This is a genomic window from Bradyrhizobium sp. 604_D8_N2_3, from assembly GCF_051810765.1.
In the GTDB taxonomy this organism is placed as follows: domain Bacteria; phylum Pseudomonadota; class Alphaproteobacteria; order Rhizobiales; family Xanthobacteraceae; genus Bradyrhizobium; species Bradyrhizobium barranii.
In genome coordinates this window covers 2,134,909-2,246,642 of record NZ_JBPWPM010000001.1, presented here as the reverse complement: position 1 = coordinate 2,246,642, position 111,734 = coordinate 2,134,909, and the positions used below count along the sequence as shown (strand labels likewise).

Here is a 111,734-nt window from a genome sequence, read left to right as displayed (position 1 = left end):
CTGGCCTGGCAGGATCTGCGCGCGATCGCGAAGGTGCTGGCGGGATAGCGAGCTGTCGTAGGGTGGGCAAAGCGAAGCGTGCCCACCATCACTAGGTCGACGACGGATAGACTTGATGGTGGGCACGGCGCTTTGCGCCTTTGCCCACCCTACGATTTCAGCGTTTGTCGCTACGTCCCCTTCGGCCGTACGATGGCCCAGCCGATGCGCAGCAACTGCTGGCGGCCAGTCACCAGCCATTCGAACGCGCGCGGCACTTCCGGAACGATGCCGGGAAAGCGCGCGAGGATTTCCGGCGGCGGGGTGCCGGCGGTGTCGGAGGCGCGCCAGACCACGACGCCGCCGGTCTCGCTGAATTTGGCCTGATTGATCCACGGCGTGCGCGCGGGCTGAGCATCGATGAAGAGATGCGGCCGGCCGGAATGCAGCGTGATCAGGCTCGCGAGCTGGGTCTCGCCGGCGACCGCGCGCAGGCGATGATTGGTGCGGCGGGCAAAGCTCTCGTCGAAGAAATCCGAGATCGCGCGCGCCGGCATCGAGGTCGCAATCTCGTTGGCGCCGGTCAAGGGCAGAAACAGCACGGCGAGCACGACGCCGGCTGCGGGCGCCAGGACGGCGGCAGCCCACACCGTCCGCAGCACCCGCGCGCGGCGCATCGCGATGAGGTCCCCGGCCGTCACGACCACGGCAAGTCCCGACATGACCAGTACGACACCGGCACCGCCGACGACGGCATCGAGCCCGAGCAGCCCGGAGATCAGGACCGCGCCGAGCGCAGGCGCCAGCGCGAAGAAATAGACGAAGTTGTGCGCGAGCGGCTCGACCGGCGGCCGGTAGATGATCGGCGCTTCCTCGCCCTTGGCGACGAACAGGCCGCTATTGAGAAAGGTCAGCGCCGGGATCGCCGCCGCGCCAAGCACGAGCCCGCCGAGCAGCCAGGCCGCGTGCAGCGCGCGGGCGTTCAGCGCGGCGACTTCAGGCAGGGTCGGCATGACAAGCGTCTCGGCGCGCATCAGCCAGACCGCATAGGGCAGCGCCAGCACGGCGACGACGATCAGCGCGAACAGCGGATCGAGCGCGCGTAGCGTCCGGCGTCCGCCGGCGGTCGAGATCGCGAAGACGACGAGCAGGAGGAGAAGGAAGATCGCCGCGGGCGTCGTCAGCAGCAAGAGGCCCGCCTCGATCGACCAGGCGAACCAGGCATTGCCGCGGCGCTGGCCGATGATCTGCCAGGAATGCAACAGCAGCAGCGCCCAGAGCGGCCGCGCCAGCACCAGCGGGCCAAAGTCGAGCGCCGGCGAGGAGAAGGCCAGCACCGTCATGGTCAGCAGCACGGCGAGCACCGCCTGCTGTGAGCCGACCACGGCGCGGGAGAGATGATAGAGCGCGATGAAGGTCGCGACCTCGCAGAGCTGGGCGAGGACATAGACGCCGAACATGTGGCCGCCGGCGGCGCGATAGGCGATGTCGGCGAGCCAGACCGGGAGCGGCGGGCCCAGATCAGTACCGACCTGGTACTCGCGCCCGAAGGCGAGCAGGGTCGCGAGGGTGCCGGGCGGGCTGCGATAGAACACCAGCGCCACGAACAGCCACATCGCGGCCTGGAGCAGCACGGCGATCCACACGATCAGCCGCGGCCGGGCGCGAATGAGCTCGATGACCAGGGAGGTAAACCGCATACAACGTCCGAAAGATGCAGCCAACCCGTCCAGCCGGCCCTATTCGCTCACATCTGTTTTGATAAAGGGCGCTGCGCGTTGTGGCAACGACCGTCTGCCCTAGAGGCCCGCTGGCGCATCAATTTCAACGCTTGCTTCCACCTGCACGTCCATCTCGGTCACCGCAAACAAGTCCCGCACCGGCTCGACCGTCCAGGGCATGTGCTTGGCGCGGGCGGCGGCGACGGGGGCGAAGAAGCTGCGGTGGTGGACGGTGGGGCCGAGGCGGTCGAGCGCGTCGAGGTGCTCGGGAACGGCGTAGCCCTTGTGCTGCTCGAAACCGTAGCCGGGGCAGTCCTGCGCCAGCGCGCACATCAGCCGGTCGCGCGTTACCTTGGCGATGATCGAGGCGGCGGCGATCGACAGGACGATGCCGTCGCCGCCGATCACGGCCTCGCAGTCGCAGGCGGTGTCGAGCCGATCGCGGCCGTCGACAAACACATGACGCGGCGTGTCGGGCAGCGCCACCACGGCGCGCTTCAACGCCCACAGCGAGGCACGCAGGATGTTGTCGCGGTCGATCCGGGAGCGCGAGGCGACGGCGACCGACACCTGCGCGGTGGCGCAGATCTTGTCGAACAGTCTTTCCCGTTCCTCGGCCGTCAGGCGCTTGGAATCGTCAATGCCGCGCGGAATGCGGTCGGGATCGAGAATCACGGCGGCCGCCACCACGGGACCAGCCAGAGGCCCGCGGCCGGCCTCGTCGCAGCCGGCAACCGGCCAGATGCCACGCTTGATCAGCGCGCGCTCGCGGCGGAAGCTCGGCGAGGCGACGGCGATGATGGCGCGCTGCCTACCGGCCGCCCCCTTGGCCGCCTTCGCAAGCGCTGCCTTCTTGGCGGCATTCTTCTTCGACGCGCCCTTCTCTGGCGCGTCTTTGGTCGGCTTCCTGGTCGACTTGTCCCGAATCATGGCCGGGATCGTGCGCAAGCGCCCCGGCCGGCGCAACCGGGAACCCCGGACAATTCCCGTTATTCAGACCAGCCGCCTACTCTGCCAGATGCACCCGCCGGTCCTCACCGACCTCGATGCCCGGCGCGACCACGACCTCCCAGGGATGGCTGTCGGGGTCGGCGAAATAGCCGGAATAACCGCCGTAGTCGGTCTCATGCGCCGCTTTCAGCAGTGCCGCGCCCTTGCCGACGGCGAAGGCCAGAACCGCATCGACCTCGCCGCGCGTGGCGCAGTTCCAGGCGAGCGTGATGCCGCGGAAGGTCGCGGGCCTCGGATTGTCCGGCAACTTGGCATCGGCCGCGAGCTTATCCCAGTGAAACAGGGCCAGCACCGGACCACCGGTATCATAGAAGGCGACGGCCTCGCCGGTCCCCTTCAGCCGACGCGAGAAGCCGAGCGCGTCATAGAAGGCGATGCTGGCGCGAATGTCGCTCACACCCAGTGTGATGACGGTGAGCCGCGGCACCGGCGCGGCAAGTTCCTGGCTCATGCTACGCCTCTTTCGCTTCCCGGTCAGAACAGGCTGAGCTGATCGCCGTTCCGCTTCGGCCTCGCAAAGTGATCCGTCGTCAGCTTGGAGCGCCGCTTGTTCAGCCCAAGCCTGTCGCAGGCGATCTCGAAGCGGCGGCCGATGGTCCAGGCCATCGGTCCGGTGCCCTTCATCCGCTCACCCCATTTCGCGTCGTAATCGCGGCCGCCGCGCATGTCGCGGATCAGGGTGAAGACGTGGCGGTAGCGGTCCGGATAGTTGGCCATCAGCCATTCGCGGAAGAGATCACGCACCTCCAGCGGCAGCCGCAGCAGCACATAGGAGGCTTCCTTGACGCCGGCATGGGCGGCGGCATCGAGAATGCGCTCGATCTCGGAATCGTTCAGCGCGGGGATCACGGGCGCGACCATCACGGTGGTCGGAATGCCGGCCTCCGAGAGCTGCTTCAGCGCCTCCAGCCGCTTCGGCGGCGTCGCCGCGCGCGGCTCCATGGTCCGCGCGAGTTTTGGATCGAGCGAGGTGACCGAGATCGCGACCTTGGCGAGGTTGCGCTTGGCCATCCGCGCGAGAATGTCGATGTCGCGCACGACCAGCGCCGACTTGGTGACGATGCCGACCGGATGGCCGGCGCGCTCCAGCACTTCGAGAATGCCGCGCATGATCTTACGCTCGCGCTCGATCGGCTGATACGGATCGGTATTGGTCCCGATCGCGATCATCCGCGGCTCGTAGCCGGTCGCGGCCAGCTCCTTCTCGAGCAGCGAAGGCGCCTCGGGCTTGGCAAACAGCTTTGACTCGAAGTCGAGCCCCGGCGACAGGCCGAGATAGGCGTGCGTCGGCCGCGCGAAGCAATAGACACAGCCGTGCTCGCAGCCGCGATAGGGATTGATCGAGCGGTCGAAGCCGATATCGGGGGATTCGTTGCGGGTGATCACCTTGCGCGAGGTGTCGACGCCAACGGTGGTCTTGAACGGCGGCAGCTCCTCCAGGCTCTGCCAGCCATCGTCGAAGGCGACGCGGGCCTCGGCCTCGAAGCGGCCGCTGGCATTGGACTGGGCGCCCCGCCCTCGCCTGCGCTGTTTGTCGATGGCGACCGCCAGTTCGGGAAAATCAGAGTCCGCACCCGCCGGCTCGGAGGGCGCCGTGACCGGCGGGTGCTTGAGAGCATGAGAGGATGCTGGACTCATGAAGCCAAGATAGCACGCCAAAGGAACAAATCAAGAACACAAACAAAAAACTGAAAAACAACCCCATGCACAGTAGCCGCCCAAATTTCGGGCGCGGTCCTTTGACCTCACGCAACACACCGGTCGCGGCGATCCTGTTCGATGCCGGACAGGGATCAATCGCACCGGAACAAAGTTGGTGACGATCGCTGGGTGAAAGTCAGCAGGAACATGACAAATCAACGACAATCGGCCTCAGGGAGCAGCGAGCTCGATCTGCTCGATCGCTATTGGCGCGCCGCGAACTACCTCTCCGTCGGGCAAATCTATCTGCTCGACAATCCGCTGCTGCGCGAGCCGTTGCGGCCGGAGCACATCAAGCCGCGCTTGCTCGGACATTGGGGCACGACGCCCGGTTTGAACTTCATCTACGCCCATCTCAACCGCGTCATCCGCGCGCTCGATGTCAGCGTGCTCTATATCTGCGGTCCCGGCCACGGCGGCCCGGGCATGGTGGCCAACACCTATCTCGAAGGCAGCTACAGCGAGATCTATCCTGACGTCGCGCGCGATACGGACGGATTGCGAAAACTTTTCAGGCAGTTCTCCTTCCCCGGCGGCATTCCGAGCCACGCGGCGCCGGAAACGCCGGGCTCGATCCACGAAGGCGGCGAGCTCGGCTACGCGCTGGTGCATGCCTATGGCGCCGCATTCGACAATCCCGACCTGATCGTCGCCTGCGTCGTCGGCGATGGCGAGGCGGAAACCGGCCCGCTCGCGGCGTCCTGGCACTCAAACAAGTTCCTGAATCCCGCCCATGACGGCGCCGTGCTGCCGATCCTGCACCTCAACGGTTACAAGATCGCGAACCCGTCCGTGCTCGGACGGATGCGCGACGCGGAGATCCGCGACCTGTTCCGCGGGTTCGGCCACGAGCCGCTGTTCGTCGAGGGCGACGATCCCGAATTGATGCACCAGGCCATGGCGGATGCGCTCGACGTCGCGCTCGCCAGCATCCGCTCGATCCAGCAGCATGCCCGCGACGGCCGCAAGAGCGTCGAGCGGCCGCGCTGGCCGATGATCGTGCTGCGCAGCCCGAAGGGCTGGACCGGCCCGAAGGAGGTCGACGGCAAGAAGGTCGAGGGCTTTTGGCGCGCACATCAGGTTCCCGTTGCGGGCTGTCGCGAGAACCCGGCGCATCTGAAAATCCTCGAAGACTGGATGCGCAGCTACGAGCCCGAGAAGCTGTTCGACGGCAGCGGCGCGCTTATTCCCGAGCTCCAGGCTCTGGCGCCCGAAGGTAACAGGCGCATGGGCGCCAATCCGCACGCCAATGGCGGCCTGTTGAAGAAGGAGTTGAAGCTGCCGGACTTCCGCAGTTTTGCGTTGGACGTGCCGCAGCCCGGCGGCGTCACCGGCGAAGCGACGCGTGAGCTCGGCAAATTTTTGCGCGACGTCATCCGCCTCAACGCCGAGGCGCGCAACTTCCGCATCATGGGTCCGGACGAGACCGCGTCAAACCGGCTCGACGCCGTGTTCGAGGCGACCGAACGGGTCTGGATGGAGCCGACGGAGCCTTACGACGTGCATCTCGCCCAAGACGGCCGCGTGATGGAGGTTTTGAGCGAGCATCTCTGCCAGGGCTGGCTCGAGGGTTATCTGCTCACCGGCCGCCACGGCTTGTTCTCCTGCTACGAGGCCTTCATCCACATCGTCGATTCCATGTTCAACCAGCACGCCAAATGGCTGAAGGTGACGCGGCATCTGCCCTGGCGGCGACCGATCGCCTCGCTGAACTATCTCCTGACCTCGCATGTCTGGCGGCAGGACCATAACGGCTTCAGCCATCAGGATCCCGGCTTCGTCGATCTCGTCGCCAACAAGAAGGCCGACATCGTCCGCATCTACTTCCCGCCCGATGCCAACACGCTGTTGTGGATCGCCGATCACTGCCTGCGCACCTATGACCGCATCAACGTGATCGTTGCCGGCAAGCAGCCAGCCCCGCAATGGCTATCGATGCAGGACGCCGCCACGCATTGCGATGCCGGCATCGGCATCTGGACCTGGGCCGGCACGGAGGATGCGGATGGCGAGCCCGACGTCGTGATGGCCTGCGCCGGCGACGTGCCGACACTGGAGACGCTCGCCGCCGTCGATCTGCTGCGCAAGGCGCTGCCCGACCTGAAGATCCGCGTCGTCAACGTCGTCGACCTCATGACGCTGCAGCCGAAAGACCAGCACCCGCACGGCCTGTCCGACCGCGATTTCGACAGCCTGTTCACATCAGACAAGCCCGTGGTCTTCGCCTATCACGGCTATCCCTATCTCATCCACCGTCTCACCTATAACCGCACCAACCATGCCGGAATGCATGTGCGCGGCTTTGCCGAGGAAGGCACCACGACGACGCCGTTCGACATGGTCGTGCTCAACGGGCTCGACCGCTATCACCTCGCGATCGAGGCGATCGCGCGCGTGCCGGGTCTGGCGACCAGGGCCGCGCAGGTGCAACAGCAGTTCCGCGACAAACTGATCGAACATTCGCACTATGTGCGCGAACACGGCGAGGACATGCCTGAAATCCGCGACTGGGTCTGGCCGGGCAAGACGGGTTGACGTCATGACGGTGTCGGTCCTCGTCCTCAACTCGGGCTCGTCGAGCATCAAGTTCGGCCTGTTCGACATCGCGGCGGCCGAGCCTGCCCTGCTCTGCAAGGGCCTGCTCGACGAGCAAGAGGCGAAGCCGCGGCTCGTGGTGAAAAGCCCCGCGGGCGGAGACCTTTTCGAGACGCAGAGGGAAGCATCCGATGCGGACAGCGGCCATCTGTTCGCGGACGTGCTCGGCTTCATCGAGGAGCGTTTTGCCGACCACCGCCTGCGCGCCGTCGGTCACCGCATCGTTCATGGCGGGCCGGATTATTCGGGCCCGGTTGAGCTGACTGACGACGTCTACGCAAAGCTGGACGCACTGACGCCACTGGCGCCGCTGCACCAGCCGCGCTGCCTTGAACCTGTCGGCATCATCAGCACGATCCGGCCTGAACTGACGCAGATCGCCTGTTTCGATACGGCCTTCCATCACAGCATGGCTCCACCCGCGAGCCGCTTCGCCATCCCGCGGCGCTATGAAGAGCGCGGTATCCGGCGCTACGGCTTTCACGGCCTCTCGTTCGAATATGTCGCGGGGCGCCTCGCGAAAATCGCGCCGCAGTTCATTGCCAAGCGCACCATCATCGCGCATCTCGGCAATGGCGCCAGCCTGTGCGCCTTGCGCGATGGCCGCAGCGTCGACACCACGATGGGGCTGACGCCGCTCGATGGCCTCGTGATGGGCACCCGGAGCGGCACGATCGATCCCGGCGTGCTGCTCTATCTGCAACAGCACGAGAGGATGCCGGTCGAGGATGTCCAGCACCTGCTCTATCACGAGTCAGGCCTGCTCGGCGTCTCCGGCATCTCTGCCGACATGCGCACGCTGCTGGCGAGCCGTGAGGCGGCGGCGCGGCAGGCGGTCGAGCTCTTCACCTTCCGTGCGGCGCAGCAGGTCGCGGTGATGGCGACCACGCTGGGCGGGCTGGACTGTCTGGTCTTCACCGGCGGCATCGGCGAGCATGCGAAGGAAATCCGCACCGCGATTGGTGAGCGGCTCGGGTGGCTCGGCGTGCATATTGACGCGGGTGCGAATGACGCGGCACGCGAGCGGATCAGCAGCAGTGGCAGCACCGTCAATGTGTTCGTCATTCCGACGAATGAGGAGCTGACGATCGCTCGGCATTGCGCGGCTGTGCTGCGAGTGAAATGAAAGCCCGGTCGACCGCTGCATCTTTCCCTTCTCCCCCGTGGGAGAATTTCAGCGGGCCATGACTTCTCGGGCCATGACTTGTCGGGCCATGACTTGTCGCAGCGCTGCTGCGCCACTGTCGAAATGACCATGGTGCGCAAAGCAAACGATTTCGCCAGCGCTTCGAGCACCATGGGCCAACTACGTCGCTCCGCTCAGTACGGAGAGTACCCGCCCGGGCAAACATAGTTTCCGTAAGCGTCATAGCCGCAGCCGCTGCGGTAGTAGGCCCCCGTCGCAGCTGCGCCGATCGCCGCGGCCCCCACTGCCGCCGCACCGACGCCGTAACGATATCCGCGATACCCTGCATAAGCGCCCCGATAGCCGTAACGCCCGCCGCGCACGGCGACAGCACCGCCCCGATATCCACGCGCCGCGACCGCGCCCCCGCGGTAGCCTCCTGCCCGCACGGCACCGCCGTGGAAACCTCCTGCGCGCATGGCGCCGCCGCGACCGCCGCGGGCAGATGCGTCATCGGGAGTGAAGGCGACAAGCAGCATAGCTGCGGCTGCCGAAGCGATGAGAGCTTGACGCAACATCAGCGTACTCCTTCTTCGAGGGAGGAAGCCGCGGACAGCTGCACATCGCGTTGACCGCGGGTCCGATCGAAGTCTCGTGCGCTGGAGCTTCGTGCCTTTGATTTGGATCAACGTTCATCTACATGAACGACGGTTCCCCGCCCGCACAGTGGCGTGCAGGCCGATCTCAGGCCGGTCTAATGCGTGCCCGACAGGATCTGGATGCACCCGATCACGACCTCGATCACGATCAGCACCACGACTGCGATTTCCAGACGCAGCGAGCGCTGGGTGTCGATGATGTCGGTCAGCGCGTTGGCGGTTTCCGAGACCGCGGTGAGCTTGCGCTCAAGCGTGTCAAGGCGCTCCTTCAATTCGTACTCGTCTTCGAGACGGGCATAGAGGCGGTCGAGCTCGGGCTTCTCCCAGAGCACGTCCGGTTTCTCGGCCACCGCGACACGGCCGGCGACGCGCTGCTGGACCAGAAGCGCATTGCCGATCAGTTGCAGGATGCCCTTGCGCCGGGGCGGCGTGCGGCCCTGCTCGGCGAGCCCCCGCGCGAAGGGCTCGATCACGTCGAAAACCGCGGCGACGCGGCGCTCGTCGCGGGCGAGCGAGGTGCTCTTGGCGAGCGCGTCCGCAACGATCAGCAGCCGATCGTCGGAGAATTTGGCGAGGCAGATCGGCCCGCCGGGCTGGATCGCCTCGGCGTTCTCATCCTTGCAGAGCTGCGCCTGTGCGATCTCCTCTTCAAAAGGGCTGAGCTCGCCGGTCACCCGCGGTTTCAGGCTGTCGATCAGCACCTTCTCCTCCGAAGGGAGGAGGCCGATCAGCACCACGACGCCGTAGCGGAAGATCACGACGAGCCCGGCATGGACGCGGAAGGCAGCAGGCGTCGAGGAGACAGGTGCGCCAAGCTCGAGCCCGGACGGATTGATGCGTTCGCCCAGCATCACGGCGCGGATCCGCAGGGTCGGCGCGGCCTCCGGCTTCGGCGATGTTGGCGTGGTGCCAACGGGAAGTTGATCGGCGTTCACTGGACTATCTCACTTTGCGCGGCGAGCGTTGCACGTTTTTCCCGTCACAAGGTTTGTGTCAGACTGCCGGTGCAGCCTTGCGGAACGTGCCGTCCTCGCCCCGATCATATCGGCAGAGAAAGCCCCCGTTTGAAGCTCACGGAAACGACATTCGCGGAAACATTCGGCAACAGGGCCACCCCGCGCACGACATATTCGGCTGCGATAGACCGGCGGCGATCTACCATCGCATGCCGGAACACCGGCGAAAAGTTGCACTCGGCGACGCCGCGTGTTTATGACACATTCATAACAAGCTACGCTTCTCCCGAAGTGCAGACATCGAAGCCTCAATCATGCTGAGCGTCATCATACCGACCGAAGGCGTCGAGCAGACGGCGGTCGCAACCCTCGCCGCGCTGGTGCCCGGCGCCGCCGCGGGCGTCATCCGCGAAGTGCTGCTGGTCGACGGCACCCGCAACGGCGTCATCGAGCGCGTGGCGGACGTTGCAGGCTGCCGTTTCATCGGCTTCGAGGGATCCTCGCAGGGCGCCGCGCTTGCCGCCGGCGCGCTCCAGGCCCGTTCGCCCTGGCTGATGTTCCTCCCGGCCGGCGCCGTGCTGGAGACCGGCTGGATCGAGGAAACCACCCAGTTCATCCAGGCTGTCTCGACCAGCGGCAGGGATCGCGCGGCGGTGTTCCGCTACACACGGTCGCCTTATGCCGATACCGGGTTTCGCGACGTCCTCTGGGCCGTGGTGCGCAAACTGGTCGGCCCCCTCGGCGATCAGGGACTCTTGATCGCGCGCGATCATTACGACCGGATCGGCGGCTACCCGCCCCAGGCCCGCCGTTCCGAGGCGCGGCTGCTCCGGCGGCTCGGCCGCTCGTCCCGGACCATGCTGCGCAGCCGGATCGTCATGGTCGGCTGACGTCATCGATCTAATACTTGCCAAAGTCAAATAATTGTTTGACAATGGCAATTATCGAGGTGACCCATGCCATCTGCCCTTTCGTCATCCAGCCCGTCGCCATCCTGCCCCGCTTCGACCGAACAGGTCGCTGACGACCAGGTCCAGGCGGTTCGCGCCTTCAACCGCTTCTACACCCAGAAGCTCGGCGTGCTCGACCAGCAGCTCCTGAAGAGCCCGTTCTCGCTGAGCGAGGCGCGCGTGCTCTACGAGCTGGCCCATGGTGGCGAGCAGTCGGCCAAGGAGATCGGCATCGCGCTCGGGCTCGACGCCGGCTATCTCAGTCGCATCGTGCAGAACTTCGACGAGAGCGGCCTGATCGCGCGCAAGCCGCTTCCGAGCGACCGCCGGCAGGTTCAGTTGAGCCTGACCGCGAAGGGCCGCCAGGCGTTCGCCAGGCTCGAACGCTCGTCCCAGGACGACGTCGCCGCGATGCTGCGGCCGCTGCCGGATGAGGAGCGCAGCAAGCTCACCGGTGCGATGGAGACGATCGAGCGGCTGCTCGCTATGCCGCGGACGCCATCCCCGCGCGCGACCCTGCGCGAGCCCCGCCCGGGCGACATGGGCTGGGTGGTGCAGAGCCACGGCGCGCTCTACGCCAGCGAATACGGTTTCGACTCCGGCTTCGAGGCGCTGGTGGCCGAGATCGTCGCCAAATACATGACCTCCTACGATGCCTCGCGCGAGCGCTGCTGGATCGCCGACATCGAGGGCCGGCCGGTCGGCTCGGTATTTCTGGTCAAGGCCAGCGACGACGTCGCCAAGCTGCGCCTGTTGCTGCTCGATCCGGCCGCACGCGGACAGGGGCTAGGCCAACGGCTGGTCGCCGAATGCGTCTCCTTTGCCCGCGCCTGCGGCTATCGGCGGATGACGCTGTGGACGCAGAGCAATTTGGTCGCCGCGCGAAAAATCTATCAGGATGCCGGCTTCAAGCTGACCGCCACCGAGCCGCATCGCAGCTTTGGCCAGAACCTCACCGGCGAAACCTGGGAGCGCGATCTCTGATGCGGCGGCACGCGCTCATCACGGGAGAGCTCGTCGATCTCTACAAGCGCCGCGCACGACGGCTGCACGCGGAAGCGTGCCGGACTATGTGGCGCGTGGTGTGGGGCTCGCTGCGGCGGAAGAGCTAGTCGCTATCGCTGTCGCAGCGGGCGCGATGCGCATGATTGTGCCCTCGCCCCTTGCGGGAGAGGGCAGCGACGCCAGTAGATACGAACTCGCTTGGGTGAGGGGTATGTCTCCGAGCGGTCCGTGCGGATGGAGACCCCTCACCCGTCTCGCCGCTCCGCGGCGAGCCACCCTCTCCCACAAGGGGAGAAGGGAAGAGGTCCGCGCCTAGCTCAGCAAAGCAGCGTCAAAGCAACGCACTCACACCGTCGCGCCCTGCGCCTTTGCCCTTCGCAGATGCTCGTCCAGGCGCGGCATGATCTCGACGAAATTGCAGGGACGCGTGCGGTAGTCGAGCTGGGCCGCGAGGATGCCGTCCCAGCCGTCGCGACAGGCGCCGGGTGAGCCCGGCAGGCAGAAGATGTAGGTGGCGCCGGCGACGCCGGCGGTGGCGCGGCTCTGGATCGTCGACGTGCCGATCTTGGCGTGGCTGAGCATGTGGAAGGCGATCGAGAAGCCGTCCATGCGCTTCTCGAACAGTGGCTCGATCGCCTCCGGCGTGACGTCGCGTCCGGTAAAACCGGTGCCGCCGGTGGTGATGACGACGTCGATGCCGGCATCGGCAATCCAGCGGCGGACGACGGCGCGGATCGCCTCGACGTCGTCGGTGACGATCTCGCGCGCGGCGAGATGATGGCCCGCCGCGGTGAGGCGGTCGGCCAGCGTCTGGCCGGACTTGTCGTCGGCGAGCGCGCGCGTGTCAGAGACGGTGAGCACCGCGATGTTGAGCGGGATGAATTGTTTTGACTCGTCGATCGAGGCCATTGGTCCTTCCTCTCGTGTCCCGGACGCGATGCAGCGCGTCAGCGGTGCGTCGCAGAGCCGGGACCCAGAGCTGAGAGACCGGCATTGTGGGCCCCGGCTCTGCAGCGCACCGCTGAAGAAGCGCTGCGCTGCGTCTGGGGCACGAAGTCCTGGCGACTACGACCCGCTGCCGAACGTGTTGCAGGCCTGGACGGTCCCTTGCTGGTAGCCGGTCATGAACCACTGCTTGCGTTGCGCCGCCGAGCCGTGCGTGAAGGAATCGGGCACGACGCGTCCCGTGGCCTGGCGTTGCAGCGTGTCATCACCGATCGCGCTCGCCGTGGTCAACGCGGCGTCGATGTCGCCGGGCTCGAGGAAGTTCGGACGCTTTTTCGACTCGCGATTGACCCAGACGCCGGACAGGCAATCGGCCTGCAATTCGACCTTCACCTGGAGCGCATTGGCCTCGGCCTTGCTGCCGGCCTGCTGCTGCAGCCGCGTCACGCGCGGAATGATGCCGAGCAGGTTCTGGATGTGATGGCCGGCCTCATGCGCGATGATGTAGGCGGTGGTGAAGTTGCAGGCGGACTTGCCGGAGCAGCCGCGGAAGCGCGTCTCGACCTCGCGGAAGAAACTGGTGTCTAGGAAGATGGTACGATCCGGCGGACAGTAGAACGGCCCCATCGCCGACTCTGCCCGGCCGCAGCGGCCGCCATTGGTGACGTTGCGGAACAGCACGACCTTCGGACCGGTGTAGGACTGGCCGCTGGCCTGGAAGATTTCGCTCCAGCGGTCGTCGATCTCGCCGAGGATGCCGGAGATCATGCTGCCCATCTCGTCGGTCGGCGCGCCGCGCTTGGCGGAGGTCGACTGACGATCGGTCTGGTAGGAAGGCGCCTGGCCGCCGCCGGTGAGGATCTCGGCGCCGCCGATCAGGATGCGCGGATCGATGCCGAAGGCATAACCGACCAGGCCGAGCACGATGATGGTGCCGATGCCCAGACCGCCGCCGCCCATCGGCAGGCCGAACCCGCCTCCGCCGCCGCCCATGCCGCCACCGCCGTCGCGGCGATCCTCAATGTCGTCGCTGCGGCGGAAATCATCATAACGCATGGCGGGTTTCCCTCAGTCCTCAATTGGCGTCATTTGGGCGCATAAGCGCGAAAGCTCAACGCGCCACACACGTAAAATTTCCAATGCGTTAATCAATATCCCGCTCGGCAATTATTGCCTAGTGCGACAGCATGCCGATGCCAGCAATTTTTTCCGGGGTCGTGCAATTTTTTCCGAGAGAAATTTGGCGACCTGACTGCTCCCGCAACGCGAAGAAATACGAAATACACTGGAAAACACGACGAATGCGCAGAGCGAAACGCGCACAATGCGTGATGCGAGGGCTGCTCACCAAAGCGGCGGGTTAAGTCGATTTTTACTTTGCCGCTCCATTGTAACGGTCAGTCGGTTGTTTGGTCCCGCGTCGCCGACAGCGTCGCCTGAGTCAGAGTTCTTGAGTCATGGTAGTGTCGCGTCGCGGGGCGTCTGCAAGGGCGCCCCGCACAAATTTTGAGTCCGCTTCGCACAGCATCATCCTCGGTGATTGCGTCGCCGAGATGTCGAAGCTTCAGGCCGGTTCGGTCGACCTCGTGTTCGCCGATCCGCCCTACAATCTCCAGCTCAAGGGCGATCTGAAGCGCCCCGACGAATCCCATGTCGATGCCGTCAACGACGACTGGGACAAGTTCGATTCGTTCTCCGCCTATGACGATTTCACCCGCGCCTGGCTGCTTGCCGCCCGCCGCGCGATGAAGCCGTCGGCGACGATCTGGGTGATCGGCTCCTATCACAACATCTTCCGCGTCGGCGCGATCATGCAGGACCTCGGCTTCTGGCTCCTGAACGACATCGTCTGGCGCAAGTCGAACCCGATGCCGAATTTCCGCGGCCGCCGCTTCACCAACGCGCACGAGACCATGATCTGGGCCGCGCGCGACGAGAAGGCCAAGGGCTACACGTTCAACTACGAGGCACTGAAGGCCGCCAACGAGGACGTGCAGGCACGGTCCGATTGGCTGATCCCGCTCTGCACCGGCGAGGAGCGCCTCAAGGGCGCCGACGGCAAGAAAGTGCATCCGACGCAGAAGCCGGAAGGCCTGCTCGCGCGCGTGCTGCTGTCGTCGTCGAAACCCGGCGATCTCGTGATCGATCCCTTCAACGGCACCGGCACCACCGGCGCGGTCGCAAAACGTCTCGGCCGCTCCTATATCGGCTTCGAGCGCGACAAGACCTACGCGAAGGCCGCCGAAGCGCGCATCGCCGCGGTCGAGCCGCTGCCGGAGGAAAGCCTCGCTCCGTTCATGACCGCGCGCGAAGCGCCGCGGGTCGCGTTCTCCGAGCTGATCGAGCGCGGCATGATCATGCCCGGCACGAAGCTGTTCGACGCCAAGAAGAAGCTCGGCGCACTCGTGCGCGCCGACGGCGCCATCATGCTGGGCGACAAGGTCGGCTCGATCCACCGCATCGGCGCCGTGGCGCAAGGGGCGCAAGCCTGCAACGGCTGGACCTTCTGGCATGTCGAGACCAAGAAGGGTCTCAAGCTGATCGACGAGTTCCGCGCCGAGATCCGTGCGGGGATCGGGGCGGAGTAGTTTTCTCCGCGGTCCCGTAGGGTGGGCAAAGCGAAGCGTGCCCACCACCTTGGAATATGCCGCAAGCGACGCGGTGGGCACGGCGCTTCGCGCCTTTGCCCACCCTACGGCTCCTTGAATGCCGCCACAGCCAGGACTAGATTTCACCGATCAGCCCCGTCCTGACCGGTCCGGCTCCCATGCGACGACAGTCCGAGACATTGCTGCTGGTGCCGCTGCTGCCGATCTTCCTGCTCGGCATGTTTCCGATGTTCCTGATCGCCCTGCTCGGCTTTTTCGGCCTCGCCATCTTCGGCGTGCTGGTGGTCTGCGTCGGGCTGGCCAGCAGCAACGAGGCCCACGACAATTTCAATCACGACGTCATCGTGCACGGCTACGCGCGCGGATCGGAGCGCAAGGCGCGGGCCTCCAGCATGCACGCCGCAACGCGGCTCGCGATGCGGCTGGACGCTGTCGGCGCCGGGATGATCGTCATCGCCGTCGTCGGCCTGCTCTATTCCAGTTGAGCGTCGAGGCGCGGCCTCACGGCGCCAGACGGGCGATCAATCGATCGGAGGCATCCATGAGCGCCGTCGCATAGGATCGCTCCGCAGACGAAGGGCTCGCCAGGATCGCCTCAGCCTTGTTGTTGAGCATGACACCGCTGCGGCCGTTGAGATCAGGCGACACCAGGAGCGGCACCAGTCGCTCGGCATAGGCGTCCGGCTCGACCATCATGAAGCTGGTCAGCCAGTTGATCAGCGAGACGAGCGCACGCGACCCGAACAGATTGGCGCGAATATCGGTCTTCACGAAGCCGGGATTAAGGCCGAACACATCGACATCGGCAAAGCGCCTGGCGGCCTCGAGGACGAGCACTTCGTTGCCCGCCACGGTGTTCGAGTGGGCTGCGAACCGCTTGTAGCGCCGCTCCGAATTCAGATCGGCGACATCGGCCCTCTGCTCCGTCCCGGGGAATCCCATGACGAATATCCGAGACTTGAATGTGGCCGTGGCCCTGTCCCTTCCAAGACGAGAGGCGATCGCGTTCAGGATGACGAAGCGGCTCAGATAGCTGACGGCAAGATCGCGTTCGATGCCTTCCGCCGTCACCTCACGCCTGGGCCCCGCCATGATGCCGGTCGTGAAGACGACGATGTCGAGCGTCTCGGCGGGAAGCTCACGGCCGATCCGCCTGGCTTCTCGCATCAGGCTCAGATCGGCCTGCATGAATGCGATGCCCGGCACGTTCTGATCGCGGAACGTCTGGCCGACGACGAGGACACGCGCCCCCTTGGCCGCCAATTGGCGGCTGAACGCCCGGCCAATGCCGCCGGTGCCGCCGATCACCGCCACATTCAATCCAGCGAGCCTGAGGCCTTCGAGCGCCGGCGGATTCACCTTCAGGTTCTTGTCGAGTTCTACGCGTTTCATGGATGGCTTGCCCTGCAATGTCAGCAAAGGGCAGATGGACCTTCCACTCAATGGAATAAATGCCGTAAAATGGAACTGATTGATCCACTGATGGAATAATGAAATGGCGTTGTTGAACGATATGGCGCTGTTCGTGGAGGTCGCGAAGGCCCGCAGCTTCCGTCGCGCCGCCAAGACCCTCGACATGCCCAATTCGACGCTGTCGCGCCGGATCGATCTGTTGGAGAAGGAGATCGGGCTTCGCCTGTTGAACCGGACGACCCGCAAGATCGAATTGACCGAAGCCGGCCAGATCTACTTCGAGCGCTGCAAGCGCATCGTGGACGAGGCGCGCCTGGCGCATGAGCAACTGGACGGGATGCTGGCGCAGCCGAGCGGCATGCTCCGCGTCTCGCTGCCGGTGGATTTCGCGAACACCTACCTCGCACCGTTGATCGCCGAATTCGCGCGGCAATATCCCGACATCGATTTCGAATTCGACCTGACGCCGCGACGTGTCGATCTCGTATCGGAGCCGTTCGATCTGGCGATCCGCGTCGGAGAATCAGAGCCATCCCACATGATCGCGCGGCCGCTCGCCCGTATGCCGGGATATCTCTACGCCTCGCCGCGCTATCTCGAGACCAACGGCGAGCCGCATGAACCGGCGGACCTCACCCGTCATCAATGCTTGTGCATGACGAAGGTGAGTGCGTGGACGTTACACAGGGGCACGCAGATGGAGCAGACCGACGTCGGCGGCCGTTTTCGGCTCAACAACGTGGGACTGATCCGCCGCCTCGCAACGCTCGACACGGGCATCGCCTTTCTTCCGCAAGAGATCGTGGCCGACGAAGTGGCGGATGGCCGGCTGCGTCGCATCATGCCGCAATGGCAGGGCTCGCCCGTCACCGTCTACGCAGTCACCGAGACGCGCCTGCTGCCAGCCAAGACGCAGCGCTTCATTGAATTCCTGCGGGAACGGCTCAGCCGGACTTGAATCGTCATTACGGCGGCGATCGGCCTTTGTTACGCAGGCTGATCTGCGTACCGCGCAGACACCGCCCGGCAAACTCGCCGGTTGCTCTCCCCGGCCATGTTCAGGCACAGAAGGCCGCGACGCTGCATTCATTCTCTAAAAAGGGAATTGGGGAGACAAACATGCTCAAGTTCTATTTCAACGGTTCGCCGAACCCGACCAAGGTCGCGCTTTATCTGGAAGAGGCCGGCCTGGCGTTCGAGCCGGTCAAGATCGACACCCGCACGGGCGAGCAGTTCGCGCCGGACTATCTGAAGATCAATCCGAACGGCAAGGTGCCGGCGATCGACGACAACGGCACCATCGTGTTCGACTCGAACGCCATCCTGCTCTACCTCGCCGAGAAGACCGGCAAGTTCCTTCCCGCCGCCAACGTCCGCGGCGAGACGCTGTCATGGCTGATGTTCATTGCCACCGGCGTCGGGCCGTATTCGGGCCAGGCCGTGCACTTCAAGCATTTTGCGCCGAAGGACCAGAACCACGACTACGCCCATAACCGCTACCAGTACGAGACCGATCGCCACTACAAGATTCTCGACGGTCACCTTGAAGGCCGCTGCTACATGGTCGGCGACAGCTATTCGATCGTCGACATGGCGCTGTGGGGCTGGGCGCGGATGGTGCCGTTCAAGCTCGGCGACGATGCCTTTGCGCGCTATCCGAACGTGAAGCGGCTGGTGGACGAGATCTCGGCGCGGCCGGCGGCGGCGCGCGCGATCGCGCTGAAGGACAAGTTCACCTTCAAGGCCGAGATGGACGACGAGGCGCGCGCCAACATGTTCAAGCACATGACGACGAAGGTCGCCTGATCGCGCGACGCAGCTTTTGGAGGCCACGCGCATGCGCGTGGCCTTTTGCGTTTGCGGCTCAGGCGGCGTGGACCGAGCTCAGGAATTTTGCGACTTCCTGCTTCAGCCGATTGCTGTCTGAAGACAGCGAGCGCGCCGCCGAGAGCACCTGCGAGGAGGCCGAGCCGGTCTCGGAGGCTCCGCGCTGCACGTCGCCGATATTGGTCGATACGCGCTGCGTGCCGTGAGCGGCCTGCTGGACGTTGCGGGAGATTTCCTGTGTGGCAGCGCCCTGCTCTTCCACGGCCGCCGCAACCGTCGACGAGATCTCCGACAGCCGCTCGATGGTGCCGCTGATCTCCCGGATCGAGCCGACCGACTCCTCCGTCGCGGCCTGGATGCCGGAGACCTGCTGGGCGATCTCGCCCGTGGCCTTCGCGGTCTGCTCGGCCAGCGCCTTGACCTCGGAGGCGACCACGGCAAAGCCGCGACCGGCCTCGCCCGCACGCGCCGCCTCGATCGTCGCGTTCAGTGCCAGCAGATTGGTCTGGCCGGCAATCGTGCTGATCAGCTCGACCACGTCGCCGATACGGGCGGCGGCCTTGGACAGTTCACCGACCCGTTCGTTGGTCCGCGTTGCCTGACCCACAGCCTCGCTGGCGATGCGGGCGGATTCCTGCACCTGGCGGGCGATCTCCGAGACCGAGGAGGACAGTTCCTCGGTCGCCGAGGCAACGGCCTGCACATTGGCCGAGGCTTCCTGGGAGGCGCTGGCGACTTCCGTCGACAGATCCTGGGCGCGGCTGGCCGTCGTGGTCAGGGTGCCCGCGGAAGCCTCGAGCTCGTTTGATGCCGACGACACGGTGTCGACGATCTCGCCCACCGCTCGTTCGAACTGATTGGCCAGGTTTCGCATGTCGGCCTTGCGGCTCTCCGCCTGCCGCGCCTCGACCTCGACCTGCTCGTGGCGCAGGCGGTCGGTCTCGACCATGCTCTCCTTGAACACCTGGATCGCCTTGGCCATCTCGCCGATCTCGTCGCGATTTCCGCGGCCGGGGATCTCAACCTTGAGATCGCCACCGGCGAGGGCTCCCATCGCCCGGGTCATCGTGGTCAGCGGTCCGACGATGCTGCGCGCGATCAGGAAGGCGACGAGGCCGCCGAACAGGACCGCAAGGCCGCCGGCGACTTCCTGAATCCAGGTCGTGCTGGCAATGACGCCATCGGCGGCCGCGCGCGACTTCTGGTAGTCGGCCTTCAATCCGGTCTCCGCCACCTTGAGCCTGTCGACGCTATCGCTGATCAAGGGGGCGATCTCATTGCGGTAGATTTCATCGGCCTGGAGGATTGCGGCGGATGTCGTCTCGAAAGCCCCCTTGTAGGTCGAAAGTGAACTCTTGATCGGCCCGAACGCGGCCTTGACCTCGTCCGGGAGACCGGCCCCCTCAAGTGACTTGAGTGCTTGCTGCGCCCGATCGACATTGGTCCTGAAGGTCGCCGGCCCCTTCGCGTCCCGGACGGCGAGGAAGCGCCAGTTTGAGACACGAACAAGGAGGATCTTGGATTCGAGATCGGCGACGGGGGCGGTCACGCTGGTGTCGCCGGTTGCACCCGCGGCCTCGACCAGCTTGCCGGTGTTGGCGGTGAGCTCGTCGCCGCCGGCGAGCAAAGTGGCCTTGCCTTTCGTCGTCTCGTTGACGGCAGCGCCCATGCGCTCGCGCAGGGACTTCATCTTGTCGACGTCGCCGACGAGGCCATTGTAGATCTTGAGCCGCTCCTCGGAGACCGTCGACTTGGCCGCGGCCCTCAACAGCTCGGCCGTCGCCGCCTCCCGCTCCGCAGCCTCCTTGAAGGCCGGCTCGTTGGCGTCATAGATGTAACGCAGATTGGCACGCCGCAGCGCCTGGAGGTTGATCGAGATTTCCTGCACGCGGGCGGTGTTGTCCGAGAGCGCGGAGAGCCGCGCCATCTGGCCCTGGACGGCCCACAAATTCCAGACCGCAACCGCGGCCATGATCAAACCAACGACCACGAGAACCGAAAATCCGGCGTAGAGACGCCCCCGAATTCTCAAACGCAAGCTCGGCATCACTGTCCACCCATTGCAGCAGAAAAGCAGAAGCAGCCGACGACCTTGGCGCGATTGCAACGACTGATCATTGCAGCCACGCCTGCGAGAATCGCGCTGCGCTGCCGTACAATGCGGAACAATTGTTAATTGCGGCTGTATTTTACCGGTGTCGAATACGGAGAAGCCGACGAAGACACCACCGTATTCCGGACATCAAGCGGTGGCGCGCGCGAGCGATGTCCTCATCCCACCACGCCGCCATGGCAGGTCCACGCGCATGCGCGTGGACCTTTTGCTTTTGCGGGTCGGCGCCGATCAGGCAGCGTGGACCGAGTCCAGGAACTTCGCGACTTCCTGTTTCAGCCGGTTGCTGTCTGAAGACAGCGAGCGCGCCGCCGAGAGCACCTGCGAGGAGGCCGAGCCGGTCTCGGAGGCGCCGCGCTGGACGTCGCCGATATTGATCGAGACGCGCTGCGTGCCATGGGCGGCCTGCTGGACGTTGCGGGAGATGTCCTTCGTCGCCGCGCCCTGCTCTTCCACGGCGGCGGCCACCGCCGACGAGATTTCCGACAGCCGCTCGATCGTGCCGCTGATCTCCCGGATGGAGCCGACCGACTGCTCGGTCGCGGCCTGGATGCTCGAAATCTGCTGGCCGATCTCGCCGGTCGCCTTCGCGGTCTGCTCGGCCAGCGCCTTGACCTCGGAGGCGACCACCGCAAAGCCGCGGCCGGCCTCGCCGGCGCGCGCGGCCTCGATGGTGGCGTTCAGCGCCAGGAGGTTGGTCTGGCCGGCAATCGTGCTGATCAGCTCGACCACGTCGCCGATGCGGGCGGCCGCCTTGGACAGCTCGCCGACGCGCTCATTGGTCCTGCTTGCCTGCCCGACCGCCTCGTTGGCGATCCGGGCCGATTCCTGCACCTGGCGGGCGATCTCGGTGACCGAGGAGGACAGCTGCTCGGTCGCGGACGCCACCGCCTGCACATTGGCCGTGGCCTCCTGTGACGCCGACGCCACCTCGGTCGACAGATTCTGCGCGCGCGTCGCGGTCGTCGTCAGGGTGCCCGCCGACGCCTCCAACTCGTTCGATGCCGACGACACGGTGTCGACGATCTCGCCGACCGCCTGCTCGAACTGGTCGGCGAGCCGGACCATGTCGGCCTTGCGGCTCTCCGCCTGCCGCGCCTCGGTCTCGGTCTGCTCCGTGCGCAGCCGTTCGGTGTCGATCATGTTGGTCTTGAACACCTCGATCGCCTTGGCCATGTCGCCGATCTCGTCGGCCTTGCCGCGCCCGGGAATCCCGACCTCGAGATTGCCGCCGGCCAGCAGCCCCATCGCTCGCGTCATCGACGTCAGGGGACCGACGATGCTGCGGGCGATCAGGAAGGCGACGATCAATCCGAACAGGGTGGCAAGGCCGCCCGCGATCGCCTGCACGGTGGTCGTGCCGTCAATCACGGCTTCGGCCTGGCTGCGCGACTCCTTGTAGTCCTTCTTCAAGGCGGCTTCCGCGACCTTGAGCTTGGCGATGCTGTCGACGATGAGGGGCGCGAGGCTCTTGTGGTAGATCTCGTCGGCCTGCAGCATCGCGGCCGACGTCGTCTCGAACGCGGATTTGTAGATTCCGAGCGAGGTCTTCACCGGCGCGAGCGTCGTACGCAGTTCGGTCGCCTGCGGGCTCTTTTCGAGCGCCGAGAGGCGCTGCGACGCCCTGTCCACATTGGTTCTGAAGTTGGCGGGCCCCTTGCTGTCGCGCAGGGCCAGGAAACGCCAGTTCGCGATCTGGACGAGCAGGAGTCTGGATTCGAGGTCCGCAACGAGGGCCCCGGTGTCTTCGTCGACGGCTGCGCGCGCCACATCGACCAGCTTGCCCATCTTGACAGTCAGCTCGTCACCGCTCGGCAGCAGCGTCGCCTTGCCGGTCCGCGCCTCGTTGACGGCGTCGCCGAGATTGTCACGCAGGCTTCGCATTTTCGCGATGTCGGCGATCAGATCGTTGTAGAGCTTCCGCCGCTCCTCGGAGAGCGTTCCCTGCGCCCCGACCTTCAACAGCTCGGTCGCCGCGGTTTCACGCTCTGCGGCCTCCTTCATTGCGGGCTCGCTGGCGTCGTAGATGTAGCGCAGATTGGCGCGCTGGATCGCCTGAAGATGGGTCGAGACCTCCAGGACCCGCGCCGTGCTGTCCGAAAATGCCGAAGCCTTTGCGACCTGGTCCTGCACGGACCGCAAATTCCAGATGGCGACCACCGCCATCACGAGACCAACCGCCACCAAGGCCATGAAACCCGCGTACAGGCGTCCCCTGATCCGCAAACGAAAGTTCGGCATTCCCACTGTCCACCCAGGTGCATGTGAATTCGGGCGGACGAACGACCCCGGCAATCGTCACGGCCACCCCCGGCAGCCGCGAGTCGCTTTTCGGCACCCACGCTGCACCGCGGTACAATGAGGGACACTCGTTAATTGAACCTTCCGATTTTTCGCGCATGTGTGTGCCGGCCCGCACAGGACCTGCTGATTTTATCGGCAGTTGCGCAGGTTTCGGTGCAAAGCCCGCAGCCGCTTGCAGAGCGCTGCACGCGTCGCCGGGATGGATGTCTATTGAGCGACCGTCCCCTGCAATTTGCCGAGCGCGTTCTCGACGACTTCCAGCGTGTAGGGCTTCTGGACCACCGGCGCGAACGCCAGCTCTTCCGGGATCGGCGCGCGCTCGCCATAGCCGGTCGCGAACATGAAGGGCACGCCGATCTCCTTCAGCTTCTCGGCCACCTTGATGCTGCTCTCGTTGCCGAGGTTGAGATCGAGCAGCGCAAAGCCCGGACGCGTGCGCTCGATCGCGCGCAACGCCTGGTCGACGCTCGCCGCAGTGTCGACATGGCGGGCACCGAGATCGAGCAGGATGACTTCGGCCGCCATGGCGATGATCAGATTGTCCTCGACGATCAGCGCGGTCTCGGAAATTCGCGGACGGGCGGGTTGCTGCTCCTCGACGCGCATGGCGGCTCCTCCGATTGATGGCACCAGTTCGACAAAATTGGGCGGGATGATGAACTTGGCCTGCACCCCGAGCAGGTCGAACCGGATTTCGGCTTCGCCCTTAAGGTCGAAGGGGACGGAACGCTCGATGATGGTGGTCCCGAAGCCGCGGCGCGACGGCGGCTGCACCGGCGGCCCGCCGCTCTCCTTCCATTCGATGACAAGGCTGGAAGATGGATCGAGGCGCCACACCACCTCGACGCTGCCGGTGGAATCGGCCAGCGCGCCATATTTGGCGGAATTGGTCATCATCTCGTGCACGACCAGCGCCAGCGTCGCGAACGCCTTGGGATCGAGCGCGACGTCGGGCCCGCCCATCTTCACGCGGCCGGCGCGCGCGCCGAGATAGGCGCCGGCCTCGGACTCGACCAGCGAGCGCAGCGCAACCGGCGCCCAGTTCAAATTGGTGATCTGGTCGTGGGCGCGGGCCAAAGCCTGGATGCGGCCACCGAGCACGCCGGCAAACTCCTCAACCGAAGTTGCAGTGTCCTTGCTCTGCGCGACCAGCGCGCGGACAAGGCTCAAAATGTTGCGGACGCGGTGATTAAGCTCGGCGATCATCAACTCCTGCCGCTCCTGCGCGCCGCGACGCTCGCGGGCGGCAAGGTCGGACAGTTGCAGGATCACTTCGAGCAGCGTGACGCGCAGGCTCTCGGCGATGCGGATGTCGGCCGTGGACCAAGGTTTCGACTGGCCCGCCACCGTTTCCTGCCAGAGCTCAAAGCTCTTGCGCGGCGTCAGGCGCGGTCCGTTCGGTCCCTCGTCATAGACCTTGTCGGGCGCGCCGGCCCAGTTCACTGAGCGCACGACCTCGCGCCGGAAGAAGATCAGGCAATCGCGCGGAGTCCGCGAGATCGGAATGGCGAGAAATCCGGCTGCGCGGTCGCGAAAGGACTGCCCGGCAGCATAGACCTTGGCAATCTCGGCACTGGCGAAAATCCGTCCCGGCGAGGTCCGGTTGATGAAGGCGACCAGCTCCTTCACCTCGTCCTCGGTCGGCGTCTGGCCCTGAAGCGTGATCTTGTTGTCGGACCATACCGCCACGCCGTCGCAATCGATCATCCCGCGATAGTCGCCGAGGAAGTCGACGATCGCGCGCCGGCTGTGCTCGTGCGAGGCCGCGGTCTCGATCAACCGCTCCTGCACCTGGTGAGCGCGCATCTCATAGGCGACATTGCCCTCGCGCTCGCGCCCCTCCACGATCCAGGAGAACATCTGCCCGAACAGCTCGGACGCGGTGCGCTTCTCGAACGAGATGTAGCGCGGCGAATAATGATGGCAGGCGAACAGGCCCCACAGCTTGCCGTCGCGCAGGATCGACACCGACATCGAGGCCCCGACGCCCATGTTGCGCAAATATTCGATGTGAATCGGCGAGACCGAGCGCAGCACGCTCATGGAGAGATCGAGCAGCCCCGCATTGTGCGTTGCCGTCGAAAACAACGCGGCTGGTTTCGAATTGATATCGGCGATGATGCGCAGCCAGTTGCGCTGATAAAGGATGCGGGCCTGCTTGGGGATGTCGGAGGCCGGATAGTGCAGGCCGAGAAACCGTTCGAGGCCGGCTTCCGCAGCTTCAGCGATCACCTCGCCCGATCCGTCCGGATGAAATTGATAGACCATGACGCGGTCGAAGCCGGTCAGGACCTTGAGCTGGCGCGCCGCCTCGCGGGCGAGCTCGGTCATGCCGCGCGTCTTGCGGATTCGCTCCAGCATCAGGCGGACGAGCTCGCCGGAATTGACGCCGGGCTCGTTGACGCTGGGCTCTGCCTCGATGACCAGATAGGCGCCGGAGAAGTGGATGGAGAGATCGTAAGGCGGCTTGCCCGCCTGGAGCTCGACACCGAACAGGCGCTCGGTCGTATCCGGGCCGGTGAGATGATCGACGCGGCCGCGAATGGTCTCGACGGCGGCTTCCGAGATGACGCGCGACAGCGGCTGCTGCAGCAGGTCGGCGACGTCAGTCCCAAGAAAGCTGCCGACATTGTCGGAGGCCATGCAGATCGTGAAATCCGACAGCACCGTGAGCAGGAAGCCGAACGGCTGGACGCTGCCGGGAATGTGGATCGGCTCGCGATCGCAATTGGTGAGATTGACCGCCTCGTTCATGCGCGGTCCGCCGCCTGCTCGAAGGCCGCGAAAGCGACACGTGCCGATTCGATCGTCTCGTCCGCGTCGCAATCCTCTTCGTTTTGAAGCTGCGCCAGAAAGCTCTGCCAGAGCCGCTTGCCCGCGCCATGACTGAGATACGCGGTGGCCTCGCCGATGCGCGGATCGCCCGCATCCGCGACCGCCTTCAGCAGAAACTTTGCGCCGAGACGGGAGCCCTCCAGAACATACAACGTGCCGAGCATGCCACTGCGCGTCAGCGGCGGCACGGATACGGTGGATTGCGCGGCGCTGCCGAGCTGCCCGAGATCGGCCGCGATTGCGGCGCTACGCGCCCGCTCCAGCCAATCCGGAAACATCGTGGCGACGCCAGCCTGCACAAGCGCAGCTTCGAGCGGAAGAAGTGCGCCGGCGCTGGCTTGCAGGAAACGGCGGTAACCGGACAAGACCGTGAGGTCGAACGACGAAAGCTGCGCATCGAGCTCGCGGTGCGCATTCGCAGTCGCATCTCTCAATCGTTCGCGGAGTCCGGGAAAGCTGCGGCCCACCTGTGTTGAAACGTCCGAAACCCCAGCCAGCATGAATTTCCCAAACGCGTGCAATGCCGGGGGCGCGATTGCCCCCGAACCGAGCAAACGCCCGGCGGAACCCGAAGGTTCCGCCGGCTCCGATAAAATGGGAGGCAGGCGGCGGCTGGATCTCGTCCGTTCGTCTAACTCCGTCGCACCGGTCTCCTCAGTTCGTACGCGATCTCCGCCCAGGTCATGCCGCAGTCCTGAAGCTCCCGTTCGCTCATGGCGGCGAGCTGGTACCGGGCCTGGGACCGCTCGCGCCTGACAACGACGATCGCTATCAGCCTGCGCCAGATCGACACGACCATCGCCGAACGGGGCCGACGGCACCGGTCGGCGGACGAGATGGTCCTCAATCCGGTCAGCTCGCGGCCCTCACGGGCGTCTGCGGAAACGGACCAAGCGCCCTCTCGGTCAGGGTCGAGTCGCAATATTCCCGGATCTCCTTGATCTTCCCGTCCTCGAGGCGAAACACCAGGCAGTAGTCGTTGTCATAACGAACGCCCTCGGGCGTGACGTTGTCGCCCTTGGCTTCCACCACGACCACGTCGCCATCGGCGATGAAACGGTGAGCTACGGTGCGGGTCCGGTTGCGCAAGCGGGTGCGCACATAACCGTGCAGATCGTTGAGGATCGCCTCCTTGCCGGTGAAGGTGCGGGACCAGGAATACTGGCCGGTCACGACCCATCTGGCATCGTCGGCAAGGCTTGCGGTGAACAGGGCCCGGTCGCGTGCGGCCGGATCGGGGCTGGCGGCGGCGGCAAAGATATCCTGCATCAGTTTCTTGTTGGCGCTCGCGCTCATGGCGGCATCTCCGTTTGGTGGCAACACGGAGATCATCCCTGCCGGATAAGAATTCTTCAAATCGATAGTGGATATGATATCTATTCGCCTCATGAATTTGAATTCGCTTGACCTCAATCTCCTGACCGCGCTCGACGCGCTGCTGCGCGAGGCCAATGTCAGCCGGGCCGCGCTTCGGATCGGGCTGTCGCAGCCGGCCACGAGCCATGCGTTGCAACGCCTGCGCGACATCTTCGGCGATCCGTTGCTGGTGCGCACCGGCGCGCGCATGGAGCTGACGCCGCGGGCGCAAGCGCTCCGCGCGCCGCTGGCCCAGGCGCTCGACCAGGTGCGCGGGCTGTTCATACCTGACGACTTCGACGCCGCGCGCAGCGAGCGGCAATTCCGCCTGATGATGCCTGATCTCGCGGTCGAGCTGCTGATGCCGCCCCTGATGGAGAAAGTCACCCAGGCCGCCCCCAACGTCCGCATCGACGTCGTGCCTTGGCGAGGGTCGACGATCTTCCACGCAGAATTCGCCCGCACCATCGATCTCGTGATCTCGATCGGCAACGCCTTCAAGGGTTTTCACCGCCAGCTGCTCTACACCGACAGCGACGCGCTGGCGGTGCGGCGCGGCCATCCCATGGCTGCGAAGCTGAAGCGGCGCGAGACGTTCCTGGCCGCACGCCATGTCGGCGTGATCATCCGCGGCAGCAGCGAGGATTTGATCGACACCTGGCTGCGCACCAAGGGCATCGAGCGACACATTTCGCTGGTGGTGTCAGGCTATCTCGAAGCGCTGCACGTCGCCGCCCGCACCGACCTCGTCGCCTTCGTGCCGCGCCGGCTGATCGCCGCGCTGTCGAAGCAGCTCGGCCTCGTCACGGTGACGCCGCCGCTCGACCCCGGGATCGACGAGCAGTTCATGTTCCATCCGACCCGCGCGCAGATGGACCCCGGCTCGATCTGGCTGCGGCGACTGATGCTGGAGACGGGACGTGAATTGGAGCAAGCCAAGCGCAAGCTATCGTAGGGTGGATTAGCCGAAGGCGTAATCCACCAACTTTTGCATCTGCGGAGACAAACAGAGGTGGGTTACGCCGAGCAGATACGCTTCGCGCATCTGCTCGTCTAACCCACCCTACGAGAGCTACGTTCCTACGCCTTCTGCGCGTCCATCACCTTGCGCACGGCGGGACGGTCGGACATGCGCTTGAAGTGGTCGGCGATCTTCGGCGTGGCGTTGATGTCGACGCTGTCGCCTTCGAGCCAGGTCGACAGGGTATAGAGATAGGGGTCGCAGATCGTGTACTGCTCGCCCATCACCCACGGTCCCTTGAACATCTTCTGTTCGATCAGGGAGAAGCAGGCGCCCATGGTCTTCGGAATCATCGCCTTCATGTCGGCGAACGAGCTCTCCTCGGCAGCCCAGCGCGCGCCGCGCATCTTGTGGGCATGGTTGATGTGCACGGTCGAGCAGAGATAGGAGTTGAACGACTGCACCCGGGCGAAATCGAAGGGATCGTCGAGCGGCGCGAGCTTCGCCTTGGGGAAGGTCTGCGCGACATAGGCCAGCATCGCGGGCGTCTCGGTCAGCACGCCGCGATCGGTCACCAGCGCGGGCACGCGGCCCTTCGGGTTGATCGCGAGGTAATCCGGGCTGTTCTGCTGGTTGGTCTTGAAGCTCAGCCGCTCGGCCGTGTAGTCGGCACCGGCCTCTTCCAGGGTGATGTAAGTGGCGAGCGCGCAGGTGCCGGTGGCGTAGTAGAGCTTGAACATGTCGGACCTCATGGGAAAGCTGGAAGTTAACGGCTGTCGTCCCCAAGGTCCATAGCACGACGTTCTCCGTGCTTTTGCTCTTCGCAGTTGCCCACCGCCGCCCGCCTGTGCCAAGACGCCCGCAATCGGAGGGGTTTTGTCATGACGGTACTCATCGCCGGTGGCGGCATCGGCGGGCTGACGCTTGCGCTCAGCCTGCACGGAATCGGCGTTCCCGTAAAAGTGTTCGAGAGCGTCGCCGAGCTGAAGCCACTCGGCGTCGGCATCAACGTGCTGCCGCATGCCGTGCGCGAGCTGATCGAGCTCGGGCTGATGGACAGACTGGACGCCAGCGGCGTGCGGACCTGCGAACTCGCCTATTTCTCCAAGCACGGCAAGCCGATCTGGAGCGAGCCGCGCGGGCTGGAAGCCGGCTACAAATGGCCGCAATTCTCGATCCATCGCGGCACCCTCCAGCAGCTCCTGCTCGACACCGCGATCGAGCGGCTCGGCCGCGAGAATATCTTGACCGGCCACCATCTGACCGGCTGGACCGAGACGGAAAACGGCGTGCGCGCCGACTTCATCGACAGGGCGACCGGCAAGGCTGCCGGCAGTTACGACGGCGCGATCCTGATCGCCGCCGACGGTATCCATTCCGCCGTGCGAGAAAAGCTCTATCCGCAGGAGGGACCACCGATCTGGAATGGCCGCATCCTCTGGCGCGGCGTCACGCCGTCAAAAGCCTTCCTCACCGGCCGCACCATGATCATGGCCGGGCACGAGATCCTGAAATTCGTCTGCTATCCGATTTCGAAGGCGCCCGATGCGGCGGGCAACCATCTGATCAACTGGGTTGCCGAGCGCCACATGCCGCCGACCTATCAGTGGCGGCGCGAGGACTATAACCGCACGGCGCGCCTGGAGGAGTTTCTGCCCTGGTTCGAGAGCTGGCAGTTCGACTGGCTGGACGTGCCCGGCCTGATCAAGAACTGCCCGCACGCCTACGAATATCCGCTGGTCGACCGCGATCCGGTGTCGCAATGGACCTTCGGCCGCGTCACGCTGATGGGCGACGCCGCGCATCCGATGTACCCGATCGGCTCGAACGGCGCCTCGCAGGCGATCCTCGATGCCCGCACCATCACCCGCGAGATCCTGGCGCATGGCCCGACGACCGCGGCGCTGCTCGCCTATGAGGCCGAGCGGAGGCCTGCGACCACCGACCTCGTCCTGCTCAACCGCAAGAACGGCCCCGAGCAGGTGATGCAGCTCGTCGAGGAGCGCGCGCCCGACGGCTACGACATCGTCACCGACGTGCTGTCGCAGCAGGAGTTGGAAGACATCGCCGCAAACTACAAGCGCGTCGCCGGCTTCCAGGTCGAGGCGCTGAATGCGAAGCCGCCGATCGTGAGCGCGGATGCAAAGCGGATGGGAGCGTGAGCTCGCGCAAGAAGCGAGATGCGCATTAATGTGCCCTCGCCCCTTGCGGGAGAGGGCAGCACCACTGGCAAACATACACTCGCTTGGGTGAGGGGTCCGTCTCCGCGAGTCCAACTCGCATTTGAGTTCGCGGAGAGAAACCCCTCATCCGGCGCCATAGCCGAAGCTTCGCTTCGGCGTTCTCTTAAGAACGGCGGCCCGAAGGCCGCCTATGCCACCTTCTCCCGCAAGGGGAGAAGGGAAGAGGAATGCGCGGCTCTACTATTTCCCCACCACCCTCGCCGCCTCCAGCAGCCGCTCGCTGGCGCTCGCCGTCGCCAGCACCGTGCCGTCTTCCGCCATCAGCTTCGCCTCGACGAACGCAATCGTCTTGCAGAGTTGCGTCACCCTGGCCTCACCGATGATCGGGCCGGGCCTTGCGGGGCTGAGGAAATTCACGGTCATGCTGATCGTGGTGGTGTAGAGCCGGCCCTCGCTCATCACCAGCACGGCCGGCCCCATGGTGTCGTCGAGCATGGCAGAGAGCATGCCGCCCTGGATGAAGCCCGCCGGATTGCAGAACTCGGGCTTGCCCTCGAAGGCGAGCCTGATCCAGCCCTCCTCCGGACGGGCATCGAGCAGGCGCCATCCGAGCAGCTCGGCGCAGGGCGGCCTTGGAAAGTTGTTGAGTGCGGTCTTGACCATTGGCAGCCTCCGTATCGGGCGCTGATAGCGTAGCGCTGCTGCCAGCGTGCTGTCAGGAAGGTGGGGCCCTTGAAGGGTCCAGCGCGTGTGCGATCACCTTGCGCATGACGTTGGGCAGCGCTTCACCGGCGAGGGTCGCGATCGGCACCCAGCGCATGCCCTCGGGCGCGCGCGTACGCGCTTCGGCCTTCGCCGTGTAGACCACCAGCTCCAGCGGAAAATGCGTGAAGACGTGGGTGACGACGCCCACCTTGCGCTGCCAGCGCGACAGCCCCTTCAGGTCCGGTGCCTGCTGCTTCGCCGTCGCGTCCTCCTGGCCGGCCAGCCAGTCCGAGCCCGGCACCTCGGTCATGCCGCCAAGGAGGCCTTTTTCGGGCCTCGAGCGGACCAGCAGCTCGCCGCCGCGCGTCACGACGAAGGCAGCCCCGCGCCGCAACGTTCCGCTCTTCTTCGGCGCCTTGCGCGGAAACGTTTCCTGCGTCGCCAGCGCACGCGCGGTGCAATCCTCATTGAGCGGACAGAGCGAGCAGGCCGGCTTCTTCGGCGTGCAGATCGAGGCGCCCAGATCCATCAGCGCCTGCGCGCTGTCGCCAGCACGAGACGTCTCGTCGCCGGCGCGAGCGTCCGCAAGCAGCGTCGCCGCCAGTTGCTGGATCAGCGGCTTGGCCTGCGGCAGCTCCTCCTCGACGGCGAACAGGCGCGACACCACGCGCTCGATGTTGCCGTCAACAGGCATGGTGCGGCGGTCGAACGCGATCGCGGCGATCGCGGCCGCCGTATAGGGCCCGATGCCCGGCAGCGCGCGCAGCCCCTCTTCCGTGTCCGGAAACACACCGCCGTGCTCGCGCGTCACGGCCACCGCGCAGGCATGGAGATTGCGCGCGCGGGAGTAATAGCCGAGCCCGGCCCACATCCGCAGCACGTCATCCTGCGACGCCCGGCCCAGCGCCGTGACATCCGGCCAGCGCGCGACGAACTTTTCGAAATAGGGGCCGACGGCTTTCACGGTGGTCTGCTGGAGCATGATCTCCGATAGCCAGACGCGGTAAGGGTCCGAGGTCTCGCCGGGCATCGCGCGCCATGGCAGACGGCGGCGATGGCGGTCGTACCAGGCGAGCAACAGCGTTGGGCGAGCCGATGCCTCCGACTGAATTGGTTCCGACTTGGCCATTAGTGCCGATTTGGGGCTCATGCCCTCACTGTAGCGGCAACGCGCCGGCCTCTCCACGTCATGGCCGCGCTCGTCGCGGGCATCCACGTCTTTCTTCGCGGAACGCTCCCCAATGGTGAGGCCTGCGCTCCAAGGTGCTATAAGGGTCCATGTCCAAATTCCCTCCCAGACCCGGTCCCATCAGCGCCAAGCCGCTGTCGCTGCTGCTCAACGACGTCTTTGCCGAGGCCTATGCCAAGCAGGGTTTTGCGGCGCGCGAGCTGGTGACCCGATGGGCGCAGATTGCCGGGCCGGAGATTGCGGCCCATGCCGAGCCTTTGAAGATGCAATGGCCGCGGCCGGTCGAGGGCCAGCCGCAGGAGCCGGCGACCCTGGTGCTGCGGGTCGAGGGGCCGATGGCGCTGGAGATCCAGCACTCCGCCGACGTGATCCTGGAGCGGGTCAATCGCTTCTTCGGCTGGAGCGCGGTCGGCAAGCTCGCCTTCCGCCAGGCCCCCCTGTCGCGCGCCCGGCCGCCGGTCCGGCCCGGTCCGCCGGATCCCAAATCGGTGGCCAAGGTGGCGGAGAGCCTGGGGGACATCGAAGATGAAGAATTGAAGACAGCGCTGGCGCGGCTCGGGGCCGCCATCAAGCGAAATTGAGCCTCATTCCGCCGGTAATCTGAACCCGTCCCTGTCGCTCGCCATTGCCTCGAACTACGTTTCAAGCTAGCGACAGGCCGCCTGAACGGGAACTTTGATAAGAACCTTGGGGCGAGACCACACCAATCCGGGAGCCGACCTTGATCATCACCCGCCGCGCCTTCAACACGATGCTGTCGCTGACCGGTCTTGCCGCGCTCGCCGGGCTGTCGCCGCTGCGGTTCATCTCCGAGGCGATGGCGCAGTCGGCCGCCGATGTGGCCAAGCCCGTGTCGCTGCCCGACATGGCACTCGGCGCCAAGGACGCCCCCGTCACCATCACCGAATATGCCTCGATGACCTGCCCGCATTGTGCGGCGTTCAACGAGCAGGTGTTCCCCAAGATCAAGTCGGAATACATCGACACCGGCAAGGTGCGTTACATCTTCCGCGAGTTCCCGCTCGACATCAAGGCCGCCGCCGGCTCGATGCTGTCGCGCTGCATCGCCAAGGACGACGCGTCGAAATATTTCGCGGTCACCGACATGCTGTTCCGCCAGCAGAACGATTGGGTGCTGAAGAACACCACCGAGACCCTGACGCGGATCGGCAAGCAGGCCGGCCTCACCCAGCAGCAGGTCGAGGCCTGCCTGAAGGACCAGGCGCTGCTCGACAAGATCGCCGCCGACCAGAAGTACGCCAGCGACGTTCTGAAGGTGGATTCGACGCCGACGTTCTTCATCAACGGCGAGAAGATCAAGGGCGAAGCCTCGTTCGATGAATTCGCCAAGAAGATCAATCCGCTGCTGAAGAGCTGATTTTCCCCGCTCAACGCCTGATTCGCATCTCGAAAGCCGTATCTTTCCCGGCATAAATCCCTTGGGAAAAGCGGTTTTCGCCGGTTGCCCTCGCGGCGCACCGCGGCCATTGTCCGACCGCATGAGGCGCCTCGCGCGACTCACCCAGAGAGTGACATTGCCTTCCATGGTATTGTCCCGGCAGGGGGATTCGCGCCTGCCAACAGAGATGCGTGCTTATGAAAATCACCCGCCTGCGCCTTCACGGCTTCAAGTCCTTCGTTGAGGCCACCGACTTCGTCATCGAGCCCGGCCTGACCGGCGTGGTCGGACCCAACGGCTGCGGCAAGTCGAATCTCGTCGAGGCGCTGCGCTGGGCGATGGGCGAAACCTCGTACAAGTCGCTGCGCGCGGCCGACATGGACGCGGTGATCTTCGCCGGCTCCGGCAACCGTCCTGCGCGCAACCACGCCGAAGTGACGATGACGATCGACAACACCGATCGCACCGCGCCGGCGGCGATGAACGACAGCCAGCTGCTCGAAATCTCCCGCCGCATCGAGCGCGAGGCGGGCTCGGTCTATCGCATCAACGGCCGCGACGTGCGTGCGCGCGACGTGCAGATCCTGTTCGCGGACGCCGCCACCGGTGCGCGCTCGCCCGCCCTCGTCCACCAGGGCAAGATCGGCGAGATCATCCAGGCCAAGCCCGAGCAGCGCCGCCGCGTGCTGGAAGACGCTGCCGGCGTCGCCGGCCTGCACGCCCGCCGCCACGAGGCCGAGTTGCGGCTGAAAGCCGCCGAAACCAACCTCACCCGCGTCGAGGACGTGATCGGCCAGCTCGCCGGCCAGATGGAAGGCCTGAAGAAGCAGGCCCGCCAGGCCGTGCGCTATCGCGAGGTCGCGGCCAAGGTCCGCAAGGCGGAAGCCACGCTGTTCCACCTGCGCTGGATCGGCGCGCATGCCGACGTCAACGAATCCGGCCAGACCCATGATCTCGCGGTTCGCGAAATGGCCGAGCGCACCCAGCACCAGGCCGAAGCCGCCCGCATCCAGGCGATCCGCGCCACCGAAATGCCGGCGCTGCGCGATGCCGAAGCGCGCGCCGCGGCCGGGCTGCAGCGCCTGACCAATGCACGCGAACTGCTCGACCGCGAGGAAGAGCGCGCCAAGGAGCGCGTCGCCGAGCTAGAGCGGCGCCTCGCCCAGTTCGAGGGCGACATCTCGCGCGCCCAGCAGCAGACCATGGACGCCGACGTCGCGCTCCAGCGGCTCGACACCGAAGACGCCGAGCTGAAGGAAGAGATCAAGTCGCGGGTCGAGAAGCGCTCCGGCGTCGACGAGCGCGTCGGCGAAGCCGAGGCGGTGCTGACCGAAACCGAGCACCAGTTCGCCGAGCTCACCACGGCGCTTGCCGACCTCACCGCCAAGCGCAACCAGCTCGAAGCCAATGTCCGCACCCACCGCGACAAGCTCGCCCGGCTCGACCAGGAGATTTCGAACGTCGCGGCCGAGGAGCAGAAGCTTGCCGACGAGACCGGCGGCTTCGGCGATCTCGACGAGCTGACCGCAACGGTCGAGAACGCGGAGCAGACCCTTGCCGCTTCGGAAGCCGCGGCCCAGGCCAGCGAAGCTGCGCATGTTGCCGCGCGCCAGACGCTGGAATCCTCACGCTCGCCGCTCGTCGAAGCCGACAAGCGCGTGCAGCGCCTCGATACCGAGGCGCGCACGATCTCCAAGATCGTCAACGGCGAGACCAAGAATCTGTGGCCGCCGATCATCGACGGCATCACCGTCGACAAGGGCTTTGAGAAGGCGATCGGTGCCGCGCTCGGCGACGATCTCGACGCGCCGGTCGATCCGTCCGCGCCGATGCGCTGGACCAATGCCGGCGTGACCGACGGCGATCCGGAGCTGCCCGAGGGCGTCGTGCCGCTCGCGAGCCACGTTCAGGCGCCCGCCGAGCTGGCGCGCCGCCTGGCGCAGATCGGCGTGGTGCCGCGCGAGCGGGGCGCCGAACTGGTCTCGCAGCTCAAGACCGGCCAGCGGCTGGTCTCGCCCGAAGGCGACGTCTGGCGCTGGGACGGCTTTGTCGCCGCGGCCCACGCCCCGACCGGTGCGGCACGGCGCCTCGCCGAGCGCGCCCGCCTCGTCGACATCGAGAACGAGCTGGAGCAGGCCCGCATCGACGCGCAGATCAAGCGTCAGGCGCTGGAGAACGCCGAGTCCGAGCTGCAGATGGCCGCCAGCACCGAAGGTGCGAGCCGCGAGGCCTGGCGCGCCGCCCAGCGCGAGCTCAACGTCGCGCGTGAGCGCCATGCGACGGCCGAACGCGAGATCAGCCGCCGCGCCGCGCGCAAGGCGACGCTGTCGGAAGCCCATAGCCGCCTCGCCGCCGACCGCGCCGAGGCCGAGGCCGCGTACGAATATGCCGAGGCCGGCATCACCGAGCTGCCGTCGAGCGAGGACACGGAGACCCGTCTCGCCGCCGTCCGCAGCGACATCGAAGGCCATCGCCGCATGGCCGCCCAGGTCCGCGCCGAGGCGCAGGCGCTGGCGCGCGAAGCGGAGCTCGCCGACCGCCGCGTGCAGGCGATCCTCGCCGAGCGCACCGAGTGGCAGAACCGCAAGGAGAGTGCGGCCTCACACATCGACACCATCCAGACCCGCATCACCGAGGTCTCGATCGAGCGCAGCGATCTCGAAAACGCGCCCGCCGTGTTCGCCGAGAAGCGCAGCGCGCTGATCACCGAGATCGAATACGCGGAAAACGACCGCCGCATGGCCGCCGACGCGCTCGCCTCGGCCGAGACCGCGATGGCCGAAACCGATCGCGTCGCCAAGCTGACACTCGAAGCGCTGTCGAGCTCCCGCGAAGCAACCGCCCGCGCCGAGGAGCGCATGGAAGGCGCACGGCGCCGGCTCGAGGACATCGAGCGCGAGATCCGCGACATGCTGGAGGTCGAGCCGCAGGCCGTTGCCGGCCTCGCCGAGATCGAGCCCGGCGCCGAGCTGCCGCCGCTGCACGACATCGAGGAAGACCTCGAAAAGATGCGCCGCGACCGCGAGCGCCTGGGTGCGGTGAACCTGCGCGCCGAGGAAGAGCTGCGCGAGGTCGAGACCCAGCACACCGGCCTCGTCACCGAGCGCGATGACCTCGTCGAAGCCATCAAGCGGCTGCGCCAGGGCATCCAGAGCCTCAACAAGGAAGCGCGCGAGCGGCTCCTGACCTCGTTCGAGGTCGTCAACAACCACTTCAAGCGCCTGTTCGTCGAGCTGTTCGGCGGCGGCGAGGCCGCGCTGCACCTGATCGAGAGCGACGACCCGCTCGAAGCCGGTCTCGAGATCATCGCAAAGCCGCCGGGCAAGAAGCCGCAGACGCTGTCGCTGCTTTCGGGCGGCGAGCAGGCGCTGACCGCGATGGCGCTGATCTTCGCGGTGTTCCTCACCAACCCCTCGCCGATCTGCGTGCTGGACGAAGTCGACGCACCGCTCGACGACCACAACGTCGAGCGCTACTGCAACCTGCTGCACGAGATGACCAGCTCGACCGACACCCGCTTCATCATCATCACACACAACCCGATCACGATGGCGCGGATGAACCGGCTGTTCGGCGTCACCATGGCCGAGCGCGGCGTCTCGCAACTGGTGTCGGTGAGCCTGTCAGAGGCGGTGGACATTCTCGACCAGAACGTGGCGTGAGCCTCCGGTCGTTCCACACCTATTGACGTCATCATCCGCGAAAGCGGATGATCCAGTACGCCGCGGCCTCTCGGTTCACGGCGCCGTCTCGGAATACTGGATGCCCCGCCTACGCGGGGCATGACGATGAGAAAATGATCTCACCCACCCTCCCCGCCGAACTGAAAGCCGCCCTCGACGGCAAGCTTCAGGGCTTCTCCCGCACCGACGCCGCACAGCGCTCGCAAAAAATCTCGACCGCCTATCGCGCAGGCGGCACCTCCGGCACCATCAAGTCGGAGGCCGATGCGCTCGCCTACGCGCTGGCGCGGATGCCAGCGACCTATGCGGCCGTGGCCGCCAGCCTGAATGCGCTGACCGAGATGGCGCCGGACCTCGCCCCGGAAACCCTGCTCGACGTCGGCGCAGGCCCGGGCACCGCGAGCTGGGCCGCTGCTGAGGCCTTTCCGTCGCTGCAGGATTTTACCCTGCTCGACGCCAACGCCACCCTCAGCCGTCTCGCGCTCGAACTGGCGCATGACAGCACACGTCTCGCCGATTGCCGCTATCTGCCGGGCGACGCCGGTGCCAATCTCGCCGAGGTCTCGCAAGCCGATCTCGTCGTCGCGAGCTACGTCATCGGCGAGCTCAGCGAGACCGATCAGCGCAAGCTTTCGGAAACGATGTGGGCGAAAGCACGCCACGCGCTGGTCGTGATCGAGCCCGGCACACCGGCCGGCTACGCGCGCATCCTCGCGCTGCGCCAGCAGCTGATCGCGCTAGGTGCCTACGTCGCCGCGCCCTGCCCGCACGAAAAACCCTGCCCCCTCGTAGCGCCCGACTGGTGCCATTTCAGCCAACGCCTGCCGCGCTCGCAGGCGCACCGGCAGATCAAGGGCGCCGACGTGCCGTTCGAGGACGAGCGCTTCATCTACACCGCCCTGACCCGGACAGCGCCCGCAACACGTGCCGCGCGCGTGCTGGCGCCGCCGGATGTCGGCAAAGCCGAGATCACCGCAAAGCTCTGCACGGAGGGCGGCCTCGCTATCACCAAGGTCCCGCGGCGCGACAAGGCCGGCTATGCAAGCGCCCGGCGCTGGCGCTGGGGCGACGCGGTCATTGCCGAAAGTTAACTTCGTCGGACGCTTTTGCCTTGAACTCGGATGGTTCCCCATTCGACCAAGTCTTACCTTCCTCTGCGCCGGGCTCTCGTCCTGTGCCAATTTGGTCTAGGCTGCGCCCGCCTGCTTCCCCCTTCAGGAGTTCTCCATGTCGACCGGCTGGATCGTTCTCGGCGTCATCGTCGTCCTCGTGTTCCTGGCGTTCAGCGCCTACAACCGGCTGGTGGCGCTGGGCCAGCGCGTCGGCCAGGCCTTTGCCGACATCGACGTGCAGCTCAAGCAGCGCCACGATCTGATCCCGAACCTGGTCGAGACGGTGAAGGGCTATGCTTCGCATGAGCGTGGCACGCTCGACGACGTCATCAAGGCGCGCAACTCGGCGATGTCGGCGCAGGGACCGGCACAGGTATCCGCCGCCGAGAACCAGCTCTCCGGCGCGCTCGGCCGGCTGATCGCGCTGTCGGAGGCCTATCCGGACCTCAAGGCCAACGCCAACTTCCAGCAGCTCGCCAGTGAGCTCTCCGACCTCGAGAACAAGATCGCGGCGAGCCGCCGCTTCTTCAACAACGCGGTCCAGGAGTACAACACCGGCATCCAGCAGATGCCCGCCGCCCTGTTCGCCGGCATGTTCGGCTTCACCAAGAAGGACTTCTTCGATCTCGGCGCCAGCCGCACCGAAGTCGAGGCCACTCCGCAGGTGAAGTTCTGAGTTGAGCCGATAGGCCGGCAGGGCATCGCGTCATGGCCGCGTATGGTCTCTACACGCACATCGCCTCGAACAAGTTTCGTTCGATGCTGCTGCTCGCCGGCCTGTTCATGCTGGTCTACGTGCTGGTCTATGCCGGCGCGCTGGTCGCGGAAGTCGTCATCAACAGCAATGGCACTGTCGCCTACTATCTGAGCCGCGCTTTCCACGACCTCATCGTCGCCGCGCCGTTCGCGACGATCGCGGCGGCGGTCTGGATCGTCATCGCCTATTTCTTCCACCAGTCAATGATCGATGCCGTGACCGGCGGCCACGACGTCACCCGGCAGGAAGAGCCGCGACTCTACAATCTGCTCGAAAACCTCTGCATCTCGCGCGGCATCACCATGCCGAAGCTGAAGATCATGGAGAGCCCGGCGCTGAACGCGTTCGCGACCGGCCTCAATCCGCGGCAATATTCGATCACCGTGACCACGGGTCTCCTCAATGCGCTTGATGACAAGGAGATCGAGGCGGTGCTGGGCCACGAGCTGACCCACATCAAGAACGGCGACGTCCAGCTCATGGTCGTCGCCGTCATCATCGCCGGCGTGGTCGGCTTCTTCGGCGAGTTGTTCTTCCGCCTGTTCACGAGCTTCAACTGGAGCTCCGGCTCCGGCGGCTCGTGGTCGTCGGGCTCGTCCTCATCGTCGCGATCGTCCTCGTCGTCGAGCGACAGCAAGAGCTCCGGCGGCGGCGCGGTGATCGTGATCATCATCGCGGTCGTGCTGATCGTGGTGGCGTGGCTGTTGTCGCAGGTGGTGAAGCTCGCGCTGTCGCGTTCGCGCGAATATCTCGCCGACGCAGGCTCCGTCGAGCTGACGAAAGATCCGGACGCCATGATCTCGGCGCTGCGCAAGATCGAGAACCGCGGCGAGCTGCCGGGCGCGACTTCGGCGGTGATGGAGCTCTGCGTCGACAATCCGCGCGAGGGCTTTGCCGATTTGTTCGCGACCCATCCCTCGGTGCAGTCCCGGGTCGACGCGCTGGTCAAGTTCGCCGGCGGCCATGATCCCGGCCCGCTGCCGCCGCCCGACGAGGCGGACGAGCCTGAGGCACAGGTGAAGCGGCAGGACGGCCCGCCGCCGTTGCGCCAGGGGCCTTGGGACGATGCAGGCAGCTCGGCCGGTCCACCGCCCGTGCCCGCCCCCTCCGGAACTGCAGCCGGCAATCCGATGGGTCCATGGGGCCGTCGTTAAGGGCGGGATTTTAAGCGACTTGCGAAGGGTTGCGTTGCGATTGGGAAAAACCTCGGAAATTGCCACAACCAGAGGCCGAGGATTTGAATTCTCCCTTGTTTCTGCCATGTTCGCGCCCAACAGCAGACTTGGGACATCGATTTGGGGCCCGACCGATTGCAAGGCGCAATCGGAGGGCGCGTTAGGGGACAGCAATGGCAAAGCCGGCAGTGGTTGTGGTGGGCGCGGACAAGGGCGGGGTGGGCAAGACCACGGTGTCGCGCACCTTGCTCGATTATTTTTCCGCCAACAACGTACCGACGCGCGCCTTCGACACGGAGTCGCCGCGCGGAACCCTGAAGCGCTTTCACCCCGAGATCACCGAGATCGTCGACATGATGACGACCTCGGACCAGATGAAGATCTTCGACACGCTCAACGCGGCGAGCCCGTCGGTGACCGTGATCGACGTCCGCGCCGGCCTGCTCTCGCCGGCGCTGGCCTCGCTGCGCGACATCGGCTTCCTCGACGCAGCCAAGGCCGGCCAGATCACCTTCGCGGTGTTCCACATCCTGGGCCCCTCGATCGCGTCGCTCGACGAAATCGCCGAGACCGCAGGCTTCATGGGCGGCGCAAAATATTTCCTGGTGAAGAACTTCATCAACGACACCCAGTTCTTCCAGTGGGACCAGGCGACCTACAATTCCTACTTCCACCGCATCAAGGACGCGACCGAGCTGACCATCCCCAAGCTCAACGAAATGGCCTATGAGCAGGTCGAAGTGTCCTCCGTCCCGTTCCTGAAATTCGTCGCCAACAAGGGCATCAACGACGAAGCCGCGAACTATTCCTTCGTGCTGCGCGGCTATGTCCGCCACTGGCTGGCGAATGTCTGGAGCGAGTTCGACCGGATCCGGCTGACCGACATCGTCGGTTCGAAGCCCGCCACCCGCAACAGCGAAAAATAGTTGCAGAGCCCGGGCGGATACGGCTGGATTGGACGGTGAGTTCGCCTGATATAGCTGTCGATGCCCGCGACGCCCCTTTACATCATCTGCTCGCCCCGCCCGCAGGTCGGCAAGACGCTGCTGGCGCGGCTATTGAGCGAATTTTTGCTGCTCAAGAACGGCGACGTCGCGGCCTTCGACGTCAACCTGAAGGAACCGTCGCTGCTCGACTATCTGCCGAAGGTCACCGAAACGGCTGATGTGATCGACACCTACGGCAAGATGCAGCTGATGGACCGCGTCATCGTCGATGACGGCCTAGCCAAGGTGATCGACCTCGGCTTCCACGCCTTCGACGAGTTCTTCAAGATGACCGACGAGATCGGCCTGTTGAAGGAGGCCGCACGCCGGCACGTCGCGCCGATGATCCTGTTCGTCGCCGACACCGACCGCGTCTCGGCCCGCGCCCACGAGATGCTGCGCGGACAGATCCCGCGGATGAACCTGATCACGGTGGACAATGAGCACATCGTGCGCGGCGAGCTGCCGGCCGCGATGGCGACCGGGCGGCTGTTCCGCCTGCCCGCGCTACCCGGCTTCCTCAAGACCTATATCGACCGGCTCAACTTCTCCTTCACCGGCTATCTGCGCCAGGAGAAGGACGCCTCCACCGAGCTGCACCAGTGGACCCGGCGGAACTACCTCGCCTTCCGCGAGCTCGAGCTCAGCCTGATCCTGCAAAGCTCCTGAGGCGATAATTTTACCCGGATAATATTGACTGCGGGGCTGACCGCGCCTATTGAGGCGGAGATCGGTATCCCTCTCAGCAAGGTCCCACCCCCGTGAGCATCGACCGGAAGGCAGCCATCGCCGCCTACAAGGAGCGCAAGACCATTGCGGGCATCTACGTCGTCCGCTGCGCGGCATCGGGCGAGGCCTGGGTCGGCCAGGCGCCGAACCTGCAGACCATCCAGAACCGCATCTGGTTCTCGCTCCGCCAGGGCAGCCACACCTGCCGTACCCTCCAGGCTGCGTGGAACGCGCATGGCGAGGCGGGCCTGACGTTCGGCGAATGCGAGCGGCTGGAAAATGAGGAGACTGACTACGTCAGGAACGCGCTCCTGAAGGAGCGCATGCTGCATTGGCGGTCCGCATTGAAGGCCGAGGCGATCTGACGATCGCCGGGGTGGCGACGCGGCTCAATGCCCTTCGAACGTCATCAGCGTTCGCACCGGCACGTCCATCGCGCGCAGCTTGGCGGCGCCGCCGAGATCGGGGAGGTCGACAATGAAGCAGGCGGCGACGACATTGGCGCCGATTTGGCGGAGGAGCTTCACCGCGCCTTCCGCGGTGCCGCCGGTGGCGATGAGATCGTCGACCAGGATGACGCGCTCGCCGGGCTGGATCGCGTCGACATGCATCTCCATCTCGTCGATGCCGTATTCGAGCGAGTAGGCAATGCGCACGGTGGTGTGCGGCAGCTTGCCTTTCTTGCGGATCGGCACGAAGCCGGCGGAGAGCTGATGCGCCACCGCGCCGCCGATGATGAAGCCGCGCGCCTCCATGCCGGCGACCTTGTCGATCTTGTTGCCGGCCCAGGGATTGACGAGCTCGTCGACCGCGCGGCGGAACGCGCGCGCATCCGCGAGCAGCGTGGTGATGTCGCGGAACATGATCCCCGGCTTGGGATAGTCGACGATGGTGCGGACGCTCGCCTTCAGATCGTGGTCAAAGGTCATTGGTGCCTCTCAATCAACGCGCGCATCCAGCCGGAACGCATTCTCGACAATCCTCAGGCCCACCTCGCCGCTGAGCGACATCAGCGATTCCGGATGGAACTGCACGCCGGCAACCGGCAGCGTCTTGTGCTCGAGCGCCATGGCGACACCGTCCTCGGTGCTGGCGGTGACATCAAGCACCTCGGGCATGCTGTCGCGCTCGACATAGAGCGAGTGATAGCGGCCGATCACGATCTCGTTCGGCAAATTGCGCATCAGGCGGCCGCCGCGCACCTGCACCCGCGAGGGCCGGCCGTGCGCGGGATGCGTGAGTTGACCGAGCTCCCCGCCGAAATATTCGCCGATCGCCTGCACGCCGAGACAGACGCCGAACACCGGCAGCTTCTTCTCCAGCGCCGCATCGATGGTCTTCTTGATCCCGAAATCTTCGGGCCTGCCTGGTCCGGGTGACAGCACCAGCAAATCCCACCTCTTCCGCTTGAGCATGTCGAGCGCATGCACATGGCGGACCACGGTGACGTCGGCGCCGACCTGGCGGAAATAATCGGCCAGCATGTGCACGAAGCTGTCGTCGTGATCGATCAGCAGCACCTGCTTGCCCGAGCCGGTCGCATCGGGCGCGAAGGCCGACAGCGGCTTTGGCGGATCGCCGCGCAGCGCCTGGAACAGGGCTGCGGCCTTGACCTGGCACTCGCGGTCTTCGGCCGCGGGATCGGAATCGAACAGGCAGGTGGCACCGACGCGCACCTCGGCGAGACCATCCTTCATGCGGATGGTGCGGATGGTGAGGCCGGTGTTGATGCTGCCGTCGAAATTCACCGCGCCGATCGCGCCGGCATACCAGCGCCGCGGCGAACGCTCGTGATCCTCGACGAACTGCATCGCCCAGAGTTTTGGCGCGCCCGTCACCGTCACCGCCCAGGCATGGGTAAGGAAGGCATCGAGCGCGTCGAAGCCGGGACGCAGCATGCCCTCGACGTGATCGACGGTGTGGAACAGTTTTGAGTAGGTCTCGATCTGGCGGCGCGCCAAGACCTTGATCGTGCCCGGCACGCAGACGCGCGCCTTGTCGTTGCGGTCGACGTCGGTGCACATGTTGAGTTCGAACTCGTCCTTCTCCGAGTTCAGGAGCTGGCGGATCTGCTCGGCATCGCCGATCGCATCGGTGCCGCGCGCGATCGTCCCTGATATCGGGCAGGTCTCGACGCGGCGTCCGTCGGAGCGCACGAACATTTCCGGCGAGGCGGAGACGAGGAACTCGCCCTCGCCGAGATTCATCAGCGCGCCGTAGGGCGACGGGTTGATGACGCAGAGGCGCTGGAACACTTCCGCCGGCGAGCGATCGCAGGGCTCGGCGAAGAGTTGTCCGGGCACCGCCTCGAACAGATCGCCGCGCGCGAAAGCCGCGCGCGCGGTCTCGACCGTGGCCTGATATTCACCAGGCGCGTGATCGGCAAAGCCCTGGCGCGGTGTCTTCAGGTACGGGCTCTCGACGGTCTCGCGCGGCAGGCCTTCGGTGGACTTGCCCTTCCACGCAAAATCGTAACTCAGCACCACGCCGCGGCCGGTCGCACGGTCGTAGGCGAGCAGGCGATCGGGGACGTAGAGCACGATATCGCGCTGGTCCTGCTCGCGTGCGCGCTTCTGCACGAGGTCCTCGATCTGGAACACGAGGTCGTAGGCGAAGGCGCCGAACAGGCCGAGCAGCCCGTCATCGTTGGCGGAGAAGGCGGCGACGAGATCGCGCACCAGCGACATCACGCTGGCGCGCCGCGTGCGCTGGTCTTCCTCGACCGGCGCATCGCCGCGGATGATGTGGCCGGCAAGCCGCGTGGCGGTCTTCTCGGAGATCACGACGCAGGGCTCGTGCAGCACGTCTGCGAGGAAGGCGATCAGCACCTGGCCGCGTTCATTGAGCGCTTCCAGCTTGAAATTGACGCCTGTGGTCTCGAGCTTGAGCGGCGGGTCGGAGAAGCCGAGGTCAAAGCTCTCGTAGCGGCCGGGCACGGTCGTGCCCGAGGACAGCACCACGCCGCGGCGGCGGTCGAGCAGGTTGATGAGATCGTCGAGCCTGTTGGCGCCGCCAGTGAACTGCTCCGCCACACGCGTGATCGCGAGACCGCCGCGGGTCACGTAGTCGCTTCGAGCCGGGAGGGCAAAGACTGTCCTGTTCATGTCGTCCTCTTACGAAACTTGCCGAGGAAACGCCACACAGGACAAACGATCAGGCCGCCGCACTGCGTGGCGACCTTCGACGATTTTGAGAAATGAAATCGCACCGGCCACCTCTTTAGGAGGTGCGCCACCAAAGACGGGCTGGGCGGACGGCGGTGCTCATGGGGCGGATACTCACCATGGCGCGGGGACGGCGTCAAGGGTGGGCGGGCGCCGTCCGAGCTCCAGGCGATCAGCCGAGATGCTTCCGGAAAAACTCCGTCGCCCTGCCCCAGGCGAGCTCGGCGGCTTCGCGGTCGTGCACGGCTTGGCGCTGCTCGTTGACGAAAGCGTGCTCGGCATCATAGCGGAACAGCTCGAGCGACTTGCCGGCGGCCTTCATGCCGCTTTCAAAGGCATCGACCAGTTGCGGCGTGCACCAGTCGTCCTTGTTGGCGAAATGGGCCTGGAGCGGGATCTTGACGTCGGCGGGCTTGGCCGCCTGCTCGGGCGGGATGCCGTAGAAGACGACGCCGGCCGCGAGCTCCGGAATCTTGGTCGCGCCGATGATGGTGACGGCGCCGCCGAGGCAGAAGCCTGTTAGCCCGACCTTGGCGCCGTTGCGCGACAGATATTGCGTGGCGCCGCGCACGGTCTGCGTGGTGGCGTCCATGAAATCGAGCGAGTTCATCTCTTTGCCGGCGGCGTCCGTGTCGTGATACGGCACCACCTTGCCCTTGTAGAGATCGGGCGCCAGCGCATCGAAGCCGGCGAGCGCAAAGCGGTCGCACAGGCCCTTGATCTGATCCGACAGGCCCCACCATTCCTGGATCACGACCACGCCCGGCGCGTTGCCGCGCGCGGCGTTGGCGAGATAGCCCGAGGCGTCCTTGCCGTCCGGGCGCTTGAAGGTGATGGTGGTTCCCATGGTGTCCTCCGATGAGTTTCTGGGGGAGCGGTTGGCGGTATTTTGGCGTTTGAGCGAGCGATAGGCAATCGCGCCAAACAACACACGCTCGTGTCCAACAAAAAAGCCCCCTTGCGGGGGCCTCTTCATTTTCGTCTCGATCCGCTCAGTGGGAGTCGGCCCAGACCTTTTTCTTCGTGAAGTACATCAGGCCCGCGAAGATGATCAGGAACACGAACACCTGGAAGCCGAGGCGCTTGCGCGCTTCCATGTGGGGCTCGGCGGTCCACATCAGGAACGTGGTGACGTCCTTGGAATATTGCGCGACCGTGGTCGGCGAGCCGTCGCCATAGGTTACCTGGCCGTCGCTGAGCGGCTTCGGCATCTTGATGGCGTGGCCCGGGAAGTACTTGTTGTAGTAGGAGCCTTCGGGGATGGTGACGCCTTCAGGCACCTTGTCCTCAAAGCCCTGGAGCACCGCCGCGACATAGTCCGGGCCCTGCTCCTGGTACTGGGTGAAGAAGTCGAAGATGAACCAAGGGAAGCCGCGGCCGTAGGAGCGCGCCTTGGTGATCAGCGACAAATCGGGCGGCGCCGCACCGCCGTTCGCCGCACGGGCCGCCTGCTCGTTCGGGAATGGCGAGGGGAAATAGTCCGCCGGCCGGCCCGGGCGCTCGAACATGTCGCCCGCATCGTTCGGGCCGTCCTTGACCTTGTAGTCGGACGCAAACGCCGCTGCCTGCGCCACCGAATAGCCGGGGCCGCCGGCTTCCGCGAGGTTGCGGAAGGCGATGTAGGACAGGCCATGGCAGCTCGAGCAGACCTCCTTGTAGACCTGCAGGCCGCGCTGGAGCGCGCCGCGGTCGTACTTACCGAAAGGGCCGGAGAACGACCATTTGTTGCCCGGCGGCCTGTCGCTGCCTTCGAAGGCGCGAGCGTCCTGAAGGCTGCCGAGGAACAGCGCGCTGGCGGCAACGAGCGCGATGGCGACCGAAGCCACCGCCTTGCCGCCCTTGGCCAGGATCGCCTCCGAGATCGAGTTCGGCACCGGCCGCGGCGTCTCGATGCGCGAGAGCAGCGGCAGCACGATCAGGAAGTAGGCGAAGTAGCAGACCGTCAGGACCCGGCCGGCGATCACGTAGATGCCTTCCGGCGGCTGCGCGCCGAGATAGCCGAGCAGGATGCAGACCGCGACGAAGATCCAGAAGAACTGCTTGGCCAGCGGCCGGTACTTCGACGACCTGGTCTTGGCGGCATCGAGCCAGGGCAGGAAGCACAGGATGATGATCGCCGAGAACATCCCGATCACGCCCGCGAGCTTGTTCGGGATCGAACGCAGGATCGCGTAGAACGGCAGGTAATACCATTCCGGCACGATGTGCGGCGGCGTCACGCCCGGGTTCGCCGGGATGTAGTTGTCGGCGTCGCCGAGATAGTTCGGCATGTAGAAGATGAACCAGGCGTAGAGCAGCAGGAAGCAGGCGGCTCCGAACCCGTCCTTGATGGTCGCGTGCGGCGTGAACGGCACCGTGTCCTTTTCCGTCTTCGGCTCGACGCCGTCAGGATTGTTCTGGCCGGCGACATGCAGCGCCCAGACGTGGAGCACGACGACGCCAGCGATCAGGAACGGCAGCAGATAGTGCAGCGAGAAGAAGCGGTTCAGCGTCGGGTTGCCGACCGAATAGCCGCCCCACAACAGCGTCACGATGCTCTCGCCGACATAGGGAATGGCGGAGAACAGATTGGTGATGACGGTGGCGCCCCAGAAGCTCATCTGGCCCCACGGCAGCACGTAGCCCATGAAGCCCGTCGCCATCATCAGGAGGTAGATGATGACGCCGAGGATCCACAACACCTCGCGCGGCTCCTTGTAGGAGCCGTAATAGAGACCGCGCAGCATGTGGACGTAGACCGCGAAGAAGAACATCGACGCGCCGCAGGCATGCATGTTGCGCAGCAGCCAGCCGTAATTGACGTCACGGACGATCAGCTCGACCGACTTGAAGGCGAGATCGGCGTGCGGCGTGTAGTGCATCGCCAGGACCACGCCGGTCAGGATCTGCATCCCCAGCATGAAGGAGAGGATGGCGCCGAAGGTCCACCAGTAATTCAGGTTGCGCGGGGTGGGATAGACGACGAAGGAGGAATGGACGAGACCGATGATCGGCAGACGTCGCTCGATCCATTGCAGGGCCGGATTGCTCGGCTGGTAGTCGGATGGTCCGCTCATGATGCGATCCTGAGGAAATATAACGACGAGACGGCGCGAAGCTTCGGGCGAAGGCCCGAAGCTCAGCCGATCTGGATTTTGGTGTCGGAAACGAACTGGTACGGCGGCACCGGCAGGTTCGCGGGCGCGGGCCCCTGGCGGATGCGGCCGGACGAATCGTACTGCGAACCATGGCAGGGGCAGAAGAACCCGTCGTAATTGCCCTCATGAGCGATCGGGATGCAGCCGAGATGGGTGCAGATGCCGATCACGACCAGCCACTGCTCGTGGCCCGGCTTGACCCGGGCCTCGTCGGACTGCGGATCGGGCAGGCTCGCCACGTTGACGGCGCGCGCCTCGTCGATCTGCTTCTTGGTGCGGTGGCTGACGTAGATCGGCTTGCCGCGCCAGAACACCTTGATGTCCTGCCCCTCGGCGACCGGGCTGAGATCGACCTCGATCGGCGCACCGGCGGCGATGGTCGACGCATCAGGATTCATTTGAGAGATGAAGGGCCAGAGCGCAGCTGCGCCCCCTACTGCTGCAGCTGCCCCCGTTGCAACGAATAAGAAATCACGGCGTGTCGGATGGTCCGCCGAAGACGCTGTCGTCACGATTCCAACCCTTTCTTCTTATGCTGCCGACGGAACCGTTCCGGGAGCCCCCAAGGTCCCCAAAACAGTGTGCCGGCGCCCGCGGCCCCCCGCGGCGGCAGAACTTCACTTGTCCCCACCGAAACAAGGCGAAAACAGCAGTCCAGAATCGTTCTATTGGCACCCTTGCCGGGCGAGCGCAAGCCCGCTAACGGCGTGGGGGCGTGCAATGCACGAATTCCGCAGCCAGCGATGTTTTATTGAGACATTTCCGGCCCGCACCGACCCCGATACAGCCCATGCAGATCGCGCTTTTCCAACCCGACATCGCCCAGAACACCGGCACGATTCTCAGGCTCTGTGCCTGCCTGGGCATGGCCGCCCACATCATCGAGCCGGCGGGCTTCCCGTTCTCCGACCGCTTGTTCCGCCGGGCGGGAATGGACTACCTCGATCATGTCAGCGTGACCCGCCACGACTCCTGGTCGAAATTCGAGGAATGGCGTGCGACACAGGGCTACCGCCTGCTGCTGTTCACCACCAAGGCCGCCACCGATTACCGCGATTTTCATTACCAGACGTCGGACATCCTGCTATTCGGGCGCGAGAGCGCCGGCGTCACCGACGCGGTGGTCGAGGCTGCGGACGCGCGGCTGGTGATCCCGATCACGGCGGGGCTGCGGTCGCTCAATGTCGCCATGACCGCGGCGATGGCCGCAGGCGAGGCGCTGCGGCAGCTCCGGAACCCGTAAGTTTGAGATGTTGAGGAGAGATCATTGAGTTACGCGGTCAAGGAAATCTTCCTGACCCTGCAAGGCGAAGGCGCCCATGCCGGGCGCGCGTCCGTGTTCTGCCGCTTTGCCGGCTGCAACCTCTGGAGCGGCCGCGAGGCCGACCGCGAGGCCGCGACCTGCAAATTCTGCGACACCGACTTCGTCGGCACCGACGGCACGCTCGGCGGCCGCTATGCCTCGGCCGCGGAACTCGCCAACACCGTCGCCGCGCAATGGACGGCTGCCACCGACAGCAACCGTTACGTGGTGCTCACCGGCGGCGAGCCGCTGCTCCAGGTCGATGCCGCCCTGATCGACGCCCTCCACGCCCGCGGCTTCGAGATCGGCGTCGAGACCAACGGCACGATTGTGGCGCCTGAGGGGCTCGACTGGATCTGCGTCAGCCCCAAGGGCGGCAGCGAGCTCGTCCAGCGCCGCGGCCACGAGCTGAAGCTGGTCTATCCGCAGGCCCTCGCCGCGCCCGAGACCTTCGAGGGTCTCGCCTTCGAACGCTTCTCGCTGCAACCGATGGACGGACCCGAGGTTGCCCAAAACACCGTGCGTGCGATCGACTATTGCCTGCGCCATCCGCAATGGCGGCTGAGCGTGCAGACGCATAAATCGCTCGGCATCAGATAGGATTGGTTTTCGAACAGATGTGGGAATTGACGAAATCGTTCCGCTTCGAGGCGGCGCACTCATTGTCGGGGACGACCTTTGGCGCCGCAAGCGAAGAGATCCACGGCCACTCCTTCCGCGCCGAGGTGACGTTGCGCGGCACGCCCGACCCTGCGACCGGCATGGTGGTCGATCTCGGCCTCGTCCAGCGCGCCATCGAGGACGTGCGGCTCACGCTCGACCACAAATACCTCAACAAGATCGAGGCGCTGGGCACACCGACGCTGGAAAACCTCTCGCGCTTCGTCTGGGAGCGGCTCCAGCATATCGGCAAGCTCACCCGCGTCAGCATCCACCGCGACAGTTGCAACGAGAGCTGCACCTATTACGGTCCGCAGGGTTAGACTTCGTAGGGTGGGCAAAGCGAAGCGTGCCCACCAATCAAGACGACAGTGAATATGGTGGGCACGGCGCAAGAGCGCCTTTGCCCACCCTACGAGACCGGTTTTGGAATTGGACATGGACATCTCGACAATCGAAGACCGCAAGACGCGCGCCCGCGCCTGGTTCGAAGCTTTGCGCGACGACATCTGCGCGAGCTTCGAGCGGCTGGAGGATGACGCCCCCCAAAGCCTTTATCCGGGCGATGCCGGCCGCTTCAAACGCACGCCCTGGCAGCGCACCGATCATACCGGCGCGCCCGGCGGTGGCGGCGTGATGTCGATGATGTCCGGCCGCCTGTTCGAGAAGGTCGGCGTGCATTGCTCGACGGTGCACGGCGAATTCGCGCCCGAGTTTCGCGCCCAGATCCCCGGCGCGGCAGACGACCCCAAGTTCTGGGCCTCCGGCATCTCGCTGATCGCGCATCTGCGCAATCCGCACGTGCCCGCCGTGCACATGAACACCCGCTTCGTCGTCACCACAAAAGCCTGGTTCGGCGGCGGCGCCGATCTCACGCCGGTGCTCGACCGCCGGCGCACCCAGGACGATCCCGACACGCTCGCCTTCCACGCCGCGATGAAGGAGGCCTGCACGGGCCCGAACGGCGTTGCCGACTACGACAAGTACAAGAAATGGTGCGACGAGTATTTCTACCTGCCGCACCGCAAAGAGGCGCGCGGCATCGGCGGCATCTTCTACGACTGGCACGACAGCGGCGACTGGGACGCCGACCTCGCTTTCACCCAGGATGTCGGCCGCGCCTTCCAGAAAATCTACCCTGACATCGTCAGGCGCAATTTCGCGAGCGCCTGGACCGCTGAGGATCGCGAGGAGCAATTGATCCGGCGCGGACGCTATGTCGAATTCAACCTGCTCTACGACCGCGGCACCATCTTCGGGCTCAAGACCGGCGGCAACGTGGACTCCATCCTGTCGTCGCTGCCGCCGGAGGTGAAATGGCCATGAGCACCGCGATGCCTCCGCTGCCGCGCGCCATGCTGATCGACATGGACGACACCATCCTTTCGGCCTACGGCCGGCCCGAGATCGCCTGGAATACGATCGCAGAAGAATTTGCCGACGAGCTCGCGCCGCTGCCGCCGCAGCAGGTCGCGACCGCAGTTTTGGCCTTCGCACGAAACTTCTGGGCGAATGCGGAAGCCGCGTGGCGGATGAAGCTTGGCGAGGCACGGCGGCTCACGGTGCGGGGCGGCTTCGCCGCGCTCGCCGCCGACGGCCACCGCGCCCTCTCCGACGATCTCGCCGATCGCCTCGCCAACCGCTTCACGACCTATCGCGAAGAAGCGATCTTCGTGTTCCCCGGTGCGCATGATGCGATCGACTCTTTCAAGGCACGCGGCGTCAAACTCGCGCTGGTCACCAACGGCGCCGCCGACATGCAGCGCGCCAAGGTCGAGCGCTTCGAGCTCACGCATCGCTTCGATCACATCCAGATCGAGGGCGAGCACGGTTTCGGCAAGCCCGAGGAGCGCGCCTATCTGCACGCGATGGAGGCGCTCGGCGTCACCGCGAAAGACACCTGGATGATCGGCGACAATCTGGAATGGGAAGTCGTGACGCCGCAGCGCCTCGGCATCTACTCGATCTGGATCGACGTGCATGGCGACGGCCTGCCCGAAGGCTCGGCCGTCAAGCCCGACCGCATCATCCGCTCGCTGACCGAACTCGTGCCGGACCAGCCGTAACCCAGGCGAAAACAAAACATCGAAAACAACCCCATGCACAGTAGCCGGCTGCTGCAATTTCAACAGCTTGCCGCAAACGCAATGCATTGCTGATTTTACGAAATCATTTGACGCGTCGGGCAAAACAGGCGCATGATGCCATCATCGCCGCGCCTGGGACGGAATAGCCCCTGGTGACCTCGAGCGATCCCCCACTCGAACCTCTGCCATCGACGTTTCGGCAGTCTGTGCAAGCCGCAGCCAATTCACGGGTCCCATAGCCCGTGATCGGCCTGTCATGACGGCTTGCTAGCCTCCCCTCTCGTCGATCAACCCCGAAAGGACCATCCATGGAACTGAAAACCGGCGACGTCGTGATGCTGAAATCCGGCGGCCAGCCGCTGACCGTCGCAGAGGTGAAAGGCGACGACATCCTCTGCCTCTGGATGGGCTCGGAAGGCGATCTGTTCCGCGAGACACTGCCGCTGGCCGCGCTCGACCGCCTGGAAGTGGAAGATCACGACGAGGATGAGGACGAAGACGAGGATGACGAGTAGGCACGCCTAAGCGGCCTGCGATTGCGAGAAAGGGAGACCTGAAGTCTCCCTTTCTTCACGTCTTCAGATCCGCTGATCAGAAGCGATAGTTCACACCAACGCGGGCGATGTCGAAGCTCGGCTTGATATCGACGTGAGTCGCGATGACGCCCGTCAACCCGGCCGGCGATTGAAGCGAGCCGGTCAAGTTGTAGCCTTTCGTGCCGAAACCCATGTGCAGATACTCGCCCTTGACCGACCACCCTGCCCCCAGAGCATATTCGAAACCGCCGCCAACCGCGTAGCCGATCAGGACGGCGCTGTCAGAAGCGCTCATGGAGCCCAGCGGTCCCAGGGTTGGCGGGAAGAGGGCAGTGACGATACTGCCCGTAGCGTTCGCACTGACCTTGGTATCGGCCAACGCAATACCGCCGGTCGCGTAGAGCAACGCCGGCCCAAACGCATAACCCACTCGGCCACGGAAGGTCGCATACCAATCGGTGCTGACGGACGTGCTGCCGCTGAAATTGCCGCCGATGAAGACGGGAACAGCAATAGCCGAGTTGCCGGTGCTGGCCTTTGAATTGAGATACTGCCAATCAGCCTCGATGCCGAGCACCGTCTGCTCAATCTGCCAGTTGTAGCCGGCCTGGATGCCGGCGGTGACCCCATTACCGTTGCCGGACACGGGGTTGAAGGCATAGATGCCCGAACCGCCATTCGAGTTCACGATTGTCCCGGTGGCGTTCGACGCACCGTAGCTGCCCCAGCCATAACCAACGTTGCCGCCGATATAGAATCCCGTCCAGTTGCCCACCTGAGCGGGAGCCTTCGACGACATACGGACCGGCGCCAGATCCGCAGCCTGGGCTGTGATCGGGCCGAGAGCGACTGTCGACAGCAATACAAGCGAAAACTTCCTCATTTCAACACCCCCCTTATTGAGCCGCACTGGCGGCCTGCCAATCATCATGAAGCAAAACCAACGCAAAGCGCGATTGAATGCGCGAATCAGATCGCCCAATCGTTGCGCTCGGAGCCGGCGACGCCCTTCGCTGCTCGGGGCGGACAATGCGACGCCGTGTCTGCTCTGTTTGGTGAAGCGGACCTCGAGGGACTGCCTCTCCCGGCTTCCTAATCTAGCGAGAGGGAGCTCGTGCCAAGTGCAAGGCGGCCTCAACGCCGCCTTCCAGGATCTGCTCCGCCTGCGCAGCGTTGGGCACGGCCCGCGCGAACTGAAGGGTGCCCACCATGAGGCCGAAGATGGCGGTCGCGCGGCGGCGGCTCGCTGATGCATCTGCGTCAGGAAGCAGTGCGGCCAATGTCGCAACGTAGCTTCGCAGCCCCTTCTCGTAATCTTTCCTTGTGGACAGGGGCTGTCGGGCGATTTCGGGGAGCAACGCCGCCGAGGGGCATCCGCCCGTCGGGTCTTCGAGGTGAGCACGGTTCAGGTATCTCCGGATCGCGCCCTCAAGGTCCGGGCCGCTCCGCTGATCCTCATCGAGGCGATGTTGCTGGTCGTCGAGCGCGCTCGCCAGCGCCTCGCGAACGAGCGCATCTTTGGATTCGAAGTGCGGAGAGAATGCGCCTTTGGTCAGGCCGGCCTCGTCCATGATCCCGGCGATCCCGGTGGCGGAGATGCCGTTCCGGCGCATGCACTTCGACGCCACATCGATGATCTGCCGTCGCGTCGCCGCCTTATGACCTTTCTCGAAGCGCATCTTCTCTCCTCTCCACCAATATCCCGCAGCCCTTACGCTGCGGCCGCTTCCAGCAAAGCTTGGAGGTCGCGATCAAGTTGCTAGGCCACTGGATCGACATCATCGCGGCCAAACCGACTGAAAACGGATGCTGGTCGATCACGACGTTAGATCGCACTCGACTCTGCGCCCAAGATGCCCTCGATGCCGCGGGCAAGGTTTAGAAGCCCTCGGTCGCTCCCTAAGGGGGCATCCAGCTCAAGCCCAATCGGCAGCCCCGCGCGAGACAAGCCAACAGGAAGGCTGACACCGGGCAACCCCACGCTGCTTGCCGACACGGTGCGGTTCGCCAAAGCGAGGTAGCTAACTTCCTGCCCCCCGATATGGACGGTCGCCTGCTCCTCGATCAAAGGCGCCGTGCAGGGCGTGGTCGGTTGCAGAATGACCAGCGCCCCATGAGAGACGAACGCCGTGTTGAGTCGGCGCTGGATTTCCGGCCGGCTCACGTCGAGCGCAGTCTGATAGGCCTCTGCCGAGGTAGCACCTGCGCCACCCGGCAGCACGATGTGCCCCCACGCCTGCCGAAGTTGGGGCTTAAGGCCCTCATAAATGGCCTCGAACGTGGTCGGAATGTCATGGCGGCGAAGAAATTCCGAAATTTCGCCCATCGTCTCATGAGCGAAGATGCCCCATGTTGCGGTTTGGACGAGGGAATTGAAATCGTCGCCAAGATCTACTTCAACGATCTCGGCGCCGGCGTCCTGCAAGCGCCGAACCACCTCGCGGAAGCGGGTCTCGACTTCCGAGTCCACCAGATCCAGGAACTGTCGCGGCGCGAAGGCCAGCCGGACTCCCTTCAGGTCGTAGCCGCCGTTGGAGAACTCCGCAGCTTGTTCACCGGTCACGACCTGATCCACCAAAATGCAGTCCTCGACGTTTCGGGCGAACACGCCCGTCGTATCGAGCGTATGGGAGATCGGCGCAACGCCGTCGCGTGGCCAACGTCCAGTGGTTGGCTTGAAGCCCACGACCCCACAGAACGATGCGGGTACCCGGATGGACCCAACGGTGTCACCGCCCAAGGACGCGGGAACGATGCCGGCGGCCACGGATGCGGCGGAGCCGCTCGAGGAGCCGCCCGACACGCGATCTCGTGCGTGCGGATTCTTCACCTGGCCATAACGTGCGTTGTGACCAGTCAAGCCGTATGACATCTCGACGAGGTTGTTCTTGCCGAAGACCAAGGCGCCTGCCCCCTTAATGGCCCGGACAGCGTCGGCATCTTCGCGCGGCACGAAGTGAGCGAGGCCTTCGACGCCCAGGCTGGTAGGTAGCCCTTTCGTCAAATAACTGTCCTTCACCCCAAGCGGCACGCCAAGGAGCGGGGCCGCCGATCCGGCCGCACGCGATTTGTCTGCGGCCCTCGCGGCCGCGAGCACCCCGGCCTCGTCGATAGTGATGAAGGCGTTCAGCTCGGCAAGCGCTCGGGCGCGCTGTAAGAGCGCCGCGGTGTAGGCCTCCGAGGTGATGTCGCCGTTGCGAATCGCTGCTGCAGCGGTTGCGAGCCCAAGCGAGTCGACATCTGTGGTTTGTCGCGATGCGACGTGGCGTGAGGCCGTGGTCGTGTCGTCCATGAAATCCTCGCTAGGAGCTGTTTGGCGGCACCCGGCCGCCGCCCAACAGCGGCTCAGCTCGATGCCATTACGGTCACAATATTAAATTACGATCGTAATTCAATAGAATTGGTGGCCTCGCCGGGGACACATGAGCGTGAGGTGCCGATGGATTACGGGCAATGATTGGTTTCAACGGCGATTTCTGCTTTGGGTCACAAGCCGGCATCGACCCAGGGCGCTGGAACGTCTGCTAAGGGGCTAAAAGGCGACATGCGGCCTGTGGAGTCGGCACCGCTCCACGCCGGGTAGCGGCCAGCTCAAAGCTCGGAGACCAATTCCACCAAGATCTGACGCAGCCACGCATGAGATGGATCGTGATCGTAGGAAGCGTGCCAGAGCAGTGAAACAGCTACGTCCTGCAAATCCACCGGAGGCTGGCTCAGGCTAAGCTTGAGTTCTGTGGCGAACAACCGAGCGAGCCGCGCGTGCATTGTCACGACGACAGGTGCGCGTGCCACCAAGGCAGGGACAGTGAGGAAGCGAGGCGTGGTCAGGACAACCGTCCGCCGCAATCCAAGTTTCTCAAGGGCGTCGTCTACCACGCCGCGCACAGTCCGGCCCGGCCGCAGGCTCGTGAGAACATGAGGTAACCGCACATAATCTTCGAGCGAGATTTGGGCGTCGGTGATGCCCGTTATCTCCTTGTTGAACATGCACAGATAGCTCTCATTGAACAGCAGACGCCGCTTGTGGTGGATCTGGCCCTGAGGAAAGACGTCATAGCCAATAGCGAGGTCCAGTTCGTCGGCATCGAGATCATCCAGAAGTCTCGACGAGTCGATGTTGTAGAGCCGCAGATGGACGCCAGGCGCGACCTCGCGCAGGCGTGCGAGGAGAGCGGGAAGGACCAGGATTTCCATGCTGTCTGGGAGTCCGAACCTGAAGGTCCGCTCTGCCGTCGCTGGATCGAATGCGTCGTCGCGTGAGACAATCGTTTGGATTTGAGACAGCGTAGCCCGCACCGGCTCTACCAGCATCACTGCACGAGGAGTGAGGCGCAAGCCGTCGGGCCCTCGCGTCAGAAGCTCGTCGCCGAACAGGTCACGCAGGCGGGCGAGGTTGTGGCTCATCGCCGACTGACCAATGCCTACACGGCCCGCAGCTCGCGTGACGCTACGTTCGCGAAGCAAGGCATCGAGGTGAACCAGTAGGTTTAGGTCGAGATGGCTTAGATTGACGGCATCGATACCCATCATCGATCCAATCTGTTTGATCAATGAGCATAGGCCGCCCATCTTATGTGGCAAGGGAACGGAGGGCGTGGCCCACCGCCCAGCTAAAGGAGATCAACATGTCAATCCGCAGTAGCCTTTTAGCCGCCACACTAGCCTTAGCCGCTTTTGGAACCGCTCATGCAGATAGCCTCAGGCCAATTCAGGCAAAGAGCATCGATCTCGGCGGGGTGTCCGGCGTCGCCTATTACACCGTTGAGCGCGATGGGTTCCATGTCGTGACGACCCTTGCTCAGGGCGAGACGGGAACGCCAATCCGCGTAGTCTCTGTTCTTGCGCCAGGCCAAAGCGTTGTTCTCTCAACGTCCCAGCAGCCACGTGCGCTTGAAATCAGCCGGGCGGGCAACGAAGTGTTGGTCCGCAAGGCGGCGCCCGTCACAAATTAAGGTTCGAGCCTAGCGGGCGCGGTAATTTTCGGCGCCCGCTCTAACCCCGGAAGGCGTCAGGCGGCCCTCACGCCGGCGATGGTGAAGCGCACCAGCAGGTGATAGCTCGTCGGCATGGCGTCGGACCCGGTGGTGAGATCAGCCGAGAGTCTTGCGACGTTCCGCGTCGACTTGAGCCCGCCATTGCTTGACGAGATCGCGACGGCGACCGGGATAGCGTTCCGTCCTGAGCTTGATCTTTTCTATCCGATCCGCCCGGAATGAGCGGAAGTCCTTTCGCATTTCGCACCAGCCGGCAATGATGCGCCGGGAATCGAAAAAGCCGACGCCAATTGGCCAGATGATCCGCGTGGTCTTCGCGCCTTGCGGGTCGCGATACACAATGGAAAGCTTGTGTTGGTCGCGCATGGCTTGCCGCACGACGCGAAGGTCGACGGCTTCGGGTTGCTTCGGTCTGCGCCCTACGTGAAAGGCACTGTCGTCCAGCTTGTGTTGCAGCTCCGAGGGAAGGACCGCGCCAATTTTAGCGAGCGCGTCACGCGCCGCCAGCGCGAACTCATCATCAGTCTGGCGAGATACCCATTGGGCGCCCAGCGCCAAGGCTTGGATTTCCTGTTCCGAGAACATCAGGGGAGGAAGGAGGAAGCCGGGTTGCAAGACATAGCCAAAGCCAGGCTCACCGTCGATTTGTGCGCCCAAGCCCTGCAAGTCGGCGATGTCGCGATAAATCGTTCGCAACGACACACCCGCCTCAGCCGCAAGGTCGTTGCCCGACACCGGGGTGCGGTGCCGCCGCAAGATCTGCATGAGGTCGAATAATCGTTGGCTCTTCGACATAGACCAAGTCTAGCACGAATCCTGCCAAAAAATGGCAGTAGGCGTCGCGGGCGACGGGCGGCGGGGCTTTACTGGCCCAGACGGCATTTACATCGCTACCAGAGCCTTTCCGGCGAGCATGTGCCCGGCTTCAAGCGCCGCGATGAGCGGGATCGCATCGTTCAGACGCACGGTCTCAGCAACTGGCAAGCGCAGCTTTCCATTCGCCGAAGCGACGGCAAGGCCGTCAAGGATATCAGCCCGCGCGGTGCAGACGATCGGCTTGAGTTTCCGGTTGAAGATCGCACGGATGAACTTGATTGGCGCTGGATTGATATCGAGATACACGCCGCCTTCGCGAAGCAGGCCAACCCCGGCAGCAACCGCCATCGTTCCCGCCGTGTCATACACTACGTCGAAGCGTTCACGGATCTTCGACAGATCGGTGGCCCGATAATCGAAGAGAGGCTGGACGTCCAAGTCACGGGCTCGCTGCATCGCCTGCGCACTGCATGTCCCCGCGACGGTCGCCCCGAACATCTTTGCGAGCTGCACCGTGGCCTCGCCGACAGCGCCGGTGCAGCCGTTGATGAACACCTGGCTGCCGGATTTCAGGGCAGCCTTGTCCACGAGGCCGTTCCATGCGGTGACCCCCGGCGTAGCCAGGCAAGCCGCGTCCTCGAACGAGACTGAATCCGGCCTCCTGGCGACGAAGGTTTGGGGAGCGATGACGGCTTCCCCAAGCGCGCCGCCATGCTTTATCTGCGCCATGCCGAATACGGGATCGCCAATCTTGAAGCGCGTGACACCAGCGCCGACAGCGGTCACGATGCCGGAAAAATCGCTGCCCATGGCACGCGGAAATTTCTTCCCCGTCACCATTTTGAGATAGCCATTGCGCACCTTCCAATCGATGGGATTGATGGCGGCGAACTCGACCTTGACCGCGACTTCGCCGGTCCCCGGAGCCTTCAGCTCGAAGGCTTCGAGCTTCATCGTTTCAGGGCCGCCGTAGCTGTAATATTGAATCCGTTTCATGGTCGATCGTGCCTTAGTGCGGTTGGACGGTCGCCGTGTAGGCGGCGAACGGAGTCGCCGTCGTAGATCACTTCGGTCGACGCGATCTTGCCGTTCTTCACCTTGAGGAGTTCCGCGACGACGGCGTTGGCAACCGGATGGGTGTCCGCGCTGTAAACGACGACAGCCTGATCATCGTCGCCGTAGACGGCGAGAACCGTGACCTTCTTGATCATGCGGGCGAAACCCTCGTGGAATTCGCGAAACTTCTGCATGCCGGCGATCCGCCCGCGTGGCGACGTGCAAACAACGTCGTCCGCCGACACGGAAGTAATCGTATCCACGCTCCTGCTGGCGATGGCCTCGATGTAGGTCTTGGCGATCTGCAGCGCCTGGCCGTTGCTCTGGGTTTTCATCGTCTTCCTTTCAGTAAAAATGCCCTGAAAGAAGACCTAGCGCAGGCCAGTGACAGATTCTGGCAGTAGGAAATCGGCGCAGCCGAAGGCGCCTTCGCGCCGCGAGCGGCCTGCCTCGCCTGTGCTGTCCACTGCCCCGGACCTCGCGCTCCGCCAACCTTCATTTGAATGATGACGAGACAATTGGTCGCAACCACTTTCCACCGAAAGGCCTGAATGAGGTCGGGAGAGATGAGCACCTGTCCAGCATGCGGCAGTGGATCAACTGCCAAACTGTTTGAAGTGACCGCAGATCAGGCCTCTCGATCCTTCGTCAGTCCGCGCCAGTATCCGGATCGCTCTCGAAAGTTAATAAGCCACCTGTCGCTGCTCTGGGGCCGCGACACCTGCGATATCCGCAAATGCGCGGATTGCGGATTCGGATTTGCAGATCCGTTCGTCGCGGGCGGCGCCGAGTTTTATAACCTGGCCGCGCCGCACCCTTCCTATCCAACCATGAAATGGGAGTATGAGAGGACGATCGAGGAGCTGAGCGGCCTCGGCACTGCCGGAAAAACGGCGATCGATGTCGGGGCCGGGTTTGGCTATTTTCTCGATCACATCAAGGACAAACTCTTTCGCGCGTCCGATATTTACGCGGTCGATTACAACGAAGCAGCGCAACAGGCCTTGCGATCGAAAGGCTACAAGACCTTTTCGGTCGACCTTCGGGAGGATGGCTTCACTCCGATGAAGGAGGCCTTCGACATCATCTTCATGTTTCAGGTGTTCGAGCACATGGACCGGGTGGATGACGTCTTCGCGCGATTGAAATACCTTCTCAAGGCGCAAGGCTCTGTCTTCATCGCCGTGCCGAATGATATCCGAACGCACTACATGGAGGGCCACGGATCGCTCATCGACATGCCGCCGAACCACATTGGCCGCTGGACGAAGGACGCGTTTGACGCGGTATGTCGACGACACGGCCTGCAATTGAGCATTTGCGAGCGGGAACCATTCAATCTCCTGAAGTTTCTCAGGGAAGACATCGTGGACAGCTTTTTGCGCAGTGCAGAGAAACCGGGCAGCGTCAGTGAGTTCGTGCGCGGCCTGCCGCGAAGCAAAGCGCAGCGGATTGGGCAGGCCGTGATCGCACTTGCGCTTGCACCATTGCGCTTGCCGGCATGGGCCTACGCGGCCAGGAACTCATCGACGCTCGGCAGTGCGCTCTGGGTGAAGATCGACAAAGGCGCGTGATGAGCGGCCACGGTCGAACGGGCCGCTCGCCGCCGCAGCGCCTGCTGACTCATCACCTGCTCTTCGGTCTGATGGCGTCAACAGTTCCCTGTATGAAGGCCTGGAGTTTCCCGACGTCCCCTTCCGTCAACTTGCCGCTGAAATCCGGCATGCCCTGGTCGCGGAATGGACCGTGGAAGAGGATATGCCTCAGATTGGTGATCTCTTCGGCGCTGGCGTAGCCGAGATTGATGATGTTGCCGCCGCGGCCGACGCCAGGCACGCCGTGGCAGGCGACGCAGGCTGCCGCGACATAGATCTCGCCGCCTTCCCTGATGTCCTTCGGATCATACTTCACGCCCTGCAGCAGACCTTCGGTCTGATATTTGACGAACGCTGGCAGCTTCGCCGTGCCGCCGAGTGCGTATGTGTAGATCGTTCCCGGGTTCTGGTACTCGGTCGCGCGGTGCGTCAGGCCGTAGGATCCGCCCCAGCCGACAGCAATCGAGATGTATTGCCTGTCGTCGACCATGTAGGTTGCGGCGGCCGCCACCGCGCCGGTGCCGGTCGGCATTTCCCACAGCTTGGTTCCGTTTGCTGCATCATAAGCGACGAAGCGGCCATCCGCCGTCCCCTGGAAAACCAGGTTGCCGGCGGTGGTCAGCGTCCCGCCGTTCCACGGCGACACGTGCTCGACGCGCCAGACTTCCTTTTGATGCACCGGATCCCAGGCGAGCAGACGTCCGAATGGGGCCGACTTCGGAGGGTTGAAAACGAAACCGATATTCCCGCCCAGCAAGCCGCCGAGCTTGCCCGGCGCAGCAGCATTCTGCGCGAACGACTTTTCCGGCGACAGATTGACCGGGATGTGCTGCGCCGGAAGGTAGACGAGGCCGGTCAGCGGATTGAACGACATCGGCTGCCAATTGTGAGCCCCGTCCGGTCCCGGAATCGACTCGTATTGATCTGCGTCGCGCGCCGCCGGCAGCTCAATCGGCCGTCCGTTGGCGTCGTATCCCGTCGCCCAATTCACATCGACAAAATTCTTCGCCGAGATGAACTTGCCGTTGGTGCGATCGATGACGAAGAAGAAGCCGTTTTTCGGCGCGTGCAGGATCACCTTGCGCGGCACAACGTCGATCTTGATGTCGGCCAGGATCATCGGCTGGGTCGATGTATAGTCCCAATTGTCGCCGGGCGTCTCCTGATAGTGCCAGATATACCGGCCCGTGTCGGCGTTGAGCGCGACGATCGAGCCCAGATAGAGATTGTCGCCACCCGACGGACTGCGAAGCTTGCGATTCCAAGGGCCGCCGTTGCCAGTGCCGACATAGACCATGTTCAGATCGGGATCGAACGTGATCGAGTCCCATGGCGCGCCACCGCCGCCGTTGATCCAATACTTCCCTGAGGGATCCCAGGTCTTCGCCGCGGCTTCCATCGAGGCGTCTTCAAATGGCTTCGATGGATCGCCGGGCACGGTGAACCAGCGCCAGAGCTGATGACCGGTCTCGCTGTCGTAGGCCGTGACGTAGCCGCGCACACCATATTCGGCACCGCTCTGGCCGATCACGACCTTGCCGTTGAAGACGCGCGGCGCGCCGGTGATCGTGTAGGAATGATCGTGATCGATCAGCGTGTCCGTTTCCCAGATCTTGGCCCCGGTCGCTGCATCGAGCGCGATCAGGCGCCCGTCATAGGCGGCTTCGAAGACCTTGCCCTTGTAGAGTGCGAGGCCACGGCTGACAGCGTCGCAGCACCCGCGATAGGTCTTTGACCGGTCAACACCCGGATCGAACGACCAGATTTTTATTCCGGTCCGCACGTCAATGGCATGGACCACATTCCAGGGGGCCGACTGATACATGATGCCGTCGACGACGAGGGGCGTTGCCTCGATGCCGCGCGATGATTCCAGATTGTAACTCCAGACGAGCCCGAGATCCCTGACGTTGTCAGTGTTGATCTGATTGAGCTTGCTGAACCGCGTTTCGGCGTAGTCGAGGCCGACGGTCGGCCAATCCCTGGATCTCTTCGTATTGGCTTCAATGAAGTCGCTGTCGACTCTCGAGATATTCGCCTTGATGCGGTCCGGCTTCGCCTCGGTCCCACTCTGCGCCCATGCACTGGAAGGGAGAGAAAGACCCAGGAGAGCAGGAAAGAGAACAAGAACAGCACTGATCTCCCGGAAGGCAATCTGAATCCTGGACCGATTGCTCGACTTTTTTTCAGGCCATTGGCACTCTGTGTTGGATCGTCCCATGCCTCACCTTCCTCCGTGCATGTCGAGACCACGATGCGTGCGCATGCCTGCGCCCGCTTCCGTTGATATGAAGTCTCAAACCTGCCTCGACGGTGCTACTGAAGCATTTCAGTCCTGACATGCCCGATTGCAGTTGTAAGAAAGCGTCCTGCTTGGCCCACCGGCCGACGGCCGTCATCGGCGGAAATCTTTTCAACCCTCGGCAGTCAGGATCGGCCGTTTCGGCTAGCATTTGGTGGCGTGCAAGCATCGGGACGGAATGTCCGTCCTTGAAAGGACATCGCGAACGCCAATCGGACCGGAGTCATCTATGCGATCAGCGACCTTGCCGCCGCCGAGATCATCACCAGCCCGCCGGTGATGACAGCGACATCGAGGATCGCCGTGTGGATATGCACCGGCATGCGTTCGACAAAAGCCTTTGCGAGGAATGCGCCGGGGATCGCAATCGCGCCGATCAGCAGCGCGAAGGCGAGCACCTGTGCGGTGACGGCGCCGGCCAGCCCGAACACCGAGATCTTGATGAGGCCGGTGCCGAGCGAGATCATCGCGTCGGTCGCGATCACGGCGGCGCCTTCGAGACCTGCGGCCATCAGCAGCGAGAGCAGGATCACGCCGGAGCCGGAGGTGCCGCCGACCAGCACGCCATAGCCGACCGAGCCGGCCGCAAGGCCGGTGTCGCCGATCCTGACCTGGCGGCGGCGGAGCACGCGGCGCAGCGGCACGCTGAGGATCAGCATGGAGCCGATCACGAGCGCGGCGCCCGCATTGGTCAGCCGCGTGTAGCCGTAGGCGCCGAGCGCGGTCGTCAGCGCCGCACAGGCGAGCACGATCAGCGCGCGGCGGCGGTCGGCATAGCGCAGATAGGCGAGCGCACGGCTCGAATTGGTGAAGATCGCGGAGATCGCGATGATCGGCACCACGGGCTCGGCGCCGACCAGCGGCACCAGCACGAGCGGCATCAGCGCGCCGGTGCCGTAGCCGGCGAGACCACCGATGATCGAAGCAAACAACGCCATCAACGCGACCAGCAGGAGCTGAAGGATCGAGATGTCGGCGAAGCCTGAGACGATGGTCACGTTCTCTCATCGCGGCTGACGCGTGCCGCTGCTTGATCGGCGATGGAAGCGAGCGCGGCTTCCTCTAGGGGAAAATCCGCCGCAAGCCAAGCGTCCTCGGCAAGCGTCAGCACATGCCCGAGCGCGGGTCCTTCCGCCATGCCGCGGGCGATGAAGTCGGCGGCGCGAAGCGGAAATTTCGGCGCAATCCAGCGCTGCGGCAGCTCGGCGAGCGCACGCCAGCGCGACGATCCGACGTCGCCGCCGGCCCGCGCCCAGCCGAGCAACACGCGATCGTGATAGCGCTCCGCGCCGAGCCGGTAGAGCAACCGTCGCGCATTGGCCTCGTCCTTGGTGGCGAAGCGCCACCAGCGATGCCCCATCGAATCCAGCGCCTTGCTTTCTACATTGGAGAGCCGCAAGCGCGTGGCGACGCGCTTGGCATCTTCGGTCACGGCGACCGTCAGCGCGGCGAGCCGCCGCGTGCTGCTTGCCGGCAAGCCAAGCTCGCCCTCGATCGCGATCATGGCCGACAGCGGCCCGGTATAGACGACGCCTCCGCTCAGCGCTTGCAGCAACCCGCCATCCGCCATCGCGACCGCAGCGTCAGAGGCACCGTGAGCGACCAGCAGCTTCAGCATCTCCATGCGCACCCGCTCGGCCGACAGGCTCGCAAGACCCGCGCGGCCGCGGATGCAGGCGAGATAGCCGTCGCGGTCGGGCTCGCCGGCCCCGAAGGCGGCGTGGATGCGGAAGAAGCGCAGGATGCGCAGGAAATCCTCGGCGATGCGCTGGTCGGGATCGCCGATGAAGCGCACGCGTCGCGCGGCCGCATCCGCGATCCCGCCGACATAGTCGTAGACGACGCCCATCGCATCGGCCGAAAGTCCATTCATGGTGAAGTCGCGGCGCTCGGCGTCCTTCACCCAGTCGCGGCCGAACGCGACCTTGGCCTTGCGGCCGAAGGTCTCGGTGTCCTCGCGCAGCGTCGTGACTTCGTAAGGCGTGCCGTCGATGACCAGCGTGATGGTGCCGTGGTCGATGCCGGTCGGCACGCTCTTGATGCCGGCAGCCTTGGCGCGCCGCATCACCTCGTCGGGCCGCGCCGTGGTCGCGATGTCGATGTCGCCGGGCACGAGACCGAGCAACGCATTGCGCACGGCGCCGCCGACCACGCGCGCTTCCTCGCCGTTGCCGTTGAGCAGCGTCAGGACGCGCGCCGTCCCGCCAGAGGTCAGCCAGGGCGCATTGGCGAGTAACGGCTCTGCGCTCATGGTCCAGCCCCTATTTTTCCACGCCCGGCACGAGCCTGCCGTTCTCGATATGGGCGGGAACGTAGGTCGAGTCCGGTGCGGCGCCGGAGAAATGCGCGAAGCCGATCAGCCCCGCGATGACAAGCACGAGCGCGGCCAGGACAAGGCGCGCGACGACGGTGACCGGCCAGGACGATCGCGCGAACAGGCCGGAGCGGGTGGCGGCCAGGAACAGCGCATAGACGGCAAAGGGGATGAGGAAAATTCCGATCTCGGTCAGAACCGGCCGGATCATGATGAGTAGATCCGCTCATACAGCACACGCAACATTCCGGCCGTCGCACCCCAGATGTAGCGTTCCGCGAACGGCATCGCGTAGTAAAAGCGCTCCATGCCGCGGAATTCCTTGCTGTGCACCTGGTGGTTCACCGGGTTCATCAGGAAGGATAGCGGCACCTCGAAGGCATCATCAACCTCCGAATGGTTGATGGCGAGCTCGAAGCCGGGCCGCACCTTGGCGACCGTCGGCAGGATGCGGAAGCCGAAAGCGGTGCCGTAGAGATCGAGATAGCCGATCGGCTCGACGAAGTCTCTGGACAGGCCGACCTCCTCCTCGGCCTCGCGCAAAGCCGCATCGAGCGGCGAGGCGTCGGTCGCGTCGATCTTGCCGCCGGGGAAAGCGATCTGGCCGGCGTGGTCGTTGAGATGCGCCGAGCGCTGCGTCAGCAGGATGGTCGGCTCGGGACGGTCGACCACGGCGATCAGGACCGCAGCCGGCCGCACCGGCTGCTCGCGCGCGACGATCTCGAGCATCTTGTCGGTGCCGGGATCGCCCGAGGCGGGGATGACGTTCGGATCGTAGAGGCCGGGCGGCACGTCGAAGCCGAGCCTCGCCCGGGATCGGGCGAAGAAATCGGCCGCGCCGATCACGACCGGACCGCTCTTCAGGATAGGCTTGTTCAAAGTGCGGCCCTCACCTGCTCCGCGTCGGCCATGGCGAAGAATTCGCCGGCCGACTCGACGCCGAACATCGGCTGGCCATCGACCATCCGCTCCTCACCCATGTCAACCAGATCGTAGTAGAGCGCGCGGGTAACCTTGGCCCAGAGATCGGCGCGGACATGCAGGTATGGTGTCAGCCCGCCCTCCCTGGCCTGCTCGAAGCGCAGCCGGTGCGCGGCATCGCAGGTGACCCAGTCGTCGACATTGGTGCGGAAGCGGAGCACGCGATGGTTGTCCTCGCCGTCCTGCTGCATCTCGACCGCCATGAACGGCGCGTCGTCGACGCGGATGCCGACCTTCTCCACGGGCGTGACGAGGAAATGCTTGCCGCCCTCGCGCTTCAGGATGGTCGAGAACAGGCGGACCAGGGCGTGTCGTCCGATCGGCGTGCCCATGTAGAACCAAGTACCGTCAGAAGCGATTCGGATGTCGAGATCGCCGCAAAACGGCGGATTCCACAGATGCACCGGCGGCAGGCCCTTCTTGGCGCCTTCGGCATCGGCGGCACTTTTGGCGGCGGCAGTCAGCCCCTCAAGACCTCGATCGGCGCTCTGCCCTTGGTTCGCCATGGTTTGCCCTGACTTTGTCTGTTGGCACGATTGGTGCAGGTTTTACGTTGTACCCGGGTGCGCGGTTCCACACCGGATTAACCCGGTGTGGAGGTCGCCACTTCGTGATGCCCTACATATCCCTAAGCCGATAAGGTGGGGATAGGTTAATTCAACGAATACATGGCCTTCCTGCAAGTCTAGCATAGGGCCCATGTGCGACTTGTGATGATCTGACGACGCAAGCAGGCCGCGTGGCGGACTTTAAGGAGCTGACGGATGGCGGAAAGTGTCGAGAAACTGGAAGACGGAATCGTCCGTTCGGCCGAGCAGGTGTCGAGCCAGATTCGCGCGGCGAAAGACGCAATCGCGTCCGTCATCTTCGGCCAGGATCGGGTGATCGAGAACACGCTCGTCACCATCCTCTCCGGCGGTCATGCGCTGCTGATCGGCGTGCCCGGCCTCGCCAAGACCAAGCTGGTCGAGACGCTCGGCATCACGCTGGGCCTCGACGCCAAGCGCATCCAATTCACGCCCGATTTGATGCCGTCGGACATTCTCGGCGCCGAAGTGCTCGACGAGAGCACCGCCGGCAAGCGCTCCTTCCGCTTCATCTCCGGTCCCGTGTTCGCGCAGCTGCTGATGGCCGACGAGATCAACCGCGCCAGCCCGCGCACGCAGTCGGCGCTGCTCCAGGCGATGCAGGAGCAGCACATCACCGTCGCCGGCGCGCGTCACGACCTGCCGAAGCCGTTCCACGTGCTCGCCACGCAAAACCCGCTCGAGCAGGAAGGCACCTATCCGCTGCCGGAAGCCCAGCTCGACCGCTTCCTGATGGAGATCGACGTCGACTATCCCGATCGCGACGCCGAGCGCCGCATCCTGTTCGAGACCACGGGTGCCGAGGAGACGCTGGCGAAGGGATCGATGAACGCAGATGCGCTGATCACTGCGCAGCGGCTGATCCGCCGTCTGCCGGTCGGCGATTCCGTGGTGGAGGCGATCCTGTCGCTGGTCCGCTCGGCCCGTCCGGGCGAGGAGAGCGGCGAGACCGGCAAGTTCATCGCCTGGGGTCCCGGCCCGCGCGCCAGCCAATCCTTGATGCTCGCCGTGCGCGCACGCGCGCTGATCGACGGACGCCTGGCGCCCTCGATCGACGACGTGCTCGACCTCGCCGAGCCCATATTGAAGCACCGCATGGCGCTGACGTTCCAGGCGCGCGCCGAAGGCCGCACGATTCCGGACGTGATCAAACAATTGAAGGCTCGGATCGGTTGATGGCCGCAGACAACGGGCACACAGCGAAGGAGATCATCGCGATCCGACGTGCCGATGGCGAAAGCCGTACGCTCGCCGCTTCGCTGCCGCGCCTGGTGCTCGAAGCCCGCCGTATCGCCGCCAACGTCATCCACGGCCTGCACGGAAGGCGCCGCGCCGGTTCCGGTGAAAATTTCTGGCAATACCGCCGCTTCGTCTCCGGCGAGCCGGCGCAGAACGTCGACTGGCGCCGCTCGGCGCGCGACGACCATCTCTATGTGCGCGAGCTTGAATGGGAAGCCTCGCACACGGTCTGGATCTGGCCCGATCGCTCGCCCTCGATGGCGTTCGCCTCCAAGACCGCGCGCGAATCCAAGCTCGAGCGGACGCTGATCGTCGCCTTCGCGCTGGCCGAGCTGCTGGTCTCGGGCGGCGAACGCGTCGGCATTCCCGGACTGATGGCGCCGACCGCGAGCCGCAGCGTCATCGACAAGATGGCGCAGGCGATGCTGCATGACGATGCCGACCGGCTGAGCCTGCCGCCGTCCTTCGTGCCTTCCGCGCTCGCCGAGATCATCGTGCTGTCGGATTTCTGGTCGCCGATCGCGGAGATCAAATCCACGCTCGCGGGCCTGTCCGGCTCCGGCGCGCATGGCACGATGGTGCAGGTGGTCGATCCCGCCGAAGAGTCGTTCCCTTATTCCGGCCGCGTCGAGTTCGTCGAGCCCGAGGGCTTCGGCGTGATCACGGCGGGCCGCGCCGAGAGCTGGGCGCAGGACTACACCGCGCGGCTCGCGCTGCACCGCGACCAGATCCGCGCCGAGACCAGCAGACTCAACTGGCTGTTCACGACCCATGCGACCGACCGCTCCGCCGCCGAGCTCTTGCTGTTCCTGCATGCCGGCATGCAGGTGAGCAAATCGGGCACCCGCACCACGACGATCAAGGTGGGGCCGGCCGCATGATGGGATTGCCGCTCGCCTTCACCGAACCGCTGCTCCTGATCGGCCTCGTCAGCCTGCCCGTGCTGTGGTGGCTGCTGCGCGTGATGCCGCCGCGGCCGCGCCGCATCGAGTTTCCGCCGACGCGCCTGCTGTTCGACATCGCACCTCGCGAAGAGACGCCCTCGCGGACGCCGTGGTGGCTGACCGCGCTGCGGCTCCTGGCTGCGGCGCTCGTCATTTTCGCCGCCGCCGGCCCGATCTGGAATCCGCAAACAGGCGCCGCCGGCAGCAAGGCGCCGCTGATGATCATGTTCGACGACGGCTGGAGCGCCGCATCGCACTGGGATGTCAGGGTCAGGGCCGCCGACGAGCTGATCGCCAATGCCGACAACGACCGCCGCGCAATCGCGCTGGTGCCGCTGTCCGAGCCGAACCGCGACATCACCCTGATGCCGGCGGGTGCGGCGCGCGTCGCACTGCGCCAGCTCGCGCCAAAGCCCTACTCGATCGATCGCGTTGAAACCCTGACCGCCATCGACCGCTTCCTGAAGGCCACCGGCGACTGCGAGATCGCCTGGCTGTCAGATGGCGTCGATACCGGCCGTGGCGAGGATTTCGTGCAGGGCCTGGGCAAGACCATCGGAGATCGCAGCTTGACGGTGTTCGAGGGCGGCACGTCCTCCCCGCTGGCGCTCGTCGCCGCCGAGAACGCCGCCGCCAAGATGACGGTGAAGGTGCTGCGCACCGACAGCGGCATCGCCGTCGGCACCGTGCGCGCGCTGGACCAGAAGTCCTCACCGATCGGCGAAGCGCGTTATTCGTTCGGCCCGCAGGACAAGGAAACCGAAGCCTCGTTCGACCTGCCGGTCGAGCTGCGCAACGACATCACGCGGCTCGATATATCGGGCGAGCGTTCGGCCGGCGCGGTGCAGCTGCTCGACAAGCGGTGGCGCCGCCGCGCCATCGGCATCGTCACCGGCACGACCAGCGAGACCGCGCAGCCGCTGCTGGCGCCGACCTTCTACCTGACCCGTGCGCTGGCGCCGTTCGCCGACGTGCGGCTCGCCGACCGGGGCTCGCCGCAGCAGGGCATCACCCAATTCCTCGACCAGAAGCTGCCGATGATCATCCTCGCCGATGTCGGCACCGTCGCTCCTGAAATCCGCGAGCGCCTCAACGCCTGGATCGACCAGGGCGGCGTGCTGGTGCGCTTCGCCGGTCCAAGGCTCGCGCAGGCCGAGGACGATCTCGTGCCGGTCAAGCTGCGCAAGGGCGGCCGCACGCTCGGCGGCAGCCTGACCTGGGAGAAGCCGCAGCATCTCGCCGCCTTCGCGGCGAACGGCCCATTTGCCGGCGTCGCCGTCCCCAAGGACGTCACCGTGAACCGCCAGGTCCTGGCCGAGCCCGACGCGGTGCTCGCCACCAAGAGCTGGGCCTCGCTGGAAGACGGCACGCCGCTCGTCACCGGCGAGCATCGCGGCAAGGGCCTGGTCAGCCTGTTCCACGTCAGCGCTGACATGCGCTGGTCTGACCTGCCGATGTCGGGCACCTTCGTCGAAATGCTGCGCCGGGTCGTCGACATGTCCGGCTACACCGCCAAGCCCGGGCCCGGGGTCGCGGCCGAGGCGAGCACCGAGACGGTGGCGCCGCTGCACATCCTCGACGGCTTCGGCGCGTTCGGCCCGCCACCGGCCACCGCAAAGCCGCTGCCTGCGGATTATCGCGACCGCGCTACGCCTGATCATCCGCCCGGCTTCTATGGTCCGGCAGAAGGACCGCTCGCCGTGAACACGCTCGCCGCTTCCGACCGCATCGCCGCGCTGAACACCGCAGGCCTGCGCGCCCGGCACGCGACCTACACCAATGCCGAGCCGCGCGACCTGCGCGGCTGGCTGCTGTCGACGGCGCTCGCACTGTTCCTGATCGACGCCATCATCGTCGCGGTGCTCGGCGGCGGGATCGCCGCGCTGCTGCGCCGGCGCGCCGCGACAGCCATGATCGTCGTCGGGCTGGCGCTTGCAGGCCTGGTGTCGCTTGCGCCCGCGCCGTCGCGCGCCGATGGCGCGTCCGACGAGTTCGCCATGAAGGCGGTGTCGCAAACCCGCCTCGCCTATGTCGTCACCGGCAATGCCGACGTCGATTCCATCGTCAAGGCCGGCATGTCCGGTCTGACGCAATTCCTTGCGCAGCGCACCGCGCTGGAAGCCGGCGATCCCGTCGGCATCGATCCCGGACGCGACGAGCTCGCCTTCTTCCCGCTGATCTACTGGCCGATCGTGCCGGGCGCGCCCAAGCCGCCGCAGGATGCCATCAACAAGATCGACGCCTACATGAAGCAGGGCGGCACCGTTCTGTTCGACACCCGCGACGCGATCGAAGCGCCGCCCGGCGAGAACGGCGCCGCACAGACCCCGGGCATGCAGACGCTGCGCGAGATCCTGTCGTCGCTCGACGTGCCTGAGCTCGAACCGGTGCCGCGCGAGCACGTGCTGACCAAGACTTTTTATCTGCTGCGCGACTTCCCGGGCCGTTTCAGCACCGGCCAGACCTGGGTCGAGGCCTTGCCGCGCGATGAGGACGACGACAGCGCGCAGCGGCCGGCCCGCGGCGGCGACGGCGTCTCGCCCATCATCATCACCTCGAACGATCTGGCCGGCGCCTGGGCGCAGCGGCTCGACGGTCAGTTCATGCTGCCGATGTCCGGCGGCGACGCCCGCCAGCGCGAATTCGCCTACCGCGCCGGCGCCAACATCGTGATGTACACCCTGACCGGCAACTACAAGGCCGACCAGGTGCACGCACCGGCCCTGATCGAACGGCTGGGGCAATAGGATCGACATGAATTACGGCATTGCGTTCACGCCGCTTGTTCCCACGATCGTCCTGTGGCTCGCGCTCGCCGCGATCGTGGTCGTTGCGCTCGTGCTGCTGGTGGCGCGTGCGCGCGGTGCAGCCGTGCGCGTGGCCGCGCTGGCGCTGTTCCTGCTGGCGCTCGCCAATCCCTCCTTCACCCGCGAGGACCGCGATCCGCTCACCTCGGTCGCCGCCATCGTGGTCGACAAGAGCCCGAGCCAGAATTTCGGCAACCGCAATCGCGAGGCCGCGCAAGCGCAGGAAGCGCTGGTCGACAGCCTGAAGAAGATCAAGGGCCTCGAGGTCCGCGTCGTCGACGCCGGACAGGCCGATGGCGAGACCGACGGCACAAAACTGTTCGGAGCGCTGGCCACCGCGCTGTCGGACGTGCCGGTCGACCGTGTCGCCGGCGCGTTCCTGATCACCGACGGCCGGGTCCACGACATCCCGGCCAACACCGCCGGGCTCGGCTTCCAGGCGCCGGTGCACGCACTGATCACCGGGCAGAAGGACGAGCGCGACCGCCGCATCGCGATCACGGCGGCGCCGCGCTTCGGCATCGTCGGGCAGACCCAGACCATCACCTATCGCCTCGACGACCAGGGCGTCACCGGCGAGCGCGCCAAGGTCACGATCCGCAGGGACGGCGAGGTCCTGGGCGAGCGCACGCTGGGAAGCGGCCAGAGCGCAAGCGTCGACGTCGACATCAAGCATGCCGGGCCGAACATCGTCGAGATCGAGGCCTCGCCGCTCGAGAAAGAGCTGACGCCGGTGAACAACCGCGCCGTCGTCGCCATCGACGGCGTGCGCGACAAGCTGCGCGTGCTGCTGGTCTCGGGCGAGCCGCATTCCGGCGAGCGCACCTGGCGCAACCTGCTGAAGTCCGACGCCAGCGTCGACCTCGTGCACTTCACCATTCTGCGTCCGCCGGAGAAGCAGGACGGCACGCCGATCAACGAGCTGTCGCTGATCGCGTTTCCGACCCGCGAGCTGTTCCAGCAGAAGATCAACGAATTCCAGCTGATCATCTTCGACCGCTATGCCCGCCAGGGCGTGCTGCCGATCGCCTATTTCGACAACATCGCGCGCTATGTCCGCGCGGGCGGCGCGGTGCTGGTCTCGGCCGGCCCGGACTATGCTTCCAACACCAGCATCTGGCGCACGCCGCTGGATTCGGTGCTACCGGCAGAACCCGTCGGCGTGACCGAAAAGCCGTTCTATGCGCATCTGTCGGAGATCGGCAAACGCCATCCGGTCACGCGCGGCCTCGAAGGCTCCGCGAGCGAACCGCCGCGCTGGAGCCGGTTCTTCCGCACCGTCGACACCCGCAATGCGGTCAACCCGCCGGTGATGACGGGCGTCGACGGCAAGCCGCTCCTGTTCCTCTCGCGCTTCGGCGAGGGCCGCGTCGCGCTCTTGCTCTCCGACCATATCTGGCTGTGGGCGCGCGGCTATGAAGGCGGCGGCCCGCATCTCGATCTCTTGCGGCGGATGTCGCACTGGCTGATGAAGCAGCCTGACCTCGATGAAGAGGCACTGCGCCTCCAGGTGCAGGGCAAGGACCTCGTCGTGGTACGCCAGACCATGTCGGACAGCGTCCAGCCGGTCAGCGTGACCTCGCCGTCGGGCGTGTCGCAGGACCTGACGCTCGCGCCTGCCGATCCCGGCGAGTGGCGCGCCAGCCTGCCGGCCAGCGAGCTCGGCCTGTGGCAGGCGACCGACGGCACGCTGAAGGCGCTGATCAATGTCGGTCCGACCAATCCGAAGGAGTTTTCGGAAGTCACCTCGACGACCGAAACCCTGAAGCCGCTGACGCAGGCGACCGGCGGCAATGCCGTGCGCGTGGTCGACGGCACCAGCGTCGAGCTGCCGCGTATCGTGCCGGTGCGTTCGGCGAGCGTCTTCGCTGGCGATGGCTGGATGGGCGTGCGGATGCGCGACGCCAGCGTCGTGAAGGGCGTCGGGGTGCTACCGATCTTCGCCGGCCTGATCGGCCTGCTGCTGCTGCTCGGCGCGTTTGCCGCGACCTGGGTCCGCGAAGGGCGCTGAACTCCCGAAGCGAGATGAGACTCGCCTAGCACCGCGACGGCGGTGCGTTCCCTCCCCCCTTGCGGGGGAGGGCTAGGGAGAGGGGTGGCCCAGCAAAAGGTGCCGATTGTTAGCGATGCATCGCGTATGATTGCGCGACGGAAAGAGTCCCCGTGCGGCACCCCTCTCCCTGCCCCTCCCCCGCAAGGGGGGAGGGAACGGACAGAGCCCGCTGTTGGCCCAACTCGATTCAACTTCAACCCATCGCGCTCTAGTTGCCCGAACGACACATCGGTTCGGCTGCCTGCGCGCGTTGGTCCGCTCGCTGTTGACATCCGCTGATCGATGCTGCGATGTTACATTATAACATCACGAGATCAGGGGAATTGATCCTCGCGATGTGGGGTGGCTTTTCCAGATGAAGTGGTTCCGGTCGAATATCAGGCACGGCGCCCGGCTCGCGTTGTTCGCGATGCTGGTGCAGTTCGCGTTGACGTTCGGCCACAGCCATTGGTTCGCCCAGGCCACCCCCCTCGCCCTGTCCTCGCTTCAGCAGACCGACAACGGCAAGAGTATCGCTTCGAGTGACCGCGCCGCGGTCCAGAAGCAATCGCCCGCCGGCCCTGACCGGGAGCAGCCGGGCGAGGACAATTGCGCGATCTGCGCCGTCGTCGCGATGGCGGGCACCGTCGTATCCGCGACGCCGCCTGTGCTCCTGCTGCCGCAGGCGATCGAGCTGCTTCAGCTCACCACCGATGCCGAGTTCGTCCATCTGAAATCGGCCGGCACGGCGTTCCAGCCCCGCGCCCCTCCCGCGTCCTGACTCCAGACATCACTTGATCACGCCCGGCTCGCCGCTTTCAGGCGAACGCACGGGAGAAGCTGAAGTCGAATTCCGTCGCGCTGCGACGGCAGGCCGCCTCCGATCAGCACCAAATCTTGCGGACGGCGCCTGACTGGAATCAGGACTATGTCATTTGAATTGCGACGCGCGCAGCGTCTGGGTGGAGCAAGCCTGCTCCTGCTCGGCGCCGCCGCCACATCGGCGCTCGCCCAAGAGCCGGTACAACAGACTGCGCAAGATAAATCGTCGACCGAGATCCCCGCCGTCACCGTGACAGCGCCGAGCCCGATCGTGCGCAGGGTGGTGCCGACCCGCAGCCCGGTCCATGTCGCGCGCACCGGACGGTCGCGCGGCCAGCAACGCACGGCGGAAGCAACGCCGGCGGCGCCAGCGACGGCCGCCACGCCCCAGCAGGGCGTGCTGCCGATCGTGACCAACCAGTTCGCCACCGTCACCGTGGTGCCGAACGAGGAGATCCGCCGCGAGGGCGGCGGCCAGCTCGGCGATCTGCTGTTCTCCAAGCCGGGCATCACCGGCTCGAGCTTTGCGCCCGGCGCCTCCAGCCGGCCGATCATCCGGGGCCTCGACGTCAACCGCGTCGGCATCGTCGAGAACGGCACCAATGCGAACGGCGCATCCGATCTCGGCGAGGATCACTTCGTCCCGATCGATACGCTCGCGACCAACCAGGTCGAAGTGGTGCGCGGGCCGGCCGCCTTGCGCTACGGCTCGACCTCGATCGGCGGCGTCGTCAGCGCGACCAACAACCGGATTCCGGACGCGCTGCCAACCTGCGGTGCCCAGCCGTTCCAGAGTTATGGCATGCCGGTGAAGGCGCCACTCGCAACCGCCGGGACATCGCCCTGCGTCACGGCCGAGACACGTTCCGCGTTCAGCTCGGTCGATCGCGGTGTCGAGAGCGGCGTGCTGCTCGACACCGGCGCCGGCAATTTCGCGTTCCATGCCGACGTCTACGGCCGCAACACGACGGATTACGGCATCCCGAGCTACCCCTATTTGACCGACCAGACCCGGACCATCACAAACGGGCGCCAGCCCAATTCGGCGTCGCGCACGGACGGCGCCTCGATCGGCGGCTCCTACTTCTTCCAGGGCGGCTATATCGGCGCGTCGATCACGCAGAACGACTCGCTCTACCATATCCCCGGCATCGACGGCGCCGACCACAACACCCGGATCGACGCGCACCAGACCAAGATCAACGTCAAGGGCGAGTACCGGCCCGATGCCGCCGCGATCGACACCATTCGCTTCTGGGCTGGCGCCACGGATTATCGACACAACGAGATCGGCCTTGCCGATCCCGCCGATCCCAACACCGACGGTGTGCGGCAGACCTTCACCAACAAGGAGCAGGAGATCCGCACCGAGGTGCAGTTGATGCCGTTCAACGCGCGCTTCGCCGAGGTGACGACGGCGCTGGGCTTTCAGGTCGGCCATCAGGAATTGACCGCGCCGAGCCCTGACAATCCCGGTACGCTGTTCAACGGCCTGTGGGACCCCAACAACAACACCCGCGTTGCCGCTTACGCCTTCAACGAGTTCAAGTTCACGGACGCGACGCGAGCCCAGATCGCCGGCCGCATCGAGCATGTCGAGCTGCACGGCACGACGCCGAACTTCCCGCCGGATTATCTACCCGACGGCACGCCGCAGGTGGGCATCGCACGCAATCCGTCCTTCACGCCGAAGAGCGGCAGCATCGGCCTGTTGCAGGACCTGCCGGGCGGCATGGTCGGCAGCATCACCGCACAATATGTCGAGCGCGCGCCGAAGCCGGCCGAACTGTTCTCGCGCGGTGCGCATGATGCGACCGCGACGTTCGACATCGGCAATCCGAACCTCACGATCGAGACCGCTGAGTCGGTCGAGGTTGGACTGCGCAAGGCGACGGGGCCGTTCCGGTTCGAGGCGACCGTCTACTACACGCATTTCGACAATTTCATCTTTCGCCGCCTCACCGGCGTGATGTGCGACGACAGTTTTGCGTCCTGCGGCACGCCGGGCGCCGAGTTGAACCAGGCCGTCTATTCGCAACGCAATGCCAATTTCCGCGGCGGCGAATTCCAGTCGCAGCTCGACGTCGGCGCATTCCAGGGCGGCATCTGGGGCATCGAGAACCAGTTCGACGTGGTGCGCGCCACCTTCACCGACGGCACCAACGTGCCGCGCATTCCGCCGCTGCGGATAGGCGGCGGCGTGTTCTGGCGCGACGACAACTGGCTGATGCGCGTCAACCTGTTGCACGCTTTCGCGCAGAACAACGTCGCCGTGATCGCGGAGACGCCAACGCCGGGCTACAATCTGCTGAAGGCCGAGGTCAGCTACAGGACCAAGCTCGATCCGCGTCTGTTCGGCGCGCGCGAGATGACGGCCGGCATCGTCGGCAACAATCTCCTCAACGAAAACATCCGCAACTCGGTGTCCTACACCAAGGACGAGGTTCTGATGCCCGGCATCGGCGTGCGGGCGTTCGCCAACTTCAAGTTCTAGTCGCGACTCAGTCGGGGCCTGCGGGCCCCGGCACAGGCGCGTTGAGTGAGCCGTAGCCCGGATGGAGCGGAGCGAATTCCGGGCTACGGGCTGCGCGTCAGCCGCTTCTCGAAGCGCCACTGATCGACGGGGAACGGCCCGTTCGAGGTGTCCGTCATCATCACGAAGGTGCCGGCGTTGCGCCAACCGCTCTTCTCGTAGAACCGCGCAGCGCGCGCGTTGCCGACGGCGCAGGCGAGCCACGCCAGCTCCACGCCGCGCGCGGCAAGGCGGGCCTCTGCGTCGGAGATCAGCGCCGCGGCCACGCCCGCGCCGTGCGCCTTCGGCGATACGAAGAGCTGATACAATTCGTCAGCCCTGACTGCGCAGAAGCCGAGCGGCGCGCCGGCCGGGCCGACGACGCGGATGTCGGGAAGCATGACCGCCAGCCGATCGCGAAAATTCGGGAGCGTGCGAAGGCGGACCAGTTCTGGCGGCGCAAGCGAGGCATGCGACCCATGCCAGGCATCGTGCCACAGCTGAGCGATATGATCGACTTCACCGGCATCAGCGGGCCGCACCTGCATCATGGATACTCCGCAAGAGGTATCGTAGCCCTAGCCTCGCGCCTTGCTCCAGTCGGGCGTTACCTGCCCCGACACGCCCTCGAAAGCGCCGTCGACGAGCTCGAACACCAGGATGCGCGCGGCGTCGACCGGGCCCGGCATGGTGACGCGGCCCTTCGGCACCGGCTTGAAGCCGACACGGCTGTAATAGGGCTCGTCGCCGACCAGCAGCACCAGACGGTGCCCCTTCTCCTTGGCGTCCTTCAGCGCGCGCTCCATCAGGAGACGGCCGATGCCGCGGTCGCGGAACGGCGGCTCGACGGTGAGCGGCCCGAGCAGCAGGGCCTGCGTCTCGCCGACCAGCACCGGCAATTGCCTGACCGAGCCGACCAGCAGCGTGCCGATGCGGGCCGTGAAGGACACATCGAGCAGATGGTCGACGTGCTCGCGAATGCGGTAAGCGCTGAGCACGAAACGGCCGGGGCCGAAGGTGCGCTCGTGCAGCCGTTCGATCGCCTGGGCGTCGCCGGCGGCTTCCGGAAGGATGGTGAGCGAGAGATCGGTCATGTCGGCATGCGTCTTCGAGCGAAGTGGTTTCAGGTTCGCGTCAGGAAAACGCGTCAATGCGAGATGCGGGATAACATCTCAGACGGCCGCGGTCCATCGGCCTCGTGGGCGATAAAACCCTGTGCCGGACCGCGGCTGAGGACGGCCGCGAACAGCAGCGTCCAGAGCGACAGCATCAGGATCGGGATGACATAGTACTGCGTGAAGACCGGATGCGTGGCAAAGAACGCCAGATTCAGCGCGAGATTGCCCGCCACCAGCAACGCGAGTTTCCTGACGCCGCCATGGCCGGCGAAGCGCCACAACAGCGCGGTCCCGACGCAGGCGATCACGATCAACGGGAACTGCGTGTCGCGGAGATAGGCCAACAGCACGGCCGGGTCGAGACTCCGCGGGGCCGTATCCTGGCCGCCATAGGCCGAGACCAGCGGATTGCCTGAGTTGACCAGGTTCGCCGCGAACACCGGCAACAGCCCGACGAGGAACGAAAGGCCGAGCGCGAGTCCTGAAACGAACGTCTCGCGGGTACGCCAGATCAGGAACGACAATCCGAAGAACAGGAAATAGCCGGCCGACAGAACCACGTTGGCGATCCGAAAGCTCGCGGACAGGCCGAGCAGCACGCCGACGGCAGCGACCATCAGCAGGCGGCGCCGGCCTTCATCGACGAACAGTCTTGCGGTGAACAGACCCGCCAGCGCGCAGACGACCATGGTCGGCGCCATCGAATAGCTCGCCTTGGTCGGATTGATCATGAAGTAGATCGAGAGCGCGCCGAGCAACGCGGCGAGCGTCAAGCCGACCTTCTCCTGCGCCCGCCACATGCCGAACAGCGCAAGGCCAGCGACGATCGCGTTGGCCAGCATATAGAGCGGAACGACCTGGAACCCCTCCGGGAACAGCGCCAGCACGAAGCCCGTGCCCGGCGGCGGCGTCATCACCCATTTGCTGCCGTCGGCAGTCTGGGTGTGGCAGGGTGCCCGCGTCGGTTCGTTCCAGTTCGGAAAATCGATACTTCGCAACTTGGCCGCGAGATAGCCGTCGGTTTCACGGGCGAGGCTGGTGTCGAGCCCTTGCCAGCCGAAGCGCTGGAACAGATGCGCCTGCCTGAGATAGCAGATGTCGTCATAGACGCCGCGGCTCTCGCTCCAATGCGAGGTCAGCCTGATGTTGCTGGCCAGAATTGCCAGAAACACAATTGAAAAAAATACTTTGACAGCTCTCATCGGCATTCGCCGGGCGGCCCCCGCAGCTTGAAATGGCCCGCCGCCTGTACAGGAAAAGCACCGGCAAGTATAGCAAAGTGGGGATTCTGGAGGTGAGGCAGACGTGGCCGATACGGGACTGGGCTTGGGTTCAACTGACACGTGCCGCAGCGGTGCTGCCGCACCGCAGCAGGGCTCGTCGCGAGTCCTCATCATCATTCCCTGCTTCAACGAGGAGGCCTCGGTCGGCGGTCTCCTGAGCGAGATCGCAGCAACCGGCCGCGGCTACCACACCCTGGTCGTCGACGACGGCTCGTCGGACGCGACATCCGCGGTGGCAAGCTGCCGCTCGCCGGTCGCCCGCCTCGCGCAGAATCTCGGCATCGGCGGCGCCGTGCAGACCGGCATCAAATACGCGGCGCGTCAGGATTTTGATTTCTGCATCCAGATCGACGGCGACGGGCAGCATGATCCGCGCGCCATCGAGACGCTTCTGGAGGCCTATCGCAACGACCCGACCAACATCACCATCGGAAGCCGCTTCATCGACCATGCCGGTTTCTGCTCCACGCGCATGCGGCGCGCCGGCATCAGGCTGATCGTGCTTGCGCTCAACGGCCTGTTCAGCGGCGGCCGCATCACCGATCCGACCAGCGGCATGCGATTGCTCGACCGTTCCGCCATCGCCTTCTTCGCAAAAGCGTATCCGACGGATTTTCCGGAGCCGATCTCGCTGGCCTGGGCCATGCGCGCAGGCCTCACGGTCAGCGAAGTTCCGGTCGAGATGCGGGCGCGCGAGACCGGCGTCAGCTCGATCGACGGATTGAAGTCGGCGAGCTACATGATCCGGGTGCTCGGTTATATCCTGCTCGCGCGCCTCGTGAGGGCGTCATGACGCCGAGCGTCCCCGTTCCGATTTGTGGTCTCATCATCTCGTCGAACATTCTGAGGAGGCAGCCGTGACAGATGCCCTTCCAAGTCCGGAGACGGTCGTCGTCGTCTCCGCCTTTGCGCTGATCTACATGCTGGTGCTGCTGCGCAAGACGATGCAAGGCAAGTTCGATCTCTACGACTTCCTGATGCTGTCCATGGTGGCGATCATCCCCGCGGGCTTCACGCTGTTTCCGACACTGGCCTATCTCGTCAGCCATCTGACCGGCGTCGTGTTTCCGTTCGTCGTGATGTTCGGCGCCCTGTTCCTGGTGGTGTTCGCGTTCATGCACAACATGACGGCGCGACTGCACCGGCTTGAGCGGCAGAACTGCGCGCTGATCCAGGAGCAGAGCCTGCTGGTGCTGGAGCTGCAGGCGAAGGAGGGCCGTCGGGGCGTCGAGTCATGAGCGCGTAGCCGAGGAAATCCAGCGTCGTCGCGAGGCAAAGACAGGGAGAGCGGGCATGCTGAAGAACGCGAAGGTGGCAACCCGGCTTCCAGCCAAAGACCTCGACCGCGCGCGGGCGTTCTATTCGGAAAAGCTCGGGCTCGAGCCGGTCGAGCAGCGCGAGGGTGGGCTGCGCTACGTCTGCGCGGCCGGCGAGTTTGCGATATTCGTCTCGGCCGGGACGCAATCCGGCACGCACACGCAAATGGGGTGGGAAGTCGAGGATATCGAGGCAACCGTGCGCGAACTTCGCACACGCGGCGTGGCGTTCGAGGACTATGATTTGCCCGGCTTGAAGACCGTCGATGGAATTGCGGAGATCACGGGCAACTATCCGAGCAAGGGTACTGGCGAGCGAGGTGCCTGGTTCCGCGACAGCGAAGGTAACTTGCTGGGGATCGGGCAGCCGGTTCGGGCTTGAGGATTCGGCCGGATCGCTTCAACGCCAAGTCGCGGTCGGCGGCTTGCCGTCCAGCACTTCCGCGAGCCTTTGCCGCGTGCCGTGTGTGGTGCCCTCGGGCAGCGCATTGATCGCGAAGAACCCGCATTCGACGATCTCGTGGTTGGGCTCAGGGACGCGATCCTGCTTGAACTGCCTGACCACATAGACCGCGACGTGGTCGCGGCGGGAGACGTGGCTGTTGAGGAAGATGCCGTGCAGCACCGCGTCACCGGTGAGATCGATGTCCCCTTCCTCCTTGAGCTCGCGCCGCATCGCCTGCTCCATGGTCTCGCCGAGATCGACGCCGCCGCCGGGCAGATACCAGCCGGTGATGTAGCTGTGCCTGACCAGGAACACCCGGTTCTCGGAATCCAGCACCACGGCGCGGACGCCGAGCGTCATGCCGCGGACAAGCAGGAAATAGGCGTGGAAGATTCGCCGCAGCAGCGGTTCGAATGTCCGTCGGACGCTGTTCAGACGATCCCCCATCAGGCTTCCAAGAAAACTCCCAAGAAAACTGCCATGAGGCCCCGGTCCGGGCCCCGCTTGCACAGTTCTCGCGACCTTGCCATTACAGCGGACGAATAGCGAGGCAATCGCGCGCCATGGCCCCCTTCACGCTCGCCCATCTGTCCGACCCGCATCTGCCGCCGTTGCCGAAGCCACGGCTGATCGAGCTCGCGGGCAAGCGCGCGCTCGGCTACGTCAACTGGACGCGCAACCGCCACAAATACCAGCGCCGCGAGGTGCTCGACGCGCTTGTCGCCGACGTCCAGGCGCAGACGCCCGACCACATCGCGGTCACCGGCGATCTCGTCAATCTGGCACTGGAGGCGGAGTTCGCGCCGGCGCGCGCCTGGCTCGACGGCGTCGGTCCGCCCGACCGCGTCACCACCATTCCCGGCAATCACGATGCCTATGTCCGCGCCACCTCTCACCGCTTCGGCGAGACGTTTGCGCCTTATCTCACTGGCGATGACGGCAGTGTCGGCTTTCCGGGCGTACGCCGGCGCGGGCCGCTCGCGCTGATCAGCCTGTCCACGGCGGTGCCGACCCTGCCGCTGATGGCGACGGGCACGCTCGGCCGCGATCAGCTCGCGTCCCTCGAAGCGGTCCTCGACCGCCTCGCCGCCGAGGACGCCTTCCGCGTGCTGCTGGTGCATCATCCCCTGAAGTCCGGCGCGCGCCAGAAACGGATGACCGATGCGGCCGCGCTGCTGGCACTGATCAAGCGTCACGGCGTCGAGCTGATCCTGCACGGGCACGACCACATTCATTCGACCATGTGGTTCGAAGGCCCCAACGGCAACATCCCCGCGGTCGGCGTGCCGTCGGCCTCCGCGCTCGCCCACGGGCGTTACCCGGCGGCAGCGTATAACCTGTTCACGATCGAGAAAGACAATTCCGGCTGGCGCTGCGAGCAGACCGTGCGGGGCCTCGGATCCGGATTTCAGATCCGGCAGATCAAGCAGGCAAGGTTGATCTAGTTCGCCGTCATTGCGAGCGAAGAAATCCAGAGCTTCTCCGCGGAAAGATTCCTGGATTGCTTCGCTGCGCTCGCAATGACGACGGCGAGCGTCTCACCAGCTCCGCAGGGCCGCCAGCACGGCGAGGCCGAACAAGGCGGCCGCGCCGAAAATGAATCCGAACACGAACGGCCAGAGGCGCGAGCGGCGCGGCGGCTCGGCGGCCGCGGGCTTCGGCTCTGATGGCACCACCATGGCGTGCTCGCGCTCGATCATGCGGCGGGCGACGTAGTCCGTCACGGCTTCGACGATCGCTGCGGTGTCGTGCGATTCGGCGAGCACGATACGGCCGAAGCGGGTGTCCTGGACGAAGCGGTACATCCGCTTGTCGCGCCCCATCATGATGTGTGCGACGACATCGATCCAGAGTCTGGGCGTATCGCCCTGGCTGATGCCGCGATCGAACAGGTCGATCTGGTCAGGCACCTGCGCGAACAGGGGATCGAGCGCGTCGTTGAGGATCTCCAGCCGCGCCACCTCCGCGTCGCGCAAATCGACGACCACACCGGTCCGGTCGGCGGCCTCGATCCGTGCGCGCAGCAGCGCGTCGCGCAGCCGCACCGGGCGCGGCTGGCTGGGATGGGTCCCGCTGGTCTCAGGCTCTGACATTGTCGGCCTCGTCCTCGACTTTCCGCCATTAACCTATCAGCAACCAAACGGTCCGCAAAGGGCTCACAATTCCAGAGACTTACGGCGCCCACAGCCGATTGACCTGTACCAAAAACAGACGATCCCACCCGGCTTGCGCCGGATGGGACCCTCCGTCCTTGGACGTCTTCTTAATTAGTCAGGCAGCCGTCAGGCCGAGACCCGCGACGGCTCTTCCACGATCGAGAAGCGGACGCCGGCCTTGTGGCGGTTCTCTTCCGAGACCGAGCGCCAGGCATCCTCGGCTTCCTTGCGGGTCTTGAACGGACCCTGCACCTGGGCGGAGCCTTCCACGAGCTTGTGGAAGTTCATCGAACCGAACTCGCCGCCGATCACCCAGAAATTGCTGCCTTTGGTCATTGTCAGTCTCCTCTTGGATAGCGTGGTGCGTTAGCCGAACTGGTTCATCGTGTTGTGGGCGCCGCCCGCCTTCAGGGCAGCCTCGCCGGCGAAGTATTCCTTGTGGTCGTCGCCGATGTCGGAGCCGGCCATGTTCTGATGCTTGGCGCAGGCGATACCCTGGCGGATCTCGGCGCGCTGCACGTTCTTCACGTAGCCGAGCATGCCCTGGTCGCCGAAATATTCCTTCGCCAGATTGTCGGTCGAGAGCGCCGCCGTGTGGTAGGTCGGCAACGTGATCAGGTGATGGAAGATGCCGGCACGCTTGGCTGAGTCGGCCTGGAAGGTGCGGATGCGCTCGTCGGCTTCCTTCGCCAGCGGCGTGTCGTCGTATTCCGGCTTCATCAGCTCGGCACGGTTGTACTTGCTGACGTCCTGGCCGGCTTCCTTCATCGCGTCGTAGACCTGCCAACGGAAGTTGAGCGTCCAGTTGAACGACGGCGAGTTGTTGTAGGCCAGCTTCGCGTTCGGAACCACCTTGCGGATCCGATCGACCATCTTGGCGATTTGCTCGATATGCGGCTTCTCGGTCTCGATCCAGAGCAGGTCGGCGCCGTTCTGCAGCGAGGTGATGCTGTCGAGCACGCAGCGGTCTTCGCCAGTACCGGGACGGAACTGGTAGAGATTGGAAGGCAGCCGCTTCGGACGCATCATCTTGCCGTTGCGGTTGATGATGACATCACCGTTGCGGGCGTTCTCCGGCGTGATTTCCTCGCAATCGAGGAAGCTGTTGTACTGATCGCCGAGGTCGCCGGGCTTGTGGCTGACGGCAATCTGCTGCGTCAGGCCGGCGCCGAGCGAGTCGGTACGGGTCACGACGACACCGTCTTCGATGCCGAGCTCGAGGAAGGCGTGGCGGCAGGCGCGGATCTTCGCCAGGAACACCTCGTGCGGCACGGTGACCTTGCCGTCCTGGTGACCGCACTGCTTCTCGTCCGAGACCTGGTTCTCGATCTGGAGCGCGCAGGCGCCCGCTTCGATCATCTTCTTGGCGAGCAGATAGGTCGCCTCCGCGTTGCCGAAGCCCGCGTCGATGTCGGCGATGACGGGCACGACATGGGTCTGGAAGTTGTCGATCTTCTCGATCAGCTCCTTCTCCCTGGTCTTGTCGCCTTCCTTGCGCGCCTTATCGAGGCTGCGGAAGATGTCGTTCAGCTCACGCGAGTCGGCCTGGCGCAGGAAGGTATAGAGCTCTTCGATCAGCGCGGGCACCGAGGTCTTCTCGTGCATCGACTGGTCGGGCAGCGGGCCGAATTCGGAGCGCAGCGCCGCGATCATCCAGCCGGACAGGTACAGATAGGTGCGATCGGTCTTGCCGCCGAAGTGCTTCTTGACCGAGATCAGCTTCTGCTGGGCGATGAAACCGTGCCAGCAGCCGAGTGACTGCGTGTACTTGGTCGGATCGTTGTCATAGGCCGCCATGTCGGTCCGCATCAGCGCCGCGGTGTAGCGGGCGATGTCCAGACCGGTCTTGAAGCGGTTCTGCAGGCGCATGCGCGCGACGGCCTCGGCGGACACCCCGTTCCAGGTCGGCTGGGTCTTGAGGAGCGCCTGGGCTGCCTCGATCTCGCTCTGATACGAGGCCGGGCTCTGCAGGGCGTTGATGCCACGGGGCTGGTAATTCATCTGCTCGATCCTTTCGCTGATGACAACTCAACTTGTCATCGACATTTTTGACAGTGCATTGCGAAATGCGTGTCATGAGCTAAACGCCAGAAAGCGAAGTTCGTACAGGGGCCTTGTATTCGAATGGTGATGTCATGTAACATCAGAACATGTAATAGATGTTATTTTGTAAATCTTGTAAAGAATATAGGTCAATAAGCCTGTCCTTGATGCGCTTCTCGTACCCTTGGGAGATCTGAAAATGCCCGCCGTCTCGGGGAAAAAGCTGTTCGTCGGCCCGCGCTTCCGGCGGATCCGGCAGCAATTGGGGCTGTCGCAGACCCAGATCGCCGAGGGGCTCGGGATCTCGCCGAGCTATGTCAACCTGATCGAGCGCAACCAGCGCCCGGTGACGGCGCAGATCCTGCTGCGGCTGGCCGAGACCTATGACCTCGACCTGCGCGACCTCGCGACCGCCGACGAGGACCGCTTCTTCGCCGAGCTGAACGAGATCTTCTCCGATCCGCTGTTCCGCCAGATCGACGTTCCCAAGCAGGAACTGCGCGACCTTGCCGAACTCTGTCCCGGCGTCACCCATGCGCTGCAACGGCTCTATGCCGCCTATGCCGAGGCCCGCCAGGGCGAGACCTTGGCCGCGGCGCACATGGCCGACCGCGACGTCGGCACGCGCTATGAGGCCAATCCCGTCGAGCGCGTGCGCGAGCTGATCGAGGCCAACCGCAATTATTTTCCGGAGCTGGAACAGGCCGCGGAGACGCTTCGCGACGAACTGAACGTGCCGGCCGAAGGGCTCTATGCCGCGCTCGCCGCACGCCTGCGCGAAAAGCATTCGATCCAGACCCGCATCATGCCGGTCGACGTGATGCGCGAGACGCTCAGGCGTTTCGACCGCCATCGCCGCCAGCTCCTGATCTCCGAGCTGGTCGATCCGCCCGGCCGCGCGTTCCAGCTCGCCTTCCAGCTCGGCCTGGGCGAATGCGCGCAAGCCCTGGAGACCATCATCGGCCGCGCCGGCCCGCTCGACGACGCGCCACGCCGCCTGTTCCGCATCACGCTCGCCAACTATTTTGCGGCGGCCGTGATGATGCCATACCCGGCCTTCCTCGCCGCGGCGGAGGCCTTGAACTACGACATCCACGTGCTGGCGCAGCGCTTCAATTCCGGCTTCGAGCAGGTCTGCCATCGCCTCACCACGCTGCAACGGCCGAACGCGCGCGGCATTCCGTTCTTCCTGCTGCGCGTCGACAATGCCGGCAACGTGTCGAAACGCTTCTCCTCCGGCACGTTCCCGTTCTCGAAATTCGGCGGCACCTGTCCGTTGTGGAACGTGCACTCGACTTTCGACACGCCGGATCGCCTGTTGAAGCAGGTGATCGAGCTCTCCGACGGCACGCGCTATTTCTCGATCGCGCAGATGGTGCGACGCCCCGTCGCGCCGCATCCGCTGCCGCAGCCGCGCTTCGCCATCGGCCTCGGCTGCGAGATCCGTCACGCCGCCCGCCTCGTCTACGCCTCCGGCCTGGATTTGGAGAAAACGGAGGGCACGCCGATCGGCGTCAACTGCCGCCTCTGCGAACGCGAAAACTGCGCCCAGCGCGCCGAGCCGCCGATCACGCGCACGCTGATTTTGGATGAGACGACAAGGCGGGTGTCGAGTTTCGCGTTCTCGAATGCACGGGAGCTGTGAGGGGGCTCCGGTGTCATGCCCCGCGAAGGCGGGGCATCCAGTACGCCGCGGCCCATCGGCTCCATCACTGCTGTCACGGAGTACTGGATCGCCCGCCTTCGCGGGCGATGACAGCGGAAGATGTGGCCCGACTGACCCGCCTAACACCTACGCCAGCGTATGCACGATCACCGGCCCGGCTGCGGCGCTCGCATGCCCTGCAAGCAGCGGCCCCAGATCCTTCTCGATCCAGGCGATCGCGCGCCGGTTCGCCTCCTCCGCCTGCTCGAACTTGTCGAAGATGGAGATCGCGGTGACCGTGTCGTCGCCGGCATAGACGACGTAATAGGCACGGAAACCGTCGACGTCGCTGATGATCGGAACGGCGCCGTCCTTGATGCGGCGCGCCAGCTCTTCGGCGCTCCCGCTTTTCGCCTTGGCCTGACGGATGGCGGCATACATGGCATCCTCCTCCGGCTATTGCTGTCGGGCATGTGCCCGGCTTCGATCCTACGCCGAAGCGCGCGACCAATCCACGCTTGGTTAACCCGGCACTAATCCATTCCCGCGATCTGCAACCAACGGTTAAGCACGCCTCAACATCGGTGCCTTAGTCTCGCCCCACTCACTTTTCGCAAACGGCGGCGGCCTATTCTGCCGGGTGAAGTGACATCAGGGGGTTCATCATGCGCGTTGCGCTGCTGCTGACCGCGACCGTTGTGGGCGCGCTCTTCGCCAGTCCATCCCATGCCGGATCGCTCGACGCGTCGGCCGGGGCAGCGCAGGCGCTGCCGCCGGGCTTCCAGAGCTACCGCGGCTACATGTTCGACCTGACGGAGAATTCCGAGCGCAAGGACGTCGACAAGCTCACCGACAATCTGAAGCAGCAGATCGACGTCGTCGAAGCTTCCGGCCTGTCGCCGCGCGTGCTGCGCTTCTTCCATACCGTTCCGATCGTCGCGAGCGAGCTGGCCTGCCTCGACGAAGGCGCCGCGACCGCATGCTACGGCCGGGTCACGCCGGACATCCAGCGCACCGCACCCCGGACGCTGACGGTCTGGGACCCCGACAAGCAGCGCTGGACCAATCCGAACGCCGTCGACCTCGCGGTCGATTCGGGCCTCGGCGTGATCATGCTGCGGCCGGACATGATGCGCTACGAGAAGGAAGCCGTGCTGCTGCACGAGCTGCTGCACGCCTATCACGCGCGGCTGCTGCCGGACGGCTACGCCAACAAGGGCGTGATCGGCTATTACGCCCTTGCCAAGTCCAAGGATATGTTACCCAAGGAATCCTATGCGATGAAGAATCCCATGGAATTCTTTGCCGTGACAGCCAGCATCTTCCTGGCCGGCAAAAGTGAATTCCACGACCCGAAGTCGCGCGAGGCGCTCAAGGAGAAGATGCCGGACTATTACAAATATCTGGTCGGCGTGTTCGGCTTCGACCCCGATCCAGCACCGGCGAGCGGTCCGGTTGCCTCGCTGAAATAAGGCGTCTGCGCCAAGCCACCCCAGAAAGCCGCGCAAAAATGCGCGGCTTTTTTGGTTTGGTAACCGGAAGCTGCGGATGACGCGCCGCCGGGAATTGCCAAGGCGGGGCCCGATCTGCATAGTCCCGCCCGCATCGATACCGTTTTAAGAGGATAGAACAACATGGCGGACGCCGACCTGGATGTCGTGATCCGGCAACTGGCCAGACAGCTGCATACGGGCCTTTTGACCCGCGCCAAGGAGCGCCGGGATCGCTTCAACGGCCTTGCGGCCAAGGCCAAGGGCAAGGAGACCGGCGACCGCTTCAAGATGATGGCCAAGGCCACGATGGAGCAGGCCACCGCCGCCGCCAAGCGCCTCCAGATGTCCGCCGACAACGTCGCCGACAGCTACGCCCGCTCGATGCGCCTCGTCGCCAGCACGCCGATCCCGGCGAAGGTGGAGAAGAAGACGAAGGAGAAGCCGGTGAAAAAGGCGAAGAAGGCCAAAGCCAAGAAGGCGAAGTAAGCGCGCACTTTCTTCCTTCTCCCCTTGTGGGAGAAGGTGGCATAGGCGGCCTTCGGCCGCCGTTCTTAAGAACGCCGAAGCGAAGCTTCGGCTATGGCGCCGGATGAGGGGTTCTAGCCGCGTACTCGTCTGCGAGAGGATCAATCGTGGAGAGATACCCCTCACCCGTCTCGCCGCTATCGCGGCGAGCCACCCTCTCCCGCAAGGGGAGAGGGTTGCAGCGGCGAATGCGGCTCTAGATATCTCACCGCCTCGGCGCGGGGGCCTGGTTCGGCTCGGCGCTCGCGAGCTCGGCGAGCTTGGCGCGGGCCGCGTCGCGAGTGCGGCCGTCCTTGCCGGCCGGCAGCGCGAGAGCAGCTTCGAAATCGGCGCGGGCGTCGTCGGCCTGGCCGCGGGCGAGGAATGCGAGGCCACGGTCGAGGCGGGCCTGCGCATCCGACGGGTCGAGACGGACCGCCGTGTTGTAGCTCAGGATGGCGCGATCGAGATCGCCGGTGGCGGCGAGCGCGAGACCGCGTTGGTGATAGGGCGCGGCGTGCCTGGGATCATGCGCGATCGCCTCGTCGTAATCCTCGATGGCAAGCTCCAGGTCGCCGTTCTGCCGGCGCGCCTGCGCCCGGTCGCGATACAGCGAGGCGCGGTTGGGATTGAGGTGGATGGCCTCGTCGAAATCCGCGATCGCCCGCCGCCAGTCGCCGTGGCGCAACGCGATCCGTCCGCGCCCTTCATAGGCGAACGCGATCAGCGATCCCCGCAGCGGCGAGAATCCGATCACCGCCGAGCAGATGTCGGGCTCGTCCTCGTCCCCGCAATTGACGACCGTGTGCGTGGACAGGCCAATGAGCACGCCCAGGACGATCAACAATGGTACCGCAGCTTTGGTCATCTTCGACCGTGGCAGGCAGAGGACCGGCCACGCATCCCCTTTCGAAGGAACAGTCTCGCCATGGTGTTAACACCGGCCGGGACCATCCTGTGTGCGCCAGGTCACAAAAGCCGGTCACAAAGCCGGGCGCGATTCCGGCCGGTTCCGCATCAGCCCCAAGGGCCACGGGAAGGACCGGGTGAAGGGCCGCGTGAGGACGACTGCCCCCACGGGCTCCGCGGCGGATAGTTTTCGTTGGCGCCGACCGACGGAGATGCCTGCGCGCCGAGCTCGGCCGCGAGCTGCTGGAGCGCCGCGATACGGTTCTGCGTCGAAGGATGGGTGGCGAACAGATTGTCCACACCATGGCCCGACAGCGGGTTGATGATGAACATGTGCGCGGTCGCGGGGTTTCTCTCGGCATCGTAGTTCGGGACCTGGTGCGCGGCGCCTTCGATCTTCAGCAGCGCCGACGCCAGCCACATCGGCTGGCCCGCAATGCGCGCGCCGAGATTGTCCGCGGCATATTCGCGGGTGCGGCTGATCGCCATCTGCACCAGCATGGCGCCGATCGGGGCGAGGATCATCATCAGGATCGAGCCGACGATGCCGGGGCCGTTGTTGTCGCGATGGCCGCCGAAGAACATGCCGAACTGCGCCAGCATCGAGATCGCGCCGGCAATGGTCGCGGTAACAGTCATCAGCAGCGTGTCGTGATGCTTGATATGCGCGAGCTCGTGCGCGATCACGCCGGCAAGTTCCTCGCGGCTGAGCTGATGCACAAGGCCGGTGGTGACGGCGACCGCGGCATTCTGCGGGTTGCGCCCGGTCGCGAACGCGTTGGGCTGCGCCTCGTCCATCACGAACACACGCGGCATCGGCAGCGAGGCGCGGCCCGCAAGCTCGGCGACGAGCCCGACCAGCTCCGGCGCGCTGGCGCGGTCGACCTCATGGGCGCCGTACATGCGGAGCACCATGCGGTCGGAGTTCCAGTAGGTGAAGAGATTGGTCGCGGCGGCAATGACGAGCGCGATCATGGCGCCGGCGGCGCCGCCGATCAGATAGCCGACGCCCATGAACAGGGCGGTGAGGCCGGCGAGCAGCATTGCGGTACGAAGATAGTTCATGGCCGTCTCCCAGGGCGGCCGCGGGCAAACCTCTGGCCGGCGCCATTCAGGTAGGGATGACCCCGGCCCGGGTGCAAGGTTTCAAGGTGCGTCGCGGGGCCGCGGCTATGCCCAACATTGCATTTCCGTCATGCCCGGGCTTGTCCCGCCTGCGCGGCCGAAGCCGCTTCGGCGCGGCGAAGGCCCGGGCATCCACGTTCTTCCTCTACACAAGCCCCGAAAGGCGTGGATGGCTGGGACAAGCCCGGCCATGACGAAGGGATGGTTTGAGGCGCTCAATTCACTTAAGCTTTAGCAAGATTCCACACGCGCCCTTCTCCCCGCCGGAAAGCTCATGCTCCAGACCCGATTTGCGATCGCGGCCGCCGCTCTGCTCGCCTTCGCCCTCCCCGCCTCCGCCCAGTTCGCGCCACCACCCGCCAAGCCCATCGCGCCCAAAGCCGCAACCCCGTCGCCGCGCGCGGCTTCGTGCCACAATGGCGCGAGCTTCGATCGCTTCCTGGCCGACGTGAAAAAGCAGGCCGTTACCGCCGGCGTGTCGCAGCGGACGATATCGGAAGCCTCGCCCTACCTCGTCTACGACCAGGGCATCGTCAATCGCGACCGCGGCCAGCGCGTGTTCGGCCAGCTCTTCACCGAATTTGCCGGCCGCATGGCCGCGCCCTATCGCATGCAGAACGGCCAGCAGCACATCAAGAGCCACGCGGCTGCGTTCGCGCGCGCCGAAAAGGAATACGGCGTGCCGCCGGCGGTGATCGCTGCGTTCTGGGGCCTCGAGAGCGATTTCGGCGTCAACATGGGCAATCTGCCGACGCTGAAATCGCTGGTGTCGCTGGCCTATGACTGCCGGCGCTCGGAGATGTTCGTGAACGAGACCATCGCCGCGCTGAAGATCATCGACCGTGGTGATCTCACACCCGACGAGATGGTCGGCTCCTGGGCCGGCGAGCTCGGGCAGACGCAATTCCTGCCCGTGCATTACGTCAACTACGCCGTCGACTATGACGGCGACGGACGGCGCGATCTCTTGCGCAGCGAGGACGACGTGATCGGCTCGACCGCGAACTACATCGCCAACGGATTGAAGTGGCGGCGCGGCGAGCCGTGGCTCGAAGAGATCAAGGTGCCGCAAAACCTGCCCTGGGATCAGACCGACCTCACGGTGCAGCAGCCGCGCTCGAAATGGGCGCAGTTGGGGGTCACCTATCCCGACGGCCGTCCGCTGCCGAACGACAATCTCGCTTCGTCCGTGCTGCTGCCGATGGGGCGCAACGGACCTGCCTTCATGGCGTATGCGAATTTCGCGGCCTACACCGAGTGGAATAATTCGCTGATCTATTCGACCACCGCGGGTTATCTCGCCACGCGCATCGCGGGCGCGGCTCCGATGCGCAAGCCGGCCCAACCGGTCGCGCAACTGCCGTTCAACGAGCTCAAGCAATTGCAGCAGCTCCTGGTCCAGGCCGGCTTCAACGTCGGCAAGGTCGACGGCGTGCTGGGCCAGCAGAGCCGTGCCGCCGTGAAGGCGATGCAGATCAAATACGGCCTGCCCGCCGATTCCTGGCCGACCGCCGAGCTGCTCGCGCGGATGCGCGGCGGTACGGCCCAGGCGCAGCCGGCGGGGATGATCCGGTAGAATTTTCGCACCGCACAAGCCGCTCTCGCGATTGTAATTTTCCGTGATGCTCCCATGTGAGTGGCTCAGGTTTCTCCTGAGATCTCCCATTCACAAGCGAGCATCACATGTCCTTTCACGACGCCGTCGTCCCCGCGTACTTGCAAATGCTGAACAGCCTGACCGGTCTGCTCACGAAAGCCGAGGCGCATTGCGCGGCCAAAAAGATCGACCCGGGCGTCCTGCTCGGCTCGCGCCTCTTCCCGGACATGCTGCCGCTGTCGAAGCAGATCCAGCTCGCCAGCGATTTCGCCGCCAAGGGCTGCGCCAGGCTGACCCATAGCGAGGTGCCTTCGATGCCCGACACGGAAAAGACGTTTGAGGAGCTGAAGCAGCGGCTCGCCAAGACGATCGACTACGTGAAATCGTACAAGCCGGAGCAGTTCGAAGGCGCCGACACCAAGGACGTGACCTTCCCGGCGGGCCCGGACCGGACCATGACGCTCAAGGGCCAGCAGTTCTTCAGCGGGGTCTCGCTGCCGAACTTCTATTTCCACGCCACCACCGCTCACGGCATCATGCGTCACAACGGCGTCGAGATCGGCAAGCGCGATTTCCTCGGCGCGAACTGAGAGATCGCGGGCCGTGGCAGCGCAAATCCGCTGTCATGGCCGGGATTGCACATGAATCATGCTACGCGGACCAGGCCGCGTAGCTCGCCTGCACTTTCCGTATGGCTCCTCCCTTGCGCCTGATGTCGCGATGCACAAGTGTTCGTGATCTGTCACCGCCTGGAAGCATTCCCATGAGCCGTCCGACCAAATTGCTAGAGACCTACAAGCTCGGCCCGATCACGCTGGCCAACCGCCTCGTGATGGCGCCGCTGACGCGCAACCGTGCCGCGCCCGGCACGTTCGTGCCGAGCCCGCTTGCCGCCGATTATTACGGCCAGCGCGCCTCCGCGGGTCTCCTGGTCACCGAAGCGAGCCAGATCTCACAGCAGGGCCAGGGCTACCAGGACACGCCCGGTATCTACAGCAAGGACCAGGTCGCCGGCTGGCGCAAGGTCACCGACCGCGTGCATGAGCGCGGCGGCAAGATCTTCATCCAGCTCTGGCATGTCGGCCGCATCTCGCATGTCGATCTCCAGGCCAATGGCGCAGCCCCGGTGGCGCCGAGCGCGATCCGCGCCAAGGGCAAGACCTTCGTCAACGGCACCTTCGCCGACGTCTCCGAGCCCCGCGCGCTCGAGCTGTCTGAAATTCCCGGTATCATCGACGACTTCAAGCGCGCCACGAAGAATGCGATCGAGGCCGGTTTCGACGGCGTCGAGATCCACGGCGCCAACGGCTATCTGCTCGACCAGTTCGCGAGGGACGGCGCCAACAAGCGCACCGATGCTTACGGCGGCTCCATCGAAAACCGCGTGCGGCTGATGCTCGAGGTCTCCAAGGCCGTTGCCGCCGAGGCCGGCGCCGACCGCACCGGCATCCGCATCTCGCCGGTGACGCCGGCCAACGACCTCTCCGACTCCAATCCGCAGGCCTTGTTCGATCACATCGTCGACGGCCTCAACGCACTCAAGCTCGTCTATCTGCACGTGGTCGAAGGCGCCACCGGCGGCCCACGCGACATCGCCCCGTTCGACTATGCGGGCCTGCGCAAGCGCTTCACCGGCGCCTACATCGCCAACAACGGCTACGACTTCGACCTCGCCACCAAGGTGCTGGACGCGAACGCTGCCGATCTCATCGCCTTCGGCAAGCCGTTCATCTCCAACCCCGACCTCGTCGAGCGGCTGAAGACGGGCGCGGCGCTGAACGATTGGGACAAGAACACGTTCTACGGCGGCGGCGCGAAGGGCTACACGGATTATCCGACGCTCGCGACCGAGCCGGCGGAGTAATTTCCTCTCCACACATGACGCTGTCATGCCCCGCGAAGGCGGGGCATCCAGTACGCCGCGGCTCTTCGGTTCAATCACGACCGTTTCTGGAATACTGGATCGCCCGATCAAGTCGGGCGATGACAGCGAGTGTGTAGTCGGCACAATCGCCATTCTCGACATCCGCCAGAAAAAAGGCCGGGATCGCTCCCGGCCTTTCGTGTTTGATGACGCTACGTGCCGCTTACTTCGCTTCCGCGCGCTTGGGCGGGGATGCCGGCCACGACTTGATCAGCGTGTCGTAGTCGACCGTCTCACCCTTCGGCTTCTCGTTGGCGAGCTTGCGCTGCGGCGCGATGGTGCCGTCCTTCTGGGCCTTGGCGTACCAGAACTCGGCGGTCTCCTTCTTGTGCAGCTTCGGACCGCAGGCGCCCTGCACGCCGGACTTCTCGAGGCGCTCCATGACGGAGTCCTGAGCGGCCGCGAGTGCATCCATCGCAGCTTGCGGCGTCTTCGCACCGGACGACGCATCGCCGATGTTCTGCCACCAGAGCTGCGCGAGCTTCGGATAGTCAGGCACGTTGTTGCCGGTCGGGGTCCACTGCACGCGCGCGGGCGAGCGGTAGAACTCGATCAGGCCGCCGAGCTTCGGCGCACGCTCGGTGAACGACTTGTCCCAGATGTCGGATTCACGAATGAAGGTGAGACCGACATGGCTCTTCTTCAGCGACACCGTCTTGGAGACGATGAACTGGAGATAGAGCCAGGCCGCCTTGCGGCGGTCAGCCGGGGTCGACTTCAACAGCGTGAGCGAGCCGGCGTCCTGGTAGCCGAGCTTCATGCCTTCCTTCCAGTACGAGCCGTGCGGCGACGGAGCCATACGCCACTTCGGCGTACCGTCCGCGTTCATCACGGCGATGCCGGGCTTCACCATGTCGGCGGTGAAGGCGGTGTACCAGAACATCTGCTGGGCGATGTTGCCCTGCGCCGGCACGGGACCGGATTCGGAGAAGGTCATGCCCTGAGCCTGCGGCGGGGCATACTTCTTCATCCACTCCAGATACTTCGTGATCGAGTAGACCGCGGCCGGACCGTTGGTGTCGCCACCGCGATCGACCGAGGAGCCGACCGGACGGCAGCCTTCCATGCGGATGCCCCATTCGTCGACCGGCAGACCGTTCGGAATGCCCTTGTCACCGTTGCCGGCCATCGACAGCCAGGCGTCGGTGAAACGCCATCCGAGCGACGGGTCCTTCTTGCCATAGTCCATATGGCCGTAGACCTTGACGCCGTTGATCTCCTTGATGTCGTTCGTGAAGAACTCGGCGATGTCTTCATAAGCGGACCAGTTCACGGGCACGCCGAGCTCGTAGCCATACTTGGCCTTGAACTTGGCTTTGTAGTCCGGGTTGGTGAACCAGTCGTAGCGGAACCAATAGAGGTTCGCGAACTGCTGGTCGGGCAGCTGATAGAGCTTGCCGTCCGGCGCGGTGCCGAACGACTTGCCGATGAAGTCGTTGACGTCGAGCTGGGGATCGGTGACGTCCTTGCCCTCGCCGGTCATGTAGTCCGACAGTGCGATGGTCTGGCCGTAGCGGAAGTGCGTGCCGATCAGATCGGAATCGTTGATCCAGCCGTCATAGACGTTCTTGCCGGACTGCATCTGGGTCTGCAGCTTCTCGACGACGTCACCTTCCTGGATGATGTCGTGCTTGAGCTTGATGCCGGTGAGCTCGGAGAACGCCTTTGCCAGCGTCTGCGACTCGTATTCGTGGGTCGCGATGGTCTCGGAGACGACGTTGATCTCCATGCCCTTGAAGGGCTCGGCGGCCTTGGCGAACCACTCCAGCTCCTTCTTCTGCTCGTCCTTCGACAGCGTCGAGGGCTGGAATTCCGCAATCCACTTCTGGATCGCGGCGTCGTCGGCGGCGCGGACCGGCGCCGAGACGGCGAACGACACCGCAACGATGGCGGCGGCGCTGGACATGGTCAGAAAGCTATTCTTGGTCAATGGACCTTTCCTTCTCCTAAACTGTCGCATGTTGTTCCTCCGTTGCAGCGACAAAATTTTATACAGGCCCGGGTTGCCCCCGGATCTGGCCGTCCCTTCGCGAGCTTCAGACCGTGCGAAAAATGAGCACGGCCGTGGCCAGCGAAATTCCACTTGCGAGCCAGAGGCTCGAAATCTCAAAACCTTCCTCGCCGATCGGCAGGGTGGCGAGTGTATCGGTGCCGGCGAAGGCAATCCACAGAAGGTGGATGACGGCCGCCGTGATCAGGGAGATGAAGAGGCGGTCGCCCCGCGTCGTCGGAATGCTGAGCACGCCGACGCGCTCGGCTTCCGGATTGACCGCGGCGAGGTACGTCATGACCGCGAGGGTGCAGGCGAGCGCCACGAAGAAGATCGCGGTCGGCAGCGTCCAGGCCATCCATGCAATAGATTCCATCGATGCCTCCCTAGACCCGACCGAGCGCGAAACCGCTCGCGATGTAATTGCGGACGAACCAGATCACGAGGGCGCCCGGGATGATGGTAAGCACGCCGGCCGCGGCCAGCAGGCCCCAGTCCATGCCCGCAGCCGACACCGTACGCGTCATGATCGCCGCGATCGGTTTTGCCTGCACCGAGGTCAGCGTCCGCGCGAGCAGGAGCTCGACCCAGGAAAACATGAAGCAGAAGAAGGCGGCGACGCCGATGCCGCTCGCGATCAGCGGCACCAGGATCCTGATGAAGAAGCGCGGAAAAGAATAGCCGTCGAGGAAGGCGGTCTCGTCGATCTCGCGCGGCACGCCGGAGACGAAGCCTTCGAGGATCCACACCGCCAGCGGAACGTTGAAGATGCAATGCGCGAGCGCGACCGCCCACGGCGTATCGAACAGGCCGATCGCCGAATAGAGGTTGAAGAACGGCAGCGCATAGACTGCCGCCGGGGCCATGCGGTTCGACAGCAGCCAAAAGAACAGGTGCTTGTCGCCGAGGAAGCGGTAGCGCGAGAACGCGTAGGCCGCGGGCAGCGCCACCGAGATCGAGATGATGGTGTTGAGGACAACGTATTTGAGCGAGTTGATGTAGCCGGAGTACCAGCTCTCGTCGGTGAAGATGCGCTTGTAATGCTGCAGCGTCGGGGAATGCGGCCACAGCGTCATCGTCGAGACGATTTCTGCGTTGGTCTTGAAGCTCATGTTGACGAGCCAGTAGATCGGCAACAACAGGAAGATCAGAAACAGCGCCATGATGACGCGGCGGCCGGGAATTGAGTGCATCAGGCCACTCCTTCCTTTGGCTTGAGTGCAGTCACGGGCTTGAGCACGGCCGAAGGCTTGGGCTCCGTCGCCGGCTCGGTCTCGGCCTGGACTTTGCGTTCGGCGCCGGCATTGGTCATGACGGTATAGAAGATCCAGCAGACGATCAGGATGATCAGATTATAGACCAGCGAGAGCGCCGCGGCCTTGCCGAGGTCGAACTGGCCGAGCGCAATCTTGACGAGTTCGATCGACACGAAGGTCGTCGAGTTGCCGGGTCCGCCACCCGTCACCACGAACGGCTCGGTGTAGATCATGAACGAGTCCATGAAGCGCAGCAGCACGGCAATCAGGAGCACGCGGTTCATCTTCGGCAGCTGGATCGCCTTGAACACGGCCCAGCGCGAGGCGCCGTCGATCTGAGCTGCCTGGTAATAGGCCTCGGGGATCGACTTCAGGCCGGCGTAGCACAGCAGCGCGACCAGGCTGGTCCAGTGCCAGACGTCCATCACGATGACGGTAACCCAGGCATCGACGGCGTTGGAGACGTAGTTGTAGTCGATGCCGATCGCATTGAGCACATAGCCCATCAGACCGATGTCGGGCCGGCCGAAGATCTGCCAGATCGTGCCGACCACGTTCCACGGAATCAGCAGCGGCAGCGCGAGGATGACGAGGCAGGCCGCCACCGTCCAGCCCTGACGCGGCATCGACAGCGCGACGACAATGCCGAGCGGCACCTCGATCGCGAGGATCACCATCGAGAAGAACAGATTGCGACCGAGCGAGGCGAGGAATCGGCCGCCGAGATCGGTCGAGGGATCGAGCAGCTCCTTGAACCAGCCGACGCCGTTCCAGAAGAACTGGTTGTTGCCGAAGGTGTCCTGCATCGAATAGTTCACGACCGTCATCAGCGGCAGCACCGCCGAGAAGGCCACGACCAGGAACACCGGCAGCACCAGGAACCAGGCTTTTTGGTTGACGGTCTTGTCCATCAGGCGGCTCCCTCCACCAGAAGGCTGTCGGCATAGACGTGGACGTGCGCCGGATCGAATTTCAGCCCGGCGGTACCGTCCGCGCTGGTGAAGCCCGCCGGCGCGCGCGCCGCGATCTTGGCCTCGCCGATGCGGACGCGTGCGAAGCGGATGCGGCCGAGGTCGTCGATGCGGTCGATCTTCGCACTGAGCAATCCGGGTGCGGGCGCGACGGCATCGACGAACTCCGGACGCACGCCGATCTCGATCTTGGCGCCGGCAGGCAGGTTGTCATAGCTGCGGTTGAGCGCGATGACATTGCCGCCGATGCGCGCCTCGCGACCCTTCACCTCGGCCGGCAGGATGTTCATGCCGGGCGAGCCGATGAAATAGCCCACGAACGTGTGCGCCGGCTTGTCGAACAGCTCGGCGGGCGTGCCGCTCTGCACCACGCGGCCGTCATGCATGACGACGACGGTGTCGGCGAAGGTCAACGCCTCGGTCTGGTCGTGGGTGACGTAGATCATCGTCAGGTCGAGCTCGCGATGCAGCGCCTTCAGCTTGGAACGGAGCTGCCATTTCAGCTCGGGATCGATCACGGTCAGCGGCTCGTCGAACAGCACGGCGGCGACGTCGGAGCGGACCAGGCCGCGGCCGAGCGAGATCTTTTGCTTGGCATCCGCCGTGAGGCGCGTCGCCTTGCGATTGAGATAGGGCTCAAGGTCGAGCAGGCGGCCGATCTCGGCGACGCGCTTGTCGATCTCGGCCTTTGGCACGCCGCGGTTCTTCAGCGGAAACGCCAGGTTCTGCCCCACCGTCATGGTGTCGTAGATCACCGGAAACTGGAACACCTGGGCGATGTTGCGCTTCTGGGTTGACAGCGGTGTGATGTCCTGGCCGTCGAACAGGATTTTCCCCCGCGACGGCGTGATGATGCCGGAGATGACGTTGAGCAGCGTGGTCTTGCCGCAGCCGGACGGGCCGAGCAGCGCGTAAGCACCGCCCTGCCGCCAGGTCATGGTCACCGGCTTCAGCGCAAAGCTTTCCTGCGGCGCATCATTGCCGCCGTAAGAGTGGGCGAGATCGACGAGGTCAATGCGGGCCATGTCGCATCTCCCCCTTACGAGCTCGGCGCGGCGACCAGACGGTCGGCCGCGTCGAAGACGAAGACATCATTGGGATCGAGCACGGCATCGATGGTCTGGCCAGGCTCGAACTCGTGCACGCCGTGCAGCACTGCCACCCAGTTCGATCCGTCGCGGGTCAGGTGCACGAAACTCTCCGAACCGGTGATCTCGGTCACCGTCACCGTGGCATGGAAGGCGTGGCGGTCGGTCTCGCCGTTGGCGAGGGCGAGCTGATGGGCGCGGAAGCCGACGCGATAGGCGCCGTCGGCGAGCGATGAATAGAGACCGGAGGCCGGCGCGGCGATGCCGCCCGCATATTGCACAGAGCCGTTCTTCTTCTCGATGCCGACGAGGTTGAGCGGCGGATCGGAGAACACCTGGGCGACACGCAGCGTCTGCGGACGGCGGTAGACGTTCGGCGTCTCGCCGATCTGGAGCGCCTGCCCCTCCCACATGCAGACCGTGTTGCCGCCAAGCAGCAGCGCTTCGGTCGGCTCGGTCGTGGCATAGACGAAGATCGCGCCGGACGCCTCGAAGATGCGCGGCAGCTCGGTACGAAGCTCCTCGCGCAGCTTGTAGTCGAGATTGGCGAGCGGTTCGTCGAGCAGCACGAGATCGGCGCCCTTCACCAGCGCGCGCGCCATCGCGGTGCGCTGCTGCTGGCCGCCGGAGAGCTGGAGCGGCGTGCGTTTCAGGAACGGCTCGAGCCGGAGCAGCCGCGCGGCTTCCGCCACGCGCTTCTCGATCTCTTCGCGCGGCTTGCCCTGCACGCGCAAGGGTGAAGCGATGTTCTCGTAGACCGTGAGCGAGGGGTAGTTGATGAACTGCTGATAGACCATCGCGACCGAACGCTTGCGCACGTCGACGCCGGTGACGTCCTTGCCGTTGACCAGCACCTTGCCCGTCGTCGGCTTGTCGAGGCCGGCGAGCAGCCGCATGATCGAGGTCTTGCCTGACAGCGTCGGCCCCAGCAGCACGTTGAGCGTGCCGCTCTCGAGCGTCAGCGAGACGTCGCGGATGTGCGGTATCCCCTCGACGGTCCGGGTCACATGATCGAGCGTCACGGTCATGGGCGTCCTCCCGCTTCCAGCAGGGGACTTTGCGGCACAGCGTGGGTTGCAATCCAGTCGTTCAATGCGGCAACCTCGTCGGCAGATAGTCGCAGGCCAAGTTTGGAGCGGCGCCAGACGATGTCTTCCGCCGTGACCGCCCATTCATTGGCCATGAGGTAGCGGACCTCGCGTTCGGTCAGTGTCGCGCCGAAGGCCTGGCCGAGATCGGCGGCCGACTTGGCATCGCCAAGCAGCTTGATGGCGCGGGTACCATAGGCGCGCGCGAGGCGCCGCGCATGCTCATGGCTGAGGAAGGGATAGCCGCGCTGGAGTTCGGCGATCAGGCCGTCGACGTCGGACACGCCCATGTCGCCGCCGGGCAGCGGCCATTTGCCGGTCCAGCCTTCGCGCGCTTTCGCACTGCGAAGATAGGGTGCGAGCCGTTCCAGCGCCTCTTCGGCGAGCCGGCGGTAGGTCGTAATCTTGCCGCCATAGATCGAGAGCAGCGGCACGCCGCCGGGTGTGTCGAGCTCGAACACGTAATCGCGCGTCGCGGCCTTGGCTTCGCTGGCGCCGTCGTCATAAAGCGGTCGCACGCCGGAATAGGTCCAGACCACGTCAGCTGAAGTCACCGGCTTGGCAAGATACTCGCTCGCGGCGGCGCAAAGGTACTCGATCTCTTCGGGCGTCGCCTTCACCTTGGCGGGATCGCCGTCATAATCGCGATCGGTGGTGCCGATCAGCGTGAAATCGTCCTGGTACGGAATCACGAAGATGATGCGGCCGTCCGCGTTCTGGAACATGTAGGCGCGGTCGTGGTCGTAGAGCTTTTTGACCACGATGTGCGAGCCCTGCACCAGGCGCACCTTGGCTTTCGCGTTCACGCCGGCGCCGCGGCCGAGCACATCCTCGACCCAGGGGCCGCCGGCATTGACCACCGCGCGGGCCTGGACCTGCGAACGCTCGCCGGTCAGCGTGTTGACCATGCTGACGGTCCAGATGCCGCCGGACTGCTTGATATCCGTCGCGCGGGTGCGGGTGCGGATCTCGGCGCCCTTGTCCGCGGCATCGCGCGCGTTGAGCACGACGAGACGGGCGTCGTCGACGAAGCAGTCGGAATATTCGAACGCGCGGCTGTAGCGGTTCGGGATCAGCGGACGGCCAACCTCGTCTCGCCTGAGATCGACCGAACGCGTCGCCGGCAATAGATGACGGCCGCCGATATGGTCATAGAGGAAGAGGCCGAGGCGCAGCAGCCAGGCCGGACGCAGGCCGGCGTGATGCGGCAAAACGAAACGCAGGGGACGGATGATATGGGGCGCGATGCCCCAAAGGATCTCGCGCTCGATCAGCGCCTCGCGGACCAGGCGAAACTCGTAATATTCGAGATAGCGCAGGCCGCCATGCACCAGCTTGGTCGACCAGGACGAGGTCCCGCTCGCCAGATCGTTCATTTCGCACAGGAAAACCGTGTTGCCCCGGCCCACCGCGTCGCGCGCGATGCCGCAGCCGTTAACACCGCCTCCGATAATGGCGAGGTCGAAAATACGCTCCAATAGACGCATCCCCCGGCGACCGCTCGTTCCTTCGAGCGACTACTTTCGTTTTTGATTAGATCACACCGAAAAGCGAAAGCAAGATGAAAGAGAGGCGAAAGGAAGTGAAAGAGGAACTTTCTGGTGGGCAATCAGCCGTGGAAATGGGCAGTTCGGACGCCAATCGAAACCGCAATACGATCTTGAATAGTCACGTAGAGCCAATATAGTCATAATAGTCACATTAGTTATATTCGGCATGACAGACCGCAGCACCGCCCCCGATTCGCCCCCGACTGACACGTGGACGCTCGCCAATGCCAAGGCACGCCTGTCCGAGGTGGTCGATCGCGCCCAAACTGGCCCCCAGATCATCACCCGACACGGCAGGCCCAATGCGGTGGTCGTTTCCGCGGATGAATGGGCGCGAAAGACGGCACGCAAAGGCACGCTAGCTGAATTCCTGCTAGCTTCGCCGCTGCGCGGTGCCGACCTCGAACTTGAACGGGTGCAGGACGAACCGCGCGACGAGATGCCGTGAACCTGCTCCTCGACACCAACGTGCTGTCGGAGGTTCAGCGGCCGGCGCCTTCCGCGAAAGTCTTGGCATGGCTCGATACGGTCGATGAGGATCGCGCGTTCATCAGCGCTGCCTCGATCGCCGAGCTTCGCCGCGGTATCGCCCTGCTGGATGATGGCCGTCGGCGCGCCGCGCTGGCCGCTTGGCTCGCCCACGACCTGCCGGCTCGGTTCGCGCAGCGCATCCTGCCGATCGACCACGTGGTCGCCGAGCGCTGGGGCGACCTGATGGCGCAGAGCCGTCGCAATGGCGTTGCGTTGTCCGTGATGGACGGCTTCTTTGCGGCCACCGCGCTCGCCAACGATCTCACGCTCGTCACACGCAATGTGAAAGATTTTGCGGCCTTCGGCGTTCCGCTGCTCGACCCATGGAGCGACGCCTAAGCCGCTATCTCAGCCGGACCACCGGCGCGGCTTCGGGCGCGGCATCCTGCGCTTCGGCCTGCGCATCATCGATATCCGCCGCATCCTTCGGCATTGCCGCCATCACCTCGATGCCCTTGCTGTGGCAGATGGTGGCGAGGCGCTCGGGCAGTTCCTGGTCAGTCACGAAGGTCTGGATCTGGGTGATATGGGCGATGCGCACCGGCGCGCTGCGGCGCAGCTTGGTGGAGTCGGCAACCAGCATGACGCTGCGGGCATTGGCGATGATGGCTTGCGCCACCTGCACCTCGCGATAGTCGAAGTCGAGCAGCGCGCCCTCCTCGTCGATCGCGGACGCCCCGATGATGGCGTAGTCGACCTTGAACTGGCCGATGAGCTGCGTCGCGGTCGAGCCGACCACGGCACCGTCGGCGCGCCGCACCGTGCCGCCGGCGACCACCACCTCGATGCGGGGATGGCGATAGAGCAGCATCGCGACGTTGAGATTGTTGGTGATGACGAGGAGGTCCTCGTGCGAGGTCAACGCGCTCGCCACCTCCTCGGTCGTGGTGCCGATATTGATGAAGAGCGAGCAGCCGTTCGGGATCAGCGAGGCGGCCGCGGCACCGATCGCCTTCTTTTCGTCGGCGGCGACGAACCGCCTCGCCTCGTAGGCGAGGTTTTCGACGCCGGAGGCGATGATGGCGCCGCCGTGGATACGGGTCAGCGAGCGGCGCTCGCAGAGATCGTTGAGATCCTTGCGGATCGTCTGCGCCGAGACCTCGAACCGGCGCGCGAGCTCCTCGACCATGACGCGCCCCGAGGCGCGCGCGATGTTGAGGATTTCGGCTTGGCGATGGGTCAATCCGGTCACGGCGATGGCCTCAAATCAGGAAAGCGCATGGTGCGGCGGTTCGCACGTTCGGTCAATGCGCTCAGCGATCACGGTTAACGGACAAAGCCTCTCACCATGCCATCGCGGCGGCGAGACGCGCGAGCAGTTCCGGATCGTCGAACGCGCTGGCGGAGGCAACCGCGCCGGCGCCAAAAAGGTCGGCATGGCTGAGGCTCGTCCGGATGCCGATGGTCGGAATGCCGGCGGCCGTCGCCGACTGCACGCCGGAGCGGGAATCCTCGAACGCGATCGAAGCCGTCGCGCTGCCGCCGACGAAACGCAGCCCCTCCTGATAGGGCAGCGGGTGCGGCTTGCCGTGCGGCAGCTCGTCGCCGATCACAAGCGCCCTGAAGCGGTGCGTGATGCCGAGACCGGAGAGCAACAGCTCGGCATTCAGACGCGGCGCGTTGGTCACGGCGACCATGGGAATGCCGGCGGCATCCGCGCGGTCGAGCAGCGCCATCAGACCCGGAAGCGGCTCGATCTGTCCGGCGACAAGTGTGCGGAAGACGACCTCCTTCTCTCCGAGGATCACGGCGCGCCGTTCCACGGTTTCGTCGGGCAGAAAGCGCTCGCCGATCGACGCATTGGCGAAGCCTTGCAGCTCCCTCGAAAAGCGCGCGTGATCGAACACATGGCCCAGCGGCCCAAGCACCTGGTTGAACGCCTTGAGGTGCAGCGGGTCGGTGTTGGCCAGCGTGCCGTCGATGTCGAACAGCAGCGCCCTGCCCGTCACTTGCCCCCGCGCCTGCCCTTTGGCCTCGATCATTTCCGTACTTTCCCGAATGCACGATGCATCAATGCGAAACACGTATCAATGCAGCCCTGATCGCGCAATGACGCATCGACATGACCGCCACGCGACACTCGACAAAGTCGCGCGCGACTGCAACACTCCGCGCAAGACCAAAAAGGAGGAAACGATGACGATCAACCGACGCGATCTGGCTCTCTCGACTCTTGCCGTCTCAACCCTTGCCGTCTCCGCGCTTGCTCTCACAGCACCGGCGTTGGCGGCCGCGGCGGATGAGGAAGCCGTGGCGAAAAAGGTCGAGGCCTTCCGCCTTGCCCAGATCGCGGCCGATCCCAAGGCGCTCGGCGCGCTCTGCGCCGACGAGGTGAGCTACAGCCATTCCAACGGCAAGGTCGAGGACAAGGCGACCTTCGTCACCAACGCCACCGACGGCAAATCAAAATTCCTGTCGATCGAGTACAAGGACCCGACCATCAAGGTCGTCGGCCCCGCCGCGATCGTGCGCTTCCACTGGATGGGGGAACAGGAGATGGCGGCCGATGGGAAAAAAGTGTCGACCAATCTTCACATCCTGATGAACTGGCAGAAGCAGGGCGACGATTGGAAGCTGCTGTCGCGGGCTGCGACGAAGTTGTGATTGCGATTCTTTCCCTCTCCCCCTGTGGGAGAGGGTGGCTCGCGGCGTAGCGGCGAGACGGGTGAGTCCCTCCGCGAGCAGACCTCTCACAATTGAATTCGCAGATTCAGGCTCCCCTCATCCGACGCTATAGCCGAAGCTTTGCTTCGGCGTTCTCTTAGCATAGGCCGCCGAAGGCGGCCTATGCACCTTCTCCCACATCCGCCTTCGCCAAGGCTTCGGCGGACATGAGGGGAGAAGGAAAAGGCAGCGGTATCAAGGGCTGCAAAAAATTCCGACCACGCTTTGCGCGTCAGAAATCGCGCCGCCTGGCGCAATGCAGCGTATTGCGACGACGATTGCGACCTGGCGCTCGACACAATCAAGTGCGGCTGCAACAGTGGGCGCAAGATCAAGGACGGAGGATATGATGACACTGAATCGCGACCATGCTGCCACGACGGACCACGAGGCGGTGGCAAGAAACGTCGAGGCATTTCGCCTCGCCCAGATCGCGGCCGATCCGAAGGCCCTCCGCGCGCTGTGCGCGGACGATCTGAGCTACAGCCATTCCAGCGGCTTCCTCGAGGATAAGGCGGCCTTTATCGCCAACGCCACCGACGGCAAGACGGAGTTCCTGTCGATTACGTACAAGGACCCGACCATCAAGATCGTCGGCCCCGTCGCGATCGTGCGCTTCCATTGGCTGGCCGAGATGATGACCGGCGGACAGAAAGTGGCAAACAGCCTTCATATCCTGATGAACTGGCTGAAGCAGGGCGACGATTGGAAGCTGTTGTCACGCTCCGCGACGAAGTTGTGATCGACGCTCTTACCCCCTCCCCCTGTGGGAGAGGGTGGCATAGGCGGCCTTCGGCCGCCGTTCTTGAGAACGCCGATGCTTTGCATCGGCTATGGCGACAGCGGCGAGACGGATGAGGGGTTGCCCTCGCGGGCGACCCTCTCACGATTGAATTCGCGGAAACAACCCCTCATCCGGCGCTTCGCGCCACTTTCTCCCACATCCGCCTTCGCCAAGGCTTCGGCGGACATGAAGGGAGAAGGAAAAGGCAGCGGCATCAAGGGCTGCAAAAAATTCCGACCACGCTTTGCGCGTCAGAAATCACCAGCGGAAGGCGCCTACGCCGCTTCCTTCACATCGCCGTTAACCAGCTTGCGCGCGGCACGCTCGGCTTCGCGTGCGTTGCGGAAGAGCTGGCCTTCAAGGCGATTGAAGCGGTGCGACGAGGCGAAGAAACAATAGCCTCCCTGAGAACGAACGACGATACCTGCGGTTTGCGAGTCGACTTCAATAATGTAGCTGTCCGGCATGGTCCGTAGATTCCTCAGTGCGGGCAAATAACGGCAATCCTGCCCAAAGGTTCCTGAGCATTTGAGGCCGTTTCCACCCCGAATCGACACGCAATTGAGTACGCCGGGACCTCATCCGTTTTATGACTTGTTCTTGGCGAAGCCGCGACGCGGTGACTCAGTCGCGCCGCGTTTGGCGTGCCGCAAGTTTGCGTGAGATAGGGCAGAGCGTCGCGCGCGATTACGTCGCGATCGGCGGATCGTTGCGCTGGATCGCTTGCGGACGGCCGTCATCATCGATCGAGACGTAGGTGAAATGACCGTCGGTGACGAGGATCGGCTGGAGCTCCCTGCGCCGCAGCGCCCAGGCTTCGAGATGCACGGTCATCGAGGTGCGGCCCACGCGGACGAGATTGGCGTAGACCGAAACGAGATCGCCGACATAGACCGCTTTGCGAAAATTCATCGCCTCGATCGCCACGGTGACCGTACGCGACCGCGCGAGCTTTGATGCGAACACGCCGCCGCCGACATCCATCTGGCTGAGCAGCCAACCGCCGAAGATGTCGCCGTTGGCGTTGGTGTCGGCGGGCATTGCCAGCGTGCGAATGCAGAGATCGCCGCGCGGCTCGGTGTCGGACGTTTCGGTCATGTCGGTCTCACCTAAAATTGTCCCAGCCCGGATCGGGCGCAAAGCGCCCGCCGAATCGCTCGGCCAGCGCGCGCAGGGTGGATACGACATTTTCCACGCCGCGCATGCGCGCGTAGTTCAGCGGACCGCCGCGGAACGGTGCATATCCGGTGCCGAAGATCATGGCGCCGTCGACCGCATCGGCATCGTCGACGATACCTTCGCGGAGTGCCGCGACGCAGACATTGGACATCGGCAGCACCAGGCGGTCGATCATCTGGTCGGTGACGCGCGGGCCGGTCTCGGACAACGGCGCCTTCTCCGCCTTGCCGTCCTTCCAGGTGTAAAAACCCTTGCCCGTCTTGCGGCCAAGCTCGCCCTTGGCGACCTTCTCGCGCAGCCAGGCCGGCGTCGGCGGGAGCAGATCGCCGAACTTGGTCCGTAGCATGTCGCCGACGTCGAGGCAGATGTCGAGCCCGACCTGGTCGGCGAGCTCGATCGGCCCCATCGGCATGCCGAACTGCTCGGCCGCCGCGTCGATCAGGCGCTGGTCGATCCTCTCATCCAGCATCACCATCGCCTCCAGCATGTAGGGCGTCAGCGCACGGTTGACGAGGAACCCGGGCGAGCTCTTCACGGAGAGCGGCAGACGGTCGATCGCGCCGACGAAGGCGAGCGCCTCCTTCAGCACCTGCGCGTCGTTGCCGTCATGGCTGACGACTTCGACCAGCTGCAGCCGCGACACCGGGTTGAAGAAGTGCAGGCCGACGAGACGATCGGGCCGCGCCAGCGTGGTGCGCAGATCCTGGAGCGGAATGCTCGACGTGTTGGTCGCAAGGATCGCGCCCGGCTTCATCTTCGGCTCGAGGCCCGCATAGACCTTCTGCTTCAGCTCGAGCTTTTCCGGCACCGCCTCGATGATGAGATCGGCGTTGCGGACACCCTCGCCGTCCATGTCGGGGATCAGACGATCCAGCGCGTCGCGCACCTCGGTCGGCTTGCGGATGATCTTGCCGTAAAGCTCAGCGGCGCGCTTCAACGCGCCGGCGACCGGCTCCGCCTTCATGTCCGCGAGCGAGACGCGCAGCCCCTGCCCCGCACACCAGGCCGCGATATCACCGCCCATGGCGCCGGCGCCGATGACGTGAACATGTTTGACCGAATTGCCGCCGCCGGCCGTCTTCTTCATCTGCTCACGCAGGAAGAACACGCGGATCAAATTCTGCGCGGTCGGCGTCACCATCAGCCTGGCGAACGAGGCTTGCTCGGCCTTCAGCATCGCGGCCTTGCTGCCGCCATGGGTCTCCCAGAGATCGATCAGCGCGTAAGGCGCCGGATAATGCTCGCGGGGCGCGGCCTTCGCCGCCTCCGAGCGCATGCGCCTGGCCAGCAGCCCGCGCACGGGACCGAAATTGGCCGCGTGAGTCAGAAGGTCCGGACGCGCCCGCTTCAGACGGCCGAACAGTGCATCCTTCACCGCGTTGCGGACGTGCCGCTCCTGCGTCACGGTATCGACGAGGCCGAGCGATCTGGCGCGGCGCGCATCGATGGTGCGGCCGGTCAGCATCAGCGCCATCGACTGCGTCGGATTCACCAGCGCGGTGAAGCGCGCGGTGCCCCCGAGGCCGGGATGCAGGCCGAGCATCACCTCCGGGAAGCCGAAGCGCGCGCCGTCGATCGCAATGCGCGACTGGCAGGCCAGCGCGACCTCCAGCCCGCCGCCGAGACAGAAGCCATGGATGACCGCGACCGTCGGCAACCTCAAGGCTTCCAGGTGATCGACCACGGCATGCGCCGCGCGGATGCGTGTCTCGACCATCTCGGGATCGCTGGCACCGCGGAATTCGTTGACGTCGGCGCCGGCAATGAAGCCGGACGGCTTTGCCGAGCGGATCACGAGGCCCGCGGGACGCTCGGTCTCGATCGCCGCGAGCACGGCATCGAACTCCTCCATCACGTCCGCGGACAGCGTGTTGGCGCTGGCATCTGCGCGGTTGAACAGCAGCCAGGCGACGCCGTCGGCATCGCGCGTCAGCTTGAAGTGCTTGTAGGGGCTGTCGGTCGCGGGCCTGGGCCCAAGCTCCAGCACGCGGTCGCCGAGCGCGGTCATGATCCTGGAATCCATGGTCACACCGCCTCGATCAGCATGGCGCCGCCGAGCCCGCCGCCGATACATTCGGTCGCGACGCCGCGGCGCGTGCCGAGCCGCTTCATCGCGTTGACGAGATGCAGCACGATGCGGTTGCCGGAGGTGCCGACGGGATGGCCGAGCGAGATGGCGCCGCCATCGACGTTGAGCCTGTCACGGTCGATCTCGCCGGCCGCGCCGTCGAGGCCCAGGATCTCGCGACAGAATTTGTCGTCGTTCCAGGCGGCGAGACAGCCGAGCACCTGCGTCGCGAAGGCCTCGTTCAGCTCCCAGGTCTCGACGTCCTTGACGGTGAGGTCATTGCGTTGAAGCAGCGGCGTCGCGGACATCACGGGTCCCAGTCCCATGATGCTGGGATCGAGCGCGGCCCAGTGGCTGTCGACGATGACAGCCTTCGGCGTCAGTCTGTGCTTTGCGACCGCCGCGTCGGAGGCGAGGATCACCCAGGAGGCGCCGTCGGTGATCTGCGACGAATTGCCGGCGGTGACCTGGCCCCACGGGCGCTCGAACACCGGCCGCAGCTTTGCGAGCGTCTCGGCCGTCGAGTCCGGCCGCACGCCGTCGTCATGGTCGAAGAATTTTCCGTCGCGGGAGAACGCTGTCTCGACCTCGCCCTTGAGAAAACCTTCGGCCTGCGCATGCGCGAGCCGGCGATGACTCTCGGCGGCATAGGCGTCGGACTGTGCCCGCGTGATGCCGAAGAGATGGCCGACGACCTCGGCGGTCTGGCCCATGTTCAAGTCGGTGATGGGATCGGTGAGCCCGCGCTCGAGGCCGATGATCGGCTTGAGATAGCGCGGCCGCAGCTTGAAGGCGGCAGCGAGCTTCGCGGCCACGCCCTTGGCGGTGGCAAGGCCGGCGAACCAGCGCACACCGGAGTTCGGCCAGACCAGCGGCGCGTGGCTCAGCGCCTCGGTGCCGCCGGCGAGGACCATGTCGGCATGACCCTCGCGGATGTAGCGGTAGGCCGTGTCGATCGACTGCATGCCGGAGCCGCAATTGATCTGCACGGTGAAGGCGACCATGTCCTCGCCCATGCCGAGCCGGAGCGCGGCGACGCGGGCCGGGTTCATCTCGTCCGCGATCACGTTGACGCAGCCGAGGATGACCTGGTCGAAATCATCGGGTGAAAACGGCTGACGCGCCAGCAGCGGCC

General features: G+C 65.0%; 108 protein-coding genes (2 of these 108 only partly in view). 49 read left to right on the top strand and 59 right to left on the bottom strand.

The features are described from left to right. Nucleotides 1-48, top strand: the 3' end of a protein-coding gene (locus AB7245_RS10475) for a uracil-DNA glycosylase (protein WP_071916142.1). Its footprint begins 759 nt before the window's first position; the window shows 48 of its 807 coding nt (coding positions 760-807); the start codon falls outside the window, past its left edge; it ends in the stop codon at nt 46-48. Nucleotides 49-170: 122 nt separating this feature from the next. Here AB7245_RS10475 and AB7245_RS10470 read toward each other — a convergent pair whose 3' ends face one another. From AB7245_RS10470 to AB7245_RS10455, 4 genes are all read right to left on the bottom strand, one after another. Continuing rightward, nucleotides 171-1,679, bottom strand: a complete 1,509-nt coding sequence (locus tag AB7245_RS10470; protein ID WP_085402547.1) for a glycosyltransferase family 39 protein — start codon at nt 1,677-1,679, stop codon at nt 171-173. 99 nt (nt 1,680-1,778) lie between these two features. After that, nucleotides 1,779-2,630, bottom strand: coding sequence for a ribonuclease HII (locus tag AB7245_RS10465; RefSeq protein WP_085402590.1), 852 nt, complete (start codon nt 2,628-2,630; stop codon nt 1,779-1,781). A gap of 76 nt (nt 2,631-2,706) precedes the next feature. After that, nucleotides 2,707-3,162, bottom strand: coding sequence for a VOC family protein (locus AB7245_RS10460; RefSeq protein WP_085402546.1), 456 nt, complete (start codon nt 3,160-3,162; stop codon nt 2,707-2,709). Nucleotides 3,163-3,185: 23 nt separating this feature from the next. Further along, nucleotides 3,186-4,349 (bottom strand): PA0069 family radical SAM protein, encoded by a 1,164-nt coding sequence (locus AB7245_RS10455; RefSeq protein WP_085402545.1) that lies wholly within the window; start codon nt 4,347-4,349, stop codon nt 3,186-3,188. Nucleotides 4,350-4,559: 210 nt separating this feature from the next. Here AB7245_RS10455 and AB7245_RS10450 point away from each other — a divergent pair, with 210 nt between their 5' ends. Beyond that, nucleotides 4,560-6,947, top strand: coding sequence for a phosphoketolase family protein (locus AB7245_RS10450; protein WP_167768195.1), 2,388 nt, complete (start codon nt 4,560-4,562; stop codon nt 6,945-6,947). Nucleotides 6,948-6,951: 4 nt separating this feature from the next. Next, entirely contained in the window at nt 6,952-8,133 is a 1,182-nt protein-coding gene (locus tag AB7245_RS10445; RefSeq protein ID WP_135215914.1) for an acetate/propionate family kinase, read from the top strand. A 194-nt stretch (nt 8,134-8,327) separates the two neighbouring features. On the opposite strand, the gene AB7245_RS10440 is transcribed toward AB7245_RS10445, so the two are convergent. Both AB7245_RS10440 and AB7245_RS10435 read right to left on the bottom strand, forming a co-directional pair. Next, on the bottom strand, nt 8,328-8,711 hold the full coding sequence (locus tag AB7245_RS10440) for a hypothetical protein (protein ID WP_071916148.1): 384 nt from the start codon (nt 8,709-8,711) through the stop codon (nt 8,328-8,330). Nucleotides 8,712-8,887: 176 nt separating this feature from the next. Then, the gene (locus AB7245_RS10435; RefSeq protein ID WP_085402542.1) at nt 8,888-9,727 is read right to left on the bottom strand and encodes an RMD1 family protein; all 840 of its coding nucleotides are present in this window, start codon (nt 9,725-9,727) and stop codon (nt 8,888-8,890) included. Between the two features lie 335 nt (nt 9,728-10,062). Here AB7245_RS10435 and AB7245_RS10430 point away from each other — a divergent pair, with 335 nt between their 5' ends. The 3 genes from AB7245_RS10430 (at nt 10,063) to AB7245_RS10420 (ending at nt 11,810) form a co-directional block, all read left to right on the top strand. Next, nucleotides 10,063-10,638, top strand: coding sequence for a glycosyl transferase (locus tag AB7245_RS10430; protein WP_085402541.1), 576 nt, complete (start codon nt 10,063-10,065; stop codon nt 10,636-10,638). A gap of 66 nt (nt 10,639-10,704) precedes the next feature. After that, nucleotides 10,705-11,682, top strand: coding sequence for a bifunctional helix-turn-helix transcriptional regulator/GNAT family N-acetyltransferase (locus AB7245_RS10425; RefSeq protein WP_085402540.1), 978 nt, complete (start codon nt 10,705-10,707; stop codon nt 11,680-11,682). Beyond that, nucleotides 11,682-11,810 carry a hypothetical protein gene (locus AB7245_RS10420; protein WP_275552127.1) on the top strand — a complete coding sequence of 43 codons (129 nt, stop codon included), beginning with the start codon at nt 11,682-11,684 and terminating at the stop codon, nt 11,808-11,810. The genes AB7245_RS10425 and AB7245_RS10420 overlap by 1 nt, the downstream gene beginning before the upstream one ends. A gap of 238 nt (nt 11,811-12,048) precedes the next feature. Here the strand turns inward: AB7245_RS10420 and moaB are convergent, their stop codons facing one another. Together moaB and ypfJ are read right to left on the bottom strand one after the other, a co-directional pair. Beyond that, complete coding sequence (gene moaB / locus AB7245_RS10415; protein ID WP_085402539.1) at nt 12,049-12,612, bottom strand: molybdenum cofactor biosynthesis protein B; 564 nt, start codon at nt 12,610-12,612, stop codon at nt 12,049-12,051. A gap of 156 nt (nt 12,613-12,768) precedes the next feature. Continuing rightward, the gene (gene ypfJ, locus AB7245_RS10410) at nt 12,769-13,704 is read right to left on the bottom strand and encodes a KPN_02809 family neutral zinc metallopeptidase (RefSeq protein WP_063985124.1); all 936 of its coding nucleotides are present in this window, start codon (nt 13,702-13,704) and stop codon (nt 12,769-12,771) included. Nucleotides 13,705-14,105: 401 nt separating this feature from the next. On the opposite strand from ypfJ, the gene AB7245_RS10405 reads away from it, so the two are divergent. Together AB7245_RS10405 and AB7245_RS10400 are read left to right on the top strand one after the other, a co-directional pair. Then, on the top strand, nt 14,106-15,236 hold the full coding sequence (locus tag AB7245_RS10405) for a site-specific DNA-methyltransferase (protein ID WP_071916153.1): 1,131 nt from the start codon (nt 14,106-14,108) through the stop codon (nt 15,234-15,236). A gap of 179 nt (nt 15,237-15,415) precedes the next feature. Beyond that, nucleotides 15,416-15,742 carry a hypothetical protein gene (locus AB7245_RS10400; RefSeq protein ID WP_028158214.1) on the top strand — a complete coding sequence of 109 codons (327 nt, stop codon included), beginning with the start codon at nt 15,416-15,418 and terminating at the stop codon, nt 15,740-15,742. A gap of 16 nt (nt 15,743-15,758) precedes the next feature. Here AB7245_RS10400 and AB7245_RS10395 read toward each other — a convergent pair whose 3' ends face one another. Continuing rightward, entirely contained in the window at nt 15,759-16,649 is an 891-nt protein-coding gene (locus AB7245_RS10395) for an SDR family NAD(P)-dependent oxidoreductase (RefSeq protein WP_439034223.1), read from the bottom strand. Between the two features lie 103 nt (nt 16,650-16,752). On the opposite strand from AB7245_RS10395, the gene AB7245_RS10390 reads away from it, so the two are divergent. Together AB7245_RS10390 and AB7245_RS10385 are read left to right on the top strand one after the other, a co-directional pair. Next, complete coding sequence (locus AB7245_RS10390) at nt 16,753-17,628, top strand: LysR family transcriptional regulator (protein ID WP_085402537.1); 876 nt, start codon at nt 16,753-16,755, stop codon at nt 17,626-17,628. Nucleotides 17,629-17,789: 161 nt separating this feature from the next. Beyond that, the gene (locus tag AB7245_RS10385) at nt 17,790-18,476 is read left to right on the top strand and encodes a glutathione S-transferase family protein (RefSeq protein ID WP_085402536.1); all 687 of its coding nucleotides are present in this window, start codon (nt 17,790-17,792) and stop codon (nt 18,474-18,476) included. A gap of 58 nt (nt 18,477-18,534) precedes the next feature. Here the strand turns inward: AB7245_RS10385 and AB7245_RS10380 are convergent, their stop codons facing one another. From AB7245_RS10380 to AB7245_RS10355, 6 genes are all read right to left on the bottom strand, one after another. Next, the gene (locus tag AB7245_RS10380) at nt 18,535-20,544 is read right to left on the bottom strand and encodes a methyl-accepting chemotaxis protein (RefSeq protein ID WP_071916158.1); all 2,010 of its coding nucleotides are present in this window, start codon (nt 20,542-20,544) and stop codon (nt 18,535-18,537) included. Between the two features lie 297 nt (nt 20,545-20,841). Then, nucleotides 20,842-22,851, bottom strand: a complete 2,010-nt coding sequence (locus AB7245_RS10375; RefSeq protein WP_085402535.1) for a HAMP domain-containing methyl-accepting chemotaxis protein — start codon at nt 22,849-22,851, stop codon at nt 20,842-20,844. Nucleotides 22,852-23,121: 270 nt separating this feature from the next. Beyond that, nucleotides 23,122-25,668, bottom strand: coding sequence for an HWE histidine kinase domain-containing protein (locus AB7245_RS10370; RefSeq protein WP_135216715.1), 2,547 nt, complete (start codon nt 25,666-25,668; stop codon nt 23,122-23,124). Next, nucleotides 25,665-26,249, bottom strand: a complete 585-nt coding sequence (locus AB7245_RS10365) for a biliverdin-producing heme oxygenase (protein WP_085402533.1) — start codon at nt 26,247-26,249, stop codon at nt 25,665-25,667. The genes AB7245_RS10370 and AB7245_RS10365 overlap by 4 nt, the downstream gene beginning before the upstream one ends. A gap of 131 nt (nt 26,250-26,380) precedes the next feature. Continuing rightward, on the bottom strand, nt 26,381-26,548 hold the full coding sequence (locus tag AB7245_RS10360) for a DUF1127 domain-containing protein (RefSeq protein WP_085402532.1): 168 nt from the start codon (nt 26,546-26,548) through the stop codon (nt 26,381-26,383). 53 nt (nt 26,549-26,601) lie between these two features. Beyond that, complete coding sequence (locus tag AB7245_RS10355) at nt 26,602-27,045, bottom strand: nuclear transport factor 2 family protein (RefSeq protein WP_085402589.1); 444 nt, start codon at nt 27,043-27,045, stop codon at nt 26,602-26,604. 91 nt (nt 27,046-27,136) lie between these two features. Between AB7245_RS10355 and AB7245_RS10350 the strand changes: the two genes are divergently transcribed. After that, nucleotides 27,137-28,060 (top strand): LysR family transcriptional regulator, encoded by a 924-nt coding sequence (locus tag AB7245_RS10350; RefSeq protein ID WP_085402531.1) that lies wholly within the window; start codon nt 27,137-27,139, stop codon nt 28,058-28,060. A 125-nt stretch (nt 28,061-28,185) separates the two neighbouring features. On the opposite strand, the gene AB7245_RS10345 is transcribed toward AB7245_RS10350, so the two are convergent. Beyond that, nucleotides 28,186-28,806 (bottom strand): glutathione S-transferase family protein, encoded by a 621-nt coding sequence (locus AB7245_RS10345; RefSeq protein WP_085402530.1) that lies wholly within the window; start codon nt 28,804-28,806, stop codon nt 28,186-28,188. Nucleotides 28,807-28,947: 141 nt separating this feature from the next. Here AB7245_RS10345 and AB7245_RS10340 point away from each other — a divergent pair, with 141 nt between their 5' ends. Then, nucleotides 28,948-30,228 (top strand): flavin-dependent oxidoreductase, encoded by a 1,281-nt coding sequence (locus AB7245_RS10340; RefSeq protein ID WP_085402529.1) that lies wholly within the window; start codon nt 28,948-28,950, stop codon nt 30,226-30,228. Nucleotides 30,229-30,489: 261 nt separating this feature from the next. On the opposite strand, the gene AB7245_RS10335 is transcribed toward AB7245_RS10340, so the two are convergent. Then, nucleotides 30,490-30,912, bottom strand: a complete 423-nt coding sequence (locus AB7245_RS10335) for a PaaI family thioesterase (RefSeq protein WP_439034222.1) — start codon at nt 30,910-30,912, stop codon at nt 30,490-30,492. Nucleotides 30,913-30,964: 52 nt separating this feature from the next. Continuing rightward, a complete protein-coding gene (gene mutY, locus AB7245_RS10330) occupies nt 30,965-32,104 on the bottom strand; it encodes an A/G-specific adenine glycosylase (protein WP_085402588.1) in 1,140 nt (379 codons plus the stop codon). A 128-nt stretch (nt 32,105-32,232) separates the two neighbouring features. On the opposite strand from mutY, the gene AB7245_RS10325 reads away from it, so the two are divergent. From AB7245_RS10325 to AB7245_RS10285, 9 genes are all read left to right on the top strand, one after another. Then, nucleotides 32,233-32,724, top strand: coding sequence for a DUF721 domain-containing protein (locus tag AB7245_RS10325; protein ID WP_028150718.1), 492 nt, complete (start codon nt 32,233-32,235; stop codon nt 32,722-32,724). Nucleotides 32,725-32,864: 140 nt separating this feature from the next. Next, nucleotides 32,865-33,521, top strand: a complete 657-nt coding sequence (locus AB7245_RS10320) for a DsbA family protein (protein ID WP_085402527.1) — start codon at nt 32,865-32,867, stop codon at nt 33,519-33,521. 218 nt (nt 33,522-33,739) lie between these two features. Beyond that, entirely contained in the window at nt 33,740-37,204 is a 3,465-nt protein-coding gene (gene smc / locus AB7245_RS10315) for a chromosome segregation protein SMC (RefSeq protein ID WP_085402526.1), read from the top strand. A gap of 134 nt (nt 37,205-37,338) precedes the next feature. Beyond that, on the top strand, nt 37,339-38,316 hold the full coding sequence (locus AB7245_RS10310) for a small ribosomal subunit Rsm22 family protein (RefSeq protein ID WP_085402525.1): 978 nt from the start codon (nt 37,339-37,341) through the stop codon (nt 38,314-38,316). A 136-nt stretch (nt 38,317-38,452) separates the two neighbouring features. Continuing rightward, nucleotides 38,453-39,013, top strand: a complete 561-nt coding sequence (locus AB7245_RS10305) for a LemA family protein (protein WP_014497379.1) — start codon at nt 38,453-38,455, stop codon at nt 39,011-39,013. A 32-nt stretch (nt 39,014-39,045) separates the two neighbouring features. After that, nucleotides 39,046-40,248, top strand: coding sequence for a M48 family metalloprotease (locus AB7245_RS10300; RefSeq protein WP_085402524.1), 1,203 nt, complete (start codon nt 39,046-39,048; stop codon nt 40,246-40,248). Between the two features lie 194 nt (nt 40,249-40,442). Next, a complete protein-coding gene (locus tag AB7245_RS10295; RefSeq protein WP_085402523.1) occupies nt 40,443-41,195 on the top strand; it encodes a hypothetical protein in 753 nt (250 codons plus the stop codon). Between the two features lie 60 nt (nt 41,196-41,255). After that, nucleotides 41,256-41,924, top strand: coding sequence for a hypothetical protein (locus AB7245_RS10290; protein ID WP_085402522.1), 669 nt, complete (start codon nt 41,256-41,258; stop codon nt 41,922-41,924). 92 nt (nt 41,925-42,016) lie between these two features. After that, nucleotides 42,017-42,349, top strand: a complete 333-nt coding sequence (locus AB7245_RS10285) for a GIY-YIG nuclease family protein (protein ID WP_085402521.1) — start codon at nt 42,017-42,019, stop codon at nt 42,347-42,349. Between the two features lie 24 nt (nt 42,350-42,373). On the opposite strand, the gene AB7245_RS10280 is transcribed toward AB7245_RS10285, so the two are convergent. The 5 genes from AB7245_RS10280 to petA all read right to left on the bottom strand — a co-directional run bounded on the left by AB7245_RS10280 (nt 42,374) and on the right by petA (nt 48,797). Next, the gene (locus AB7245_RS10280; RefSeq protein WP_038943444.1) at nt 42,374-42,913 is read right to left on the bottom strand and encodes an adenine phosphoribosyltransferase; all 540 of its coding nucleotides are present in this window, start codon (nt 42,911-42,913) and stop codon (nt 42,374-42,376) included. 9 nt (nt 42,914-42,922) lie between these two features. Then, entirely contained in the window at nt 42,923-45,088 is a 2,166-nt protein-coding gene (locus AB7245_RS10275) for an anthranilate synthase component I (protein ID WP_085402520.1), read from the bottom strand. Between the two features lie 232 nt (nt 45,089-45,320). Continuing rightward, the gene (locus tag AB7245_RS10270; protein ID WP_085402587.1) at nt 45,321-45,995 is read right to left on the bottom strand and encodes a dienelactone hydrolase family protein; all 675 of its coding nucleotides are present in this window, start codon (nt 45,993-45,995) and stop codon (nt 45,321-45,323) included. Nucleotides 45,996-46,140: 145 nt separating this feature from the next. Next, the gene (gene fbcH / locus AB7245_RS10265) at nt 46,141-48,204 is read right to left on the bottom strand and encodes a cytochrome b/c1 (RefSeq protein ID WP_439034221.1); all 2,064 of its coding nucleotides are present in this window, start codon (nt 48,202-48,204) and stop codon (nt 46,141-46,143) included. Between the two features lie 62 nt (nt 48,205-48,266). Continuing rightward, nucleotides 48,267-48,797, bottom strand: coding sequence for a ubiquinol-cytochrome c reductase iron-sulfur subunit (petA, locus tag AB7245_RS10260; protein ID WP_063985148.1), 531 nt, complete (start codon nt 48,795-48,797; stop codon nt 48,267-48,269). 278 nt (nt 48,798-49,075) lie between these two features. Here petA and AB7245_RS10255 point away from each other — a divergent pair, with 278 nt between their 5' ends. From AB7245_RS10255 to AB7245_RS10230, 6 genes are all read left to right on the top strand, one after another. Further along, nucleotides 49,076-49,528, top strand: coding sequence for a tRNA (cytidine(34)-2'-O)-methyltransferase (locus AB7245_RS10255; RefSeq protein WP_085402519.1), 453 nt, complete (start codon nt 49,076-49,078; stop codon nt 49,526-49,528). 24 nt (nt 49,529-49,552) lie between these two features. Then, a complete protein-coding gene (gene queE / locus AB7245_RS10250; RefSeq protein WP_085402518.1) occupies nt 49,553-50,188 on the top strand; it encodes a 7-carboxy-7-deazaguanine synthase in 636 nt (211 codons plus the stop codon). Nucleotides 50,189-50,205: 17 nt separating this feature from the next. After that, entirely contained in the window at nt 50,206-50,571 is a 366-nt protein-coding gene (locus tag AB7245_RS10245) for a 6-pyruvoyl trahydropterin synthase family protein (RefSeq protein ID WP_028153666.1), read from the top strand. Nucleotides 50,572-50,686: 115 nt separating this feature from the next. Continuing rightward, nucleotides 50,687-51,574 carry an oxygen-dependent coproporphyrinogen oxidase gene (hemF, locus tag AB7245_RS10240; protein ID WP_085402517.1) on the top strand — a complete coding sequence of 296 codons (888 nt, stop codon included), beginning with the start codon at nt 50,687-50,689 and terminating at the stop codon, nt 51,572-51,574. Then, nucleotides 51,565-52,314 (top strand): HAD family hydrolase, encoded by a 750-nt coding sequence (locus AB7245_RS10235; RefSeq protein WP_094184197.1) that lies wholly within the window; start codon nt 51,565-51,567, stop codon nt 52,312-52,314. Before hemF ends, AB7245_RS10235 begins: the two co-directional genes overlap by 10 nt. Nucleotides 52,315-52,643: 329 nt before the next feature. Further along, a complete protein-coding gene (locus AB7245_RS10230) occupies nt 52,644-52,850 on the top strand; it encodes a YodC family protein (protein ID WP_028153663.1) in 207 nt (68 codons plus the stop codon). Between the two features lie 76 nt (nt 52,851-52,926). Here AB7245_RS10230 and AB7245_RS10225 read toward each other — a convergent pair whose 3' ends face one another. The 4 genes from AB7245_RS10225 to AB7245_RS10210 all read right to left on the bottom strand — a co-directional run bounded on the left by AB7245_RS10225 (nt 52,927) and on the right by AB7245_RS10210 (nt 57,398). Further along, entirely contained in the window at nt 52,927-53,853 is a 927-nt protein-coding gene (locus AB7245_RS10225; protein ID WP_439034220.1) for an outer membrane protein, read from the bottom strand. Nucleotides 53,854-53,968: 115 nt separating this feature from the next. Next, a complete protein-coding gene (locus tag AB7245_RS10220) occupies nt 53,969-54,550 on the bottom strand; it encodes a TetR/AcrR family transcriptional regulator (RefSeq protein WP_085402515.1) in 582 nt (193 codons plus the stop codon). Between the two features lie 146 nt (nt 54,551-54,696). Beyond that, nucleotides 54,697-56,163: an amidase family protein gene (locus AB7245_RS10215; protein ID WP_085402514.1), complete on the bottom strand. Its 1,467-nt coding sequence runs from the start codon at nt 56,161-56,163 to the stop codon at nt 54,697-54,699. A gap of 299 nt (nt 56,164-56,462) precedes the next feature. Further along, a complete protein-coding gene (locus AB7245_RS10210; RefSeq protein ID WP_063986632.1) occupies nt 56,463-57,398 on the bottom strand; it encodes a LysR family transcriptional regulator in 936 nt (311 codons plus the stop codon). A 98-nt stretch (nt 57,399-57,496) separates the two neighbouring features. On the opposite strand from AB7245_RS10210, the gene AB7245_RS10205 reads away from it, so the two are divergent. Beyond that, on the top strand, nt 57,497-57,823 hold the full coding sequence (locus AB7245_RS10205; protein ID WP_028158248.1) for a hypothetical protein: 327 nt from the start codon (nt 57,497-57,499) through the stop codon (nt 57,821-57,823). A 138-nt stretch (nt 57,824-57,961) separates the two neighbouring features. Here the strand turns inward: AB7245_RS10205 and AB7245_RS10200 are convergent, their stop codons facing one another. The 3 genes from AB7245_RS10200 to AB7245_RS10190 form a co-directional block, all read right to left on the bottom strand. Further along, complete coding sequence (locus AB7245_RS10200; RefSeq protein WP_085402513.1) at nt 57,962-58,660, bottom strand: helix-turn-helix transcriptional regulator; 699 nt, start codon at nt 58,658-58,660, stop codon at nt 57,962-57,964. 87 nt (nt 58,661-58,747) lie between these two features. Further along, nucleotides 58,748-59,677, bottom strand: coding sequence for an NAD(P)-dependent alcohol dehydrogenase (locus AB7245_RS10195; RefSeq protein WP_085402512.1), 930 nt, complete (start codon nt 59,675-59,677; stop codon nt 58,748-58,750). Continuing rightward, nucleotides 59,674-60,072: a nuclear transport factor 2 family protein gene (locus AB7245_RS10190; protein WP_439034219.1), complete on the bottom strand. Its 399-nt coding sequence runs from the start codon at nt 60,070-60,072 to the stop codon at nt 59,674-59,676. The genes AB7245_RS10195 and AB7245_RS10190 overlap by 4 nt, the downstream gene beginning before the upstream one ends. Nucleotides 60,073-60,303: 231 nt before the next feature. Between AB7245_RS10190 and AB7245_RS10185 the strand changes: the two genes are divergently transcribed. After that, nucleotides 60,304-61,311 carry a class I SAM-dependent methyltransferase gene (locus tag AB7245_RS10185; protein WP_161495872.1) on the top strand — a complete coding sequence of 336 codons (1,008 nt, stop codon included), beginning with the start codon at nt 60,304-60,306 and terminating at the stop codon, nt 61,309-61,311. A 52-nt stretch (nt 61,312-61,363) separates the two neighbouring features. Here AB7245_RS10185 and AB7245_RS10180 read toward each other — a convergent pair whose 3' ends face one another. The 6 genes from AB7245_RS10180 to AB7245_RS10155 form a co-directional block, all read right to left on the bottom strand. Next, entirely contained in the window at nt 61,364-63,553 is a 2,190-nt protein-coding gene (locus AB7245_RS10180) for a PQQ-dependent dehydrogenase, methanol/ethanol family (protein ID WP_085402509.1), read from the bottom strand. A gap of 308 nt (nt 63,554-63,861) precedes the next feature. Next, nucleotides 63,862-64,632 (bottom strand): sulfite exporter TauE/SafE family protein, encoded by a 771-nt coding sequence (locus tag AB7245_RS10175; RefSeq protein ID WP_028158256.1) that lies wholly within the window; start codon nt 64,630-64,632, stop codon nt 63,862-63,864. Next, nucleotides 64,629-65,885, bottom strand: coding sequence for a CCA tRNA nucleotidyltransferase (locus AB7245_RS10170; RefSeq protein WP_085402508.1), 1,257 nt, complete (start codon nt 65,883-65,885; stop codon nt 64,629-64,631). Before AB7245_RS10170 ends, AB7245_RS10175 begins: the two co-directional genes overlap by 4 nt. 10 nt (nt 65,886-65,895) lie before the next feature. Beyond that, nucleotides 65,896-66,159, bottom strand: a complete 264-nt coding sequence (locus AB7245_RS10165; RefSeq protein WP_014497409.1) for a DUF6111 family protein — start codon at nt 66,157-66,159, stop codon at nt 65,896-65,898. After that, nucleotides 66,156-66,827, bottom strand: coding sequence for a CoA pyrophosphatase (locus tag AB7245_RS10160; RefSeq protein ID WP_085402507.1), 672 nt, complete (start codon nt 66,825-66,827; stop codon nt 66,156-66,158). The genes AB7245_RS10165 and AB7245_RS10160 overlap by 4 nt, the downstream gene beginning before the upstream one ends. Continuing rightward, the gene (locus tag AB7245_RS10155) at nt 66,824-67,435 is read right to left on the bottom strand and encodes a DUF1285 domain-containing protein (protein WP_085402506.1); all 612 of its coding nucleotides are present in this window, start codon (nt 67,433-67,435) and stop codon (nt 66,824-66,826) included. The genes AB7245_RS10160 and AB7245_RS10155 overlap by 4 nt, the downstream gene beginning before the upstream one ends. A gap of 258 nt (nt 67,436-67,693) precedes the next feature. Between AB7245_RS10155 and AB7245_RS10150 the strand changes: the two genes are divergently transcribed. From AB7245_RS10150 to AB7245_RS10125, 6 genes are all read left to right on the top strand, one after another. Next, on the top strand, nt 67,694-68,692 hold the full coding sequence (locus AB7245_RS10150; RefSeq protein ID WP_071916189.1) for an AAA family ATPase: 999 nt from the start codon (nt 67,694-67,696) through the stop codon (nt 68,690-68,692). Then, nucleotides 68,692-69,636: a DUF58 domain-containing protein gene (locus AB7245_RS10145; RefSeq protein ID WP_063985164.1), complete on the top strand. Its 945-nt coding sequence runs from the start codon at nt 68,692-68,694 to the stop codon at nt 69,634-69,636. Before AB7245_RS10150 ends, AB7245_RS10145 begins: the two co-directional genes overlap by 1 nt. Beyond that, nucleotides 69,633-72,446, top strand: coding sequence for a DUF4159 domain-containing protein (locus tag AB7245_RS10140; RefSeq protein ID WP_063985165.1), 2,814 nt, complete (start codon nt 69,633-69,635; stop codon nt 72,444-72,446). The genes AB7245_RS10145 and AB7245_RS10140 overlap by 4 nt, the downstream gene beginning before the upstream one ends. Before the next feature lie 7 nt (nt 72,447-72,453). Further along, nucleotides 72,454-74,517, top strand: a complete 2,064-nt coding sequence (locus AB7245_RS10135) for a hypothetical protein (RefSeq protein WP_085402504.1) — start codon at nt 72,454-72,456, stop codon at nt 74,515-74,517. A gap of 397 nt (nt 74,518-74,914) precedes the next feature. After that, nucleotides 74,915-75,319: a DUF2946 domain-containing protein gene (locus tag AB7245_RS10130; RefSeq protein ID WP_085402503.1), complete on the top strand. Its 405-nt coding sequence runs from the start codon at nt 74,915-74,917 to the stop codon at nt 75,317-75,319. Between the two features lie 147 nt (nt 75,320-75,466). After that, a complete protein-coding gene (locus tag AB7245_RS10125; RefSeq protein ID WP_085402502.1) occupies nt 75,467-77,854 on the top strand; it encodes a TonB-dependent receptor in 2,388 nt (795 codons plus the stop codon). Nucleotides 77,855-77,937: 83 nt separating this feature from the next. On the opposite strand, the gene AB7245_RS10120 is transcribed toward AB7245_RS10125, so the two are convergent. Genes AB7245_RS10120 through AB7245_RS10110 form a run of 3 tightly spaced genes read right to left on the bottom strand, consistent with a single transcriptional unit; the run spans nt 77,938 to nt 80,192 of the window. After that, nucleotides 77,938-78,420, bottom strand: a complete 483-nt coding sequence (locus AB7245_RS10120) for a GNAT family N-acetyltransferase (RefSeq protein WP_085402584.1) — start codon at nt 78,418-78,420, stop codon at nt 77,938-77,940. Nucleotides 78,421-78,450: 30 nt separating this feature from the next. Beyond that, the gene (locus AB7245_RS10115; protein ID WP_085402583.1) at nt 78,451-78,966 is read right to left on the bottom strand and encodes a GNAT family N-acetyltransferase; all 516 of its coding nucleotides are present in this window, start codon (nt 78,964-78,966) and stop codon (nt 78,451-78,453) included. A 53-nt stretch (nt 78,967-79,019) separates the two neighbouring features. Beyond that, nucleotides 79,020-80,192 (bottom strand): hypothetical protein, encoded by a 1,173-nt coding sequence (locus AB7245_RS10110; protein ID WP_245344171.1) that lies wholly within the window; start codon nt 80,190-80,192, stop codon nt 79,020-79,022. Nucleotides 80,193-80,316: 124 nt separating this feature from the next. On the opposite strand from AB7245_RS10110, the gene AB7245_RS10105 reads away from it, so the two are divergent. The 3 genes from AB7245_RS10105 to AB7245_RS10095 all read left to right on the top strand — a co-directional run bounded on the left by AB7245_RS10105 (nt 80,317) and on the right by AB7245_RS10095 (nt 81,971). Continuing rightward, nucleotides 80,317-81,066, top strand: a complete 750-nt coding sequence (locus tag AB7245_RS10105) for a glycosyltransferase family 2 protein (protein WP_354080068.1) — start codon at nt 80,317-80,319, stop codon at nt 81,064-81,066. A 64-nt stretch (nt 81,067-81,130) separates the two neighbouring features. Further along, on the top strand, nt 81,131-81,511 hold the full coding sequence (locus tag AB7245_RS10100) for a DUF2304 domain-containing protein (RefSeq protein WP_085402499.1): 381 nt from the start codon (nt 81,131-81,133) through the stop codon (nt 81,509-81,511). A gap of 55 nt (nt 81,512-81,566) precedes the next feature. Beyond that, complete coding sequence (locus AB7245_RS10095; RefSeq protein WP_085402498.1) at nt 81,567-81,971, top strand: VOC family protein; 405 nt, start codon at nt 81,567-81,569, stop codon at nt 81,969-81,971. 18 nt (nt 81,972-81,989) lie between these two features. Here the strand turns inward: AB7245_RS10095 and AB7245_RS10090 are convergent, their stop codons facing one another. After that, nucleotides 81,990-82,481 (bottom strand): NUDIX domain-containing protein, encoded by a 492-nt coding sequence (locus tag AB7245_RS10090; RefSeq protein ID WP_085402497.1) that lies wholly within the window; start codon nt 82,479-82,481, stop codon nt 81,990-81,992. A 116-nt stretch (nt 82,482-82,597) separates the two neighbouring features. Between AB7245_RS10090 and AB7245_RS10085 the strand changes: the two genes are divergently transcribed. Then, entirely contained in the window at nt 82,598-83,479 is an 882-nt protein-coding gene (locus tag AB7245_RS10085; RefSeq protein WP_071916197.1) for a metallophosphoesterase family protein, read from the top strand. A 93-nt stretch (nt 83,480-83,572) separates the two neighbouring features. Here the strand turns inward: AB7245_RS10085 and AB7245_RS10080 are convergent, their stop codons facing one another. The 3 genes from AB7245_RS10080 to AB7245_RS10070 all read right to left on the bottom strand — a co-directional run bounded on the left by AB7245_RS10080 (nt 83,573) and on the right by AB7245_RS10070 (nt 86,191). Next, nucleotides 83,573-84,127: a hypothetical protein gene (locus AB7245_RS10080; protein WP_085402496.1), complete on the bottom strand. Its 555-nt coding sequence runs from the start codon at nt 84,125-84,127 to the stop codon at nt 83,573-83,575. A gap of 189 nt (nt 84,128-84,316) precedes the next feature. After that, nucleotides 84,317-84,526, bottom strand: coding sequence for a DUF4170 domain-containing protein (locus AB7245_RS10075; RefSeq protein ID WP_008137787.1), 210 nt, complete (start codon nt 84,524-84,526; stop codon nt 84,317-84,319). Nucleotides 84,527-84,556: 30 nt separating this feature from the next. After that, nucleotides 84,557-86,191, bottom strand: a complete 1,635-nt coding sequence (locus tag AB7245_RS10070; protein ID WP_085402495.1) for an isocitrate lyase — start codon at nt 86,189-86,191, stop codon at nt 84,557-84,559. 241 nt (nt 86,192-86,432) lie between these two features. On the opposite strand from AB7245_RS10070, the gene AB7245_RS10065 reads away from it, so the two are divergent. Beyond that, a complete protein-coding gene (locus tag AB7245_RS10065) occupies nt 86,433-87,878 on the top strand; it encodes a helix-turn-helix domain-containing protein (RefSeq protein ID WP_071916200.1) in 1,446 nt (481 codons plus the stop codon). A gap of 147 nt (nt 87,879-88,025) precedes the next feature. Here AB7245_RS10065 and AB7245_RS10060 read toward each other — a convergent pair whose 3' ends face one another. Beyond that, a complete protein-coding gene (locus AB7245_RS10060) occupies nt 88,026-88,319 on the bottom strand; it encodes an antibiotic biosynthesis monooxygenase (RefSeq protein WP_014497428.1) in 294 nt (97 codons plus the stop codon). Nucleotides 88,320-88,543: 224 nt separating this feature from the next. On the opposite strand from AB7245_RS10060, the gene AB7245_RS10055 reads away from it, so the two are divergent. Continuing rightward, nucleotides 88,544-89,350, top strand: coding sequence for a hypothetical protein (locus AB7245_RS10055; protein ID WP_439034218.1), 807 nt, complete (start codon nt 88,544-88,546; stop codon nt 89,348-89,350). A 162-nt stretch (nt 89,351-89,512) separates the two neighbouring features. Beyond that, complete coding sequence (locus tag AB7245_RS10050) at nt 89,513-89,857, top strand: hypothetical protein (RefSeq protein ID WP_085402493.1); 345 nt, start codon at nt 89,513-89,515, stop codon at nt 89,855-89,857. 244 nt (nt 89,858-90,101) lie between these two features. Here AB7245_RS10050 and AB7245_RS10045 read toward each other — a convergent pair whose 3' ends face one another. Continuing rightward, nucleotides 90,102-90,743, bottom strand: coding sequence for a tetratricopeptide repeat protein (locus AB7245_RS10045; RefSeq protein ID WP_028158277.1), 642 nt, complete (start codon nt 90,741-90,743; stop codon nt 90,102-90,104). Nucleotides 90,744-90,892: 149 nt separating this feature from the next. After that, entirely contained in the window at nt 90,893-91,849 is a 957-nt protein-coding gene (gene htpX / locus AB7245_RS10040; RefSeq protein WP_085398222.1) for a zinc metalloprotease HtpX, read from the bottom strand. Nucleotides 91,850-92,183: 334 nt separating this feature from the next. Between htpX and AB7245_RS10035 the strand changes: the two genes are divergently transcribed. The 3 genes from AB7245_RS10035 to AB7245_RS10025 all read left to right on the top strand — a co-directional run bounded on the left by AB7245_RS10035 (nt 92,184) and on the right by AB7245_RS10025 (nt 95,370). After that, nucleotides 92,184-93,485, top strand: coding sequence for a lytic murein transglycosylase (locus AB7245_RS10035; protein ID WP_085398223.1), 1,302 nt, complete (start codon nt 92,184-92,186; stop codon nt 93,483-93,485). Between the two features lie 107 nt (nt 93,486-93,592). Next, nucleotides 93,593-94,096 carry a DUF1993 domain-containing protein gene (locus AB7245_RS10030; RefSeq protein ID WP_063985181.1) on the top strand — a complete coding sequence of 168 codons (504 nt, stop codon included), beginning with the start codon at nt 93,593-93,595 and terminating at the stop codon, nt 94,094-94,096. 173 nt (nt 94,097-94,269) lie between these two features. Continuing rightward, nucleotides 94,270-95,370: an alkene reductase gene (locus AB7245_RS10025; RefSeq protein WP_354080076.1), complete on the top strand. Its 1,101-nt coding sequence runs from the start codon at nt 94,270-94,272 to the stop codon at nt 95,368-95,370. Nucleotides 95,371-95,593: 223 nt separating this feature from the next. Here the strand turns inward: AB7245_RS10025 and AB7245_RS10020 are convergent, their stop codons facing one another. The 7 genes from AB7245_RS10020 to glpD all read right to left on the bottom strand — a co-directional run bounded on the left by AB7245_RS10020 (nt 95,594) and on the right by glpD (nt 103,310). After that, a complete protein-coding gene (locus tag AB7245_RS10020; RefSeq protein ID WP_247314660.1) occupies nt 95,594-97,336 on the bottom strand; it encodes an ABC transporter substrate-binding protein in 1,743 nt (580 codons plus the stop codon). Nucleotides 97,337-97,466: 130 nt separating this feature from the next. Further along, nucleotides 97,467-97,796: a DUF2160 domain-containing protein gene (locus AB7245_RS10015; protein ID WP_085398528.1), complete on the bottom strand. Its 330-nt coding sequence runs from the start codon at nt 97,794-97,796 to the stop codon at nt 97,467-97,469. Nucleotides 97,797-97,806: 10 nt separating this feature from the next. Then, the gene (locus tag AB7245_RS10010) at nt 97,807-98,613 is read right to left on the bottom strand and encodes a carbohydrate ABC transporter permease (RefSeq protein WP_085398529.1); all 807 of its coding nucleotides are present in this window, start codon (nt 98,611-98,613) and stop codon (nt 97,807-97,809) included. Beyond that, on the bottom strand, nt 98,613-99,587 hold the full coding sequence (locus AB7245_RS10005) for a carbohydrate ABC transporter permease (RefSeq protein WP_085398530.1): 975 nt from the start codon (nt 99,585-99,587) through the stop codon (nt 98,613-98,615). Before AB7245_RS10005 ends, AB7245_RS10010 begins: the two co-directional genes overlap by 1 nt. Further along, the gene (locus tag AB7245_RS10000; RefSeq protein ID WP_085398531.1) at nt 99,587-100,672 is read right to left on the bottom strand and encodes an ABC transporter ATP-binding protein; all 1,086 of its coding nucleotides are present in this window, start codon (nt 100,670-100,672) and stop codon (nt 99,587-99,589) included. Before AB7245_RS10000 ends, AB7245_RS10005 begins: the two co-directional genes overlap by 1 nt. Before the next feature lie 14 nt (nt 100,673-100,686). Beyond that, on the bottom strand, nt 100,687-101,763 hold the full coding sequence (locus AB7245_RS09995) for an ABC transporter ATP-binding protein (protein WP_085398532.1): 1,077 nt from the start codon (nt 101,761-101,763) through the stop codon (nt 100,687-100,689). Continuing rightward, nucleotides 101,760-103,310, bottom strand: coding sequence for a glycerol-3-phosphate dehydrogenase (gene glpD, locus AB7245_RS09990; protein ID WP_085398533.1), 1,551 nt, complete (start codon nt 103,308-103,310; stop codon nt 101,760-101,762). Before glpD ends, AB7245_RS09995 begins: the two co-directional genes overlap by 4 nt. Before the next feature lie 229 nt (nt 103,311-103,539). Here glpD and AB7245_RS09985 point away from each other — a divergent pair, with 229 nt between their 5' ends. Next, nucleotides 103,540-103,821: a type II toxin-antitoxin system Phd/YefM family antitoxin gene (locus tag AB7245_RS09985; protein WP_028148610.1), complete on the top strand. Its 282-nt coding sequence runs from the start codon at nt 103,540-103,542 to the stop codon at nt 103,819-103,821. After that, entirely contained in the window at nt 103,818-104,243 is a 426-nt protein-coding gene (locus AB7245_RS09980) for a type II toxin-antitoxin system VapC family toxin (RefSeq protein ID WP_085398534.1), read from the top strand. The genes AB7245_RS09985 and AB7245_RS09980 overlap by 4 nt, the downstream gene beginning before the upstream one ends. A 4-nt stretch (nt 104,244-104,247) precedes the next feature. Here the strand turns inward: AB7245_RS09980 and AB7245_RS09975 are convergent, their stop codons facing one another. Both AB7245_RS09975 and AB7245_RS09970 read right to left on the bottom strand, forming a co-directional pair. Continuing rightward, nucleotides 104,248-105,096, bottom strand: coding sequence for a DeoR/GlpR family DNA-binding transcription regulator (locus AB7245_RS09975; protein ID WP_063985191.1), 849 nt, complete (start codon nt 105,094-105,096; stop codon nt 104,248-104,250). Between the two features lie 91 nt (nt 105,097-105,187). Next, nucleotides 105,188-105,886 carry an HAD family hydrolase gene (locus tag AB7245_RS09970; protein WP_439034217.1) on the bottom strand — a complete coding sequence of 233 codons (699 nt, stop codon included), beginning with the start codon at nt 105,884-105,886 and terminating at the stop codon, nt 105,188-105,190. 154 nt (nt 105,887-106,040) lie between these two features. On the opposite strand from AB7245_RS09970, the gene AB7245_RS09965 reads away from it, so the two are divergent. Continuing rightward, nucleotides 106,041-106,508, top strand: a complete 468-nt coding sequence (locus AB7245_RS09965; protein ID WP_085398540.1) for a nuclear transport factor 2 family protein — start codon at nt 106,041-106,043, stop codon at nt 106,506-106,508. 406 nt (nt 106,509-106,914) lie between these two features. Next, complete coding sequence (locus AB7245_RS09960; RefSeq protein ID WP_094183814.1) at nt 106,915-107,310, top strand: nuclear transport factor 2 family protein; 396 nt, start codon at nt 106,915-106,917, stop codon at nt 107,308-107,310. A 317-nt stretch (nt 107,311-107,627) separates the two neighbouring features. Here the strand turns inward: AB7245_RS09960 and AB7245_RS09955 are convergent, their stop codons facing one another. The 4 genes from AB7245_RS09955 to AB7245_RS09940 all read right to left on the bottom strand — a co-directional run. Next, nucleotides 107,628-107,819 carry a hypothetical protein gene (locus tag AB7245_RS09955; protein ID WP_028134810.1) on the bottom strand — a complete coding sequence of 64 codons (192 nt, stop codon included), beginning with the start codon at nt 107,817-107,819 and terminating at the stop codon, nt 107,628-107,630. Nucleotides 107,820-108,039: 220 nt separating this feature from the next. After that, entirely contained in the window at nt 108,040-108,450 is a 411-nt protein-coding gene (locus AB7245_RS09950; RefSeq protein WP_085398536.1) for an acyl-CoA thioesterase, read from the bottom strand. Nucleotides 108,451-108,457: 7 nt separating this feature from the next. After that, nucleotides 108,458-110,554 carry a 3-hydroxyacyl-CoA dehydrogenase NAD-binding domain-containing protein gene (locus AB7245_RS09945; protein ID WP_085398537.1) on the bottom strand — a complete coding sequence of 699 codons (2,097 nt, stop codon included), beginning with the start codon at nt 110,552-110,554 and terminating at the stop codon, nt 108,458-108,460. A gap of 2 nt (nt 110,555-110,556) precedes the next feature. Continuing rightward, nucleotides 110,557-111,734, bottom strand: partial view of an acetyl-CoA C-acetyltransferase gene (locus AB7245_RS09940; RefSeq protein ID WP_085398538.1) — the 3' portion only. 106 nt of this gene lie beyond the right edge of the window; the window shows 1,178 of its 1,284 coding nt (coding positions 107-1,284); its start codon lies off the right edge, out of view — the gene reads right to left on this strand; the stop codon is at nt 110,557-110,559.

Bases quoted from the DNA above. Each gene is read 5' to 3' on its own strand.
- AB7245_RS10470 (WP_085402547.1), bottom strand. From the start codon at position 1,679: ATGCGGTTTACCTCCCTGGTCATCGAGCTCATTCGCGCCCGGCCGCGG.
- AB7245_RS10465 (WP_085402590.1), bottom strand. From the start codon at position 2,630: ATGATTCGGGACAAGTCGACCAGGAAGCCGACCAAAGACGCGCCAGAG.
- AB7245_RS10460 (WP_085402546.1), bottom strand. From the start codon at position 3,162: ATGAGCCAGGAACTTGCCGCGCCGGTGCCGCGGCTCACCGTCATCACA.
- AB7245_RS10455 (WP_085402545.1), bottom strand. From the start codon at position 4,349: ATGAGTCCAGCATCCTCTCATGCTCTCAAGCACCCGCCGGTCACGGCG.
- AB7245_RS10450 (WP_167768195.1), top strand. From the start codon at position 4,560: ATGACAAATCAACGACAATCGGCCTCAGGGAGCAGCGAGCTCGATCTG.
- AB7245_RS10445 (WP_135215914.1), top strand. From the start codon at position 6,952: ATGACGGTGTCGGTCCTCGTCCTCAACTCGGGCTCGTCGAGCATCAAG.
- AB7245_RS10440 (WP_071916148.1), bottom strand. From the start codon at position 8,711: ATGTTGCGTCAAGCTCTCATCGCTTCGGCAGCCGCAGCTATGCTGCTT.
- AB7245_RS10430 (WP_085402541.1), top strand. From the start codon at position 10,063: ATGCTGAGCGTCATCATACCGACCGAAGGCGTCGAGCAGACGGCGGTC.
- AB7245_RS10425 (WP_085402540.1), top strand. From the start codon at position 10,705: ATGCCATCTGCCCTTTCGTCATCCAGCCCGTCGCCATCCTGCCCCGCT.
- AB7245_RS10420 (WP_275552127.1), top strand. From the start codon at position 11,682: ATGCGGCGGCACGCGCTCATCACGGGAGAGCTCGTCGATCTCTACAAG.
- moaB (WP_085402539.1), bottom strand. From the start codon at position 12,612: ATGGCCTCGATCGACGAGTCAAAACAATTCATCCCGCTCAACATCGCG.
- ypfJ (WP_063985124.1), bottom strand. From the start codon at position 13,704: ATGCGTTATGATGATTTCCGCCGCAGCGACGACATTGAGGATCGCCGC.
- AB7245_RS10405 (WP_071916153.1), top strand. From the start codon at position 14,106: ATGGTAGTGTCGCGTCGCGGGGCGTCTGCAAGGGCGCCCCGCACAAAT.
- AB7245_RS10400 (WP_028158214.1), top strand. From the start codon at position 15,416: ATGCGACGACAGTCCGAGACATTGCTGCTGGTGCCGCTGCTGCCGATC.
- AB7245_RS10395 (WP_439034223.1), bottom strand. From the start codon at position 16,649: ATGAAACGCGTAGAACTCGACAAGAACCTGAAGGTGAATCCGCCGGCG.
- AB7245_RS10390 (WP_085402537.1), top strand. From the start codon at position 16,753: ATGGCGTTGTTGAACGATATGGCGCTGTTCGTGGAGGTCGCGAAGGCC.
- AB7245_RS10385 (WP_085402536.1), top strand. From the start codon at position 17,790: ATGCTCAAGTTCTATTTCAACGGTTCGCCGAACCCGACCAAGGTCGCG.
- AB7245_RS10380 (WP_071916158.1), bottom strand. From the start codon at position 20,544: ATGCCGAGCTTGCGTTTGAGAATTCGGGGGCGTCTCTACGCCGGATTT.
- AB7245_RS10375 (WP_085402535.1), bottom strand. From the start codon at position 22,851: ATGCCGAACTTTCGTTTGCGGATCAGGGGACGCCTGTACGCGGGTTTC.
- AB7245_RS10370 (WP_135216715.1), bottom strand. From the start codon at position 25,668: ATGAACGAGGCGGTCAATCTCACCAATTGCGATCGCGAGCCGATCCAC.
- AB7245_RS10365 (WP_085402533.1), bottom strand. From the start codon at position 26,249: ATGCTGGCTGGGGTTTCGGACGTTTCAACACAGGTGGGCCGCAGCTTT.
- AB7245_RS10360 (WP_085402532.1), bottom strand. From the start codon at position 26,548: ATGGTCGTGTCGATCTGGCGCAGGCTGATAGCGATCGTCGTTGTCAGG.
- AB7245_RS10355 (WP_085402589.1), bottom strand. From the start codon at position 27,045: ATGAGCGCGAGCGCCAACAAGAAACTGATGCAGGATATCTTTGCCGCC.
- AB7245_RS10350 (WP_085402531.1), top strand. From the start codon at position 27,137: ATGAATTTGAATTCGCTTGACCTCAATCTCCTGACCGCGCTCGACGCG.
- AB7245_RS10345 (WP_085402530.1), bottom strand. From the start codon at position 28,806: ATGTTCAAGCTCTACTACGCCACCGGCACCTGCGCGCTCGCCACTTAC.
- AB7245_RS10340 (WP_085402529.1), top strand. From the start codon at position 28,948: ATGACGGTACTCATCGCCGGTGGCGGCATCGGCGGGCTGACGCTTGCG.
- AB7245_RS10335 (WP_439034222.1), bottom strand. From the start codon at position 30,912: ATGGTCAAGACCGCACTCAACAACTTTCCAAGGCCGCCCTGCGCCGAG.
- mutY (WP_085402588.1), bottom strand. From the start codon at position 32,104: ATGAGCCCCAAATCGGCACTAATGGCCAAGTCGGAACCAATTCAGTCG.
- AB7245_RS10325 (WP_028150718.1), top strand. From the start codon at position 32,233: ATGTCCAAATTCCCTCCCAGACCCGGTCCCATCAGCGCCAAGCCGCTG.
- smc (WP_085402526.1), top strand. From the start codon at position 33,740: ATGAAAATCACCCGCCTGCGCCTTCACGGCTTCAAGTCCTTCGTTGAG.
- AB7245_RS10310 (WP_085402525.1), top strand. From the start codon at position 37,339: ATGATCTCACCCACCCTCCCCGCCGAACTGAAAGCCGCCCTCGACGGC.
- AB7245_RS10305 (WP_014497379.1), top strand. From the start codon at position 38,453: ATGTCGACCGGCTGGATCGTTCTCGGCGTCATCGTCGTCCTCGTGTTC.
- AB7245_RS10300 (WP_085402524.1), top strand. From the start codon at position 39,046: ATGGCCGCGTATGGTCTCTACACGCACATCGCCTCGAACAAGTTTCGT.
- AB7245_RS10295 (WP_085402523.1), top strand. From the start codon at position 40,443: ATGGCAAAGCCGGCAGTGGTTGTGGTGGGCGCGGACAAGGGCGGGGTG.
- AB7245_RS10290 (WP_085402522.1), top strand. From the start codon at position 41,256: ATGCCCGCGACGCCCCTTTACATCATCTGCTCGCCCCGCCCGCAGGTC.
- AB7245_RS10280 (WP_038943444.1), bottom strand. From the start codon at position 42,913: ATGACCTTTGACCACGATCTGAAGGCGAGCGTCCGCACCATCGTCGAC.
- AB7245_RS10275 (WP_085402520.1), bottom strand. From the start codon at position 45,088: ATGAACAGGACAGTCTTTGCCCTCCCGGCTCGAAGCGACTACGTGACC.
- AB7245_RS10270 (WP_085402587.1), bottom strand. From the start codon at position 45,995: ATGGGAACCACCATCACCTTCAAGCGCCCGGACGGCAAGGACGCCTCG.
- fbcH (WP_439034221.1), bottom strand. From the start codon at position 48,204: ATGAGCGGACCATCCGACTACCAGCCGAGCAATCCGGCCCTGCAATGG.
- AB7245_RS10255 (WP_085402519.1), top strand. From the start codon at position 49,076: ATGCAGATCGCGCTTTTCCAACCCGACATCGCCCAGAACACCGGCACG.
- AB7245_RS10245 (WP_028153666.1), top strand. From the start codon at position 50,206: ATGTGGGAATTGACGAAATCGTTCCGCTTCGAGGCGGCGCACTCATTG.
- hemF (WP_085402517.1), top strand. From the start codon at position 50,687: ATGGACATCTCGACAATCGAAGACCGCAAGACGCGCGCCCGCGCCTGG.
- AB7245_RS10235 (WP_094184197.1), top strand. From the start codon at position 51,565: ATGGCCATGAGCACCGCGATGCCTCCGCTGCCGCGCGCCATGCTGATC.
- AB7245_RS10230 (WP_028153663.1), top strand. From the start codon at position 52,644: ATGGAACTGAAAACCGGCGACGTCGTGATGCTGAAATCCGGCGGCCAG.
- AB7245_RS10220 (WP_085402515.1), bottom strand. From the start codon at position 54,550: ATGCGCTTCGAGAAAGGTCATAAGGCGGCGACGCGACGGCAGATCATC.
- AB7245_RS10215 (WP_085402514.1), bottom strand. From the start codon at position 56,163: ATGGACGACACGACCACGGCCTCACGCCACGTCGCATCGCGACAAACC.
- AB7245_RS10210 (WP_063986632.1), bottom strand. From the start codon at position 57,398: ATGGGTATCGATGCCGTCAATCTAAGCCATCTCGACCTAAACCTACTG.
- AB7245_RS10205 (WP_028158248.1), top strand. From the start codon at position 57,497: ATGTCAATCCGCAGTAGCCTTTTAGCCGCCACACTAGCCTTAGCCGCT.
- AB7245_RS10200 (WP_085402513.1), bottom strand. From the start codon at position 58,660: ATGTCGAAGAGCCAACGATTATTCGACCTCATGCAGATCTTGCGGCGG.
- AB7245_RS10195 (WP_085402512.1), bottom strand. From the start codon at position 59,677: ATGAAACGGATTCAATATTACAGCTACGGCGGCCCTGAAACGATGAAG.
- AB7245_RS10190 (WP_439034219.1), bottom strand. From the start codon at position 60,072: ATGAAAACCCAGAGCAACGGCCAGGCGCTGCAGATCGCCAAGACCTAC.
- AB7245_RS10185 (WP_161495872.1), top strand. From the start codon at position 60,304: ATGAGCACCTGTCCAGCATGCGGCAGTGGATCAACTGCCAAACTGTTT.
- AB7245_RS10180 (WP_085402509.1), bottom strand. From the start codon at position 63,553: ATGGGACGATCCAACACAGAGTGCCAATGGCCTGAAAAAAAGTCGAGC.
- AB7245_RS10170 (WP_085402508.1), bottom strand. From the start codon at position 65,885: ATGAGCGCAGAGCCGTTACTCGCCAATGCGCCCTGGCTGACCTCTGGC.
- AB7245_RS10165 (WP_014497409.1), bottom strand. From the start codon at position 66,159: ATGATCCGGCCGGTTCTGACCGAGATCGGAATTTTCCTCATCCCCTTT.
- AB7245_RS10155 (WP_085402506.1), bottom strand. From the start codon at position 67,435: ATGGCGAACCAAGGGCAGAGCGCCGATCGAGGTCTTGAGGGGCTGACT.
- AB7245_RS10150 (WP_071916189.1), top strand. From the start codon at position 67,694: ATGGCGGAAAGTGTCGAGAAACTGGAAGACGGAATCGTCCGTTCGGCC.
- AB7245_RS10145 (WP_063985164.1), top strand. From the start codon at position 68,692: ATGGCCGCAGACAACGGGCACACAGCGAAGGAGATCATCGCGATCCGA.
- AB7245_RS10140 (WP_063985165.1), top strand. From the start codon at position 69,633: ATGATGGGATTGCCGCTCGCCTTCACCGAACCGCTGCTCCTGATCGGC.
- AB7245_RS10135 (WP_085402504.1), top strand. From the start codon at position 72,454: ATGAATTACGGCATTGCGTTCACGCCGCTTGTTCCCACGATCGTCCTG.
- AB7245_RS10130 (WP_085402503.1), top strand. From the start codon at position 74,915: ATGAAGTGGTTCCGGTCGAATATCAGGCACGGCGCCCGGCTCGCGTTG.
- AB7245_RS10125 (WP_085402502.1), top strand. From the start codon at position 75,467: ATGTCATTTGAATTGCGACGCGCGCAGCGTCTGGGTGGAGCAAGCCTG.
- AB7245_RS10120 (WP_085402584.1), bottom strand. From the start codon at position 78,420: ATGCAGGTGCGGCCCGCTGATGCCGGTGAAGTCGATCATATCGCTCAG.
- AB7245_RS10115 (WP_085402583.1), bottom strand. From the start codon at position 78,966: ATGACCGATCTCTCGCTCACCATCCTTCCGGAAGCCGCCGGCGACGCC.
- AB7245_RS10110 (WP_245344171.1), bottom strand. From the start codon at position 80,192: ATGAGAGCTGTCAAAGTATTTTTTTCAATTGTGTTTCTGGCAATTCTG.
- AB7245_RS10095 (WP_085402498.1), top strand. From the start codon at position 81,567: ATGCTGAAGAACGCGAAGGTGGCAACCCGGCTTCCAGCCAAAGACCTC.
- AB7245_RS10090 (WP_085402497.1), bottom strand. From the start codon at position 82,481: ATGGGGGATCGTCTGAACAGCGTCCGACGGACATTCGAACCGCTGCTG.
- AB7245_RS10085 (WP_071916197.1), top strand. From the start codon at position 82,598: ATGGCCCCCTTCACGCTCGCCCATCTGTCCGACCCGCATCTGCCGCCG.
- AB7245_RS10080 (WP_085402496.1), bottom strand. From the start codon at position 84,127: ATGTCAGAGCCTGAGACCAGCGGGACCCATCCCAGCCAGCCGCGCCCG.
- AB7245_RS10075 (WP_008137787.1), bottom strand. From the start codon at position 84,526: ATGACCAAAGGCAGCAATTTCTGGGTGATCGGCGGCGAGTTCGGTTCG.
- AB7245_RS10070 (WP_085402495.1), bottom strand. From the start codon at position 86,191: ATGAATTACCAGCCCCGTGGCATCAACGCCCTGCAGAGCCCGGCCTCG.
- AB7245_RS10065 (WP_071916200.1), top strand. From the start codon at position 86,433: ATGCCCGCCGTCTCGGGGAAAAAGCTGTTCGTCGGCCCGCGCTTCCGG.
- AB7245_RS10060 (WP_014497428.1), bottom strand. From the start codon at position 88,319: ATGTATGCCGCCATCCGTCAGGCCAAGGCGAAAAGCGGGAGCGCCGAA.
- AB7245_RS10055 (WP_439034218.1), top strand. From the start codon at position 88,544: ATGCGCGTTGCGCTGCTGCTGACCGCGACCGTTGTGGGCGCGCTCTTC.
- AB7245_RS10050 (WP_085402493.1), top strand. From the start codon at position 89,513: ATGGCGGACGCCGACCTGGATGTCGTGATCCGGCAACTGGCCAGACAG.
- AB7245_RS10045 (WP_028158277.1), bottom strand. From the start codon at position 90,743: ATGACCAAAGCTGCGGTACCATTGTTGATCGTCCTGGGCGTGCTCATT.
- htpX (WP_085398222.1), bottom strand. From the start codon at position 91,849: ATGAACTATCTTCGTACCGCAATGCTGCTCGCCGGCCTCACCGCCCTG.
- AB7245_RS10035 (WP_085398223.1), top strand. From the start codon at position 92,184: ATGCTCCAGACCCGATTTGCGATCGCGGCCGCCGCTCTGCTCGCCTTC.
- AB7245_RS10030 (WP_063985181.1), top strand. From the start codon at position 93,593: ATGTCCTTTCACGACGCCGTCGTCCCCGCGTACTTGCAAATGCTGAAC.
- AB7245_RS10025 (WP_354080076.1), top strand. From the start codon at position 94,270: ATGAGCCGTCCGACCAAATTGCTAGAGACCTACAAGCTCGGCCCGATC.
- AB7245_RS10020 (WP_247314660.1), bottom strand. From the start codon at position 97,336: ATGTCCAGCGCCGCCGCCATCGTTGCGGTGTCGTTCGCCGTCTCGGCG.
- AB7245_RS10015 (WP_085398528.1), bottom strand. From the start codon at position 97,796: ATGGAATCTATTGCATGGATGGCCTGGACGCTGCCGACCGCGATCTTC.
- AB7245_RS10010 (WP_085398529.1), bottom strand. From the start codon at position 98,613: ATGCACTCAATTCCCGGCCGCCGCGTCATCATGGCGCTGTTTCTGATC.
- AB7245_RS10005 (WP_085398530.1), bottom strand. From the start codon at position 99,587: ATGGACAAGACCGTCAACCAAAAAGCCTGGTTCCTGGTGCTGCCGGTG.
- AB7245_RS10000 (WP_085398531.1), bottom strand. From the start codon at position 100,672: ATGGCCCGCATTGACCTCGTCGATCTCGCCCACTCTTACGGCGGCAAT.
- AB7245_RS09995 (WP_085398532.1), bottom strand. From the start codon at position 101,763: ATGACCGTGACGCTCGATCATGTGACCCGGACCGTCGAGGGGATACCG.
- glpD (WP_085398533.1), bottom strand. From the start codon at position 103,310: ATGCGTCTATTGGAGCGTATTTTCGACCTCGCCATTATCGGAGGCGGT.
- AB7245_RS09985 (WP_028148610.1), top strand. From the start codon at position 103,540: ATGACAGACCGCAGCACCGCCCCCGATTCGCCCCCGACTGACACGTGG.
- AB7245_RS09970 (WP_439034217.1), bottom strand. From the start codon at position 105,886: ATGATCGAGGCCAAAGGGCAGGCGCGGGGGCAAGTGACGGGCAGGGCG.
- AB7245_RS09965 (WP_085398540.1), top strand. From the start codon at position 106,041: ATGACGATCAACCGACGCGATCTGGCTCTCTCGACTCTTGCCGTCTCA.
- AB7245_RS09960 (WP_094183814.1), top strand. From the start codon at position 106,915: ATGATGACACTGAATCGCGACCATGCTGCCACGACGGACCACGAGGCG.
- AB7245_RS09955 (WP_028134810.1), bottom strand. From the start codon at position 107,819: ATGCCGGACAGCTACATTATTGAAGTCGACTCGCAAACCGCAGGTATC.
- AB7245_RS09950 (WP_085398536.1), bottom strand. From the start codon at position 108,450: ATGACCGAAACGTCCGACACCGAGCCGCGCGGCGATCTCTGCATTCGC.
- AB7245_RS09945 (WP_085398537.1), bottom strand. From the start codon at position 110,554: ATGGATTCCAGGATCATGACCGCGCTCGGCGACCGCGTGCTGGAGCTT.